This window comes from Streptomyces sp. NPDC023481, assembly GCF_055560195.1.
In genome coordinates, this window is the sequence record NZ_JBVHJE010000001.1 from 783,847 (window position 1) to 868,243 (window position 84,397).

An 84,397-nucleotide genomic window follows, 5' to 3' on the forward strand; every position below is an offset into this window, starting at 1 on the left:
GCGAGGGATATTCCGACGCCGGACCAGTCGGCATCAGGTGCCGTAAACGGTGGAGCGATGCCCGACGTGTACGGCCCACACCTCGAGCTCTCCGTTGTCGAGGGTGTAGACGACCCGGTAGTCGCCGACGCGCAGTCGACGGCGCTCCGGCTGCGACACGAGCGCGGTGGTGTCGAAGCCGAGGGGATCGCTCTCCAGCTCGGTCAGCCTGGCCAGGATGCGCAGGGCCATGTCGCGTGGGATCTTCCGAAGCTCGGCCTGCGCCTCCGGCCGGAAGACGGTTCGGTACTCACTCACCGCGCGCCAGCGTCTCCCTCATGATGTCCTCGATCGGGATGCCGGGAGCCGGGTTGGCCATGCGCTCGTCGATGATCCGGTTGATCTCGCGCTCTTCCCACTCCTGGTACTTGCGCAGCACCTCGATGGAGACGGCGGCGGCGACTTCCTTCCCCCGGCGCGTGATGACCGTGGGCACGTCGTCGCGGTCCGCGCGCTCCACGACTTCCGCCAGATGGGCGCGCACGTCGCGGATGGACTCTACGGGCAGTTGCTGCGTCATGCGCTCAAGCGCACCGAGTGTGCCATGTGTACACAAATTCCGTGGTGCTGATCACAGCTGGCGCTTCAGTCCGACGCAGGCGGCTACCACCTCTGCGCGGTGACGGGACTCCGTGCCGGACACGGCTGCTTCGATTCGCCGGGTGTACTGCCGCTCACGCTCTCGTTCCCGGCGCTCCTCCGTCCGGTGGCGCACCCACCACCGTGCCGATCCGGCAAGCACCAGGAGGACCGTGAGCAGCCACCCGTACCCGCCCGCCGAGGCCGCAGCCGCATTCCCCGTACCGACCATGGGGACCGTTCTCCTTCTGTCGTCGAGTTGGTTTCCGGCCGTCGAACCGGTGACGCCAACTCTCCGCGTCCGCCCGAATTTCCGTCTAGCGTGGGGAAACGGAGGGGAAACCGATCACGGAGCGAGGGGGAGGGCATGGGCGGCGGAAGGCCCGTCACGACCGGCCGAGCGCGACCCGAACTTCGCGAATTGGCGGAATGGTTCCGTGCGGCCCTGCGCACCGCCGGGTACGACACCGTCCACGCCTTCCTCTCCGCGCGTGGTTCGGATCATCGGGTGCCCGGCAAGAACACGGTCTACGAGATCGTCGGTGCTCGTCGGCTTCACGAGTTGTCCACCAACGAGCAGTTCGCCGAGGCTCTGGGACTGCCACGGCAGGCGGTCGCCGACGTCTGGGGCCGTGCACGGTTCGCGCTGGAGCGCCGGAAGCTCGCCGTCCGGCGGTCCGAGCCCGGCCCTGTCCCCGTTGAATGGCCCGACATCCCGCTGCCCGACGCCTGGCTCGAGGACCTGCTCGGCAGCCAGGCGGAGGCCGCTGAGCAGTTCCCGTACGACCTGCTGGGCGTACGCAAACCCCCGTTGTCCCACATCCACATCGAGCAGGATCTCCAGCCGCTCTCCGAGAACGCCGCACGGCACGCGCCGCACGCCACGGGCCCCGCACCGACCCTGGCCGCGGCCTTGTCCGCTCACGACCACCTGTTCGTCACCGGTGGTCCGGGCGCGGGCAAGACCACTCTCGGCCGCCATCTGGTCCGGCAGCTCGCCCGCTACTGGCTGCGCGAGGAGAGGGCGGAGGATCCCTGGTGTCAGGAGGCGGTAGTCCCCCTGGGGGTCACGGCGACCGACCTGCGGACCCGCCGTGCCTTCCACCAGCAGCTCAGTGACGCCGCCGACCGCGCCGGAACGCTGCGCAGCGCCGTTCCAGCCGATCGATTCGCTGTAAGGCCGCACGGGGCGCGCTGGCTGGTGATCGTCGACGGCCTTGACGAGGTCGCTTCGCCGGACGAGCGGCAGCTGATCCTCAAGAACCTTGCCCGGGAGATCAGGCCGCACGGTGTCCTCCGGCTGCTGATCACGTCCCGGCCGCTTCCACAGGACGAGCTGACGCCCCTGCGGGACCTGCCGTCCATGGGTTTCTACACCCTCACCGGTTTCGACTCCGCGCAGCAGTCGGCCTTCGCCCGGCGCTGGTTCGCCGCCCAGGGAGCCGATGATCCGGCCGCCGAAGCCCGTACCTTCCTGGAGGAGGTCGGGCACGCCGGTCTCGGTGAGGTGCTGCAGGTGCCGCTGCTGACGACCATCGCCGCCGCGCACCGCAGCCGGAATCCCGGCGCGCCGCTGCCGCGCGGACGGGTCGCACTCTACGAGCAGTTTCTCGCCGACGTCGCCAGTGCCCGGGAGAGCGCGGACGAGGTGGACAAGGGGTTCCGGGCCCGCTGGGAGCGACGTGGCCAGGGACGGCTGGCCGAGTGGCTGCTGGACCACCGGGATCACCTGGTGGCTCATCTGGCGGAGGTCCGCACCGCGAGCGCCTCCGCTTCTCTGCTGGACGCCGCTGTGCGGTGGCTGGACACGGAGTTGCCCGGGGAGCTGGCCTGGCCGGCCGTGGCCCGCGATGAACTGGGGCAGTTCCTCGGGCAGAGCGGGGCCCTCGTCCACGACCACGGTGAGCTGTCCTTCCTGCACCTGTCGTTCGCGGAGTTCCTTGCCGCGAGGGAGGAGGCCGCCCGCATCCCGGCGGATTTCCCGGACCTCGACGACTGGGCCGGTGATATCCGCAGCCCGTCCTCCCGGAACCGGGTGCTGTTCACCTTCGCCCTGTGGGCCCGGCGCCCGGGACACGACGTGACCCTGCTCGTACGGCATCTGCTGGCCGGCGACCTGGACCACCGGATCATGGCGCTGAGGCTGATCACCTCCGGCGTACGGCTGGGGGAGGCGCTGGAGGAGGCGGTCATCGAGCGGGTGGCCGACCTCGGGCGGGATTCCGACGACCTGGACCGGTACCGCGGCCGTGGCCGCCAGGTGCTGCGGGAGCTGTCCCAGTTACGGGGGAACCATCGCCTGGCGGCCAGACTGCGGAGGATCGCGGAGGCCGACGGACTCGACGTCTCCTTGCGCGTCGGCGCGGCCGCGGCGTACGCGGAGGTTGCCTCGCTTCCCAAGGGGGTCGCGCTGCTCCAGGACCTCGCACGGCGGCTCCCGGAGGACGGTGCCCTGGACTGCTGCCGGGAGCTGGCCGCGCTCGACCCCGTCGATACGGATTTCCGGGCCAGGCTGCTGTCGGACGTGCTCGCTCTGCCGACAGCTTCCACCTGGCACCGCCTGACGGCTGCGGAGGAACTCGCCGCACTGGGGCGTACCGAAGGACTGGCGGAGTTCGTGTGCTCCGTCCTGGCCGGCAACGAGGAGAACGGCGGAACCCTGACGCGAGCCGGGCAGTTCTGGTACCGACTGGAGGGACCGTCGGCCGCGCCGCGAGTCAAGGCGGCGGTAGCGGCTCGTACCCGTACCCGGGAGTGGGCCAAGGCCGCCTTGGCGCAGGTGCTGTTCCTCTTCGGGTTGGTCGAAGAGGCGCTCCCGCTCCTGGCGTACACCATCGAGTACAGCACGGACAGCGACTCCATCGACGATGTGGTGCACAGCTGGCTCGACCGAGAGGGGGCGAAGGCCGCCGACGGCTTGGTCGAGTTGCTGCGCGGGTACCAGGTGTGGAACTCGGACGAACGCCCGAGCATCGCCATCGACCTGGCCGAGGCCGGGCATCCGCGCCAGGCGGCGGAAGTGGTCCGGCTCAGCCTCGACGATCCGGACCCCGAACTTCGGCGCAACCTCGGACTGGAGGCCATGGCGCTCATCCGGTCCCTCGGCCCGTCGTGCGCCGGGGAGGTCCTCAGATGGCTGGACCGGCGCCGGGCGGACGCGAACTCCTACGTCATCGCGCTGCGGGACCTGGCAGAAGCCGGCGCTGACGCGGGCGGCCTGCTGCCCCTGGCCCGACGTCTGCTCCGTCATCCGGGCAGTGGACACGGAGGCTTCGTCTCGGCCGCCCGTGTCCTGTTCCGGCTCGCCACGGAGGACGCCTGCACAGAGGTGCTCGCCGCCCTGCGCGACCACCCGTACGGCGGCCCTGCTCTGCGGGCCGCGCTGCTGCCCCTGCTCGCCGAGTACGGTGAGGCGACGGCCGTACGGGTGCTGGGCCAGGAGCTTCTGGCAGATCCTGGTCTGGTCGGCCCCGAACTGGAGGCCGTGGTCAAGGCATGGCTGGCGGTGGAAGGCCGGGAGGCGGCGTCCGACATCGTGGGCCGGATCCAAGCCGCGGTGCGTCTGACGGCTGACCAGCATGTGTCCCTCGCACGGCTGCTGACTGCCAAAGGTCTCCCGGAGGCGGCGACCACCCTGTGGTGCCGGGTGGTCACGGCTCCCGAGGCCGGTGTCGACACCCGTTGGCGGGCCGCGCAGGAGCTGCTCGCTTCCGGCGGCGCCGCTCACGCCGAACAGGCCCTGCGCACCGCACTGACGGCCCCGCGGGACGCGGACGAGGCTCTGCTGCTGCGTCGCCTGCTGGCCTGGGTGCGGCCACCCGCAGGCCAGGCATGGGAGGGCACCGCCGGGTGGTCGAGTGCGCCATCGCGTGGCTGAGCGGTTTCCGCCGCCCCGCACCGCGGCCTGGACAGACCGTCGATGATCTCGGCCACCGCTTCAATCCGTAGCGGGCGGCCCCGCCTCCACCGACGTCATGGGCACGCGGTCCGGGACGGGCCAGGCGGGGTCCGGGCGCCATCGGGACCAGGCCGGGTCCCACCAGGGCTCGCCCCGGTCGAGAGCGTGCGCCAGTCCTTGGGCCGCCTCGCGTATGCGCTCGGCCTCGCCCTCGGCGAAGCCGCCCGTCTCCGCCCGGCTCTCGAAGTGTTCGACGTCCTTCCAGCGGTAGGGGCCGCCGTCGCCGGGCACCCAGATGTCGAGTTCCAGGTCGAGGGTGTCGATGCCGAGCGTCGTCCTGCGAAACGGCCGCTGGAAGTTGACGTACCAGTCGTGCCGGGAACGGTCCTCGCTCCAGAAGACCCAGACCGCGTACGGATCGCCGGGCCGCTGCAACTGGAGCACCCCGGGCGACTGCCAGGTGTCCGCGATGGCCTGCCACGGGTGCGGCCCCCACGAGAAGGGGCCCGGACCGAACGTCATGGGCGTGCCCTGCGCCAGGTACACCGCCAGCAGGTCCTCGCTGTCCTCCACCACGCGCACGGGGTAGGTGATCCAGGGCCTGCCGTCCAGTGGTTCGCGGCGCACGATGACCTGGCCGGGGGCGAAGCGTTCGGTCATGTCCGTACCGTGGGCGGGTGCGGTGCCGGTTCGGTGATCCAGCCCGCCGCCAGGATCAGGCGGGACTCGCGGTCGGTGGCGAGGAAGGCGAAGGGGCGGTCGAAGGTGACGCGGACGACAGTCGTCTCGTACCGGTACCGCGGGGCCGCGCCGGCCGGTACCGGCATGAGCGCCGTCACCGCCGACGCCCGGAAGCCGAGCGCGCCGAACTGGGCCACGGCCGACTGGCGGGCCTCCCCGACGGCCAGCGGGTACGGGCTCACGCCGGGGAAGTGGGCGGCGTCGTTGTCCGTCGCCGCGGTGAGGCCGAAGAGGCCCGGCAGGGCGAGCAGGTCGTGGTCGGCCCGCACCTCGTACGCCACCGTCGTCACGTCGAGCGTCCTCGGCTCCGGCTCGGCGGCCGGCTGCTGCTCCACATGCAGACCGGGGCCCACGTGCCCGTGCGGCAGCGCACCGCCCGCGGTCAGCGGCAGGGCGCGCTCCACGACCCCCACACCGGCCGCCAGCACCTGACCCGGTGTCATGCGCTCCTCGCCGAGCACCAGGTGGACGGCGACGCCGTTGTCCCCGGGCACCGTCAGCGCGGTGACGAAGCCGTCCGGGGTGCCCGCCACCCCCACCCGGTCCGGGCGCACACTGCGCCGGTGCAGGCCGCGCAGGGTGCGGCCCCGCCAGGGGCCGGCGTCGGGCCGCAGCGGCCGCTCGGTGAAGGGCTGCCGCCACTCGGTGCGCAGCGCGAGGGCGGTGGCCAGCACCATCCGCGCGTCCCGGGTCAGCGTCACCGGCATGCGCTCGACCAGCCCGCCGGTCCGCTCGGCCGCCCAGGTGTCGAGGCGCTCCTGCGCGGTGACGAGGTCGTCCCCGAAGACCCCGTGGGTGCCGGCGGGCAGTCCGGCCCGCCACTCCTCGCGCAGGGCCAGCCCGTGGTACGTCCACAGGCCGAGCGCCGCGTCCAGGCCGGACAGTGGCGCGAGCCCCGCGAGCAGCTCCCGTGCGGCACCGGCCGCCCGCTCGGCCGGCACGCCCAGGGCGCCGGCCAGTTCCGCGCGCGCCGGCCCGGCCGCGCCGTCGGCGAGGAAGGCCAGCAACGGCCACACGCCCGGCGCCGAGAACACCGTGCCCTCGCGTAAGTTCTGCGCCCACCGCGCGGTGAGTCCGTTGACCGCGCGGACGGCCGTGCCGCCCACCCGGCCGTCCGGCCCGGTCTCCACCCGCATTCCGCCCCCCCGCTGTGCGTGCCGCTCCCCGTCCCCCATCCAACGCTCGGGCGTCCTCCCGGAGTTCCCGGGGTGTGAGCAGCCCTATACGGGGGAGAAAGTGCCTGGGTAAAGCCCTCACCGGCGCTTTGTCATCACATCGAGTGATTCTCTGGCCTTTGCTTGCATCGCACAACCCACGGTTGCCACGCTGTTGCTGTCTGTACAACCTGATGGGAGCGGCCAGTGACTTTCGGTGAGCAGCCGGCGTACCTGCGCGTCGCGGGTGATCTCCGCAAGAAGATCGTCGACGGTTCGCTCCCGCCCCACACCCGCCTCCCGTCACAGGCCCGCATTCGCGAGGAGTACGGCGTCTCGGACACCGTCGCCCTGGAGGCCCGCAAGGTCCTGATGGCCGAGGGGCTGGTCGAGGGCCGCTCCGGCTCGGGGACCTATGTGCGCGAGCGGCCCGTGCCGCGCCGGGTGGCCCGCTCCGGGTACCGGCCGGCGGGCGGCGCCACGCCCTTCCGGCAGGAGCAGGCCGACGCCTCGGTGCGCGGCACCTGGGAGTCCAGCAGCGAGCAGGCCGAGGCCGGCGCGGCCATCGCCGAGCGGCTCGCGATCCCGGCCGGCGACCGGGTGATGCGCACCAAGTACCTCTTCCGGGAGGCCGGCGAGCCGATGATGCTCTCCACCTCCTGGGAACCCCTCGCCGTCACCGGCCGCACCCCGGTGATGCTGCCCGAGGAGGGCCCGCTCGGAGGGATGGGCGTGGTCGAGCGGATGCGGGCGATCGACGTCATCGTGGACAACGTCACCGAGGAGGTCGGCGCCCGCCCCGGCCTCGCCGAGGAGCTGCACCTGCTCGGTGGCGTCCCCGGGCACGTGGTCGTGGTCGTCCAGCGCACCTACTTCGCCTCCGGCCGCCCGGTGGAGACCGCCGACGTCGTCATCCCGGCCGACCGCTACCGGGTCGCCTATCACCTGCCGGTGAAGTAACCGCCCCTGGTGAAGTAACCGCCCCTGGTCCTCGGTGAGTGCTTCGCGCGCCCTTCTGCGTGAGGTAGCGCACACCGTGGTGCGCCGTCCTCCGCCGTCCGGCTCTGTCCGCCTTCTCCTCGTACCGCCGTAATCCGGCCGTTCTCGCAGGTGGCCACGGGTGGTCCTGGCATGCCCACGACCCCGGGCGGGGGAGTGCGTGACGGCGCATTCGGCCCGTGCGCCCCCGGCGTTCTGGCTGGTTGCGTACCTCTTTGTGAAAAGCCGTATTCGCAGCGTGAAGGTTGGGCGTACGCTCGGGCATATGCGGATTGCGGTTTCCTTAGGCGGGGCGCGGCGGGGGCCCCGGAGTGGGGGAGGGCGGGGCGGTGCGAGAAGGAACGCGGGCGGTGGGGGCCATGAGTGAGGGCACGGTCTCCCTTCCCTGGATCGTGATACGGCAGGACGACAACGGCAATCGCTACCGGGTCGGCCGCTACGCGACCCGCGCGGAGGCGCAGAAGATCGCCGACAGCCTCGACGACCGGGGGCACAAGCAGCTGTACTGGGTCGAGCGCATCGGTCAGAACGGGGACGGCACCCAGAACTGACCGCGCGCGGGCTCCCGTAGGCTCCGGTCCATGACGCGCATGACACCCGGGGCGGAACGGATCGTGGTGGTGGGAGCCGCCCTGCTCGACGGCGGACGGCTGCTCGCCGCGCGCCGCAGTGCCCCCGCCGACCTGGCCGGACGCTGGGAACTGCCCGGCGGCAAGGTCGAGGCGGGGGAGCGGCCCGAGGACGCCCTGGTGCGCGAACTGCGCGAGGAACTGGGCGTCGACGCCGAGCCGGTCGGACGGGTGCCGGGGCAGTGGCCGCTGCGGACGCCGTACGTCCTCCAGGTGTGGACCGCCCGCCTGCGCCCCGGCTCGGCCCGGCCGACCCCCCTCCAGGACCACGACGACCTGCGCTGGCTGACCCCGGACGAGGTGTGGGACGTACCGTGGCTGGCCCAGGACGTACCGGCCGTGCGCGAGGTGACCGCCCACTGGGCCGCGGGGCCGCGCTGAATCTCCAGGCGCACGCCACCCCTCACACCCACCGGCCGCACGCACCCCGCCCCTCGCAGGTCGGCCGCCCGCACCCCGCCCCACACCGGTCGGCCGCACGCACTCCGCCCCTCGCAGGTCGGTCGCACGCCCCGCCCCCCCGGCCGGTAGGCCGCACGCCCCCCCCACCCCACGCCAGTCGACCCCACGCCCCCGCCCCCCCGCAGGTCACCCGCCCGCCCCGCGCTAGTCGGCCCCACGCCCCCGCCCCTCGCCAGTCGCCCGCACGCATCCCACCTCGCGCCCGCCGCGCGCCTACCCGCCCCTCGAGCGCACCGCCCCTCACCCGTGCGCGTCCGTTCGCCGCCGTTCGTGGAGGAGTGCGCCAATGCGCCCTCTCCCGGGGTACTGGGGCCCGGATTTCGGGTATGTGCCCATTAACCCCACGAAATCGGACATCGGTGGGTTTGCTGGCCTGGGAAGTGATCGGCGTGATCGACCCCGATGGCGACTGCGCCGAGTGGTCCTTTCCCGCGGAACCGGGCGCCGTGCGCAGCGCTCGCGCGGCGGTCCGCGGCCAGTTGCACGGCTGGGGCCTCGACTGCCTCGCCGATCTCTCCGCCCTGCTGGTGAGCGAACTGGTCACCAACTCCCTGCGGCACGCCACCGGCCCCATCGGCGTACGGCTGGTCCGCCCCGCCGAGCCCGCCGGCACCCTGCGCGTGGAGGTCTCCGACCCGCTGCCCGACCCGCCGCGGGAGCGCGTCGCGCGGCCCGAGGACGAGAGCGGACGCGGCCTCCAGCTGGTCGCGGGCTCCTCGCGGCGCTGGGGCACCCGGCCCGGCGCGGGCGGAAAGACCGTCTGGTTCGAACTGGCCGTACCGGGGTGACGCGGCGGCAGCCGCAGGGGCACGGGGGTGTACAGCCGGCGGCGTGCCGCCCATCGTGCGCGCCGGGGGCGCACGCGGTCCGGCGATGGGTGGTTCGGCGGCGTGTTCCCTGGTTAGAAGAGTGGAAGTGTTGTCACGGACCGGTCCGAAAACCGCCTGGACCGAGCTGTGATCGTGAACACCGTGTCGTGCGGCGCCGTAGTGCTGGATACTGCGGGCAGCCGCCCCCGGTGACCGGTGCCGGGCGCGGTGAGCTGGAGGGGACGGTTCGCGTGAGCGAGATACCAGCGAAGGCCACGGAGTCCGAGGACCCGTCGGACGGCGCGAGGAGGCAGGCCGCGGGCGCTTCCGCGGTGCCCGGTGACGCCATGTGGCAGAGCAGTCCGCCCGGTTCGATCTATGACTACATCAAGGTCGCGTCCTTCTCCATCGGTCCCGGCGGACTGGTCGAGCAGTGGAGCCTGCGCGCCGAGCAGCTCTTCGGGATCCCCGCCGAACGCGCCGTCGGCATGGACCCGATAGAGGCTTTCATCGATCCCGACCTGCGCGAGCGCGGCCAGCGGAAGATGGCCGAAATCCTCGACGGGCGGGAGTGGACCGGGGTAGTGCCGTTCCGGATGCCGGACGGAGCGGACGGCGGCCGCGGGGAGGAGGGCCTGGCCGAGGTCTACGTCATGCCGACGCGCACCGCCGAGGGCGAGAACGCCGCTGTCTGTATCGTCGTGGACGTCCGCACACTGCGCAGCATCGAGACCGACCTCGCCGCCTCCCAGGCGATTTTCGGCCAATCCCCTTTCGGGTTCCTGCTGATCGACATCGACCTGCGGGTCCGCCGCGCGAACATGCGGTTCGCCTCCATCTTCGGCGGAACCCCGGACGACCACCGGGGCAAGGAGGTCCACGACTACCTGCCGCGCGGTGAGGCCGAGCGGGTCTCGGCCACCCTGCGGCGGGTGCTGGAGTCCGGCGAGTCCATCACCGACATGCACGTCACCGGGTTCGTCCCGGGCTCGGAGGAGCGCCGGCACTGGTCCGTCAACCTCTACCGCGTGCACAGCGGCAGCGGCCGGCCCATCGGCATCGCCTGGCTCGGCACCGACATCACCGCCCGCCGGGCCGCCGCCCGCGAGGCCGCCGCCGCCCGGCGCAACCTCGCGCTGCTCAACGAGGCCGGCGCCCGCATAGGCAACTCCCTGGACCTGGAGACCACGGCCCGCGAACTCCTCGACGTGGTCGTGCCCGGTTTCTGCGACCTGGCCACCGTCGACCTCTACCAGGGCCTGCTGGCCGGCGACGAGACCCCGCCCGGCCTCGCCGACGGCAGCGCCGAACTGCGCCGCGTCGCCTTCGCCAGCGCCGTCTCCGGCGCCCCGTTCAGCGCCCCCTTCAGCGGCTCCGGCAAGCCCGTCGAGGTCGGCGCGGTCCACCACTTCCCGTTCAACTCGCCCTGCGCGGACGCCCTGCGCACCGCCCGGCCGCAGCACGTGCCCGCCGAGGAGGGCGGGCTCGTGCAGTCCACGCTGGCCGTGCCGATGGTCGCCCACGACACGGTGGTCGGACTCGCGCAGTTCGCCCGGACGAAGGGCAGCGAGCCGTTCGGCGAGCGCGACCGGGAGCTCGCGGTCGAGCTGGCCGCCCGGGCCGCCGTCTGTATCGACAACGCGCGCCTGTACCGCCGGGAACACGAACGCGCGCTGATACTGCAGCGGTCCCTGCTGCCGCCCGGCGACCCCGAGGCCTCCGGCCTGGACATCGCCTGCCGCTACCTGCCGGGCAACGCGGCGACGGAGGTGGGCGGCGACTGGTTCGACGTCATCGAACTGCCCGGCCACCGCACGGCGTTGGTCGTCGGGGACGTCATGGGCCGGGGACTGCGCGCGGCCGTCGCGATGGGCGAACTGCGCACCGCCGTACGCACGCTGGCCCTGCTGGACCTGGAACCGGCCGAAGTCCTCTCGGCGCTGGACGAGATCGCGCGCGGCCTCGGCACGCCCGGCGGGGTCCAGCAGGCCACCCGCACCGCCCGCCAGCCCCGGGACGCCGACCTCTCCGAGGTGTACCTGGCGACCTGCGTGTACGCCGTGTACGACTCCGTCACCAGGCGCTGTACGTTCGCCAACGCCGGCCATCTGCCACCGGTCCTGGTGGAGCCCGGCGAGGCGGCGCTGATGCTGGACGTGCCGCCCGGCATGCCGCTCGGCGTGGGGGGCGAGCCGTTCGAGGAGGTGGAGGTCGAACTCCCCGAGGGCGCACTGCTCGCGCTGTACACCGACGGTCTGGTCGAGTCCCGCGACCACCCGCTGGACGAGGGCCTCCAGGCGTTCGTGGGCGCGCTCACCGACCCCAGCCGGCCCCTGGAGGACGTCTGCGACCACGTCCTCAACACCCTCGACACCCACCACGGCGAGGACGACATCGCCCTGCTCATGGCCCGCGTGCAGGGGCTGCCCGCCGAGTCCGTCGGCGACTGGACGCTGCCGCGCGAGCCGCGCAGTGTGGGCCGTGCCCGGGAGTACGCCCGCGCACAGCTGCTCTCCTGGGACCTGGAGCCGCTGGTCGACACCGCGGAGCTGCTGGTCAGCGAGCTGGTGACGAACGCGCTGCGGTACGGCGAGGGGGAGATCAGGCTCCGGCTGCTGCTGGACCGCACCCTGGTCTGCGAGGTCTGGGACGCCGGCCTGGTCCAGCCCCGGCGCCGGCGCGCCCGGGACACCGACGAGGGCGGCCGGGGCCTGCAACTGGTCGGTCTGCTCAGCGCGGCCTGGGGCTCCCGGCGCACCCCCCGCGGCAAGACGGTGTGGTTCGAACTGCCCCTGCCGGGCGGCGAGGGCACCCTCACCGACCCGGCGGAGGCCCTGCTGAGCCTGTTCTGACCCGGGCCGCGTCACGCGTGGTGGCGGGCGCGGGTCTGGGGGCCGCCGTAGGCGACCGGGGTCTCGGCGTCCGGGTTTTCGGCGTCCGGGGTCTCGGTGAGGACGATGCCGCCGAGGACGGCGCCGGCCAGACCGGCCGCGGCCGGCTCGGAACCGAAGTACGGGGTGCCGTACGCCCGTACGTCCCGCTCGGCCAGCTCCCGCGCCTCCCCGGCCATCGCGTCGGCCCGGGCGGTGTTCCCCGCGCCCACCTCCCGTACCGCCTCCGCCAGCCGGGCCCGGGCCGGGGTGCCCACGGCACCGCGGTGCACGGCGATGAACTCCTCCGCCCCGTCGACGCGCGTGCGCGCCACCAGCAGCGCCGCGGTGACCAGCACGCCCGGGCCTGTCCCGTCCGGCCGTTGGACGGCCCGGGTGATCCGGCGCAGCGCGTCCAGCGGATCGTACGGCCCGCCCGTCAGCTCCTCGCGGACCGCCGCCAGCACCATGTCGGCCTGCGCCGACCCCGCGCGCGTCCCGGTTCCGTCCGTGCCGCCCCGCCCCGCCGCCAGCTCCGCCTCCGCGCCGGTCAGCGCCGCCGGTACCAGTGCGGCCGCCTCCCGCAGCCGCGCCGCGAGCCGCTCCACGCCGGTCACCAGCACCCCCGCCTGGACCACCGCCCCCTCACCGGCCCGCAACCGCCGCACCGCCCGCTGACGGTCGCCCGCGTCGGCGGCCTGGCGGGCCTCGTTGAGCCGTGCGGTGGCGAACAGCAGCCGGTCCTTGGCCTGTTCGACGTACCCGGCGACGGGCCCGCAGGCCGAGGGCGCGTACCGCTCCCGGAGCGCCGCCAGCTCCTCCTGGGCGGTCACCGCCCGCGCCGCCAGTTCCCGGAACCGCTCCTCGGCCACCGCCAGCGCCGCCGCCACCCCCCGGTCGCCGCCCTCCTCCGTGTCCAGCCCGCGCAGCCGGTCCAGCGCCGCCGCCTCGGCGTCCAGCCGGCGCCCGGCCTCCGCGCAGCGGCCGATGACCCCGACCAGCGCCTGGCGCCGGGCGTCCGCCTCCCGCGGTACGCCCTCCTCGTACCGCCGCCAGATTGCGAACGCCGCCGCCAGCTCGGTCCCGGCGGCCCGCAGCGCGTGCGTGAACGGCTCGGTCGGCTTCTCCCCGAACAGCTTCCGCACCAGCGCCAGTTCCTCCCCGGCGGCCCGTACGCAGTCGTCGGCCAGCCGCAGTGCCGCCCGCGCCTGACGCTCGGAGTCGGCCGGGCTGGGCACGGGCGGCTGGGTGGAGACGGCCCCCGGGGTGGTCCGGGTCCGGGCCCGGCGGGTGCGCCGCAGCCAGCCGTATCCGGCCAGGGCCACGGCCACCACCCCGGCGACGAGCGGCAGCACCAGGTCGGCGGTCGACGTCCCGCCCTGCTGCGCGGCGGCCGAGGCCACGGCGACCGGTTCACGGGCCTCGGCCGCCGGCACCGCGAGCATCAGCCATCCGGCTCCCACGGGGGCACCCAGCACGGCACGCGCCACCCGCACCCGCAGGCGCGCGCCGGCGCGCCGGGGTCGGCCCCGGTCCAGGGAGAAGGTCACATTTCGGAGCGTATGGGCAGGTAGGCTGCACCGCGAGCGGGACGGGGACGGGTGGGGGAGCAGGCGGACAGGGGGGCGGGATGGACACGAACCGGCCGGGTGAGCGCACGGTGGAGCGGCGGAAACCCGCCCGCACCCACCTCACCCGCGACGACCTCACGCCCCTCGCCCGCGAGGCCCTCGGCCGTGCCCCCACCGCCGTCACCCGGCTGCGCGGCGGCTCCAGGAAGGGCGTCTACCGGCTCGCCCTCGACGACGGCACGACCGCGATCGCGTACGTCTGGTCCCCCGAGGAGGACTACTGGGACGGGCCCCGGCCCGACCCCCGCGACACCTTCTCGCCCGCCTCCGGCATCGGCCTGTTCCTGGCGGCCCACCACCGCCTCACCGCGCTCGGCGTACGCGTCCCGCGGCTGCTGTGCGCCGACGAGGACGCCGTCCACCTGCCCGGGCCCGCAGCGATCGTGGAGGACGTCCGGGGCGGCAGCCTGGAGCAGTTGCTGCGCGACGACCCCGCCGCGGCCCGGGTGCCACTGGCGCGACTGGCCGGGACGCTCGACACCCTGCGGGAGTACACGGCCGCCGGGCACGGCAGGGCCGCCCTGGTGGAGCGGGGCGGGACGGCGTACGGCGACTCCCCCGAGCAGGTCGTCGCCGACCGGGCGGTCCGGGACGTCGAGGCCGTCGCCGACCGGGACCCCCGGGTGCGGGCGGTGCGCCGGGCGCTGACGGAACGGGTGCGGGAGCTGCGGGCCGCCGTCGCCCCGCGCACCCGCACCTGCCTCGTGCACGGCGAGCTCGGCCCGGACCACGTCCTGGTGACCCCGGGCGGCGACCCGGCGCTCATCGACATCGAGGGGCTGATGTACTTCGACGCCGAGTGGGAGCACGTCTTCCTCGAACTCCGCTTCGGACCCGCCTACGACACGCTGCGCACCGCCGGTCTCGATCCGGAGCGTGGGGCGCTGTACCGGCTGGCGATGCACCTCGGGCTGGTCGCCGGGCCGCTGCGGCTGCTCGACGGGGACTTCCCGCACCGGGAGGCCATGCGGGGGATCGCGGAGTTCAATCTTCGGCGGGTGCTCGGTCTGCTGCGGACCGCCTCCTGATCTTCGAGCCCAGCCACACCAGCGGGTCGTACTTGCGGTCGACCGCCCGTTCCTTCAACGGGATCAGCGCGTTGTCGGTGATCCTGATGCCCTCGGGGCAGACCTCCGTGCAGCACTTGGTGATGTTGCAGTAGCCGAGGCCGTGCTCGTCCTGGGCGGTGCGTTTGCGGTCGAGCCCGGTCTCGGCCGCCGCGTCCAGCGGGTGCATGTCCAGCTCCGCGACCCGCATGAGGAAGCGCGGCCCGGCGAACGCCCGCTTGTTCTCCTCGTGGTCGCGCACCACGTGGCAGGTGTCCTGGCACAGGAAGCACTCGATGCACTTGCGGAACTCCTGCGAGCGGTCCACGTCCTCCTGCATCATGCGGTACTCGCCGGGACCCAGGCCGGCGGGCGGCACGAACGCCGGGACCTCCCGTGCCTTCTGGTAGTTGAAGCCGACGTCCGTCACCAGGTCCCGGATCACCGGGAAGGCGCGCAGCGGGGTGATCGTGATCGTCTCCGCCCGGTCGAAGACCGACATGCGGGTCATGCACATCAGCCGCGGGCGGCCGTTGATCTCCGCCGAGCACGAACCGCACTTGCCCGCCTTGCAGTTCCAGCGCACGGCCAGGTCGGGCGCCTGGGTGGCCTGGAGGCGGTGGACGATGTCCAGGACCACCTCGCCGTCGTTCACCTCGACCGTGAAGTCTCTCAGGCCGCCGCCCTGTTCGTCGCCCCGCCACACCTTGAAGCGGGCCTCGTAGCTGCTCACTCGTACAGCTCCTCTTCGGCGAGGTACTTGACCAGCTCCTCCTTCTCGAAGAGGGCGAGCAGGTCCGGGCGGATGGGGGCGGTGGTCTCGCGGGTCAGGCGAATCTGGCCCCGGGAGGGGTCGGTCGCGGCGAGGCCGCCGGAGGGGTCGGCGAGGGTGCACAGCAGGTTCACGTTGCGCCAGGCCCGGTCCATCGCCGGGTGGTCCTCGCGGGTGTGCCCGCCGCGCGACTCGGTGCGCTCCAGCGCGGCCCGGGCCACGCACTCGCTGACCAGCAGCATGTTCCTGAGGTCGAGGGCGAGATGCCAGCCGGGGTTGAACTGGCGGTGGCCCTCCACACCGGCCCGCCGGGCGCGGGCCCGCAGCTCGGCCAGCTTGTGCAGGGCCTGCTCCATCTCCGCCTCGCGGCGGATGATGCCGACCAGGTCGTTCATGGTCTGCTGGAGTTCCTGGTGCAGGGTGTACGGGTTCTCCGGCGGGCCCGCCGCGCCGGCGCCCGCCGCCTTCGCCTCCGCCTCCGCGGAGAAGGGCCGCAGGGCCTCCGCCGCGGCCGTGTCGACCTGGGTGTCGTCCACCGCCGGCCGCAGGGCGGTCAGCCCCTGCGCGTACTCGGCCGCGTGCCGGCCGGCGCGGCGGCCGAAGACCAGCAGGTCGGACAGCGAGTTGCCGCCGAGCCGGTTGGAGCCGTGCATGCCGCCGGCGACCTCGCCGGCCGCGTACAGCCCCGGCACCCCGCGGGCCGCCGCCGTGTCGGAGTCGACCGCGATGCCGCCCATGACGTAGTGGCAGGTCGGGCCGACCTCCATCGCCTCGGCCGTGATGTCGACGTCCGCCAGCTCCTTGAACTGGTGGTACATGGACGGCAGCCGGCGCCGGATCACCTCGGCGGGCATCCGGGTCGACACGTCCAGGAACACTCCGCCGTGCGGCGAGCCCCGGCCCGCCTTGACCTCGGCGTTGATCGCGCGGGCCACCTCGTCGCGGGGGAGCAGCTCCGGTGGACGCCGGTTGTGGTCCGGGTCCTCGTACCACCGGTCGGCCTCCTCCTCGGACTCGGCGTACTTGTCCTTGAAGACGTCCGGGACGTAGTCGAACATGAACCGCTTGCCCTCGGAGTTGCGCAGCACCCCGCCGTCCCCGCGCACCGACTCGGTGACGAGGATGCCCTTGACCGACGGCGGCCAGACCATGCCGGTCGGGTGGAACTGCACGAACTCCATGTTCAGCAGCGGCGCGCCGGCCAGCAGCGCCAGCGCGTGGCCGTCGCCCGTGTACTCCCAGGAGTTCGACGTGACCTTGAAGGACTTGCCGATGCCGCCGGTGGCGACGACCACGGCGGGGGCCTCGAAGACCAGGAAGCGCCCGGTCTCCCGCTCGTAGGCGAAGACCCCCGAGACACGCTGCCCGTCCTTGAGGATCCTGGTGACCGTGCACTCCTGGAAGACCCTCAGCCGGGACTCGTAGTCACCGGTCTCCCGGAAGTCCTCCTGCTGGAGGGAGACGATCTTCTGCTGGAGGGTGCGGATCAGCTCCAGGCCGGTGCGGTCGCCCACGTGCGCCAGCCGCGGGTACTCGTGGCCGCCGAAGTTGCGCTGCGAGATCCGGCCGTCCTTCGTACGGTCGAACAGCGCGCCCCAGGTCTCCAGCTCCCACACCCGGTCCGGGGCCTCCTGCGCGTGCAGCTCGGCCATACGCCACTGGTTGAGGAACTTGCCGCCGCGCAGGGTGTCGCGGAAGTGCACCTGCCAGTTGTCGTGCTCGTTGGCGTTGGCCATCGCGGCCGCGATGCCGCCCTCGGCCATCACGGTGTGCGCCTTGCCGAACAGCGACTTGCAGATCACCGCCGTACGGGCGCCCCGCTCGCGCGCCTCGATCGCGGCCCGCAGCCCGGCGCCGCCGGCCCCGACCACGACGACGTCCCACTCCTGCCGGTCGACCACGGACATCAGAAGGCCTCACTCATCAGAAGAATCTCGGATCGTCGAAGACCCCGGACGCGACGAGGTAGACGTAGAAGTCGGCGAGCGCCACGCTCAGCAGCGACGCCCACGCCAGCTGCATGTGGCGGGCGTTGAGCCTGCCCACGAACCGCCACGCCCGGTAGCGCACCGGGTGTTTCGAGAAGTGCTTGAGCTTGCCGCCGACGATGTGCCGGCAGGAGTGGCAGGAGAGGGTGTACGCCCAGATCAGCACGATGTTGGCCAGGAAGACCAACGTGCCGAGCCCCATGTGGCCCCAGCGGTAGTGCGTGTCCCGGAAGGACAGCACGGTGTCGTAGGTCAGCACGCCGGCCACCAGCAGGGCGGCGTAGAAGAAGTACCGGTGGAGGTTCTGCAGGACCAGCGGGAAGCGGGTCTCCCCGCTGTACGCGCGGTGCGGCTCGGCCACCGCGCAGGCGGGCGGCGAGGCCCAGAAGGCGCGGTAGTACGCCTTGCGGTAGTAGTAGCAGGTCAGCCGGAAGCCGAGCGGGAAGATCAGGATGATGACGGCCGGGGAGATGCCCCACCAGCCGCCGAAGAGGTCGGCGTTGGGGCCGGCGCGCATGGTCCGGCAGTTCTCCGCCAGGCACGGCGAGTAGAACGGCGAGACGTACGGCGCCGCGTAGTAGTGGGTGTTGGCGAAGGCCCGCCAGGTGGAGTAGACGACGAACGCGAGCAGGCCGGCCGCGGTGACGGCGGGCGCCAGCCACCAGCGGTCGGTCCGCAGGTGCGGGGCGGCGATCGCGGCGCGCGTCCCGGTGCGCACGCCACCGCTGTTCTGTTGGGGTTCCGTACCAGTGGCCAAGTCAGGACTCCGGTCGGGTAGGGGTGGGTCAGGGGGCGCGGCGGTCGCGGGCGCCCAGTCCCTCGTCGTCCGTGTCCGTCCACAGGCTGATGTCGTAGGGCGTGTCGGAGATGGTGACGAAGTCGGGCCGGCGCTGTGCGTCCGGGGTGGCGGCTGCCTCCCGCAGCAGTGCCACGCTCTCGCGCAGGTGGTCGGCGTCCAGCCGGACCCGGCGTATCTCCAGGCCTGAGCTGCCGAGCTGGTGTTCCAGGCGGCCGAGCGACCGGTGGAGGTCGTCGAGGCAGCGCTGTACGGCGGTGAGGTCGTCGTGCACGGACATGTCTTGCCCTCGCTTCCGCGGGTCCGGCGGGCCATGGGCGGCAACGTTCATGCGCCTTGGAGTGTTGCGCCTCCCGCCCGCCGCTGTGAAGGGATGTGCAGCGATTGGCCGGGGCGTGCGGGTGCATCGCCCGGTGTGTTGCGCCGCACGGGTGGGGTTACCGGCCGTTGCCGCCGTGTCGCCCACCGTTGCCGGATCCTTTCCTCTTCAGTGGCCGCATAGATCTGATCAGCTCCATATACCGCCGAACGTGATCAGCTCCATATCCCGACAAATGCGAGCATAAGGCCCGTGGCTTCCCGGAGGTAGCAGAGATGTCCTACGACGGTGTCGGGCAGCGCCCCGAAGCGGTGCGAGGAACTGCGCGGGCCACGGCGCAGCCGCGGCCGCACGACGGCACCGCGTGCCGGCCCGGCCGGCGGCACCTGCGGCGCGCCCTCGCCTTCCTGAGCGTGGGCGCGCTGGCCGTACCGCTGCTCGCAGGCTGCGCCGACGAGGACGAGGCCAGTGCCCCGCTCGCCCCGCAGGACGTCGCCCCGGTCGCCCGGGACCTGGTCGCCGACGGCGGCACCATGAAGTGGGCCGTGGACGCCGTACCGGAGACCCTGAACACCTTCCAGGCCGACGCCGACGCCGGCACCACCCGGGTCGCCCAGGCCGTGCTGCCGTCCATGTTCCGGCTGGACGCGGCCGGGCGGCCGGTGGCCGACCCCGCCTACCTGGAGTCGGCCAAGGTCATCGAGACCGAGCCGCGCCAGGTGGTGCTGTACAAGCTGAACCAGCAGGCCGTGTGGAGCGACGGCCGGGAGATCGGCGCCGCCGACTTCGCCGCCCAGTGGCGCGCCCTGTCCGGGAGGAACAGCGCCTACTGGACCGCCCGCAACGCCGGCTACGACCGGATCGCCAAGATCGAGCGCGGCGCCAACGACCTCCAGGTCCGGGTCACCTTCTCCCGCCCCTACGCCGACTGGCGATCGCTGTTCTCCCCGCTGTACCCCAAGGACGTCATGGGCACCCCGGACGCCTTCAACGACGGCGCCCGCCGCAAGCTGAAGGTCACCGCCGGGCCCTTCAAGGTCGAGAAGGTCGACACCGCCAAGAAGGACGTCGTCCTCACCCGCAACCCGCGCTGGTGGGGCAGGCCCGCCAAGCTCAACGAGATCGTGCTGCACGCCGTCTCCCGCGACAAGCGGGCCGTCGCGCTCGCCGACGGCAGTGTGGACCTCGCCGACGTCGATCCCGCGGACGCGCAGCGGATCGGCCTGGCGAACCGGGAGAAGGGCACGTCCACCCCGCTCCAGGGCGCCGGCGGCAAGACGGGCGTGAAGAAGCTGCGGGTCTGGGCGCTCGCCCACGGCTTCGACTCCGACCAGGTGCACGCCGGCCAGAAGAAGCTCCGCAAGGCCATCACCCGCTACCTGGAGCGTCAGCAGGCGCTGCGGGGCGTCGAGGTCCGTAAGTCCCTGGAGCCCGCCTACACCCAGCTCGCCCTCAACGGCGCCACCGGCCCGCTCGCCGACGAACGGGTCCGCCGGGCCGTCGCCCGCGCCCTGGACCGCGTGGAGCTGGCCCGGCTGGTGCTCACCCCGCTGGGACTGCCCGCCGTCCCGGTCGGCAGCCACCTCGCGCTGGCCGGACAGGCCGACTACGCCGACGGCAGCGGCGCGATCGGCGGCCAGGACACGGGCGAGGCGCAGGCGCTGCTCGCCGACGCCGGCTGGGTGCGCGGCGGCCCGCTCAAGGAGCAGAAGAAGGGCGAGAAGGCGGCCGGCCCCGAGCACGGCGGCGGGCACGACGGCGAGGACGTGTCGAACGGCGGCAAGGACGGCGAGTACATCGTCGGGGAGGACGACGGCAAGGGCCACGGCGACGGGCCGGCCGGCGACCAGGGCGGTGCGGACGGCGACGGCAAGGCCGGGCGGCACGCGTCGGCCGACGACCGGCGCGAGCACGGCGACCAGCACCTCGCGCAGGAGGGCAAGCACGGGGGCGCGCCCGGCGCGTACGCCCCGAAGGGCACGGCCGCCCCGGCCGCCGCGCCGGCCGGGCCGCTCGCCAAGGACGGCAAGCCGCTCGCGCTGCGTTTCGTCCTGCCCTCCGGGCCCGGCTCGGAGACCCTGAACTCGGTCGCCGAGCGGATCTCGGCGATGCTGGAGCAGGTCGGCATCCGGACCACGATCACCAAGGTCTCGGACGAGAGCTACTTCAAGGACCACATCGCCGCCGGCGACTACGACCTCGCCCTGTACTCCTGGCCGGCCTCCGCCTTCCCGGCGACCGACGCCCGGCCGGTCTACGCCAAGCCGGTCGTGGCGGCGGACGGCTCGGTCAACGTCGAGCAGAACTACACCCGGGTCGGCACCGACCAGGTCGACCAGCTCTTCGACCAGGCCGCGACCACGCTGGACGAGGACGAGGCACGCGACCTGATCCGGAAGGCCGATTCCCGGATCTGGGCGGCGGCGGGATCCATCCCGCTGTACCAGCGGCCTGAGCTGGTGGGAGTACGGAAAACCCTGGTCAACACGGGTGCGTTCGGGTTCCAGACCCCGGTCTACGAGGACATGGGGTTCCTGAAGAAGGGGGCCAAGGTGCCGCCCGCGCCGCGCAAGGGCTAGCGGCCCGGCGAGCCCCCGCGGAAAAGGCCACGTACCATGGGGTGAGGCCGTGGCGTGTCCAGCCCGGCAGGGCCCGCGCGACACAGTCGTACGCGCAGGGCGATCCTCACACTTCCGGGAGTACGGCAGCTTATGACTGCGTCGTCAACGCGTCACGACATCCGCAACGTCGCCATCGTCGCTCACGTCGACCACGGCAAGACCACCATCGTCGACGGCATGCTCAAGCAGGCCGGCGCGTTCGCGGCCCACCAGCTCGACTCGGTCGACGACCGCATGATGGACTCGAACGACCTGGAGCGTGAGAAGGGCATCACGATCCTCGCCAAGAACACGGCGGTGAAGTACCACCCCAAGGACGGCGGGGACCCGATCACGATCAACATCATCGACACCCCCGGCCACGCCGACTTCGGCGGCGAGGTCGAGCGCGGTCTGTCGATGGTCGACGGTGTCGTGCTGCTGGTGGACGCCTCCGAGGGCCCGCTGCCGCAGACCCGGTTCGTGCTGCGCAAGGCGCTCCAGCAGCGTCTGCCCGTCATCCTCTGCATCAACAAGACGGACCGCCCGGACTCCCGGATCGACGAGGTCGTCAACGAGACGTACGACCTCTTCCTCGACCTGGACGCGGACGAGGAGCAGATCGAGTTCCCGATCGTCTACGCCTGCGGCCGTGACGGCATCGCCTCGCTGACCAAGCCGGACAACGGCACGGTCCCGTCCGACAGCGACAGCCTGGAGCCGTTCTTCTCCACCATCCTGGAGCACATCCCGGCCCCGACCTACGACGAGGACGCGCCGCTCCAGGCCCACGTCACCAACCTGGACGCCGACAACTTCCTCGGCCGTATCGCGCTGCTCCGCGTCGAGCAGGGCGAGCTGCGCAAGGGCCAGACGGTGGCCTGGATCAAGCGCGACGGCTCCGTGCAGAACGTCCGCATCTCCGAGCTGATGATGACCGAGGCGCTCACCCGCAAGCCGGCCGAGAAGGCGGGCCCGGGTGACATCTGCGCGGTCGCCGGTATCCCGGACATCATGATCGGCGAGACGCTGGCCGACCCGGAGAACCCGATCCCGCTGCCGCTGATCACGGTGGACGAGCCGGCGATCTCCATGGTGATCGGTACGAACACCTCGCCGCTGGTCGGCCGGGGCGGCACCGGCAAGGGCGCGGACGCCAAGACGGCCGTGAAGGACCGCAAGGTCACCGCCCGCCAGGTCAAGGACCGCCTGGACCGCGAGCTGATCGGTAACGTCTCCCTGCGGGTGCTGGAGACCGAGCGGCCGGACGCCTGGGAGGTGCAGGGCCGTGGTGAGCTGGCGCTCGCCATCCTGGTCGAGACCATGCGCCGGGAGGGTTACGAGCTGACGGTCGGCAAGCCGCAGGTCGTCACCAAGGAGGTCGACGGCAAGGTCTACGAGCCGGTCGAGCGCATGACGATCGACGTGCCCGAGGAGCACATGGGCGCGGTCACGCAGCTCATGGGCGTCCGCAAGGGCCGCATGGACAACATGTCCAACCACGGCTCCGGCTGGGTCCGCATGGAGTTCGTCGTGCCGTCCCGCGGTCTGATCGGCTTCCGTACCGAGTTCCTGACCCAGACCCGCGGCACCGGTATCGCGCACTCCATCCACGAGGGCCACGAGCCCTGGTTCGGCACGCTGCAGACCCGGAACAACGGCTCCCTGGTCGCCGACCGCTCCGGTGCCGTCACCGCGTTCGCGATGACGAACCTGCAGGAGCGCGGCGTGCTCTTCGTGGAGCCCGGCACCGAGGTGTACGAGGGCATGATCGTCGGCGAGAACTCCCGCGCCGACGACATGGACGTCAACATCACCAAGGAGAAGAAGCTCACCAACATGCGGTCCTCGACGGCCGATGTGACCGAGTCGATCGTGCCGCCGCGCAAGCTGTCGCTGGAGCAGTCCCTGGAGTTCTGCCGTGACGACGAGTGCGTCGAGGTGACCCCGGAGGCCGTTCGCATCCGCAAGGTCAACCTCGACCAGAGGGAGCGGGCCCGCGCCGCGAGCCGCGCCAAGCACGGCTGATCCTCCGGCACTTGAGCCCGGGTGTCCCCCACGGTGGGGGCATCCGGGCTTTTTGCAACCCGTTTTCGGGAGCGTCATGTCCGGCTTGCGGAGATCGTTGCCCGATACCCATGTAACACGTCCGTTTCGCGCCTTCTTCCGGCGAACAGTTTGTCCAGATTTTGGAAGGACTGGGCGCGAGCTGTGACTGAATTGAGATCTACCGGCAGTGGTCGGTGGTCGACCCATGGCAGATAGTTAGCAGCGCTCGGGTCAATGGGTCACGCGCTGTGGGGACAGCGCCGACTCGCGAGCACCAGGGGGTGTCCCACCCTCCGTCAGGGGTGTCGGAGGGTGGACGGAAACCCCCTCTCGTTGGTGAACACGCGGAGTCATGAGGAGGGAACCCCAGTAACCACGCGCGTCCGACTGCGGTCACGCGCGTCCTCGGAGTACGCGGGCACCTCTCACACTCATACCTGTGAAACGGACGAACCGTGACAAGTCCTATCGATATAGAGGGCGGCGGTGCTTCGGTCGTCGTCGACGGCGCACCAGGGCCGGAGACGAGGACCCAGGCCGTCACGCTCGCGGGCCGGTCCCCCGGCCAACTCATGTGGCTGCGCTTCAAACGCGACCGCACGGGCGTGATCTGCGCCGTGGTGGTGATCGGCTACTTCGCCGTCGCCCTTCTCGCACCGCTGCTGGTGAAGCTGCCGGGCACCGACCCGTACACCCTGTACGGCCAGGACCCCACCTACGCCGACAAGCCCGTCCTCGACGAGTTCGGGCTGCCGCTCGGCTACTTGGGGGGCGTCTCGGGCGCCCACTGGTTCGGCGTCGAACCGCAGTACGGCCGCGACCTCTACGCCATGCTGCTCTACGGCATGCGGACCTCACTGTTCATGGCGCTCGGCATCACCGTCCTCGTCATGGTCACCGGTGTCGTGATCGGCCTGATCGGGGGCTACTTCGGCGGTCGTACGGACTACTGGATCGGCCGCGGCACCGACTTCTTCCTCTCCTTCCCGCAACAGCTGTTCTTCATCGCCTTCATGCCCGTGGTGACGTCGTTCTTCGTGAATCCCCGCGAGGAGACGCCGACCTACTTCCGCGCCCTGGCCATGCTCATCGTGCTGTGGCTGCTGGGCTGGATGGGCATGGCGAGGCTGGTGCGGTCGACCGTACTCTCCCTGCGCGAACGGGAGTTCGTGGAGGCGGCCCGGGTCTCGGGCGCCTCGCCGTGGCGGATCGTACGCAAGGAGATCCTGCCGAACGTCGTCACCCCGATCCTGGTGCAGTTCACGTACCAACTGCCCAGCACCATCCTCAGCATCGCCTTCCTGTCCTTCGCGGGCGTCGGGTTCGTCGAGCCGACACCCGACTGGGGACGCCTCTTCGCCGCCGGCGCCCGGTACGCCGAGCAGGACCCGGCGTTCATGTTCTTCCCCGGGGTGGCACTGGTGATCTTCGTCCTGTGCTTCAACCTCCTCGGGGACTCCGTACGGGACGCGTTCGACCCCAAGTCCGGGCGATAGGGCGTCCGTTGGGTGGGGGGTGGCTGCCGCCCCCGCCGGCCCGCGCGGCCGGCGCCCGGCAGATCTCACGGATAACAAACGACAGGTAGGTGGATTCGCCACATGATGTCTCAACGCGCCCGCGGAGCGCGCGCCGTCGTGATCGCCCTCGCGGCCGGCTCCCTGGCTCTCACTGCCTGCTCGAAGAACGAGGGCGGCTCTTCGGGCAAGGACACCAAGAAGGACCAGAAGCAGGCGGCGGTCCAGTCGAAGGCGGTCACCTATGCCGACGCCGCCGGATCGACCGGCCCCGCCAAGGACGTGCCCGGTGCCAGACCCGGTGGCACGATCACGGTCTACCAGGAGGCCGGCCTGTCCCACCTGGACCCCGGCCAGATCTACGTCTCCGACGCCACCCAGGTCGCCAACCTGCTCTTCCGCCGGCTGACCCAGTTCCAGGAGGACGACAAGGGCAACGTGTCCGTCGCCGGTGACCTCGCCACCGACTCCGGGAAGTCCACCGACGGCGGCAAGACCTGGACCTACACCCTGAAGGACGGCGTCAAGGACGAGAACGGCAACCCCATCACCTCGGCCGACGTCCGGCACACCATCGAGCGCCAGTACGCGAAGTTCATCTTCGACGGCCCGACCTACCTGCAGACCTGGCTGAGCGGCGCCGACTACCGCAAGGCCCTGCCCGGCGGCGGCTTCGACGGCAAGCACCTGCCGGCCTCCGTCCTGGACACCCCGGACGACAAGACCGTGGTCTTCCACTTCGACCAGCCGCGCCCGGACCTGCCGCAGACCCTCGCCATGGCCGGATACGCCGTCGTCCCGGCGAAGGGCGACACCAAGGAGCGGTACGAGAAGAAGCCGGTGGCCACCGGACCGTACAAGATCGCCGAGAACAAGGCCGGCAAGACCCTGAAGCTGGTGAAGAACACCGACTGGGACCCGAAGACCGACTCCGTGCGCCACCAGTACGTCGACGGCTTCAATTTCCAGTTCGGCGTCACCGAGTCCACCCAGACCAAGCGGCTGATCGCGGACGAGGGCGACAACAGGAACGCCATCCAGCTCACCGGCGGCGTCGACGCCACCCAGATCCAGGACGTCATCAACAACCCCGACGCCAGCAAGCGCACGGTCAAGGGCTACCAGCCCTTCGTCATGACGCTGACCTTCAACCTCGACCGGGTCAAGGACAAGAAGGTCCGCCAGGCCATCACCTACGCGGTCAACTCCAAGTCCCTCATCGCCGGCGAGGGCGGCGCCTACGGCGGTGACGTCGCGCCGAACTACTTCGCGCCGACCCTGCCCGGCTACGAGGCGGGGTACGACCCCTACGGCCGCCTGAAGACCCCGCAGGGCAACATCGCCAAGGCGAAGGAAATCCTGAAGGGCGTCCCGGCCGCCGAGAAGAAGGTCGTCTTCGCCTACGCCAACAGCGAGCCGGGCCAGCGGCGCAAGGTCGCCATCGAGGACGCCCTGACCAAGGTCGGCTTCGACGTCGTGGCCAAGGAGGTCGACTCGGCGAGCTACTACGAGCAGATCGGCAAGGTGAACAACCCGTACGACATGTACATCACCGGCTGGGGCCAGGACTGGCCGTCGCCGGGCACGGTCGTCACGCCGATCTACGACGGCTCGCAGGTCTTCGACGGCTCCGCGAACTACTCGCACGTCAAGGACCCGACGGTCGACCGCCTCATCAAGAAGGCGGTGACGCAGCCGCCGGCCCAGGCGGCGAAGACCTGGCGGGAAGCGCAGCACTACCTGCTGGAGAACGTCGTCCCGGCGGCCCCGCTGTGGTACACGAAGCAGTTCCAGATCTCCGGCTCCCACGTGGGCGGTGCCCGCTACGGCTCGGTGTCCAGCCTCATCGACATCAACAGGCTGTATCTGACGTCGTGACCCGCGGCTGACGACGGGGGTGCGCCCGGACCGCGGGCGCGCCCCCGCTCCGAGCGCACCCCACCCACCGTCTGTCGCAGAGAGCAGCCAGCCCGCCATGCTTCAGTTCATACTCCGGCGCACGGTCGGCGCCTTCGTCACGCTCTTCCTCATCGGGGCGGCGACCTTCTTCCTCTTCGTGGCCGCACCCTCCGACTACGCCTCCCTGGCCTGCGGCAAGGACTGTTCGCCCCAGCGGCTGGCGGACATCCGGGAGGCCCTCGGGCTCAACCTGCCCCTGGCCCAGCAGTTCTGGGACTTCATGACCGGCATCGTGACGGGCCGTGACTTCCCGACCGGGCACTGCCCCGCCCCCTGCCTGGGCGTGTCGTTCTACTCCGGGGACATGGTCTGGAGCACCATCATGGACCGGTTCCCGCTGACCCTCACGCTGACCGCCGGGGGAGCGGTCGTGTTCCTCATCATCGGCGTCGGCGCCGGAATGATCGCCGCCTACCGGCGCGGCACGATGGTCGACAAGGTCGCCACCGGCGCGTCCATGGTGCTCAGCTCCTTCCAGATCTACTTCCTCGGCCCGGTCGTGCTGACCATCCTGGTTTACGGCACCGGCTGGATGGAGGACCCCCGGTACGTGCCGATCACCCAGGACCCGGTCGGCTGGTTCGTCGGGATGTCGATCCCGGTGTGCGTGATGGCCACGATCTTCACCGCGCAGTACACCCGTATGGCGCGCTCGTCGATGATCGAGCAGCTCGCCGAGGACCATGTGCGCACCGCCCGCGCCAAGGGCATGTCACGCAAGTACGTCTTCCTGCGCTACGCCTGGCGCGGCTCGCTCATCCCGATCGTCACCGTGCTCGGCATCGACGTCAGCTCCATGCTGGGCGGCGCCGTCGTCACCGAACTGACCTTCTCCCTCCAGGGGATCGGCCGGCTCGCGGTGGACGGCGCGGTCAACAAGGACCTGCCACTGACGATGGGGGTCATGCTGTTCGGCGCCTTCTTCATCCTCGTCATCAACATCCTGACCGACATCACCTACGCGTGGATCGATCCGCGTATCCGGCTCTCCTAGGAAGAACCAGCCATCGTGACCACAGTGACCAAGGCCGAGGGCGCACCGGCCCCGGCCGGGCCGGACGGTTTCCTCTCGGTGCGCGATCTCCAGGTGACGTTCTCCACCGAGGACGGCCCGGTCAAGGCCGTCGACGGCCTCTCCTTCGACCTACGGCGCGGGCGGACCCTCGGCATCGTGGGCGAGTCGGGCTCGGGCAAGTCGGTCACCAACCTGACGATCCTCGGGCTGCACGACCCGCTGTTCACGACGGTCGACGGGGAGATCGTCCTCGACGGCAAGGAACTCATCACCGCCACCGAGAAGGAGATGGAGAAGCTCCGCGGCAACCGGGTGGCGATGATCTTCCAGGATCCGCTCACCGCGCTGTCGCCCTTCTACACCATCGGCCGGCAGATCGCCGAGCCGTACATGAAGCACACCGGCGCCTCGAAGAAGACCGCCTGGGAACGGGCCGTGGAGATGCTCGGCAAGGTCGGCATCCCCAACCCCAGGGAGCGCGTCCGGGACTATCCGCACCAGTTCTCCGGCGGTATGCGCCAGCGCGCGATGATCGCCATGGCGCTGGTCTGCGACCCGGACCTGCTGATCGCCGACGAGCCGACCACGGCCCTGGACGTGACCGTGCAGGCCCAGATCCTGGATCTGCTCAAGGACCTCCAGCGGGAGTTCGGCACGGCGATCGTCTTCATCACCCACGACCTCGGGGTCATCGCCGACACGGCCGACGACATCATGGTCATGTACGCGGGCCGGGCGGTGGAACGCGGCACGGTGGACGAGGTCCTCCGCTCGCCGCAGCACCCGTACACCTGGGGCCTGCTGAACTCGATGCCCCGGCTGGACTCCGACCTCGGCACCCCGCTCTCGCCGATCCCCGGCACCCCGCCGAGCCTGCTCACCCCGCCGTCGGGCTGCCGTTTCCATCCCCGGTGCACCTTCCGGGACCGGGTCGACGGCGACCGCTGCACCACCGAGCGCCCCCTGCTGGCGCCGGACCGCTCCTCGGCCTGCCATCTCAGCGCGGAGCAGAAACGAACCATCTTCGTCGAAGAGATCAGGCCCCGACTGGGCTAGGAGGAGCCGTCATGAAAGAGGACCTCGTCCTCGGCGCCACCCGCGAGACCGGCGACGACACGGCGGCGGAGCCGCTGCTCACGGTCTCGGGGCTGGTCAAGCACTTCCCGGTCAAGGGCGGCTTCCCCATCCGCCGCACGGTCGGTCAGGTCCAGGCCGTCGACGGCCTCGACCTGACCGTGCGCGCGGGGGAGAGCTTCGGCCTGGTCGGCGAGTCGGGTTGCGGCAAGTCGACCACCGGCCGGCTGATCACGCGGCTGATGGAACCGACCCGGGGCACGATCACCTACCGCGGCCGGGACATCAGCCACGCCACCCGCAAGCAGCTCGCGCCGATCCGCTCCGAGATCCAGATGATCTTCCAGGACCCGTACTCGTCGCTGAACCCGCGGCAGACGGTCGGCAAGATCATCTCCGGTCCGATGGAGATCAACGGCATCCACCCGCCCGGTGGCCGGGAGGCACGGGCACGTGAACTCCTGGAGACCGTGGGCCTGAACCCCGAGCACTACAACCGTTTCCCGCACGAGTTCTCCGGCGGCCAGCGCCAGCGCATCGGCGTGGCCCGCGCCCTCGCCCTGGAACCGAAGCTGATCGTCGCCGACGAACCGGTGTCCGCCCTGGACGTCTCCATCCAGGCCCAGGTCGTCAACCTGCTCCAGAAGGTGCAGCGGGAACTGGGCATCGCGTTCGTCTTCATCGCCCACGACCTGGCCGTCGTACGGCACTTCTCCCAGCGCGTCGCCGTCATGTACCTCGGCAAGATCATCGAGGTGGGCGACCGCGACTCCATCTACACCCGCCCGCGCCACCCCTACACCCACGCCCTGCTGTCCGCCGTCCCCGAGGTCACCCTCACGGAGGGCGAGGCGCCCGCACGCGAGCGCATCCGCCTCGCCGGCGACGTACCGTCCCCCATCTCCCCGCCCTCCGGCTGCCGCTTCCGCACCCGCTGCTGGAAGGCACAGGACAAGTGCGCGGCCGAGGAACCCCCGCTGGTCCAGATCTCCGGCAACCACGACGGCCACCTGACGGCCTGCCACTTCCCGGAGGACCCGACGACGCAGGCCCGGGAGGAGGACATCGTGCTGGATCCGGCGCTGTCGGCGTTGGAGACGGAGGGTTAGCTCCGGCTGCGCTCCGTCCGGGCGGGCGCCGGAACGCGGGGCCGACGGCGCCGTTCTCGATGCCGGCACCACTCAGGTACGGGCGTGAGCCCGCCGGCCGCGTGGTCGACGCGGGGGTATCGCTGACTAGGCCCGTCGGGTCACCGTGATGATCTCCGGGGACGCCGGGGTCAGCGCGCCCCGCCCCCAGTCGCCGTACTGCTCGGTCACGGACAGGCCCGCCTCCGCCAGGAAGGTGTTCAGGGTCCCGGCGTCCACGAAGCGGAGGGTGCTGTGGTGGACCTGGGGGGTGGGCCAGTGGGGGCCGGCGTAGGTTGCGGTGAAGTGGACGCGGTCCCGGGCGGGGCCCGCGGGCTGGACCTCGTGCCACACCCGCACCGGCGTGCCGTCCGCGGCGGTGATCTCGTGCACGCGGTCCGGGGTCCAGCGCTCCCAGGCGCGGGCGGCGGGATTGCGGGTCTCGAAGACGAACCGGCCGCCGTCGCGGAGGGCCGAGCGGGCGGCGTGCAGGCAGACGCGGACGTCGTCGTCCGTCAGCAGTTCCTGGAAGGCGTGGCCGGTCATCACGACGAGGTCGAACTCCCCGCGCCACTGCCGGACCCGTACATCGCCGAGGACCCACTCGACGTCGGGGCGTGCCCGGCGCGCCTGGACCAGCATCGCGGCGGCCGGATCCAGGCCCGTCAGCCGCCCCCGGTGCCCCTCGGCCCGGGCCCGCCGCAGCAACTGCCCGGTGCCGCAGCCGATGTCCAGCACGGCCCCGGCCCGCCGCAGCAGCCCGAGGTAGAAGTCGTCACCCGGTCCCCAGGGGTTGAGGCTGTCGTACAGCGCGGCCAGCGAGAGATCGGCATAGACGTGATCCACCACCGCGGCAGTCTGACACAGGATGCTGAACGGCGCGTCAGGAACGGCCGCTTCCCGAACTGCTTCTCACCGCAGCGCTGTTGAGGCGATCCGGAACCCGGGCCGGAACGATGAAGAGGGCCCGCGCCTCGAAAGGCGCGGGCCCTCTTCCCCTGGACCGGACGTTCATGGGCTCGGGTCAATGGGCCGGTGAAAGTCCGCTCCGCAAGGGGGCGGCTGACGGAAAGGGGTGTGTCAGGCCGCCGCCTCGGGGTCCTTGGACAGGCGCGGGGCGGGCACGGTGTCCGTCGTCTCGGGGTAGTGGCACGCCGTGAGGTGACCGGGCTTGTTGCCCGCCACCTGCACCAGCGGCGGGGCCTCCGTCGCGCACTTCTCGGTCGCCTTCCAGCACCGGGTGCGGAAGCGGCAGCCGGACGGCGGGTTGATCGGCGACGGCACATCGCCGACCAGCCGGATGCGCTCCCGCGGCTCCTCGTCCACCGTCGCCTCGGGCACGGCGGACAGCAGGGCCCGTGTGTACGGGTGGCGCGGGTTGCCGTACAGGTCGTCGCGGTCGGCGATCTCGACGATCTTGCCGAGGTACATCACCGCGACGCGCTGGGAGAAGTGCCGGACGATCGCCAGGTCGTGGGCGATGAAGACGAACGCGATGCCCAGTTCCCGCTGCACCTTCTGGAGCAGGTTGACGACCTGCGCCTGGATGGAGACGTCCAGGGCGGAGACCGGCTCGTCGGCGACGATCAGCTTCGGTTCCAGGGCGAGGGCGCGGGCCACGCCGATGCGCTGGCGCTGGCCGCCGGAGAACTCGTGCGGGAAACGGTTGTAGTGCTCGGGGTTCAGGCCCACGGTCTCCAGCAGCTCGCGCACGCGCTTCTCGTGGCCGCCGGGCGGGTTGATGCCGTTGATCTCCATCGGACCGGAGATGATCTTGCCGACCGTCTGCCGCGGGTTCAGCGAGGCGTACGGGTCCTGGAAGATCATCTGGATCTCGGAGCGGATCGGCGCCAGCTCCTTGCGGCCGGCATGCGTGATGTCCTGCCCGCGGTAGCTGACCCGGCCGGCGGTCGGTTCCATCAGGCGCGTGATCAGCCGGCCGGTGGTCGACTTGCCACAGCCCGACTCGCCGACCAGGCCCAGGCTCTCGCCCTCGCCCACCTGGAAGTCCAGACCGTCGACGGCCTGCACGGCGCCGACCGTCCGCTTGATGGGGAAGCCGCCCTTGATCGGGAAGTGCTTGGTGAGCCCGGAGACGTCCAGGAGGGGGGTGGTGCTGCTCATGGTGGTGAAGTCCCGTCTGAAATCCGTCAGTGGGTGCGGGCGGCGACGTAGTCGGTGAACAACTCGCGCTTCTGCTCCGGCGTCAGATGGCAGGCCGCACCCCGCCCGTCCACGATCTCCAGCGCGGGCTGCTCGCTGGAGCAGCGTCCGCCGGACACCTTGTCGGCGAACGTGCACCGGGGGTGGAAGCGGCAGCCGGACGGCGGGTTGAGCAGCGAGGGCGGCGAACCGGGGATCGGCGACAGGGGTACGTCGACCGGCCCGTCCAGCGCCGGCATCGAACCGAGCAGACCCAGCGTGTACGGGTGCTTCGGGTCCCGCAGCACTTCCTTCTTCGTCCCGCGCTCCACGCACCGGCCGCCGTACATCACCAGGACGTCGTCCGCGATGTCCGCGATGACACCGAGGTCGTGCGTGATGAAGATGATCGCGGTGCCGAACTCCTGCTGGAGGTCCTTCAGCAGGTCCATGATCTGCGCCTGGACCGTCACGTCGAGGGCCGTGGTCGGCTCGTCGGCGATCAGCAGCTCGGGGTCGCAGACCAGCGCCATGGCGATCATCGCGCGCTGGCGCATACCGCCGGAGAACTGGTGCGGGTAGTCGTCCACCCGCACGTCCGGCTGCGGGATGCCGACCCGGCGCAGCATCTCGATCGCGCGGACCCGGGCCTCGCGCTTGCCGCAGCCGGTGTGCTTGCGGTACGTCTCGGCGATCTGCGCGCCGATGGTGTGGTACGGCGAGAGCGAGGCCAGCGCGTCCTGGAAGATCATCGACATCTTGTTGCCGCGGAGCCGCTCCAGCTCCTTCTCGGAGGCGGTGACCAGCTCCTTGTCGTCGAGCAGGATCTCGCCGTCGAGAGCGGTGTTGCGCGGGTCGTGCAGGCCCAGGATCGCCATGTTGGTGACGGACTTGCCGGAGCCGGACTCGCCGACGATGCCGAGGGTCTTGCCCTTCTCCAGGTCGAAGGAGAGCCCGTCGACGGCCTTGACGATGCCGTCCTCGGTGGAGAAGTGCACCTTGAGGTCGCGGACGGAGAGGAAGGGAGTGCTCATGGGTCTCTCCTTAGGCGAGGCGCACGCGCGGGTCGATCAGGGCGTACACGGTGTCGACGATGATGTTGAAGACGACGATCGCGCCGGCGGCGACCATGATGACACCGAGCAGCACCGGCAGGTCGTTGTTCTGGACCGCCTTCACCGAGAGCATGCCGAGGCCCTGGAGGCTGAAGGTCGACTCGGTGATGATCGCGCCGCCGAGCAGCACACCGAGGTCGAGACCGAAGATGGTGACGATCGGGCCCATGGCGCCGCGCCAGGCGAAGCGGAAGAACACCGTGCGGCGGGACAGGCCCTTGGCGCGGGCGGTGCGGACGTAGTCCTGGCTGAGCGACTCCACCATCTGCGAACGCGTCATACGGGTGTAGTTGGCGGTGAAGATCAGCGACAGCACCAGCCAGGGCACCAGCAGGCCCGAGAACCACTTGCCCGGGTCGTCCGTGATCGGGGTGTAGCTGGCCCGGTCCAGCAGATGCATCTGGTCGACCAGGAGGTAGGTGGCGAAGACACCGACGACGTAGATCTGCATCGAGGACGCGATCAGCGAGGCGGAGCTGGCGACCTTGTCCAGGGCCTTGCCCTGCTTGACGGCGGCCAGCATGCCCGTGCCGACACCGAAGAACAGGAAGACGACGGCGGCACCCAGGGACAGCGAGACCGTGGTGGGGAAGCGGTCCAGGATGGTGTTCAGCACCGGCTCGCGGCTCTGGAAGGAGAAGCCCAGGCACGGCGCCTTGCAGTGCCCGAACGAGCTGTAGTCCCGCCCCACGAACAGGCCCTTGAGCCATTCCCAGTACTGCACGGGGAGTGGGTCGGAGATCGCCAGGTTCTTCCGCACCAGGGCCAGCGTCTCAGGGGTGCAGACCTTGCCGCACGCGATGCGGGCGGGGTCGCGCGGAGCGGCGTAGAACAGGACGAACACCAGGGCGCTGATGATCAGCAGAATCACCGCGGCGCCGAGGATCCGGCGGACGAGGAAGCGGAACATGGCAGTTGGGATTTCCTGACGGATGCCGTAGGGGGGTGAGACGGCGGGGCGGCACCTGGGCCGCCCCGCCTAGGGGGCCGTACGTCAGGCCTTGACGAAGGTCTTGTACAGCAGGGTCGCGGAGAAGTTCGGGTCGAACTGGGCGCCGCCGACCTTGTTGCCGTAGACGTAGAAGCGACGCTGGTACGTCTCGGGGATCATCGGGGCGACCTCCTCCATGATCCGCTTGTCCAGCGCGGCCCAGGCCTTGCCGGCCTCCTGCTGGTCCGGGATGACCGCGTTCTTCTTGATGGCATCGTTCAGCCAGCTGACGTCGGTCTGCGAGACGTTGTTCTTGCCGTTGCCGATGGCGTCGCCGTCGAGCAGCGGCTGGATCATCGTGTAGGCGGTCGGCCAGTCCGGGGACCAGCCGCCCCACATCACGTCGTAGGTGTTGTCGATCTGCTGGACCTGGTCGTAGTACGCCGTGGACTCGAGCGGCTTGATGATCGGCGTGAAGCCGGCCGCCTTCAGGGCGTTCTCGATGACGACCTTGGTCTTGTTGTAGGTCGGGTCCTGCGGGAAGGCGTAGACGATCTTCCGGCCGAGCGCGTTGGCCTCCTTCAGCAGCTTCTTCGCGGCCTCCGGGTCGCCCTGCGGCTTCTGCAGCTTGTTGTACACATCGGTCTTCTGGTAGCCGATGATGTCGGGGCTGAGGATCGACGAGGCGAAGTCACCGGCGGACGGGCCGCCGTAGATCTGCCGGATCTGCTGCAGCGGCCAGGCGTGGATGAGGGCCTGGCGGACCTTGAGGTCCGTGACCCGCTTGGTGTTGATCCAGTAGAAGTACGTGCCGGTCAGCAGGCCGTTGAAGGAGCGCTTCTTCAGGTCCGGGTCGGTGAGGACCTTCTGGATGCGCTCGGCGGGCACGCCCTTGTAGATGGAGACGCCGTAGGCGTCGTTGCCCTGGGAGGAGATGAGGCGGTCGACGCCGTCCAGCGTCTCGACACCGAAGGTGAACTCGAAGCCGTCCGGGTAGGCGTTGCGGATCGAGTCGGTCTTCGGGTCCCAGTTCTTGTTGCGGATCAGCACCATCGACTTGTCGGTGGTGTGCGCCTTGATCTTGTACGGGCCGCAGGCGACCGGCTTCTTGTCGTACTTCTCCTTGGTGTCCAGCTTCACCGGCACCGCGGCGTAGGAGTGCATGGCCAGGGTGAAGTTGAAGTCCGGCTTCGACTCGGCCAGCTTGAAGGTGATCGTCCGCTTCGCCTTGTCGGTGACGATCGAGTCGAGGTGCTTGCCCTTGTACGGGCCCTCGTACGCGTCACGCCACTTGCCGCCCTTGCCGGTCAGCGCGCGCTGGGCGTAGTCGGCGCCCTCGGTGACGAACGGCGCCCAGGCGCGCTCGAAGCCGTGGCGGACGTCGTCGACGGTCAGCTCGCTGCCGTCCTCCCACTTCAGACCCTCCTTCAGCGTGAAGGTCCAGGTCTTGTTGTCGTCGGAGGCCTTGCCGGCGTCGGTGGCCAGGTCGCCGACCAGCTTCTGCTTGCCGGACGCGTCGATCTTGTAGCCGGTCAGGCAGCGGTGCAGCAGCAGCGCGACGGTGGAGTTGTACGCGAAGTAGATGCGCTGCGGGTCCAGGTGCGAGAAGTCGTCCGGGGCCAGGCCGTAGATCGTGCCGCCCGCCTTCGCGCCGGGGATCTCCGGGGCCGGGCCCGTGGAGTCGGCCGCGGTGCCGATGGTGACCTTGGCACCGGTGTACGACGTGGCGCCGGCGCTCGGGGTGCCGCCGCTGCCGCCCGCGTTACCGCTGCTGCACGCGGACAGCACCGTCGAGCCCGCGGCCGCGACAGAGGTGGCGATCAGGAAGTTTCTGCGGGAAAAGGACATGGCTGGCCTGTTCTGCTGAAGGGAAGAAGTGGTGCTGGAACCCCGGCCGGGCCCCGTCGCCGTGGCCGGGATGACGCATCAGCGCTTGGTCTTGGGGTCCAGGGCGTCGCGGACCGAGTCGCCGAGGAGGTTGAAGGCGACCACGAAGATCACCATGGTCAGGCCCGGGAAGAGCAGGAAGGTGATGTCGTCCTGGTAGTACTTGGCGCCGTTCTGGATCATCACGCCCCAGTCCGGCGTGGGGTCCGAGAGGCCGACGCCCACGAACGCGAGGCCCGCTTCCGCCGTGACGTACGTGGGCAGCAGGAGCGTGGACTGGATCAGGATCGGCGTCCACAGGTTGGGCAGCAGTTCCTTGAAGATGATGCGGGCCGGGGAGGCGCCGGTGACCTTGGCCGCCTCGACGAACTCCCGCTCGCGCAGGGCGAGGACCTCGCCGCGCAGCAGACGGGCGATGGAGGCCCAGCCGAAGGCGGTCATCACGAGGATGAGGCTGGTGACGATCAGCCAGACCGGGGTGTTCTCCTCCGAAGAGACGAAGATCGCCATGACCACCGGCCAGAAGGCGATGAAGAACAGCGTCTGCGGGAAGGCCAGCAGGATGTCGATCACGCGGCCGACGAGGTAGTCCGTCTTGCCGCCCAGGTAGCCGGCGCTGATGCCGATGACGACACCCAGGAGGGTCGTCAGCAGGGCCGCGGCGGTCGCGATCAGCAGCGAGTTGCGGATGCCGTACAGCAGGAAGGTGAAGACGTCCCGGCCGAGCTGCGGCTCGATGCCGAACCAGAAGTCGGAGCTGATGCCGCCGTTGGGCTTGACCGGGAAGTTGAACTCGTTCAGCAGGCCCGGGGTGTTCATGCCGTAGGTCGTGTACGGGTCCTTGCCGTACATCTTGGCTATGAGCGGCGCGAGGACGCCGACCACGAAGAAGAAGATCACCACGAAGGCGGATATGACGCCCGTACGGTCCCGCTTGAAGCGGGTCCAGGCCAGCCGTCCCGGAGAACGGCTCTCGCCGCCCTTGGGGCTGCCGGGCTTCGCCGATGCGGCGTTGTCCTCGTCGGCCACCTCAAGTGGAGCGGCCGGGGAAGGGGTTGCGGGGGTCATGATGCTCCGTGCCTTGTGGGTCAAGGCTCCGCAGGGCGCTCCCCTACGGGCTACGCCGGACTTTTTCAACGCAATTCATTCAAGGTCAATAAATTCTCGGCCGCCTTGGTTGTCTCTTTACCTTCTTTACTCGCTCTTGATCGTTCTGTAGCTACGCGGGTAGCGCGCCGTAATCAATCCGTGCTTCACTTCGGACCAACTGGGCAATTCGGGCAAGGAGTTCGATATGCGGACGGTGGTGTGTCGAAATGCGTACATCCCCCCGCCCCAATCCAACGTTTCGGCATCGTTACACGAAGATCTATTGCGCCGTACACCCAAGATCGTCGGAGTGGCGGACGGCCGGTGCCTGCATTCGGATGACGTGTCCCTCTAAAGGTCGTTCAATCGGACGGTAAGCATGCGATACATGTCATATGTGCCGATATTGACCAATATCGGGTCGGTGGGTACGGAGGAGGCACGGCATGCGGGGAGTCACGCGCGCCCGAGGGGCCGTATGCGCGGTGGCGGTGGGACTCGCCGCGGCCGGCTGCGGGGGTGGGGCCTCGGGCAGCGGTGGCGGCGCGGCGGTGCTCAGCTCCTCCTGGGGCGACCCGCAGAACCCGCTGGAGCCGGCCAACACCAACGAGGTGCAGGGCGGCAAGGTCCTCGACATGATCTTCCGGGGCCTGAAGAAGTACGACCCGAGGACCGGCAAGGCCACCGACATGCTCGCCGAGTCCATCACCACCAGGGACTCGCGGAACTTCACGATCCGGGTGAAGCGCGGCTGGACCTTCTCCAACGGCGAGAAGGTCACCGCCCACTCCTTCGTCGACGCCTGGAACTACGGGGCGAGCCTGAAGCACAACCAGAAGAACGCCTACTTCTTCGGTTACGTCGACGGATACGACAAGGTCCACCCCGGCAGCGGCACACAGACCTCCGACACCCTGTCCGGGCTGAAGGTGGTGGACGACCACACCTTCACCGTCCGGCTGCGCCAGACCTTCTCCGGCTTCCCCGACACCCTGGGCTACGCGGCCTTCGCCCCGCTGCCCCGCGCGTTCTTCACCGACCACGCGGGCTGGCTGAGCAAGCCGGTCGGCAACGGCCCCTACACCGTCGAGTCCTATACGAAGGGCTCGCAGATGTCCCTGCGGAAGTGGGCCGGCTACCCCGGCCCCGACAAGGCACGCAACGGCGGCGTGGACCTGAAGGTGTACACGGACAGCAACACCGCCTACACCGACCTGATGGCCGGCAACCTCGACCTGGTGGACGACGTGCCCGCCGCCCAGCTCAAGAACGTGAAGAGCGACCTGGGCGACCGCTACATCAACACCCCGGCCGGCATCATCCAGACCTTCGCCTTCCCCTACTACGACAAGGCCTGGAACAAGCCGGGCACCGAGAAGGTCCGCACCGGCCTGTCCATGGCGATCAACCGCAGGCAGATCACCGAGACCATCTTCGCCGGGACCCGCACCCCCGCGACCGACTGGACCTCGCCCGTCCTCGGCACCGCCGGCGGCTACAAGGCCGGCCTGTGCGGCAGGGCCTGCGCCTACGACCCGGCCGGCGCGAAGAAGCTGATCAAGGAGGGCGGCGGGATCCCCGGCGGCCAGGTCCGCATCACCTACAACGCGGACACCGGCTCGCACAAGGAGTGGGTGGACGCGGTGTGCAACTCCATCAACAACGCGCTGGGCGACGACAAGGCCTGCGTCGGCAACCCCGTCGGCACCTTCGCCGACTTCCGCAACCGGATCGGCCGGCACAAGATGCCCGGTCCCTTCCGGGCGGGCTGGCAGATGGACTACCCGCTCATCCAGAACTTCCTGCAACCGCTCTACTACACCGACGCCTCCTCCAACGACGGCAAGTGGTCGAACAAGGACTTCGACCGGCTCGTCGACCGGGCCAACGCGGAGACCGACCAGGGAAGGGCCGTCGGGCTGTTCCAGCGGGCGGAGGAGGTGGTCCGGGACACCATGGCCGCCATCCCGCTGTGGTACCAGAACGGCAGCGCCGGCTACTCCGAGCGGCTGTCCCACGTGGCGCTCAACCCCTTCAGCGTCCCCGTGTACAACGAGATCAAGGTCGGCTGAGCCGCCATGGGGCGCTACGTCGTCCGGCGACTGCTCCAGATGGTCCCGGTGTTCGTCGGGTCCACCCTGCTGATCTTCCTCATGGTGAACGTGATGGGCGACCCCGTCGCGGGCCTGTGCGGCGAGCGGCAGTGCGACCCGGCGACCGCCGCCCAGCTCAGGCGGGAGTTCGGCTTGGACAAGCCGCTCTGGCAGCAGTACGCCACCTACATGGGGAACGTCTTCACCGGCGACTTCGGTACGGCGTTCAACGGCCAGCGGGTCACCGAGCTGATGGCCACGGCGTTCCCGGTCACCATCCGGCTCACGGTCGTGGCCGTCCTGTTCGAGGTCGTCGTCGGCATCACGCTCGGCGTGCTGACCGGCCTGAGGCGCGGGCGGCCCGTCGACACCACCGTGCTGCTGCTGACCCTGGTGGTGATCTCCGTGCCCACCTTCGTCACCGGACTGCTGCTCCAGCTGCTGCTCGGGGTGGAGTGGGGCTGGATCAGACCGTCCGTCTCCCCGGACGCCGCGTTCGGCGAGCTGATCGTGCCGGGCCTGGTCCTCGCCTCCGTCTCCCTCGCCTACGTCACCCGGCTCACCCGCACCTCCCTCGCCGAGAACAGGCGGTCCGACTACGTCCGCACGGCCGTCGCCAAGGGCCTGCCCCGGCACCGGGTCGTCACCCGGCACCTGCTGCGCAACTCCCTCATCCCGGTGGTGACCTTCATCGGGACCGACATCGGCGCGCTGATGGGCGGGGCGATCGTCACCGAGCGGATCTTCAACATCCACGGCGTGGGCTACCAGCTGTACCAGGGCATCCTGCGCCAGAACACACAGACCGTCGTCGGCTTCGTGACCGTGCTCGTCCTGGTCTTCCTGGTCGCCAACCTCCTCGTCGACCTCCTGTACGCCGTACTCGACCCGAGGATCCGCTATGCCTGAACAGCCGTACGAGCCCGAGCGTGCGATCGCCGGCACCGGCATGGGCGGCGCGATGGACCTCGGGGCGAGCGAGGCGGCCACGCTGGAAGAGACGCCGGCGGGAGGGGGCGGCAGCGGTCCCGTGGGCCGGCCGCGCTCGCTGTGGTCCGACGCGTGGCGCGACCTGCGCCGCGACCCCGTCTTCCTGCTCTCCGCCCTGGTCATCCTCTTCCTGGTGGTCATCTCCCTGTGGCCCTCGGCGATCGCCTCCGGCAGCCCCCTGAGCTGCGACCTGGCCAAGGCCCGGGAGGGATCCCAGCCGGGGCATCCCTTCGGCTTCGACGGACAGGGCTGCGACGTCTACACGCGGACCGTCTACGGCGCCCGGGCGTCCGTCACGGTCGGGGTGCTGGCGACCCTGGGGGTGGCGGTGCTCGGTTCGGTGCTGGGCGGTCTCGCGGGCTACTTCGGCGGGCTGTGGGACGCGGTCCTGTCCCGGATCACGGACATCTTCTTCGCGATCCCGGTCGTCCTCGGCGGGCTCGTCCTCCTCTCCGTGGTGACCTCCAATACGGTCTGGCCGGTCATCGGGTTCATGGTGCTGCTCGGCTGGCCGCAGATCTCCCGGATCGCGCGCGGCTCGGTCATCACCGCCAAGCAGCACGACTACGTGCAGGCCGCCCGTGCCCTCGGCGCCTCCGACGCCCGCATCCTGCTGCGGCACATCACGCCGAACGCCGTCGCGCCGGTGATCGTCGTCGCGACCATCGCGCTCGGCACCTACATCGCCCTGGAGGCGACCCTGTCCTACCTCGGCGTCGGCCTCAAACCGCCCAGCGTCTCCTGGGGCATCGACATCTCCGCCGCCTCCCCCTACATCCGCAACGCCCCCCACGCCCTGCTGTGGCCCTCGGGCGCCCTCGCCCTCACGGTCCTGGCCTTCATCATGCTCGGCGACGCGATCCGCGACGCCCTGGACCCGAAGCTGAGGTGAGGGTGCGGTGACGCCGGAAGTCCGGGGTGGCGGGGCGTCGAGGGGTCCGGCCCGGCCAGGGGCGGTCGTGCCGTCCGTCCGAGAGTGAGGTGAGGTTCGCGTGCTGCTCGATGTGCGGGGGCTCGTGGTGGAGTTCCGGACCCGGGACGGGGTGGCGCATGCCGTCAACGGGGTGAGTTACGCGGTGGACGCGGGGGAGACGCTCGCCGTGCTCGGGGAGTCCGGTTCCGGGAAGTCCGTCACCGCGCAGGCGGTGATGGGGATCCTCGACATGCCACCGGGCCGGATCACCGGGGGGCGGATCCTGTTCCGGGGGCAGGACCTGCTGACGCTGAAGGGCGAGGAGCGGCGCCGGTACCGTGGCGCCGGGATGGCGATGATCTTCCAGGACGCGCTGTCCGCCCTGAACCCCGTCATGACCGTGGGCGACCAGCTCGGGGAGATGTTCGTCGTCCACCGGGGGATGTCGAAGAAGGACGCGCGGGCCAGGGCCGTCGAGCTGATGGAGCGGGTGCGGATCCCCGGCGCCGCGCAGCGGGTGCGGGACTACCCCCACCAGTTCTCCGGCGGGATGCGCCAGCGCATCATGATCGCCATGGCGCTGGCCCTGCAACCGGCGCTGATCATCGCCGACGAGCCCACCACCGCCCTCGACGTCACCGTCCAGGCCCAGGTGATGGACCTGCTCGCGGAGCTGCGGCGCGAGTACCGCATGGGGCTCATCCTCATCACCCACGATCTCGGCGTCGTCGCGGACGTCGCCGACCGCATCGCCGTGATGTACGCCGGCAGGATCGTCGAGTCCGCACCCGTCCACGCCATCTACCAGGCACCCGCCCACCCCTACACCCGGGGCCTGCTCGACTCCATCCCCCGCCTGGACCAGAAGGGGCAGCAGCTGTACGCCATCAAGGGCCTGCCGCCGAACCTCACCCGCATCCCGCCGGGCTGCTCCTTCCACCCGCGCTGCCCGATGGCCCGGGACGTGTGCCGTACCGACGAGCCGCCGCTCTACCAGGTGTCCGACGGCCGGGGCAGCGCCTGCCACTTCTGGAGGGAGTGCCTGGATGGCTGAGCCGATCCTCGAAGTGAGCGGTCTCGTCAAGCACTATCCCCTCACCCGGGGCGTGCTGTTCAGAAAGCAGATCGGCGCGGTGAAGGCCGTGGACGGCGTCGACTTCACCCTCGGCAGGGGCGAGACCCTCGGCATCGTCGGGGAGTCCGGCTGCGGCAAGTCGACGGTCGCCAAGCTGCTGTGCAACCTGGAGCGCCCGACCGCCGGGACCATCCGGTTCAAGGGCGAGGACATCACCCGGCTCTCCGGCAGGGCCCTGAAGGCCGTACGCCGGAACATCCAGATGGTCTTCCAGGACCCCTACACCTCGCTCAATCCCCGGATGACCGTGGGCGACATCATCGGGGAGCCGTACGACATCCACCCCGAGGCGGCCCCCAGGGGCGACCGCCGCCGCCGGGTGCGGGAACTGCTGGACGTGGTCGGCCTCGACCCGGAGTACATCAACCGCTACCCGCACCAGTTCTCCGGCGGCCAGCGCCAACGCATCGGCATCGCACGGGGGTTGGCCCTGCGCCCCGAGATCATCGTCGCCGACGAACCGGTGTCCGCGCTGGACGTCTCGGTCCAGGCCCAGGTGGTCAACCTGCTGGACCGGCTCCAGGCGGAGTTCGACCTGTCGTACGTCTTCATCGCGCACGACCTGTCCATCGTCCGGCACATCTCGGACCGGATCGCGGTGATGTACCTCGGCCGCATCGTGGAGACCGGCCGCGACAGCGAGATCTACGACCACCCGACCCACCCCTACACCCAGGCCCTGCTCTCCGCCGTGCCCGTGCCCGACCCCGGGGCCCGCGAGCGCCGTGAGCGGATCATCCTGAGCGGTGACGTGCCCTCGCCGACGGACATCCCCTCCGGCTGCCGCTTCCGCACCCGCTGCTGGAAGGCGCGGGAGCGCTGCGCCCAGGAGGTCCCCGCGCTCGCCGTGCCGGCCGCCTTCCATGGCACCTCCGGCCCCGCGGCCCACCCCTCGGCGTGCCACTTCGCGGAGGACCGGCAGGTCGTACCGCCGTGAGCGAGCGCGGGCGCACGGCAGCGGGCCGGGACGACATGGTCGCCCCGGCCCGCTTACGGCACCCGCACGGCCGTACGCTGATCAGCCTCGCGTGTCCGTATATCGGTACCGCGTCCGCGAAGTTGCCTCCGTGTTAACGCAGTTCACCCCCGGTCGGCCCGGGCAGGGAGCGCCGGAGGAAGTCCAGCTGGAGCCGCAGCAGGTTCTCCGCGACCGTCTCCTGCGGGGTCATGTGGGTCACCCCGGACAGCGGCAGCACCTCGTGCGGGCGGCCGGCGGCCAGCAGGGCGGAGGAGAGGCGCAGGGAGTGGGCGACGACCACGTTGTCGTCCGCGAGACCGTGGATGATCATCATCGGGCGGTGCGGCCCGGCCGGGTCGACCAGGCCCGCGTCGTCGATCAGCGAGTTGCGCCGGTAGACCTCCGGCTGCTTGTTCGGGTCGCCGAGGTAGCGCTCCTGGTAGTGGGTGTCGTACAGCCGCAGGTCGGTCACCGGGGCGCCGACGACCGCCGCGTGGAAGACGTCCGGGCGGCGCAGCACCGCCAGCGCCGCCAGGTAGCCGCCGAAGGACCAGCCGCGGATCGCCACCCGGCCCAGGTCCAGCGGGTACCGCTCGGCGAGCGCGTGCAGCGCGTCGACCTGGTCCTGGAGCACGACGGCCGCCAGGTCGTCCCGGACGGCCTTCTCCCAGGCCGGCGAGCGGCCCGGAGTGCCCCGGCCGTCGGCGACGACGACCGCGAAGCCCTGGTCGGCGAACCACTGGGAGGTGAGGTGGGCGTTGTGCGCGGCGGCCACCCGCTGGCCGTGCGGGCCGCCGTAGGGGTCCATGAGGACCGGCAGGGGAGTGTCACCGTGGTAGTCCCGTGGCATAAGCACGGCGCACGGAATTCGGCGTGCGCCCCCTTCGGTGAGGGTCACCCGCGGGGACAGACCGGGATCTTCGGCGTACGACCGGACAGTGGCCGTCGGTTTTCCGTCGCACAGCACCCGGGCCCGCGTGCCCGGCCGGTCCAGGGTGGCGGACACCAGGACCGTCACGTTCCCGGACCGCACCGCCGTGTGCACACCCGGCTCCTGCGACACGCGTTCCACGCCCAGTTCGTTCACCCGGTACACATGGACTTCGCCAATCTCCAGTGCCTCGGCCTCCGGGCCGGAAGAGGCGGAAACGAGGACGTCCACCGCACCCACGTCCAGTACGGCCCGAATGTGCAACTGACCGCTGGTCAAAGGCCGTTCGCCGACCGTCAGCACCCGTGCGCCGGCCTCGTCCGCGACCCGGACGAGCTGCCCGGAGCGGCTCCAGCAGGGCACACCGGCGAACAGTTCCAGCCAAGTTGGATCTTCGTCGGCGTGCACCATGCGGGTCGCCCCGGTATCCGGGTCCACCGCCAGGAACAGCTGGCTGCGCTGGTCCCGCGCCTGCACGAGCAGCAGCGGCGCACCCGCCTCCGACCAGTGCACACGCGCCAGGTACGGATAGCGGGACCGGTCCCATGCGACCTCCGTGCGCTCCCCGCCCAGGCCGATGACGAACAGGCGCACGTCCGCGTTCGGCGTGCCCGCAGCGGGGTACCCGACCCGGCTCGGCTCCCGCTCCGGGCGGGCCGGATCCGCGATCCACCACCGCTGCACCGGCGTGTCGTCCACGCGCGCCACGAGCAGCCGGTCCGACCCCGGCGCCCACCAGAACCCCCGCGAGCGCGCCATCTCCTCGGCCGCGACGAACTCCGCGAGGCCGTAGGAGACGTCCGCCGACTCCGGCTCGGCCAGCGCCCGGTCGCCGTCCCCCTCGGCGCCCACCACCCTGAGCGCGCCCCGGGCGACGTACGCGACGTGCCGTCCGTCGGGGGACGGACGCGGGTCGACCACCGGCCCCTGGGCCGGGAGTTCACGGGCCGTGCCGGCCCGCAGCTCCGCCGTGAAAAGCCGCCCTGACAAGGCGAAAGACGCCAACTCCAGGGCACTGTCGGTGGCATAGCCGACGATGCCGGCGCCGCCCTCGCGGCTACGCTCCCGGCGGGCCCGCTCCTCGGGCGGCAGTTCCTCGGCCGCGCCGTGCAGGAGGGCGCCGGGGTCGGCCGCGAGGCGCTCGGTGCCCTCCGGAAGGTCCAGTACCCACAGGGAGTTGGCCCGGTCGGTGCCGGAGCCGGAACGCAGGAACGCGACACGCGAACCGTCGGGTGCCACGGTGAACGCACGCGGCGCGCCGAGCGTGAACCGCTGGGTCCGGGCGTGCCGACGGGGGAAGGAGTCAGCCTCGGTCGTCATGCCCCGACCATATTGGCCATGCGCCCCCTTGTGCGGCCGTGCGCCGACCGATGCGCGAGTACGGATAGTTATGATCACTACCGCAGAGTGGGTATGAACCTGCTGGCATCTGCATGGATTTGCTCAACTGATCTAGAACCCGCGTCCCTGGGATCTTTGGAGGTGAGCCGCCGTGGCACTCTCGATTTCGGCGGTGGTGCTGCTGGCGATCATCGTCTTCCTGCTGATCAAGAAGTCGGGGCTGAAGGGCGGCCATGCCGTCATCTGCGTCCTGCTCGGCTTCTATCTCGCCTCCTCGACCGTCGCCCCCACGATCAGCCAGCTGACGACCAACGTCGCCAGCATGATCGGCAGCATCAAGTTCTGACGGCCGCCGTCCCGGGGGCCGGCGCGGGGACCTCGTAGGGTGGTTCCCATGACGGAACTGCCCTCCCGGCGTCTTCTCCTGGTGCACGCGCACCCGGACGACGAGTCGATCAACAACGGCGCGACCATGGCCAGGTACGCGGCCGAGGGTGCCCACGTCACCCTGGTCACCTGCACCCTGGGGGAGCACGGCGAGGTCATCCCGCCGGAGCTGCGGCACCTGACGGGCCCCGCGCTCGGCGCGCACCGGCGCGGCGAGCTGGCCGCGGCCCTGGCCGCGCTCGGGGTCACGGACGGCCGGCTGCTCGGCGGCGCCGGGCGGTACGGCGACTCCGGGATGACGGGCCTCGCCGAGAACGCCGACCCCGGCTGCTTCTGGCAGGCCGACGTGGACGAGGCGGCCGGCCGGCTCGCCGAGGTGATCCTGGAGGTCCGCCCCCAGGTCCTCGTGACCTACGACGACAACGGTGGCTACGGGCACCCGGACCACATCCAGGCCCACCGCGTCGCCATGCGCGCGGTCGACCTCGCGGCCGAACGCGGCCACCGCGTCGCCAAGGTGTACTGGAACCGCGTCCCGCGCTCCGTCGCCGACGCCGCCTTCGCCCGCCTCCAGGACGAGCTGGCCGCACTGCCGTTCGACAAGGCCGCGTCCGTGGACGACGTACCCGGCGTGGTGGACGACGAGCGGATCACCGCGACGATCGACGGCACCGCGTACGCCGCCGCCAAGGCCGCCGCGATGCGCGCCCACGCCACCCAGATCGAGGTGGCCGGGTCCTGCTTCGCGCTCTCCAACGCGCTCGCCCAGCCGCTGTTCACCACCGAGTACTACGAGTTGGTGCGCGGTCAGGGGCAGCCCGGCGAGACCGACCTGTTCGCCGGACTCGACCTCGGTCTCGACCGCGGCGTCGGCGTCGGCCCCGGTCTCGGGGAGGCGTCGTGAGCGGCGGCGGGAACGGCTCCCTGCTCACCCAGCCGCTGCGCCCGCCCTCCGCCGGCCGGGCCGCCGCCCTCGTCGGCCTGTTCCTGCTCGGCGCGCTCGTGGGCCTCGCCGGGGCCCTGCTGCAGGCCGCCTGGTTCCCCGGCGGGCTGCTGCTCGCCCTCGCCGGCGCCGCCGGGGCCTTCCTCGGCGGCGCGTACGCCACCGCGAGCCGGGGCGGGGCGGTCGCCCCGGCGGCGGGCTGGATCGTCGCCGTCGTCCTGCTCACCACCACACGGCCCGAGGGCGACTTCCTGTTCGGCGCGGGCGGCGGCTCCTACCTCTTCCTGCTCGGCGGCATGGCCCTCGCTGTGATCTGTGCCACCGTCGGCGCCGGGCGGCAACCTCGCGGCGGCACCGCCCGACTTGGGAAGTGACGTACCACTTCGCCGTGCGGCGCCCGTGCGAGTCCCGTGTGGGTTTCCTCGGCGGTCATGGGATAAGCGCCAGAAGTGGCCAGTATGGTGGTGCGCGCCGCCGAGCCGCCCGCAGTGAGGTCGTCACGGGCGGTGGAGCCAACCGGGAGAACCTGCCTTGAGTCGTGAAACTGACACTCCGTCCTCCGGGCCCGACGGGCGCGGCGGAGCCGCATACCCCTCCGGCACGCCGCCGTACGGGACCCCCATGGTTTCCGACGACGGTACGGGCGCGGGCCGTTCGGGCACGCGACCGGAGGAGAAGAAGACCGAGACCACGCTGACGACCCGGATCCGGATCAACATCCCCGGTTCCCGGCCCATCCCGCCGGTCGTCGTGCGCAAGCCCGTCGGGGACGGCGAGGGCGCAGGAGGCGAGGCGCCCGCCGCCGAGCCACGGCCCGCCGCCGACCGGACGCCCGCCGGCACCCCCGCCGCCGAGGCCCCGGCCGACCCCGCGGCCCCGGCGGAGGAGAAGACCAGCGACTGGTTCGCGCCCCGCAAGTCCTCGGCGCCCAAGGCCGGTCCGGGCGGCGGCGGCACGAACGGCGCCGGGATCCCCGGCGGTTCCGCCGCCCCGGCCTCCGCCACCGGTGCGCCGGGCAGCCGTACGAGTGGTCCGGGAGCGCCCGGCGCGACGGGTACCACCGGCGCACGCCCGGGCGGCGGCCGTCCCGGCGGTGTCGTCGGCTCCATGAGCGTGCCGGGCGGCTCCCGCTCCGGCGGGACGAACGGCAAGGGCCTGCCCGGCGCCACCGGCGGCCCCGTCGCCCCGGGCCACGGCGGCGGCACCGGCTCCTTCGACGTGACCGAGGCACTGACCGGGGGCCCGCTGGGCGGTTCCCGCCCCGGCCCGGCCGGCTCCGGCGAGTCCCGCCGTGACGGCCTGCCGTACTTCTCGGACCAGGCGGGCCACGCGAACGGCGCGAACCACCCGGACAACGCGGCCGACCCGGCCCACGCGAACCGTGCGGGCAACGGCGACCGGGACGGCTTCGGCGCCGGCCCGGCGGGCGCCGGCGGCCAGGGCTTCGGCGGCGGCGCGGCCGCCGCCCCCGGACACGACGGCTACGGCGGTGCGGCGGGCGGTGCCCACGGGCACGGCGGCGCCAGCGGCTACAACGGGCCCGGCGGCCACGGCGGACCCGGCGGCCCGCAGGGCCCGGCCGGCCCCACCGGCGGCCCGGTCACCGGCGACGGCACCCTGGTGCCGCCGGCCGCGGGCGGCTTCGGCGCGGGACCGGGCTTCGGCGCGGGCCCCGGCGAGCCCTTCGACGGCCCCTCCGGCGCCGCCCACGGCCGCCGCGGCACCCCGCCCGGCCGTGGCGCCCTCGCGGACATCGCCGACCGCGCCGGCACCGGCGCGCCCGCGGGCCGTGGCCCCGGTGGCGGGCTGAGCGACGACACCGCGATCCTCACCCCGCAGAAGCCGGCCCCCGAGCCGGGCACGCCCGGCTACCGCTCCCCGGCCGCCGACAACGTCTCCGGACAGACCGTCACCAGCGGTATCCCGGTCGTCCCGGGCGGGGGGAACACCCCGTTCGGCGGCCGTGCCGACGGCCCGGCGGCGCCCGCCGCGCCCCAGCAGGCGTCCGCGCCCAAGGCGGCGGCCAAGCCGACGAAGAAGGGCCGCAGCAAGCTGATGCTGCTCGCCGTCGGCGTGGTCGTCGTGGCGGGCGGTGCGTACGGCGCCGGCCTGCTGATGAACCACACCGACGTGCCCAAGGGCACCACCGTGCTCGGTGTCGACATCGGCGGCGGCACCCGCGACGAGGCCGTCAGGAAGCTGGACGACGCCTTCGGCAGCCGGGTGAACAAGCCGCTGAAGCTGTCCGTGGGCGGCAACACCGTCAGCCTGACGCCGGAGAACGCGGGCCTGCAGTTCGACTACCAGGCGACCGTGAGCGAGGCCGCGAAGAGCGACTACAACCCGGTGCACGTCGTCGGCTCGCTCTTCGGGCAGAAGCGCGTGGTGCAGCCGGTCATCCCGGTGGACGAGGAGAAGCTCCAGGCCGCCCTCCAGCAGGCCGGCGGCGGCTCCGGCTCGGTCACGGACGGCACCATCAAGTTCGAGTCCGGCAAGGCCGTGGCCGTCTACGGCAAGGCGGGCAAGGCCATCGACGCCGGCCGCTCGACCAGCGCGGTCGAACACGCCTACCGCACCCTGGTGGAGCAGGGCGCCGCGCCCCCGGTCACGGTGCCGACCACCACCAGGCAGCCCACGGTGTCGAACGCCGAGGTCGACCGGGAGCTGAGGGAGTTCGCCAAGCCCGCGATGTCCGGCCTGGTCCGGGTGCAGACCGACGCGGTGCACAGCATCCCGTTCGGCCCGCTGTCGCTGCCGAAGATCATCAGCTTCAAAGCCGTCGACGGCAAGCTCGTGGACACGTACGACCTCAAGGCGCTCAAGAACGCCTACGGCAGCACCTTCGACGGCGTGCAGATCCAGACCGCGACCGGGAAGCGGGGCGTCCTGCCGGAGGACGTCGTCGCGGCGCTGCGCAAGGCACTGCGCGGCAAGACGGCCGCGGAGCGGACCGGGGTCATCGACACCAACCCCAGCTAGGTACTTCCTTCCGGACCAGGTCGGCTCGAGCGGGCCCGGCCGGCCGCTTCCAGGGGGGCGCCCTTTCCTCAAGAGGGGCGCCCCCTCGCCGTACCGTCACCCGATCCGGGTGACATCTGTCATCCGGCACCCAGGACCGCCGACACTGCCGGCACCGCCGCCGTTTCGGCCAGCATGGACCCATGACGACGACAGCGGCACCCGGAACCACCACCCCGGTGGTCGGGTTCGACCAGGTGACCAAGACGTACGGGAGCGTGCGGGCCGTGGACGGCCTCTCGCTCCGGCTGTACCCGGGCGAGACCGTCGCCCTCCTCGGCCCCAACGGGGCCGGCAAGTCCACCACCCTGGACCTGCTCCTCGGGCTCAAGCAGGCCGACAGCGGCACGGTGAGCCTGTTCGGCACGAGCCCGCGCGAGGCGATCGTGGCCGGCCGGGTCGGCGCGATGCTCCAGAGCGGCGGCCTGATGGACGGCGTCACCGTGGCCGAGATGGTGCAGCTGGGCTGCTCGCTGCACCCGCGGCCGTACCCGGTGTCCGACGTGCTGGCCCGGGCCGGCATCGCACAGATCGCCGACCGCAAGGTCGACAAGCTCTCCGGCGGCCAGGCCCAGCGGGTCCGGTTCGCCCTCGCCACCGCCGGCGACAGCGACCTGATCATCCTGGACGAGCCGACCACCGGCATGGACGTCTCCGCCCGCCAGTCCTTCTGGGCCACCATGCGCGAACAGGCCGACCAGGGCCGTACGGTCCTCTTCGCCACCCACTACCTGGAAGAGGCCGACGCCATCGCCGACCGGGTGCTGGTGCTGCACCGGGGGCGGCTGCTCGCCGACGGCACCGCCGCCGAGATCAAGGCCAAGGCGGGCGCCCGCCGCGTCGCCTTCGACCTGGAGGGCCGCATCGACGAGACCGCCCTGCGGGACCTGCCGTTCCTGACCTCCCTCGACGTGTCGGGCCAGACGGTCCGCATCCAGTCGTCCGACGCCGACGCGACCGTGCACGCCCTGTACGGCCTCGGTGTCTACCCCCGCAATCTCGAAGTCGCCGGGCTCGGTCTGGAGCAGGCCTTCGTCGCCATCACGGAGGCCGAGGAGGCCAAGCAGTCGTGAACAGCCTGATCAAGCTGGAGATCACCCGCGCCCTGCGCAACCGCAAGTTCCTGTTCTTCTCCGTGATCTACCCCGCGGGACTGTTCCTGCTCGTCGCGGGCAACGCCGACAGCCGCACCACGATCGACGGCACGGGCCTCACCCTGCCGACGTACATGATGGTCTCCATGGCCTCCTTCGGGGCCCTGACCGCCGTCCTGATGGGCAACAGCGAGCGCATCGCCAAGGAACGCGAGAGCGGCTGGGTACGGCAGCTGCGGCTGACCACCCTGCCCGGGCGCGGCTACGTCCTCGCCAAGACCGCCAGCGCGGCCGTGGTGAGCCTGCCGGCCATCCTGGTCGTGTTCGTGGTCGCCGCGGCGGTGAAGGACGTACGTCTGGACGCCTGGCAGTGGTTCGCCCTGAGCGGTGCCATCTGGGCCGGCAGCCTGGTGTTCGCCGCGCTCGGCGTCGCCCTCGGCTACCTCGCCAGCGGGGACGCCGTCCGCCCCATCACCATGATCATCTACTTCGGTCTGTCCATGCTGGGCGGCCTGTGGATGCCGACGACCACCTTCCCGCAGTGGCTGCAGGACATCGCCAAGTGGCTGCCCACCCACGCGTACGCTTCCCTGGGACGGGCGATAGAGCAGAGCCAGGCCCCGCAGGCACAGGACCTCGCCGTCCTCGCCGTCTCGTTCGTCCTGTTCGCGGGCGGCGCGGCCTGGCTGTACCGGAAGGACACGCTGAAGGCGTGAGCACGATGACCGAGGACCGGACCGGGATGCCGAGCCACACACCAGTGGGCTGGCCGCCGGGCAACCGGCGCCAGGTGCTGGTCAAGACGCTGTGGATCGGGATCTGGCTGGTCTTCCTCAGCTCGCCGGTCGAGGACCTGGTCAACGGCGGACACGGCACCGGCGCGACCGTGGCCGGCTCGCTCGGCCTCACCGTCTTCGTCGGGGTCTACCTGGCGCTGGTGTACCGCAACATCGGCCGGCCCTTCACCCCGCGGGTCGTGCTCACGCTGGGCGGCGTCCTCGGCGTCCTCGCCCCCGTACTGGCCTACGCCCTGGGCCGCGCCTGGCTGGGCCTCTTCGTCTACCTGGCGGTCGCCTGGGGGGCCACCCTGCCCCTGCGGGCGGCCTACTGGGCCATCCCGGCCTCCGGCCTGGTGATGTACCTCGTGGGCCTGCACTCGGACGAGAAGGAGGCCCGCGGCCTGCTGTTCCTGGTGCTGCTGATCGGATTCGCGATGACCGGTGTAGGCCAACTCGTCCGCACGACGATCGAGTTGCGCAAGGCCCGGGCCACCGTCGCCCAGCTCGCCGCCAACGAGGAGCGCCTGCGCCTCGCCCGCGACCTGCACGACCTGCTCGGCCACTCGCTGTCGCTGATCACGCTGAAGAGCGAGCTGGCCGGCCGGATGCTGCCCGGCCACCCCGACAAGGCGGCCCAGCAGGTCGCCGACATCGAACAGGTCAGCCGGCAGGCCCTGGTCGACGTCCGGGAGGCCGTCACCGGCTACCGGCGGCCCAGGCTCGCCGCCGAACTCGCCGGCGCCCAGGTCGCCCTGGCCGCCGCCGGGGTCGCGGCCGAGGTGCCCGCCGACCCCGACCTCGCCGGCGTCCCCGAGGAGGCCGAGGCCGCGCTCGCCTGGGCGCTGCGCGAGGCGGTCACCAACGTGGTCCGGCACAGCGGCGCCGGCCGCTGCGCCGTCGGGCTGCTGCGCCGCCAGACCCTGGACGGCCCGGTGCTCGAACTGTGCGTCGAGGACGACGGGTCCGGCGGCTCGGGCGCGGGCCCCGGCAACGGCCTGACCGGGCTGACCGAGCGGCTGGAGAAGGCCGGCGGCAGCCTGGAGGCGGGCCGGGTCAGGCACGGGTTCCGGCTGGTCGCCCGCGTGCCCACGGCCCCCGGGGCCGACGTAGGATCCGGGGCATGACGAGCACGATCAAGGTCCTCCTCGCCGAGGACCAGTCGATGGTCCGCGAGGCGCTGGCCGCGCTGCTCGGCCTGGAGGACGACATCGAGGTCGTCGCCCAGGTCGCGCGCGGCGACGAGGTGCTCGCGGCGGTCGGCGCGCACGGCGTGGACGTCGCACTGCTCGACATAGAGATGCCCGGCTGCACCGGCATCGAGGCCGCGGCCCGGGTGCGCAGGGAGTTCCCGCGGGTCAGACTGGTCGTCCTCACCACCTTCGGCCGGCCCGGCTACCTGCGCAGCGCCATGGAGGCGGGCGCCGACGCCTTCCTCGTCAAGGACGCCCCGGCCGCTCAGCTCGCCGAGGCGATCCGCAAGGTGCTGGCCGGCGAGCGGGTCATCGACCCCACGCTGGCCGCCGCCGCGCTCGCCGAGGGCGCGAACCCGCTCACCGAACGCGAACGCGAGGTGCTCCGCGCGGCGGCCGACGGCTCCACCAACGCCGAACTGGCCCGGGCCCTGCACCTCTCGCAGGGCACGGTCCGCAACTACCTCTCCACCGCCATCCAGAAGCTGGCGGCACGCAACCGGGCCGAGGCGGTACGCATCGCCCGCGACAAGGGATGGCTGTGACCGCCGGGCTCAGTTGAGCTTGGCCCGTGCCGTGCCCGCCTCCTGGCGCACCTTGCGCGCGGCCGACTCGTCCACCACCTCGATCAGGTCGGCATAGTGCTCCAGTTCCTCGGCACCGGCGACGAACTGCCCGCGCTGCACCAGCAGTTGCCCTCGCTCGTAGCGCAGCCGCGCCGGGTGCGAGGGGATGAGCAGCGCCAGCTCCACGGCCCGCAGAGCGACATCGGACCGCTCCGGCCGCGCCGCCGCCCACGCCCGGATGTTGTTCAGGATGCGCTGTACGACGTCCAGCGGCGGCGCCGGCTCCAGCATCGAGGGGTCCAGCGGCGCGCCCGTCGAGCCCGCCACCAGCAACTCGGCGTCCGTCCCGGTCAGCACCCGGCCGCCGTCGAACGGATCGGCCAGCACCTGCTCGTCCGCCGTGCCGAACCCGACCACGAAGTGCCCCGGCAGCGCGACCCCGTACACCGGGGCGCCCGCCCGCCGCGCGACCTCCAGCCACACCACCGACAGCAGGATCGGCAGCCCGCGCCGCCGCCGCAGCACCTCGTGCAGCAGGGAGGACTCCAGCCGCTGGTAGTCGCCGGGCGTCCCGTGGAACGCGTAGCGGGCGCCGAGCAGCCGGTGTACGGCCTCCGCCCACGCGCGCGGCCCGCCCGGCCGGTAGGGCAGCTCGCCCGCCAGCCGGTCCAGCTCGGCCTGTGCGGCGTCGATGCCGGTCTCGTCCAGCGAGCCGTCCGCCTCCGCGCCGATCAGCAGGCACAGCGCCGAGATGTCCGGCCGCTCGGCCCTGGCCTCCTCGGCGAACCGCCGCCGCAGCTCGGCGGAACGTTCCGGCGGGGGCGGGTACGGGGGCGGGAGATACGGGTGGTTCATGCCAGGCTCATGCCCTTCCACGGCGCGTTCTACGGGCGCCCGGCGCGGACGGATGCCTCCGGTCCGCCGGGCGGCTCGGTGTCCGTCCTCCGGTCCGCCTCCCGGCCGCCGTGCTCCCCGGGGGCCCGGTAGTGGTGGTAGGCGTGGTGCGGCAGGAAGCCGAGGGCGCGGTACAGGGCCCGGCCGCCCTCGTTGTCCGTCTCCACCTGGAGCCAGGCCGCCGAGGCGCCCTCGTCCAGGGCGCGCCGGGCCAGCGCGGCCATCACCTCGGTGGCCAGCCCCTGCCGCCGCCGCCCGGGGTCCACCTCCACCGCGGCGAACCCGGCCCACCGCCCGTCCACGACACACCGGCCGATCGCCGCCGGCGGCTCACCCTCGCCGGCGCCGGGCACGGACGCGAACCACACCGACGGGCCTCCGCCGAGCACCCGCAGGGCCACCTCGCCGATCCCCTTGCGCCGGTACCGGGCCAGCCACGCCTCGTCCGCCGTCCGGGACAGGACCACCCCCGCGCCGCCGGCCCGGTCCGCGACCGGCGCCACCGCCCCGGTCCACAGCTCGGCGGTCACCTCGCGCACCCAGCCGCGCCGCTCCAGCTCCGCGCACAGCACCTCCTGCGTGCCCTCGGCGCCGGTCGCGGTCTGCACGTAGGCGGGCAGGCCCCGCTCGCCGTACCAGCGGCGCACGGCCGCCAGGGCCGTGTCCAGCGGCAGACCGGGATCGCCGAGCGGCAGCACGCTGTTGGCCCGGCGCGTGAACCCGCCGGCCGCCCGCAGCTCCCACTCGCCCAGCCGCTCGCTCTCCACCGGCCGCCAGGCGCGCGCGGTGACACGGGCGAGTTCCGGGTACGTGGCGGCGGGACCCCGGCGCCGCGCCGGTGCGGCCGGCACCACCTTGCCCGCCACCAGCGTGTTCTCCGGAATCCGTACCGTTTCACCGTCCCGCCGTGTGATCATGAGCACGCCCGTGTTCCATGATGTGAGAACACCCACCGTGTCGGTGAACTTCTCCGATGCGGGACCGGGTTCGCCCAAGCGTCGTACGGAGACCCGTTTGCCCACGTCAGCAGGGGTGATTCGGACCTCCAGGCGTCCTTTCGCCGAGAATTCCACTGGTCGGTTCACCCCTCCTGTTCGGATCACGCTCCGGAACGGAGATACTAGGGGCGGGCATCGACGACGCCGCGCTCCCGCGCGCCAGGCGGCGGAGCCTGAGGAGGCCCGCCAGCGCCCTATCGAGGAGGAACGACAGCGTGACCTACGTCATCGCGCAGCCTTGTGTCGACGTGAAGGACAAGGCGTGCATCGAGGAGTGCCCGGTCGACTGCATCTACGAGGGCCAGCGGTCCTTGTACATCCACCCGGACGAATGCGTCGACTGTGGTGCCTGTGAGCCGGTCTGCCCGGTCGAGGCGATCTTCTACGAGGACGACACTCCGGAGGAGTGGAAGGACTACTACAAGGCGAACGTCGAGTTCTTCGACGAGCTCGGCTCGCCCGGCGGTGCCAGCAAGCTGGGTCTGATCGAGCGGGACCACCCGTTCATCGCCGCGCTGCCGCCGCAGGGCGAGTGACCGTCTGAGCGCCAAGCGGCCGCCATACCGCGCCGCCTCGGTCCCGTACGGCCCGATCGTCCCGATCACCGCCGTACGGGACCGAGGCGTTTGCCGCACCGTAGGAAAGTGAGCCTGATTCCCGTGTCCGCAGTCTCCGACCGCCTGCCCGCCTTCCCGTGGGACAAGCTGGCCCCGTACAAGAAGACGGCCGAGGCCCACCCGGACGGCATCGTCGACCTCTCCGTCGGCACCCCGGTCGACCCGGTCCCCGAGCTGGTGCAGAAGGCCCTGATCGACGCGGCCGACTCCCCGGGCTACCCGACCGTCTGGGGCACCCCGGCCCTGCGCGACGCGATCACCGGCTGGCTGGAGCGCCGCCTGGGCGCCCGCGGGGTCACCCACCGCCATGTGCTGCCGGTCGTCGGCTCCAAGGAACTGGTGGCCTGGCTGCCGACCCAGCTCGGCCTCGGCCCCGGCGACAGGGTCGCCTACCCGCGCCTGGCCTACCCCACCTACGAGGTCGGCGCCCGCCTCGCCCGCGCGGACCACGAGGTCTACGACGACCCGCGCGACCTGGACCCGGCCGGGCTGAAGCTGCTCTGGCTGAACACCCCGTCCAACCCGACGGGCCGGGTCCTCGGCAAGCGGGAGCTGACGGACATCGTCGCCTGGGCCCGCGCCCACGGCGTCCTGGTCCTGTCCGACGAGTGCTACCTGGAGCTGGGCTGGGAGGCCGACCCGGTCTCGGTGCTGCACCCGGACGTCAACGGCGGTTCCTACGACGGCCTCGTCGCCGTCCACTCGCTGTCCAAGCGGTCCAACCTGGCGGGCTACCGCGCGGCCTTCGTCGCCGGTGACCCGGCCGTCCTGGGCCCGCTGCTGGAGATCCGCAAGCACGGCGGCATGATGACCTCCGCGCCGACCCAGGCCGCGGTCGTGGCGGCGCTCGGCGACGACGCCCACGTGCACGAGCAGCGCGCGCGCTACGCGGCCCGCCGCGAGGCCCTGCGCGCGGCACTCCTGGCGGCCGGCTTCCGCATCGAGCACAGCGAGGCCAGCCTCTACCTGTGGGCCACCCGGGACGAGTCCTGCTGGACCACGGTCGCCGACCTCGCCGCCCGGGGCATCCTGGTGGCGCCGGGCGACTTCTACGGCGAGGCGGGCGGGAACCACGTCCGCGTGGCCTTCACGGCGACGGACGAACGCGTCCGGGCCGCGGTCTCCCGCCTGTGAACCACCGCTGACACGCGAAGGCCGACGGGGCCCGGGAGACGATCCCGGGCCCCGTCGGCCGTGGAAGCGGGGCTCAGCCGCCCAGCGGCAGGCCCTTGGCCGGCAGGGACGACGTCGGCAGCGACGAGGTCGGCAGGGACGAGGTCGGCAGGCCGCCCTTGGTGAGCGAGTCCGTCGGCAGCCCACCCTTGGCCGCACCGGTGGCGGCGTTCCCCAGGACGCCCACGGCACCGCCGCCGGTCCTGCCCGCGGCCGGCACCGCCTGCTTGACCGCCTGGCCGCCCGCGCCGCCCGCGACCGAGGTGACGCCGCTCGCGGCGCCTTCGACGGTGTTGCCGACGTGCGCCCCGTCCAGCGCGGTCAGACCGCCCAGGTTCGGGGTGGCCACCGGCAGGTTCGTGGCCGCTCCGGCGGAGCCGGCCGCACCGACCCCGGCGGCCGCTCCCGCTGCGACGAGCAGCGCGGCACGGGCGATCCGGCGGGTCAGGGGGAGGGTCATGATGCTCCATTCGACGGGAGGAAAACGGTGTGTGTCCCGAGTCCGTGTCCGGCTCGGACGCCGTGACTACCGCTCGAAGCCCGCGAAGGTTGCGGACGCCCCGGGTAAAGAATGGATAACGCATCGCATTATCAGGTGTGGATAAAAACGGGCAAAGGACGTCCGCGGAACGATCCGCAGAATCCTTCCACCCCTTGATTTCACGGGGAACGCGCCCTCGGACACGCCACCCGCTCCCACCGCCGGACGCACCCACCCCGCACAACCCGCCGGAGTGACGGGCCGTACTACTGTCCGGCCACGATCCGGACGGCGCCCACGGACCTCTCCGGCCCCGCGGCCCCCTGCGAACCGGCCGTCCGCCACGTGTCGCCACCGCTCCCCGCGGTCCACTCCCGCCCCGCGTACGACACCCGTTCGATGTGCAGCACCGAGGACTTGGCGACCGCCCACTGCGCGAGCTGCCAGCCCCGCTCCCGCTCGCCGCGCCCGCTCGCGTCCCGCCGCGTGCCCTCCGGCACCGGGACCGTCACCGTCCGCCCGTGCGCGGTCGCGGTGACACTCGGCGACGGGGACGGCGACGGCACCGGTGTCCCGCCCACCACCGCACCGGTCTCCTGGAGCGCGTCCCGCCCGAAGTCCCGTACCAGCGCCCGGCGCACCGCGTCGGGACCGGTCGCCGAGGCGTCGCCCCGCGGACGCCCGTCGCAGGTCAGGGAGGCCGCCGCCCGCCCGGTCAGGGCCGCGGCGAGCAGCGTGGCGTCCGTCTCGTGCTTGGCGTACGCCTCCGGGTAGCCGCTGTGCTGCACCCGCTGCGCGGCCACCGTCAGCGGCAGCCGCGGGTAGTCCGGCACCTTCGCCAGATGGGCGTAGAAGATGCCCGCCGCGTACGCCGGGTCCATGATCTGCCGCTTCGTGCCCCAGCCCTGCGAGGGCCGCTGCTGGAACAGGCCCAGCGAATCCCGGTCGCCGTGCTCGATGTTGCGCAGCCCCGACTCCTGCAGCGCGGTCGCCAGCGCGATCGCCACGGCCCGCTCGGGCATCCCGCGCCCGGTGCCGACGGCGGCGATGGTCGCCGCGTTCACCGCCTGCTCGGGCGTGAACGCGTACGACGCCCCGTCACCGGAGGCCGCGACCACCTTGCAGCCGCGCGCCCCGCCACCGGTGACGTACTGCACCACCAGGTACGCGGCGACACCGCACAGGACCAACAGGGCCGCGCAGACACGCAGGAGACGGGCGCGGCGCTTGGGACGGGTGGGGGACGGCTCTGACACGCGTACAAGGTACTGGAGCCCCGCCGGCCCCCCGCCGGGGGTACGGGAAGGCCGGCCGCACGCGCGCTCCGGCCCGGGCGGCGCGGAGCGCTAGGGTCGTGAGCATGGCCGACACCTCCCTTGATCTCACGCTGGACGCCGCCGCGCTCACCGCGCAGCTCGTGGACTTCCCGTCCGAGAGCGGCACCGAGAAGCCCCTCGCGGACGCCGTCGAGGCCGCCCTGCGCGCCCTGCCGCACCTCACGGTCGACCGCCACGGCAACAACGTGGTCGCCCGCACGAACCTGGGCCGCGCCGAACGCGTGATCCTGGCCGGTCACATCGACACCGTGCCGATCGCCGACAACGTGCCCTCGCGGCTCGACGAGGACGGCGTGCTGTGGGGCTGCGGCACCTGCGACATGAAGTCGGGCGTGGCGGTGCAGTTGCGCATCGCGGCCACGGTCCCCGCCCCCAACCGCGACCTGACCTTCGTCTTCTACGACAACGAGGAGGTCGCCGCCCACCTCAACGGCCTCCGGCACGTCGCCGAGGCCCACCCGGACTGGCTGGCCGGGGACTTCGCGGTCCTGCTGGAGCCCTCCGACGGCGAGGTGGAGGGCGGCTGCCAGGGCACGCTGCGGGTGCTGCTGCGCACCAGGGGCGAGCGGGCCCACTCGGCGCGCGGCTGGATGGGTGCCAACGCCATCCACGCGGCGGCCCCGATCCTGGCCCGCCTGGCCTCCTACGAGGCCCGCCGGCCGGTCATCGACGGCCTGGAGTACCGCGAGGGCCTGAACGCGGTGGGCATCGGCGGGGGAGTGGCCGGGAACGTCATCCCGGACGAGTGCGTGGTCACGGTCAACTTCCGCTACGCCCCCGACCGCACCGAGGAGGAGGCGATCGCGCACGTCCGCGAGGTGTTCGCGGACTGCGGTGTGGAGGAGTTCGTGGTGGACGACCACAGCCCCGGCGCGCTGCCCGGGCTCTCCCACCCGGCCGCGGCGGCCTTCATCGAGGCGGTGGGCGGCACCCCGAAGCCCAAGTACGGCTGGACGGACGTCTCCCGCTTCTCCGCGCTCGGCGTCCCCGCGGTCAACTACGGCCCCGGCAACCCGCACCTGGCCCACAAGCGCGACGAGCGGGTGGAGACGGCGGAGATCCTCGCGGGCGAGGAGCGCCTGCGCGCCTGGCTCACCGCCTAGACGCCGTCCGGGAACGCGTCGGCGCGTGCCGGACACGCGCCGGTCCTCCCTCCGTAACCCGCGTGGATCTAGTCTGAGATCGAACTACCGGCAAGCGGAGGGAGCGCACATGGCTACCGGAAACCCCGAGGGGAAGAAGCAGCCGCCGGACGAGCAGCGGCTCGGACCGGTCCTCCGACGGCGGGGTCAGGTGACGTCCAGCACGACCGACCAGCGGCTGCTGGACGAGCGTGCCCCCACGGACTGGGTGCACACCGACCCCTGGCGGGTCCTGCGCATCCAGTCGGAGTTCATCGAGGGCTTCGGCACCCTGGCCGAACTCCCGCCCGCCATCAGCGTGTTCGGCTCGGCACGGACACCGGTGGACTCGCCGGAGTACGACGCCGGGGTGCGGCTCGGCCGCGGCCTGGTGGAGGCCGGCTGGGCGGTCATCACCGGCGGCGGTCCGGGAGCCATGGAGGCGGCCAACAAGGGGGCGTGCGAGGCGGGCGGCACTTCGGTCGGTCTCGGCATCGAGCTGCCCTTCGAGCAGGGGCTGAACCCGTACGTCGACATCGGGCTGAACTTCCGGTACTTCTTCGTCCGCAAGATGATGTTCGTGAAGTACGCCCAGGGTTTCGTGGTCCTGCCCGGCGGCCTCGGCACGCTCGACGAACTCTTCGAGGCCCTCACCCTGGTCCAGACCCAGAAGGTCACCCGCTTCCCGATCGTCCTCTTCGGCAGCGCGTACTGGGGCGGCCTGGTGGACTGGCTGAGGAACACGCCGGTGGCCCAGGGCAAGGCCGCGGAGAAGGACCTCCTCCTGTTCCACGTCACGGACGAGGTGGACGAGGCGGTCGCCCTGGTCTCCAAGGAGGCGGCCCGCTAGCACCGGCCAGGCACCCGGGGTCCCCCCCGGGTGCCTGCCTAGGCCAGGCCCCGGCGTGCCACGGCGGGGGCCCGGTGGCCGGCGAGGGACGCGACCATGTCCAGCACCTGACGGGTCTCGGCCACCTCGTGCACCCGGTACACCCGCGCCCCGAGCCAGGCGGAGACCGCGGTCGTCGCCAACGTACCGATCAGGCGTTCCTTCACCGGCCGGTCCAGCGTCTCGCCCACGAAGTCCTTGTTCGACAGCGACACCAGCACCGGCCAGCCCGTCGCCACCATCTCGTCCAGCCGCCGGGTCGCCTCCAGGCTGTGCCGGGTGTTCTTCCCGAAGTCGTGCCCGGGATCGATCAGCACGGACTCCCGCGGCACCCCGAGCGCCACCGCCCGCTCGGCCAGCCCGAGGGTCACGTCCAGGATGTCGGCCATGACGTCGTCGTACGTCACCCGGTGCGGACGCGTCCGCGGCTGCGCGCCCCCCGCGTGCGTGCACACCAGCCCCGCCCCGTACCGCGCCGCGACCTCCGCGAGCCCCGGGTCGACCCCGCCCCAGGCGTCGTTCAGCAGATCCGCGCCCGCCTCGCACACGGCCTCGCCGACCTCGGCCCGCCAGGTGTCCACGCTGATGACCACGTCGGGGAACCGGCGCCGTACCTCCGCCACGAACCCGACCGTGCGGCGCGCCTCCTCCTGGGCCGAGACCTCCTCGCCGGGCCCGGCCTTGACCCCGCCGATGTCGATGATCTCGGCGCCCTCGGCCACCGCCTGCCGCACGCGCGCGAGGGCCGGCTCGTCGCGGAAGGTGGCTCCCCGGTCGTAGAAGGAGTCCGGCGTCCGGTTCACGATCGCCATGATCACCGGCTCGTGCGGGCCGAATTCCCGCCTGCCCAGCCTGAGCATCCGCTGTGACCTCTCCTTGTACGTTCCGCAGTTACGGCCGCCTGTGACCCTAACTGTCGGACCCGCATGGCACGATCGGAGCCTGACAGTTTCAGCGTCCGGCACAACGTCCGGCACGGAGCGTGGGGACCCTAAGGCGATGGTGATGTTCTTGTTCCTGGTCGTCGCGCTGGCCGTCGTGGTCGCCACGGTGACCCTGGCCGTGGTGGGGGGCGGTGAGAGCGCCCCGCTGCCCGAGGTGGCGCCGGAGCGGCTGCAGGACCCGCTGCCCGCGGACCGCCCGGTGAGCGGCGCGGACGTGGAGAGCCTGCGCTTCCCGCTCGCCCCGCGCGGCTACCGCATGTCCGACGTCGACGACGCCCTCGGCCGGCTCGCCGCCGAACTGGCCGAGCGGGACGCCCGGATCGCCGACCTGGAGTCCGCGCTGGCCGGCGCCAGAGCCGCGGCGGCGCACGTCCACCAATCCCGTCCGGAGCAGGGCGAGGGCACGGAGGAGCGGCGATGAGCACGGGAGCGGCCCTCGCCGGGCCGGACGGCGTCCTGCGCTGCCCCTGGGCCCTGTCCACCGAGGACTACGTGGCGTACCACGACGAGGAGTGGGGCCGCCCGGTCCACGGCGACGACGCCCTCTTCGAGCGGCTCAGCCTGGAGGCCTTCCAGTCGGGCCTGTCGTGGATCACGATCCTGCGCCGCCGCCCCGGCTTCCGCGCGGCCTTCGCCGGCTTCCGCATCGAGAAGGTCGCCGCCTTCACCGACACCGACCGCGAGCGCCTGCTGGCCGACCCGGGCATCATCCGCAACCGCGCCAAGGTCGACGCGACCCTCGCCAACGCGCGCGTGCTCGCCGACTGGGCCGAGGGCGAGCTGGACGAGCTGATCTGGTCCCACGCCCCCGACCCGGCCGGCCGGCCGGCCCCGCGGACCCTCGCGGACGTCCCGGCGGTGACCCCGGAGTCGACGGCCCTGTCCAAGGCGCTGAAGAAGCGGGGGCTCCGGTTCGTCGGCCCGACGACGGCGTACGCGCTGATGCAGGCGTGCGGCCTGGTCGACGACCACCTGGAGGCCTGCGCGGCCCGCAGCACCCCGTAGGAGGGCGCGGGGCCGCGCCGGTCCGGCGGCCCCGCGGACCCGGCGGACTCAGCGGCCGAGGTACTTGGGCTTCTCCTTGTTCACGAACGCCTGTACGGCGATCGCGTGGTCCTCGGACCGCCCCGCCCGCGTCTGGAGTTCGTCCTCCTTCTGCAGGGTCTCCTCCAGCGAGTGCGTCAGACCGAAGGCCACCGCCTCCTTGAGCGCCGCGTACGCCACCGTCGGCCCCTCGGCCAGCGCCCGCGCCACCTGCTCGGCCTCGGCGCGCAGCTCGGCCGCCGGTACGACCCGGTTGGCGATGCCCAGCTCCAGCGCGTCCCGCGCGCCGATGCTGCGCGGGAACAGCAGCAGGTCGGCGGCGCGGCCCGGGCCGATCACCCGGGGCAGCGTCCAGGAGATGCCGGAGTCGGCGGTGAGGGCCACGCCCGCGAACGACGTGTTGAAGGAGGCGGTGTCGGCCACCACGCGGTAGTCCGCGGCGAGCGCGAAACCGAACCCGGCCCCGGCCGCGACGCCGTTCACCGCCGCCACCACCGGCTTCGACGCCCCGGCGAGGGCCCGCACGATCGGGTTGTAGTGCTCCTTGACCGTGCTCATCGTCTGCCCCGACCCGGTCTCACGGTCCGACGCGAGCAGCCCGATGTGCTCCTTGAGGTCCTGGCCCACGCAGAACGCCCGGTCCCCGGCCGCGGTCAGCAGGATCGCCCGTACGGCCGTGTCGCCGGCCGCGGATTCCGCCGCCTCCCTGAGGGCGACCTTGGTGGCGATGTTCAGCGCGTTCATCGCCTCGGGGCGGTTCAGCGTGATCGTCGCGAGTCCGTCGCTCACCTCGTAGAGCACGGTGTCGGCCATGGCGGTCCCCTCCGGTGTCGCGGCTGGTGACGTACCGCTCGGTACGCCCCTGTATGGGGACAGCATGGCGGAGATCGCCGCCCGGGAGCCGGACCGGACGTGTGACCTGCGTCAAAGAAAACCGCGACGGATCCGCGCGACCGATCTCCGCGGGGCGGCGAAGTATCGCAGTCACATCGCCGAATTGGGTGGTTTTGCTCGCGCGCGTTGCCCAAGCGATGCCGACTGATGTTGGTCATCGGGTCCTGGGATGCGGGATAATGGCTGGGAAGCAATGTGTTCGATGCCGGTGTCGCGTGTCCGTTGTGGATGGCGGCTGCCCTCGCGGGGCCGTCGGCAGACGATGAGCTGGTTTCAGGAAGGGGAACGAGCATGGCGGCCATGAAGCCGCGGACGGGCGATGGCCCGCTCGAGGTGACCAAGGAGGGGCGGGGCATCGTCATGCGCGTTCCGCTCGAAGGCGGCGGTCGACTCGTCGTGGAGCTGACCCCTGACGAGGCCGAGGCGCTCGGCGACGCCCTCAAGAAGGTCGTCGTCTGACGTCCCAGTCATCCTGTCCTACCGGCTGCCCCGGCATCGTACGCGGTGTCGGGGCAGCCGCGTCCCGCCGCCCGTGCCCGCGGCCTCAGCGCTTGACGGCGCACAGCAGGCCGTCGCCCACCGGCAGCAGCGAGGACACCAGCTCCGGGCTCTCCCGGACGGTGCGCAGCAGCTCGCGCAGCCGCAGCACCTCGGTCGGCTGCGGCCCCGAGTCGACCGTGCGGCCGTTGGCGAACACGCCCTCGAAGACGACCAGGCCGCCCGGCCTCAGCAGACGCAACGATTCGGCGAGGTAGTCCGGGTACTCCAGCCGGTCGCCGTCGCAGAAGACGAGGTCGTAGCCGGCGTCGGCGAGCCGCGGGAGCACGTCCAGCGCGCGGCCGGGGATGAACCGGGCCCGGTTGCTGGCGAAGCCGCAGACGCGGAAGGCCTGCCGGGCGAACTGCTGGTGGTCCGGCTCCGGGTCCACCGTGGTGAGCACCCCGTCCGGCCGCATCCCGTGCAGCAGGTGCATCCCGGACACCCCGCAGCCCGTACCGATCTCCGCGACCGCCTTCGCGTCCACGGAGGCGGCCAGCAGTCGCAGCGCGGCGCCCGTGCTGGGCGACACCGAGCGCAGCCCTGCCTCGCGGGCCCGCTCCCGGGCCCAGCGCAGCGCTTCGTCCTCGGCGACAAAGGCGTCGGCGAACGCCCAGCTCGTCTGCCGGTTGCCGCTAATGACCCTCTCCTGTCCCCGTGGTTGCCTGGGCGTGACTGTATCCGTTGGCGTCGGGAACCCGCAGATGGGACCGGGCGTTTAGCAGGATGAGCCGGTGGTCGGGGACGCGACGGGGGGCGAGAGGTGGACCAGGGTGCCGAGCAACTGCTGACGCAGCCGGATGAGCCGTATCAGCGTGTATCAAATTCTCGTAAAACCGCTTATCCGGAGCTAACGGGCGAGGTGGCTATGGTAGGGGCTCCACTGGACACCACCAGAGCCGACAGGGGAGGTGCGGCTGCGCCCGGGGACCGGGGCGGAGTGCTGCGGCGCTTCCTCGGGTCGGCGGGCAGGCCGAAATCCGTGACCGACACCGCTGACAGCCACGCCACCCGTCTCGCCGCCGGCGAGGCCCAGACCGCGACCTTCGCCACCGACGCGGACGCGCAGGCGTGGACTCCGCCCACGTGGGACGAGATCGTCAGCACGCACAGCGGCCGGGTCTACCGTCTCGCCTACCGCCTGACGGGCAACCAGCACGACGCGGAGGACCTCACCCAGGAGGTCTTCGTCCGCGTCTTCCGCTCCCTGTCGACGTACTCGCCCGGCACCTTCGAGGGCTGGCTGCACCGCATCACCACGAACCTCTTCCTGGACATGGTCCGGCGCAAGCAGCGCATCCGCTTCGACGCCCTCGGCGAGGACGCGGCCGAGCGCCTGCCCAGCCGCGAGCCCACCCCGCAGCAGCTGTTCAACGACGCCCACTTCGACGCCGACGTCCAGCAGGCCCTCGACACCCTCGCGCCCGAGTTCCGCGCCGCCGTCGTCCTGTGCGACATCGAAGGCCTGTCCTACGAGGAGATCGCCGCGACCCTCGGCGTGAAGCTCGGCACCGTCCGCTCCCGTATCCACCGCGGCCGGTCCCAGCTCCGCAAGGCCCTCGCACACCGCTCCCCGGAGGCCCGCGCGGCCGAGCGGCGCTCCTTCCTGGCCCAGGTCCCCGCTCTGGGAGGAGGGGGCGCGACCGCGTGAGTGGAACACGGCCGAAACCTGTCGGGAAGGCGCACCTCGCAGAGCAGCACCTGGGAGACCGGCTCTCCGCCCTGGTGGACGGAGAACTCGGTCATGAGACGCGTGAGCGCGTCCTCGCGCACCTGGCGACCTGCGCCCGGTGCAAGGCGGAGGCGGACGCCCAGCGCGCGCTGAAGAACGTGTTCGCGGAGGCGGCCCCGCCCCCGCCGTCGGCGAGCTTCCTGGCCCGTCTCCAGGGGCTCCCCGGGGGAGGTGACCCGGACGGCGGTGGCACGCCGTCCGGCGGGGGCGGACTCCTCGGCGGCGCCACCGGACCCCTCGGCGTGAGGCGCGACGAGCGCCTCCCGTTCGGGTACGTCCCAGCCCGCGGCTTCCTCCCGGACGGTGTCCCCGCGCCCGGGGACCGCGGCTTCCGCGTCCACCCCGTCGGCCGCCCGGACGACGGGCGCTCCGCCTCGCGCGGACTGCGGTTCGCGTTCGCCGCCGCCGGCGCGGTGTCGCTGGCCGCGATCGCCCTCGGCGGTGTGACCACCGCCGTCCCCGGCGCCCTGAGCGCGGACGCCCGGGGCTCCGCCGGCACCGGCAGCAATGTCACCCCGGCCCGTCCGGCCGGCACCGGCCCGGTGGGCGGCGCGGCCACGCCGGACAGCCAGCGCCGCCGCCCGGCCGGGCCGCTGCTCGCCCAGGGCGGCCCGCTGACCGGCCCGGCCCCGGCGGCGCCGACCACGCTGTCCGCGCCGCTGCTGCCCGGGGTGCCGACTCCCGGCGAGGCGGTGCGCGGGCTGACCGCTCCGGTGCTGGCCGGCGCGGCGGCCGTCTCCCCGCTGATACGCCCGCTCGGCGACACCGTGGCCCTGCCGCTCGCCGACTGGTCCGACACCGTCGCGGCCACCGGCTCCGGCCTGCTGACACCCGCCGACCCCGACGCCCCCACCTCATCGAGCGCGTCCCGCCCGTCGCCCTGACCGGCCACTGCGCCACGGCCCGCGGACCTGGTTGAATCCGGTGAGGCCGGCCCCGCGGCGACGCCCCGGGAGCGGCAGCCGACGTTCCACGGCCGCGGGCGACGCGCGGTCGTGGCCAGCCGTGGGGAGAGCATGAACGAGGGGAACCCTGTCCCGCCGGTGGCCGGCCCGGAGGGAACGGCGGGCACGACACCGGCCACCCGGAGTGCGGGGGCCGCGCCGGAAAACGCCACGGCCGACGGCGACTTCGAACTGGCCAAGCCGGCCCGGCCGCCGCTGCCCGACGTGGACGAGCGGGACGCCGTGGCGGCCGACGCGGGGGAGGCCGTAGCGGAGGAAGCCGGGGTGGCCGAAGGGGAGGCCGTAGCGGCGCAAGCCGGGGTGGCCGAGGCGGGCGCCGGGACCGCCGGGGCGGCTCCCGATGAGCGCCCCAGGCCGCTGCACGACCCCGACCCCTACGGGACCCCGCCCTACGGCGAACCCGGCCCCTGGGCCCCGGCCCCGCCGGTGCAGCACCCGGCGGCCGTTCCGGCCCAGGGGGCGACTGGTCCCGTGCCGGCGGCTCCGCCGGTGCACCGTCCGGCGGCGACTCCGGCCGCCGGGACGGCCGGCCCCGTGCTCGCGGCCTCGCCGATGCAGCATCCGGCGACGGCCTCGGCCCACGGCATGACCGTCCCAGCGCCCCCGGCCCCGTCGGTGCAGCATCCGGCGGCCGCTCCGGCCCCCGGGTCGACCGTCCCCGCGCCCCAAGCCCCGCCAGTCCAGCACCCGGCGACGGCCCCCGGCACGACCATCCCCACGCCCCCGTCCCCGCCGGCGGTCCAGCACCCGGCGACGACTCCGGCCCCCGGCGCGCCCGTTCCCGCGCCGTCGGCGCCTCCCGTACCGGCGGTCGCGATCGGAGACCCGGGCGCCGGCCCCTGGGCTCGCTACGACCCCTGGGCCGGCGCGGTGCAGGGGCCGTTGCAGCAGGCCGGCGTTGGGGGGCCCGTCGGGTCGCAGCTCGGCCGGAGGGCGCGGCGGAGGCTGCTCGTGTGGAGCCTGGCCGTCGCCCTCGTCGCCGCGGCCGTGGGCGGTGCCGTCGGCGCGTACGTCGAAAAGGACGCCCTCGGCGGAGGGGCGCGGCTGCCGCAGGCCGGGCGGGCGCCGGACAGCGTGGCCGGGATCGCCGCCCGCGCCCTGCCCAGCGTGGTGACGCTGCACGTCAGGGGGGCCGACGAGGCGGGCACCGGCACCGGTTTCGTGCTCGACACCGAGGGTCACATCCTCACCAACAACCACGTCGTCCAGCCCGCCGGGTCGGGCGGCGAGATATCCGTGACGTTCAGCAGCGGCGACACCGTCAAGGCCGAGGTCGTCGGCCGGGACAGCGGCTACGACCTCGCCGTCGTCCAGGTGCACGGTGTCCACGGCCTCACCCCGCTGCCCCTCGGCGACTCCGACCGCGTCAGGGTCGGCGACCCCGTCGTGGCCATCGGCGCCCCCTTCGACCTCGCGGGCACGGTCACCGCCGGCATCATCAGCGCCAAGGAGCGGCCCATCACGGCCGGCGGGGAGAAGAGCGACGGCAGCGACGTGTCGTACGTCGACGCCCTCCAGACCGACGCCCCGATCAACCCGGGCAACTCCGGCGGACCGCTGCTCGACTCCCGGGCCCGGGTCATCGGCGTCAACTCCGCCATCCGTTCCGCAGGCGGCGGCACCGACTCCGACGGCGGCCAGGGCGGCTCCATCGGCCTCGGCTTCGCCATACCGGTCAACCAGGCCAGGCGGGTAGCCGAGGAACTGATCCACGACGGCCGTGCCACGCACCCGGTGATCGGCGTCACCCTGGACCTGGGCTACACCGGCGACGGCGCCCGTGTCGACGACACGAGCGCGGGCGGCGGCCCCGCCGTCCGCAGGGGCGGTCCCGGCGAGCGGGCCGGCCTGCGGGCGGGGGACGTCATCACCGAGGTCGGCGGGGAGCGCGTGCACACCGGCGAGGAGCTGATCGTCAAGATCCGCGCCCACCGGCCCGGCGACCGGCTGCGGCTCACGGTGGAACGCGACGGCACCGCGCGGGAGGTGTCACTCGTCCTGGGCGCCGCGGAACAGAACTGACACAAGTCTCACCTGGGGACGGTACCGGTCGGACGGGATCGCCGGGTACCGTTGAGCGACCGAGGACTCGCGAGGAGCGTCAGGTGTTCAATGACATAGGGCCACTGGAGCTGGTGACCATCATCGTGCTCGCCGTGCTCGTCTTCGGTCCGGACAAGCTCCCGAAGGTCATCCAGGACGTGATGCGCACGATCCGGAAGATCCGCGAGTTCTCGGAGAGCGCGAAGCAGGACATCCGCAACGAACTGGGTCCGGAGTTCAAGGACTTCGAGTTCGAGGACCTCAACCCCAAGACGTTCATCCGCAAGCAGCTGGACAACGAGGACCTGGGGCTGAAGGAGATCCGCAACGGCTTCGACCTGAAGAAGGAGATGGCCGAGGTCACGGACGCCGTCCACAGCCGTGACACCGGCGCGTCCTCCTCGTCGTCCCACTCCGGGGGCTCCTCCGGCGGTACCTCCGGTGGTCGCGTCGACATGACCAAGAAGCCCGAGACCCCGGGCGACGACGACCGCCCGCCGTTCGACGCGGACGCCACGTAAGCCCCATCCCGCCGACACGCGCACGCGGACGTACGCCGTGCACGTGACGCGTGTCATAGCGCACGCCCCCCGCGCACGGCCTGAACAGGCCGTTCGCGCGACCCACGCACCAAGCGCCTGCCCTGCCGCTTCCAGCGGTGTGGATATGCTGCCGAGTTGTTGTGCGGACCGGACGCGTACGCCCGAAGGGGGGCGGGCCTCCCCGGTCCGACGAGAGCGAGGAGGCGTCCGGGCAGATGGAGACGACGAGTCGGGTGGGCGCGCAGGCGCCGGTCGCGGAGGGCGGAGAGCAACTCCCCTCCGCCCGGCGTACGGTCGACGGTTACCTGCGGGCGACCTTCCCGTGGTACGGCCTCGACGAGGCGTTCACGGGACCGCGCTGGCTGATGCAGGTCGGCACGGCGGCCGACGGCGCCGTCGAGCACGGTTCGATCGGGCACGGTGACGAGCCCTCGGTCCGCGGCGAGACCGGCTCGGCCGGTGAAACGCGGGAGAAGTTCGCGGTCGTGGTGACCGTCGCCGCGCAGCCGTCCCGGCGCAGCGCCGACGGCACGGGCCTGCTGGAGGCGACCTCGGTCTCCTCGGCGGCATGGCTGGCCGGGGTGGGGCTGCTCTCGTTCACCTGGCCCGGCCAGATGGACCACGGCCTGCGCGACGACTGGCTGGAGCAGCAGACCGAGACGGCGTGGGCGCTGGCCGACGACCTCGACGGCCCGGAGTGGTCCCGGCTGTCCCTCCCGGTGGACGGGGTGGCGGCCTCCTTCCACTACCGGGAGTCCGAGTTCGGCTGGATCCTGGCCGGCACCACGGAGGCCGGCGTCCACCTGGGCGCCTACGGCCGCGGAATGAGCGCGTACGGCCTCGGTTTCGCCGCGGTCAAGGACATCACGGCGTACGCCTAGGTCAGCGAAAGAGGTTCATGCGCTGCCCGGGCAGGACGTTCCGGTACGCCACAGGGGCGCCGTCGGCGAGGACGGCGCCCCTGTGGCGTGGCACGGCAGGGTCAGAACTTGTTCCTCGGGGTGATGCCCAGGGACAGGCCCGACAGGCCCCGCTGGCGGCCGCCCAGCTTCCCGGCGATCGCGCGCAGGGCCGAGCCCGCCGGGGAGTCCGGGTCGGTCAGCACCACCGGCTTGCCCTCGTCGCCGCCCTCGCGGAGGCGGACGTCGATCGGGATGTTGCCGAGGACCGGGACCGTCGTACCCGTCGTGCGGGTCAGGCCGTCGGCGACCAGCTGGCCGCCGCCCGTGCCGAAGACGTCGACCATCTCGCCGCAGTGCGGGCAGGGCAGGCCGGACATGTTCTCGACCACGCCGACGATCTTCTGGTGGGTCTGCACCGCGATCGAGCCCGCACGCTCGGCCACCTCGGCCGCCGCCTGCTGCGGGGTCGTCACGACCAGAATCTCGGCGTTCGGGACCAGCTGGGCCACGGAGATCGCGATGTCACCGGTGCCGGGCGGCAGGTCCAGGAGCAGCACGTCCAGGTCGCCCCAGTAGACGTCCGCGAGGAACTGCTGGAGCGCGCGGTGCAGCATCGGGCCGCGCCACACGACCGGCGCGTTGCCCGGCGTGAACATGCCGATGGAGATGACCTTCACGCCGTTCGCGGACGGCGGCATGATCATGTTCTCGACCTGGGTGGGCCGGCCGTCGGCGCCCAGCATGCGCGGCACGCTGTGGCCGTAGATGTCGGCGTCCACGACACCGACCTTCAGGCCGTCGGCGGCCATCGCCGCCGCCAGGTTCACCGTCACCGAGGACTTGCCGACGCCGCCCTTGCCGGACGCGACCGCGTAGACCCGGGTGAGGTTGCCCGGCTTGGCGAAGGGGACCTCGCGCTCGGCCTGGCCGCCGCGCAGGGCGTTCGCCAGTTCCTTGCGCTGCTCGTCGCTCATCACGTCCAGCGTGACGTCGACGCGGGTGACACCCTCGACCCGGGAGACCGCCTCGGTGACGCGCCGGGTGATGGTGTCGCGCATCGGGCAGCCGGACACCGTCAGGTACACGGTGACCGCGACCGCTCCGTCCGCGCCGATGTCCACCGATTTGACCATCCCGAGTTCGGTGATCGGGCGGTTGATCTCGGGGTCGTTCACCGTCGCCAGTGCCTCGCGCACCGCGTCTTCCGTAGCCATAAAGACGATGGTACGGCGCGCCGAGGGGCCTGAGGGATGCCCCTCAGCGGTCGTCTGTGTCACGTCCGGGCGGCCGTTCCGCCCGTTCCGCCGGGAATACGACGTGCCCGGGGTGCCCGTCGTGCCGGCGGCGTTCGTCCAGCTCCTTCATCAGGTCCTGGAGTTCCGAGCGGATCCAGTCCCGGGTGGCGACCTCGCCCAGGCCCGTGCGCAGCGCGGCGACCTCCCGGGTCAGGTACTCGGTGTCGGCGATGGACCGCTCGTTCTGCTTGCGGTCCTGCTCCAGGTTGACCCGGTCGCGGTCGTCCTGCCGGTTCTGCGCGAGCAGGATCAGCGGGGCCGCGTAGGACGCCTGGAGCGACAGCATCAGGGTGAGGAAGATGAACGGGTACTCGTCGAAGCGCAGATGGCGGGGCGCGGCGATGTTCCACACCACCCACACGATGATGACGACCGTCATCCAGACGATGAAGCGTCCCGTGCCCAGGAACCGGGCGATCTTCTCCGACAGCCGGCCGAAGGCCTCCGGGTCCCACTCGGGCAGGAACCGGTGGCGGGGCGGGCGCGGCTGGTCCAGCCGGGCCGCCCGGGGCCGCCCGGCGGCCGTGGCGCCCGCCGGGTGGCGTTCGCGGGTCGCGGTCTCGCGCTCAGGAGCCATGTGCGGGCGCCTCCTCTCCCTCGTCCAGGTGGAACTCCGTCTCCCGCCAGTCGTCGGGCAGCATGTGGTCCAGTACGTCGTCCACGGTCACCGCGCCGAGCAGCGATCCCGACTCGTCCACGACGGGCGCCGCCACCATGTCGTACGTGGCGAAGAACCCGGCGACGACCGGCAGCGCCGCGTCCGGGTCCAGCGCTTGCAGGTCGTCGTCGACGAGCGAGCTGACCAGGGTGTAGGGCGGGTCCCGCAGCAGCCGCTGGAAGTGGACGGTGCCCAGGTACTTGCCGGTCGGGGTCTCGTCGGGCGGGCGGCAGACGTAGACCTGGGCGGCGAGGGCCGGGGAGAGGTCCGGGTTGCGCACCCGGGCGAGCGCGTCGGCGACGGTGGCGTCCGGCCGCAGCACGATCGGCTCCGTCGTCATCAGACCGCCGGCCGTGTGCTCCTCGTACGACATCAGGCGGCGCATGTCGGCCGCGTCGGAGGGCTGCATCAGGCTCAGCAACCGCTCCTTGTCCTCCTCGGGGAGTTCGGAGAGCAGGTCGGCCGCGTCGTCCGGGTCCATCGCCTCCAGCACGTCCGCGGCGCGCTCCTCCTTCAGCTTGCCGAGGATCTCGATCTGGTCGTCCTCCGGCAGCTCCTCCAGGACGTCGGCGAGCCGGTCGTCGTCCAGGGCGGCGGCGACCTCGGCCCGCCGCTTGGGGGAGAGGTGGTGCAGCACGTTGGCGAGGTCGGCGGGGCGCAGCTGCTCGAAGGTGGCGAGCAGGCTCTCGGCGCCCTGCCCGTGCTCCTCCAGGGAGAAACCGGTGACGGCCGACCACTCGGCGGTCAGCGTCTCGCCCTTCGCCCGCCGGAAGGCACTGCCCTTGCGGCCCTTGCGCAGGAAGACCCGGTCGACCTCCCAGTCGCGGCGGGCGGGCAGCTGCTGCACGGACACGTCGAGGACGGTGACCTCCTCGCCGGTCTCCACCAGGGTCACCCGCCGGTCCAGCAGCTCGCCGAAGACGAGCCGCTCGGTGGGCCGCTGCTCGAAGCGGCGGACGTTGAGCACACCGGTGGTGATGACCTGGCCGGACTCGATGCCCGTGATCCGGGTCATGGGCAGGAAGATACGGCGCCTGGTGGACAGTTCGACCACCAGCCCGAGAACGCGCGGTGGCCGTCGCCGGACGCGCAGCATGACGACCATGTCGCGTACGCGGCCCACCTGGTCGCCGGTCGGATCGAAGACGGGGACCCCGGCGAGGTGCGAGACGAAGATCCGGGGGGCGCCGGCTGCCATGGCTCTGCTTCCTTTGCCTGGGAGACGCTGGGGACGCTGGGAACTGCGGTGTGTGGAATTTGCTCGGGTTTGCCCGCTCGGGTGCGCTTCAGGCTAGCCCGTACCGGTGGGACACGGCGTGGTGGGGGGTCCGGACGGACTGGCTCCGCCGGGCGGCCGGGGCACCGGTACGCTGCGGTACGCCGCTCAGGAACCGTCAGAAAGGCGACCCCACCTGTGACTGCGATGCCCCAGGGCCGTACCCGCCGGTCCCTGCTGGTGACGGCGAGCTGCGCACTGGCCGTGACGGGAGCGATGGTGCTGTCGGGGTGCGGCGGCGGCGATCCGGACGCGGGGACCAACGGGGTGGGCAAGCTGCCCCCGGCGAAGATCCAGGCGAGGACCCGGGCCGCGGCGGACGCGGCCCCCGCCGTGCGGCTGTCCGGGACCGTGGTCACCAGCGGCCGCACGTACCGCCTCGACATGCGGCTCAAGGCCGACGGCGGCACCGGGTCGGTGACCTCGCAGGGGGCCACCTTCAAGCTGCTGCGGATCGGGCGGGAGCTGTACCTCAAGGCGGACGCGGACTTCTGGAGCCACGCCGACGGCAGCGACGGCACCCCGGGCAAGCTGGACGGCAAGTACGTGAAGGTCCCGCAGGGCGATCCCGCGTACAAGAAGTTCAGCGGCTTCACGGACAAGGGCGTCCTCCTCGACGGTCTGCTGACCCTGCACGGCGCGCTGGCGACGGACGGCCACCACTCCGACCAGTCGGGTACCCGCACGATCCGCATCACCGGCGACAAGGGCGCGGGCGGCACGCTGGACGTCTCCCTCCAGGGCACGCCCTACCCGCTGCGCCTGGTCCGCGCCGGCGACGCGGGGACGCTCCGCTTCTCCGACTGGGGCCGGAACTTCGCCGTCGAGGAACCGGCCAAGTCGGAGACCGTGGACTACGGCAGGCAGCTCCCGACGTCCTAGAACGCCCGCACGCGCCCGGTCCCGCACCGCCGGGCCACGCCGGCGCGCGGGCCGGTGCCGGTCACTTCCTGCGGCGGCGCCCCAGCAGCAGCTTCGGCAGGCCCGCCGGGACCGGTCCGCGGGTGGTGGCGGGGCTCGGGACGGGGCGTTCGGCCAGGTCACCGGAGGGCAGCGGGGCCACGGAACCGGCCGGCACCAGGCGCAGCACCCGGCACTCGCGGGCCCAGCGGGCCGGCATCTCCTCGCCGTCGGGCGCGTTCAGCCGTTTGCCCTTCAGCTCGGCGACGGCCGCCTCCCACTCCGCGGAGCCGGACGCCTGCTCGGACACGGTCACCGGGAACGTCACCAGCCGGCCGCCCTTGTCCTTGCTGCGCACGCTCACCTCGGCGGTGCCGCCGTCGGCCAGCCCCTCCAACGGCTGCTCACCGGGACCGTCACCGACCACGCACAGCGCGCCCTCGTGCCACACGTGCCACAGCGCCCGCGCGGCCGGAGCGCCGGCGGCCCTGACCCAGATCAGGCCGGACTTCTTCGAGGCCTCCTCGATGAGGGCCCGGTCGAGCAGCTCGCTTGTCATGAGCCCCAGCCTAACCAGGCCGGACCGGCCCGCTCACAGCCAGCCGTTGCGCTTGAGCGTGCGGTGGATGCCCAGGCACAGGGCGACCGTGACGCCCATGATCACCGGGTAGCCGTACTTCCAGTGCAGCTCGGGCATGTACTTGAAGTTCATGCCGTAGACCCCGCACACCATCGTCGGTACGGCGATGATGGCCGCCCACGCGGTGATCTTACGCATGTCCTCGTTCTGCGCGACGGACGCCTGCGCGAGGTTGGCCTGGAGGATGGAGTTGAGCAGTTCGTCGAAGCCCAGCACCTGCTCCTGGACCCGTGCGAGGTGGTCGGCGACGTCCCGGAAGTACTTCTGGATGTCGGGGTCGATCAGCCGCATGGGCCGCTCGCTCAGCAGCTGCATGGGCCGCAGCAGCGGCGCCACCGCCCGCTTGAACTCCAGTACCTCGCGCTTGAGTTGGTAGATCCGCGCCGAGTCCACACCGCGCGAGACGCCACCCTTGCGGCCGGGCGAGAAGACCTCGGTCTCCACCTCGTCGATGTCGTCCTGCACCGCGTCGGCGACCGCGATGTAACCGTCCACCACATGGTCGGCGATGGCGTGCAGCACGGCCGAGGGGCCCTTGGCGAGCAGCTCGGGGTCGTCCTGGAGCCGGTGCCGCAGGGCCCGCAGCGAGCCCTGGCCGCCGTGCCGGACGGTGATGAAGAAGTCCCGGCCGGTGAAGCACATGACCTCGCCGGTCTCGACGACCTCGCTGTTGGCGGTGAGCCGGTCGTGCTCGACGTAGTGGATGGTCTTGAAGACGGTGAACAGCGAGTCGTCGTAGCGCTCCAGCTTGGGCCGCTGGTGCGCCTGCACCGCGTCCTCGACGGCCAGTGGGTGCAGCCCGAACTCGCCCGCGATCCCGGCGAATTCGGCCTCGGTGGGCTCGTGCAGCCCGATCCAGACGAAGCCGCCGTCGCGGCGCACCAGCCGCATCGCCTCCTGCGGGGTGAGCGGGCCCGCGCTCTGCACCCGGGCGCCGTCGCGGTAGACGGCGCAGTCGACGACGGCCGAGGGCGTGCCGGGGGCGCGCGTGGTGTCGTACGAGGGGCTCTGGTCCTTGCGCAGCGAGACGCGGGAGGACGGGCGGACCACGGCACGCAGGTCGCGGATCATCGACATGGGCAGGCTCCTTCGCGGGCGGGCAGCAAGGGCGCGCGGCGACGGGTGGAACTACCCGGAATGGGGACGTCCTGGCTGTGCGTGTTTGGCGCGTCCACAAAGCGGGGAGCACCGCACCGTCGCGGTGGCGGCTTCGCTGCTGATGCAGAACTGATTCAGATCAGACAGATCAGGCAAAGCGAGACGAAGTGCTCTTCCGAACGACGGAGCGCAAGGGAAGGCGGCGGCCAGCCGGTAACCAATCAGCAGCCGGAAGAGCGAGTGGTACTGCACGGTCGACTTCGATCCATGACAGCCCCACCTCCTCCGGCCGGTCCCTCGTAAGGGAGTCTCGTCGGCGTCGGGGACCCGATAGCCACGCTTGGCGTGCTGCCCCGAACCACCGGCTCAGAGTACCAGCCGCCCGTACTGTCAAGGCGCCGCTTTGCCCGCTACTGACGAGTTCTATGCTCGGCGCATGGTTGATGTTCTTCCTCTGGTCGAGGCCCGGTTGACCACCGCGCTGGGCGAACCGGACGCCCGGGCCGCGGTCACCTTCCTCGGCACGGACCGTATCGAGGTGCTCCGCTTCCAGGAGGGGGACGTCGTCCGGTACGCCACCCTCGGCATGTCCCGGCAGCCCATGACGGATCCCGCGGCGATCCTCGCCGACCCGGTCAAGGGCCCCCGCGCCGAACTGGTCCTGTCCGTCCGCGCGGGCGTCGCCGACACCGACAAGGTGCTCCGCCCGCTCGCCGTGCTGGCCGCGACCCCGCAGGTGGAGGGCCTGGTGGTGACCCCGGGTGCCTCACTCGACGTGGGCGAGCCGCTGTGGCCCGGCGCCCCCTTCACCTCCGTCCTGGTGGGCGAGCCCGGCGGGCTGGTGGAGGACCTGGAGCTGGACGCCCCGCTGGACCCCGTACGGTTCCTGCCGCTGCTGCCGATGACCCCGAACGAGGCCGCCTGGAAGCGGGTGCACGGCGCCCAGGCCCTCCAGGAGCGCTGGCTCGGACACGGCACGGACCTGCGGGACCCCGCCCGCAGGTCCGTCCCGATGGAGTGAGCAAGCTCACCAAGGCCCGCCCGGGGAGCATCAGTTGGCGAAGACGGAGACCCCGTCCTCGGTGGCGTGCCGCGTCTGGAGCTCCTCGGTCTCGTGGGCGAGGGACCGACGCCGTACGAGGATGACCAGCGCGCCCAGCACCGCCGTGACGGCCGCGACGACGAACGGGACGTGGAGGTCGGTCCACTCCTCGATCTTCGGCGCGAAGTAGGGCGCCGCGGCGGCGGCGAACCAGCGGACGAAGTTGTAGCCCGCGCTCGCCACCGGGCGCGGGGCGTCCGACACGCCGAGGGCCAGCTCGGTGTAGACGGTGTTGTTCACGCCGATGAAGGCACCGGACAGGACCGTGCAGACGACGGCCGTGGTGTGGTCGCCGTAGCCGAGCACGAGGACGTCCGCGGCGAGCAGCACCAGCGAGCCGCCGAGCACCTTCAGCGAGCCGAACCGCTCCTGCATGCGCGGGGCCACGACCACCGAGAACACGGCGAGCAGCAGGCCCCAGGCGAAGAACACCGCGCCCGAGCGGTACGGGGTCATGTCCAGCACGAACGGGGTGAAGGCCAGCACGGTGAAGAACGTGTAGTTGTAGAAGAACGCGGAGACCGCCGCCGAGGCCAGGCCGCCGTGCCCGAGCGCCCGGAGCGGGTCGAGCACCGAGGTCCTGCGGGCCGGCTTCGGCTGCTCCTTGAGGAACGCGGTGATGCACAGGAAGCCGATCGCCATCAGCGTGGCCGTGCCGAAGAAGGGGTATCGCCAGCTGATGTTGCCGAGGACCGCGCCGAGCAGCGGGCCGCAGGCCATGCCGAGGCCGAGCGCGGACTCGTACAGCAGGATCGCCGCCGCGCTGCCGCCGGCGGCCGCGCCCACGATGACCGCGAGGGCGGTGGAGACGAAGAGCGCGTTGCCGAGGCCCCAGCCGGCCCGGTACCCGACGAGCTGGCCGACGGTGCCGGAGGTGCCGGCCAGACCCGCGAAGACGACCACGAAGGCGAGCCCGAGCAGCAGGGTCCTGCGGCCGCCGATGCGGCTGGAGACGAACCCGGTCAGCAGCATCGCCACGGCGGTGATCAGGAAGTACGAGGTAAAGAGCAGGGACACCTGGCCGGGGGTGGCGTCCAGGCCCCGGGCGATCGACGGCAGGATCGGGTCGACGAGGCCGATGCCCATGAAGGCGACCACGGAGGCGCCGGCCGTGGCCCAGACCGCCTTGGGCTGCCGGGTCAGGTTCATCTGTGCTCCCCTCGGAAGTTAGTTCTGCTAATTAGTGTATGTTACATCGAATTTGCCGGACGGGTGATCGTCCTTGACGTGGGCGGGCGGGGGTAGGACCGTGGAGCCCTATGAGGGGCGAACCCAGTTGCCCGAGGTGCGGTGGCCGGGTCAGGGCTCCCGGACTCTTCGCCGATGCGTGGCAGTGCGATGTGCATGGCCCGGTGTTTCCGCTGCAGCCTGTGATCCCGCCCAGCGTCGAGGCGCTCAACGTCGTGGTGCACCGCACCCAGGTCCCGGTGTGGATGCCGTGGCCCCTGCCGGTCGGCTGGCTGTTCACGGGCGTGGCGTACGCCGGTGACGACCGCAGCGGCGGCCGGGCGACCGCGGTGGCCTGCTCGGGCCCCGGCCCGCTCGGCGGCCCCGGCGAGATGATCCTGATCGCCGAGGAGCTCGGCGTCGGCCTCGGCGCGCACTACGCCGGCATCGACGGCCCCGACCCCGGGTCGTACATGAACGTCGAGAAGCCCCCGCAGGCCAAGGTGCTGGCCGCCGGCCGTCCGACCCCCCTCTGGCACGTCTACCGCACCCCCGACGACCGGGCCGTCTTCGCCGGCGAGGCGCTCGGCATGTGGCTGTGGGCCGTGATGTGGCCCGAGCAGTCCGGCCTGCTCATGTACGACGAGCTGGTGCTGACCGATCTGCGGGACGCGGGGGCGGAGATAGACCTGGTGCCCTGCGGGGCGCTGTCGCCGCGCCTGCTCCGGCCGTAGGGCCGCCTGGGGGTGTCGGATGCTGTACGGCGGCCGTGTTGCGGCTGCGGCTGCGGCTGCCTCTGCCTCTGCCTCTGCGGCTGCCTCCGCGTCTGCGGGTCCATCGTGGCCGGTCGCGTGGTTCTCCGTGCCCCCTGGTCGGGTGCCGTAGGGGGCGCTCGGCGGTTGCGGGTGTGACAGTGGGGGTGGAAAACACCGCTATCCTTAGGTGTCCCCTTCTTCCGTCGCCTGCCTGGAGTTCGCGTGCGTATCGATCTGCACTGTCACTCCACGGCGTCCGACGGTACGGACACCCCTGCCGAGCTGGTGCGCAAGGCCGCCGTCGCCGGGCTGGACGTCGTCGCGCTGACCGACCACGACACCACCCGGGGGTACGGCGAGGCGATCGCCGCGCTGCCCGAGGGGCTGACGCTGGTCACCGGCGCCGAGCTGTCCTGCCGGATCGACGGCGTCTCGATGCACCTGCTGGCCTACCTCTTCGACCCCGAGGAGCCGGCCCTGCTCGCCGAGCGCGAGCTGGTCCGCGACGACCGGGTGCCGCGCGCCAAGGGCATGGTCGCCAAGCTGAACGGGCTGGGAGTACCGGTCACCTGGGAGCAGGTCGAGCGGATCGCCGCCGGCGGCTCGGTGGGGCGCCCGCACGTGGCCTCGGCGTTGGTCGAGCTGGGTGTCGTACCCACGGTGAGCGACGCTTTCACCGAGGACTGGCTGGCCGACGGCGGGCGGGCCTTCGTGGAGAAGCACGAGACCGACCCCTTCGAGGCGATCCGCCTGGTCAAGGCCGCGGGCGGGGTCTGCGTGTTCGCGCACCCGGCCGCCGCCAAGCGGGGCCGTACCGTGCCCGAGTCCCGGATCGCGGAACTGGCCGAGGCCGGCCTCGACGGCATCGAGGTCGACCACATGGACCACGACGCCGACGCCCGGGACCGGCTGCGGGGCCTGGCGAAGGAGCTGGGGCTGCTGGTCACGGGCTCCTCGGACTACCACGGCAGCCGCAAGACCGTGACGCTCGGCGCGTACACGACCGACCCCGAGGTCTACGGGGAGATCATCCGGCGGGCGACGGGCGCGTTCCCGGTGCCGGGCACCGGCGGAGCCTGAGGCCCCCGGGGGCCCGACCGCCGTACCACCTCACGCCCGTACGTCCTCTTCCCGCAAGGCCTGCACTCCCCCCATGTTCGACATCGCCGTCTTCGGCTCCCTGTTCCTGACCCTCTTCGTCATCATGGATCCCCCCGGGATCACCCCGATCTTCCTCGCCCTGACCGCCGGCCGGCCGGCCAAGGTGCAGCGGCGGATGGCCTTCCAGGCCGTCTGCGTCGCGGGCGGGGTGATCGCCGTCTTCGGCGTCCTGGGCCACCAGATCCTGAACTACCTGCACGTCTCCGTGCCCGCGCTGATGATCGCGGGCGGACTGCTGCTCCTGCTGATCGCGCTGGACCTGCTCACCGGCAAGACCGACGAGCCGAAGCAGACCAAGGACGTCAACGTGGCGCTCGTACCGCTGGGCATGCCGCTGCTCGCGGGGCCCGGCGCGATCGTGTCCGTGATCCTGGCCGTACAGAAGGCCGACAGCGTGTCCACGCAGCTCTCGGTGTGGTCAGCGATCCTCGCCATCCACGTGGTGCTGTGGCTGGTGATGCGCTACTCGCTGCTGATCATCCGGGTCATCAAGGACGGCGGTGTCGTCCTGGTGACGCGGCTCGCGGGCATGATGCTCTCCGCGATCGCCGTGCAGCAGATCATCAACGGGGTCACTCAGGTGATCCGGGGGAGCTGAGCCGACCGGCTCGGCTCCCCCGGAAAGCTTGAGTGGCCGGAGAGGCCGTGCGGGTTATGAGGCCGCGGTGTCGGCCGGGCGGATCCACAGGCGCTGCCCGATGGCGGCGGCCTGCTGCACGATCCGGTTGACGGAGGCGGCGTCCACGACGGTGGTGTCCACGGTGGTCCCGTCGACCTCGTCGAGTCGCATGATTTCGAAGCGCATGGGCTTCTCCCTTCGTCTGGTCATCCTCCTGCGGAGAACTACTTGTGTGACGCCTGGGGTATCCGGCGTCGTACTGAGTCAACGCGGTGCATGTAACAAACATTCCCTACGCTAAAGAAATTTTTCGAACAACTAATTACTGAGCGGTAAGTCGTGGTCGAGGAACCCACCGGCACCGGTTGTGTTCGGACGGTGACCACCGGGACAATGAGCTCGATGAACGACGACCTGGCCGCCCTGGGCGCCCGTATCGAGCGCACGAACGAGCTGCTGGAACGCATGCTCGCCGAGGTGGCGAAGACACCCTCGACCCACGCGATCTTCGTGGACGCGGGGTATCTGTACGCGGCCGCCGGCCGGCTCGTCGCCGGAACCGAGGACCGCCGCGCCTTCGACATCGACGCCGAGGGCCTGATCGACGCGCTCATCGACAAGGCCCGCCAGATCTTCGCGGACAGCCGGCTGCTGCGCGTGTACTGGTACGACGGCGCCCGCCGCCGCATCCACACCGCCGAGCAGCAGTCCATCGCCGAGCTGCCCGACGTCAAGGTCCGCCTCGGCAACCTCAACGCCAACAACCAGCAGAAGGGCGTCGACTCGCTGATCCGCAGCGACCTGGAGTCACTGGCCCGGCACCGCGCGATCAGCGACGCGGCCCTCCTCGGCGGCGACGAGGACCTGGTCTCGGCGGTCGAGGCGGCCCAGGGCTACGGCGCCCGCGTCCACCTCTGGGGCATCGAGGCGCCCGAGGGCCGCAACCAGGCCGAGCCGCTGCTCTGGGAGGTCGACAGCCAGCGCACCTTCGACCTGGACTTCTTCAAGCCGTACGTCTCCCGGCGCACCACCGCCGGATACGAGACCGCGGGCGGCGCCCGCCCCACCCGTGAGGACGTCCGCTTCGTCGGCGCGCAGATCGCGGCCCGCTGGCTCGCCGACCGGGGCCGCGAAGCGCTGGTCGAACTCTTCCCGGGCCACCCCTACCTGCCCGGCTCCGTCGACCAGGACCTGCTGGTCGAGGCCGAGGAAGTGCTCCAGTACTCCCTGCGCGGCCACGCGGACCTGCGGCGAGCGCTCCGGGACGGGTTCTGGGAGCATCTGCACGCGCAGTACTAGGGCGTCGTCCTGCCGGGGTGCCCGAGTCCCACCCGAGGGTGCTTCAGCCCTGCCGTGGGGTGCCCGGGGTGTCGTCCCAGAAGTCGGCGAGGGCGCGGGCCGTTTCCAGGGGGCGGTCGGTGTTGGGGGAGTGCTCGGCGCCCTCGACGACCGTCCGGCGCGCCCCCAGCCGTACCGCCATGTCGTCGAGCAGCGGCAGCGGCCAGGTGTCGTCGAGGGCGCCCGACAGCACGTGGAACGGCAGCGGTACGGCCGCCAGTTCGGCGACCCGGTCCGGTTCCGTGCACAACTGACGCCCGGTGGCGAGGAGTTGGGCGGGCTTGGTGCCCAGCCAGCGGCGCCGCAGGTCCTCGCGGTCGTCCAGCCCGGCGTCGAGCGCGGGTGTGTCCGTCTCCTCCGGCGGCTCCATCGCCTGGATCGTCTCCCAGACCTGCGCCATGCTCAGCACCGCGAGCGCGTCCCAAAGCAGCTTCACGCGCTCCTGCTGGGACGTCGAGATCTGCGCCGGCCCGGAGGCCATCAGGGTGAGCGACAGGAACGGCGCCCGGTCCAGCAGTACGGCCGCGCGCGCGATCTGGCCGCCGAGGGAGTGCCCCAGCAGATGCACCGGGCCGCCGATCGCCGCCGCCTGCGCGAGCACGTCCCGCGCCAACTCCTCCTGCGCGTAGGCCGACTCGTCCGTCGCGGGTCCGTCCGACTCGAACTGGCCCCGCCCGTCCACGGCGACGGTACGGTACCCGCGCTCGGCCAGCGGCACGTGCAGCGGGTTGAAGTCCTCCTTGCTGCCGGTGAACCCCGGCAACAGCAGGACCACGCCCCTGGGTTGCACCCCGGCGGCCACGGGGGCGTCGACCACGGCGAACTCCCCCCGGGCCGTGCGCAGCGCGTACGCGCGCGCACCGGGAGGCGGAACGAAGGTGGCGGGCCTGCTCATGGGGAGAGGCTATCGGGCGGGGGTGAGCCGCGCCGTCGGGGGGCGAGGCGGGGGCCCGGGTCCGGGGTGGTGCGGTGGGGTAGTGCGGTGGGGTGGTGAAACGCCGATGGCCGGGTCCACTCGCGTGGACCCGGCCATCGGACCGGTGGTGCGTCACCGCCCGTGCGGGCGGCGCCGGGTCAGGCCTCGGGGGCCTCCACGGCCGCGGCGGTCTTGCGGGTCCGGCGCGGCTTGGGCGTGGCCTCGGCCTCGGCGGTCGCGGGTGCCGTCGCGGCGGCCTTGCGGGTCCGGCGCGGCTTGACGACCGGCTCCTCGGTGGCCTGCGCCGGAATCTCCGGAGCAGCCGCCTCGGCAACGGCCTTACGGGTCCGTCGCGCCTTCGGAGCGGCGACCGCTTCCCCGTCGCCCGCGTCCACGGCGGCGGCCGCGGTCTTGCGGGTGCGGCGGGGCTTGGCCTCGGCTTCCGCTTCGGCGGCCTCGGGCGCGGCTGCGGTGGTCTTGCGGGTGCGGCGCGGCTTGGTTTCCGTGCCTTCCGCGGTGTCCACGGCGGTGGCTGCCGTCTTCCGGGTACGACGCGGCTTGGGCTCCGTGCCTTCCGCGGTGTCCACGGCGGTCTCGGCGGTGGCTGCCGTCTTGCGGGTGCGGCGGGGCTTGGCCTCGGCTTCCGCTTCGGCGGCCTCGGGGGCGGCTGCGGCGGTCTTGCGGGTGCGGCGCGGCTTGGGCTCCGTGCCTTCCGCGGTGTCCACGGCGGTCTCGGCGGTGGCTGCCGTCTTGCGGGTGCGGCGGGGCTTGGCCTCGGCTTCCGCGG

Annotated in this window: 76 protein-coding genes and 1 pseudogene; 45 read left to right on the top strand and 32 right to left on the bottom strand. The window is 72.0% G+C overall.

Annotation, left to right across the window (positions count from 1 at the left end; all coding sequences use genetic code 11):
- Window positions 1-33 precede the first annotated feature (33 nt).
- A complete protein-coding gene (locus ACZ3ZD_RS03745) occupies window positions 34-297 on the bottom strand; it encodes a type II toxin-antitoxin system RelE family toxin (protein ID WP_467393060.1) in 264 nt (87 codons plus the stop codon).
- On the bottom strand, window positions 290-559 hold the full coding sequence (locus ACZ3ZD_RS03750; protein WP_467393062.1) for a type II toxin-antitoxin system Phd/YefM family antitoxin: 270 nt from the start codon (window positions 557-559) through the stop codon (window positions 290-292). Before ACZ3ZD_RS03750 ends, ACZ3ZD_RS03745 begins: the two co-directional genes overlap by 8 nt.
- Window positions 560-1,039: 480 nt before the next feature.
- Here ACZ3ZD_RS03750 and ACZ3ZD_RS03755 point away from each other — a divergent pair, with 480 nt between their 5' ends.
- Window positions 1,040-4,495: an NACHT domain-containing protein gene (locus ACZ3ZD_RS03755; RefSeq protein WP_467393064.1), complete on the top strand. Its 3,456-nt coding sequence runs from the start codon at window positions 1,040-1,042 to the stop codon at window positions 4,493-4,495.
- A 60-nt stretch (window positions 4,496-4,555) separates the two neighbouring features.
- Here ACZ3ZD_RS03755 and ACZ3ZD_RS03760 read toward each other — a convergent pair whose 3' ends face one another.
- Both ACZ3ZD_RS03760 and ACZ3ZD_RS03765 read right to left on the bottom strand, forming a co-directional pair.
- Window positions 4,556-5,176, bottom strand: a complete 621-nt coding sequence (locus ACZ3ZD_RS03760; protein ID WP_467393066.1) for a ribonuclease FAU-1 family protein — start codon at window positions 5,174-5,176, stop codon at window positions 4,556-4,558.
- On the bottom strand, window positions 5,173-6,393 hold the full coding sequence (locus ACZ3ZD_RS03765; protein WP_467393068.1) for a serpin family protein: 1,221 nt from the start codon (window positions 6,391-6,393) through the stop codon (window positions 5,173-5,175). The genes ACZ3ZD_RS03760 and ACZ3ZD_RS03765 overlap by 4 nt, the downstream gene beginning before the upstream one ends.
- Before the next feature lie 225 nt (window positions 6,394-6,618).
- On the opposite strand from ACZ3ZD_RS03765, the gene ACZ3ZD_RS03770 reads away from it, so the two are divergent.
- From ACZ3ZD_RS03770 to ACZ3ZD_RS03790, 5 genes are all read left to right on the top strand, one after another.
- Entirely contained in the window at window positions 6,619-7,371 is a 753-nt protein-coding gene (locus tag ACZ3ZD_RS03770) for a GntR family transcriptional regulator (RefSeq protein ID WP_467393070.1), read from the top strand.
- 398 nt (window positions 7,372-7,769) lie between these two features.
- Complete coding sequence (locus ACZ3ZD_RS03775) at window positions 7,770-7,961, top strand: SPOR domain-containing protein (RefSeq protein ID WP_030649874.1); 192 nt, start codon at window positions 7,770-7,772, stop codon at window positions 7,959-7,961.
- A gap of 30 nt (window positions 7,962-7,991) precedes the next feature.
- Complete coding sequence (locus ACZ3ZD_RS03780) at window positions 7,992-8,420, top strand: (deoxy)nucleoside triphosphate pyrophosphohydrolase (protein WP_467393072.1); 429 nt, start codon at window positions 7,992-7,994, stop codon at window positions 8,418-8,420.
- A 407-nt stretch (window positions 8,421-8,827) separates the two neighbouring features.
- Window positions 8,828-9,289, top strand: coding sequence for an ATP-binding protein (locus ACZ3ZD_RS03785; RefSeq protein ID WP_467393074.1), 462 nt, complete (start codon window positions 8,828-8,830; stop codon window positions 9,287-9,289).
- 272 nt (window positions 9,290-9,561) lie between these two features.
- On the top strand, window positions 9,562-12,162 hold the full coding sequence (locus ACZ3ZD_RS03790) for a SpoIIE family protein phosphatase (protein WP_467393076.1): 2,601 nt from the start codon (window positions 9,562-9,564) through the stop codon (window positions 12,160-12,162).
- An 11-nt stretch (window positions 12,163-12,173) separates the two neighbouring features.
- On the opposite strand, the gene ACZ3ZD_RS03795 is transcribed toward ACZ3ZD_RS03790, so the two are convergent.
- Window positions 12,174-13,730 (bottom strand): hypothetical protein, encoded by a 1,557-nt coding sequence (locus tag ACZ3ZD_RS03795; protein WP_467393078.1) that lies wholly within the window; start codon window positions 13,728-13,730, stop codon window positions 12,174-12,176.
- An 80-nt stretch (window positions 13,731-13,810) separates the two neighbouring features.
- Between ACZ3ZD_RS03795 and ACZ3ZD_RS03800 the strand changes: the two genes are divergently transcribed.
- Window positions 13,811-14,839 (top strand): phosphotransferase family protein, encoded by a 1,029-nt coding sequence (locus ACZ3ZD_RS03800; RefSeq protein ID WP_467393080.1) that lies wholly within the window; start codon window positions 13,811-13,813, stop codon window positions 14,837-14,839.
- Here the strand turns inward: ACZ3ZD_RS03800 and ACZ3ZD_RS03805 are convergent.
- The 4 genes from ACZ3ZD_RS03805 to ACZ3ZD_RS03820 are packed head-to-tail and all read right to left on the bottom strand — an operon-like array spanning window position 14,796 to window position 18,693.
- On the bottom strand, window positions 14,796-15,590 hold the full coding sequence (locus tag ACZ3ZD_RS03805) for a succinate dehydrogenase/fumarate reductase iron-sulfur subunit (protein ID WP_467393082.1): 795 nt from the start codon (window positions 15,588-15,590) through the stop codon (window positions 14,796-14,798). The genes ACZ3ZD_RS03800 and ACZ3ZD_RS03805 overlap by 44 nt on opposite strands.
- Complete coding sequence (locus tag ACZ3ZD_RS03810) at window positions 15,587-17,536, bottom strand: fumarate reductase/succinate dehydrogenase flavoprotein subunit (protein WP_467393084.1); 1,950 nt, start codon at window positions 17,534-17,536, stop codon at window positions 15,587-15,589. The genes ACZ3ZD_RS03805 and ACZ3ZD_RS03810 overlap by 4 nt, the downstream gene beginning before the upstream one ends.
- Before the next feature lie 16 nt (window positions 17,537-17,552).
- Window positions 17,553-18,374, bottom strand: a complete 822-nt coding sequence (locus ACZ3ZD_RS03815) for a hypothetical protein (RefSeq protein ID WP_467393086.1) — start codon at window positions 18,372-18,374, stop codon at window positions 17,553-17,555.
- Between the two features lie 28 nt (window positions 18,375-18,402).
- Window positions 18,403-18,693 carry a hypothetical protein gene (locus tag ACZ3ZD_RS03820; protein ID WP_467393088.1) on the bottom strand — a complete coding sequence of 97 codons (291 nt, stop codon included), beginning with the start codon at window positions 18,691-18,693 and terminating at the stop codon, window positions 18,403-18,405.
- Between the two features lie 314 nt (window positions 18,694-19,007).
- On the opposite strand from ACZ3ZD_RS03820, the gene ACZ3ZD_RS03825 reads away from it, so the two are divergent.
- The 7 genes from ACZ3ZD_RS03825 to ACZ3ZD_RS03855 all read left to right on the top strand — a co-directional run bounded on the left by ACZ3ZD_RS03825 (window position 19,008) and on the right by ACZ3ZD_RS03855 (window position 30,052).
- A complete protein-coding gene (locus tag ACZ3ZD_RS03825; RefSeq protein WP_467393090.1) occupies window positions 19,008-21,311 on the top strand; it encodes an ABC transporter family substrate-binding protein in 2,304 nt (767 codons plus the stop codon).
- A gap of 132 nt (window positions 21,312-21,443) precedes the next feature.
- A complete protein-coding gene (gene typA / locus ACZ3ZD_RS03830; RefSeq protein WP_467393092.1) occupies window positions 21,444-23,360 on the top strand; it encodes a translational GTPase TypA in 1,917 nt (638 codons plus the stop codon).
- Window positions 23,361-23,836: 476 nt separating this feature from the next.
- Complete coding sequence (locus ACZ3ZD_RS03835; protein WP_467393094.1) at window positions 23,837-24,877, top strand: ABC transporter permease; 1,041 nt, start codon at window positions 23,837-23,839, stop codon at window positions 24,875-24,877.
- A 102-nt stretch (window positions 24,878-24,979) separates the two neighbouring features.
- Complete coding sequence (locus tag ACZ3ZD_RS03840) at window positions 24,980-26,773, top strand: ABC transporter substrate-binding protein (protein ID WP_467393096.1); 1,794 nt, start codon at window positions 24,980-24,982, stop codon at window positions 26,771-26,773.
- A gap of 97 nt (window positions 26,774-26,870) precedes the next feature.
- Window positions 26,871-27,848: an ABC transporter permease gene (locus ACZ3ZD_RS03845; RefSeq protein ID WP_467393098.1), complete on the top strand. Its 978-nt coding sequence runs from the start codon at window positions 26,871-26,873 to the stop codon at window positions 27,846-27,848.
- A gap of 15 nt (window positions 27,849-27,863) precedes the next feature.
- The gene (locus ACZ3ZD_RS03850) at window positions 27,864-28,925 is read left to right on the top strand and encodes an ABC transporter ATP-binding protein (RefSeq protein WP_467393100.1); all 1,062 of its coding nucleotides are present in this window, start codon (window positions 27,864-27,866) and stop codon (window positions 28,923-28,925) included.
- Between the two features lie 11 nt (window positions 28,926-28,936).
- On the top strand, window positions 28,937-30,052 hold the full coding sequence (locus tag ACZ3ZD_RS03855; RefSeq protein ID WP_467393102.1) for an ABC transporter ATP-binding protein: 1,116 nt from the start codon (window positions 28,937-28,939) through the stop codon (window positions 30,050-30,052).
- A 126-nt stretch (window positions 30,053-30,178) separates the two neighbouring features.
- On the opposite strand, the gene ACZ3ZD_RS03860 is transcribed toward ACZ3ZD_RS03855, so the two are convergent.
- The 6 genes from ACZ3ZD_RS03860 to ACZ3ZD_RS03885 all read right to left on the bottom strand — a co-directional run bounded on the left by ACZ3ZD_RS03860 (window position 30,179) and on the right by ACZ3ZD_RS03885 (window position 37,213).
- Window positions 30,179-30,919, bottom strand: a complete 741-nt coding sequence (locus ACZ3ZD_RS03860) for a class I SAM-dependent methyltransferase (RefSeq protein WP_467393104.1) — start codon at window positions 30,917-30,919, stop codon at window positions 30,179-30,181.
- Between the two features lie 231 nt (window positions 30,920-31,150).
- Window positions 31,151-32,194 carry an ABC transporter ATP-binding protein gene (locus ACZ3ZD_RS03865; protein ID WP_467393106.1) on the bottom strand — a complete coding sequence of 348 codons (1,044 nt, stop codon included), beginning with the start codon at window positions 32,192-32,194 and terminating at the stop codon, window positions 31,151-31,153.
- 26 nt (window positions 32,195-32,220) lie between these two features.
- Complete coding sequence (locus tag ACZ3ZD_RS03870) at window positions 32,221-33,246, bottom strand: ABC transporter ATP-binding protein (RefSeq protein WP_467393108.1); 1,026 nt, start codon at window positions 33,244-33,246, stop codon at window positions 32,221-32,223.
- Window positions 33,247-33,256: 10 nt separating this feature from the next.
- Window positions 33,257-34,237: an ABC transporter permease gene (locus ACZ3ZD_RS03875; protein WP_467393110.1), complete on the bottom strand. Its 981-nt coding sequence runs from the start codon at window positions 34,235-34,237 to the stop codon at window positions 33,257-33,259.
- 84 nt (window positions 34,238-34,321) lie between these two features.
- A complete protein-coding gene (locus tag ACZ3ZD_RS03880) occupies window positions 34,322-36,106 on the bottom strand; it encodes an ABC transporter substrate-binding protein (RefSeq protein ID WP_467393112.1) in 1,785 nt (594 codons plus the stop codon).
- A 78-nt stretch (window positions 36,107-36,184) separates the two neighbouring features.
- Complete coding sequence (locus ACZ3ZD_RS03885; protein WP_467393114.1) at window positions 36,185-37,213, bottom strand: ABC transporter permease; 1,029 nt, start codon at window positions 37,211-37,213, stop codon at window positions 36,185-36,187.
- A gap of 467 nt (window positions 37,214-37,680) precedes the next feature.
- On the opposite strand from ACZ3ZD_RS03885, the gene ACZ3ZD_RS03890 reads away from it, so the two are divergent.
- From ACZ3ZD_RS03890 to ACZ3ZD_RS03910, 5 genes are all read left to right on the top strand, one after another.
- The gene (locus ACZ3ZD_RS03890; protein WP_467393116.1) at window positions 37,681-39,306 is read left to right on the top strand and encodes a peptide ABC transporter substrate-binding protein; all 1,626 of its coding nucleotides are present in this window, start codon (window positions 37,681-37,683) and stop codon (window positions 39,304-39,306) included.
- Window positions 39,307-39,312: 6 nt separating this feature from the next.
- On the top strand, window positions 39,313-40,236 hold the full coding sequence (locus ACZ3ZD_RS03895) for an ABC transporter permease (protein WP_467393118.1): 924 nt from the start codon (window positions 39,313-39,315) through the stop codon (window positions 40,234-40,236).
- A complete protein-coding gene (locus tag ACZ3ZD_RS03900) occupies window positions 40,229-41,209 on the top strand; it encodes an ABC transporter permease (protein ID WP_467393120.1) in 981 nt (326 codons plus the stop codon). Before ACZ3ZD_RS03895 ends, ACZ3ZD_RS03900 begins: the two co-directional genes overlap by 8 nt.
- Window positions 41,210-41,309: 100 nt before the next feature.
- Window positions 41,310-42,284: an ABC transporter ATP-binding protein gene (locus ACZ3ZD_RS03905; RefSeq protein WP_467393122.1), complete on the top strand. Its 975-nt coding sequence runs from the start codon at window positions 41,310-41,312 to the stop codon at window positions 42,282-42,284.
- Window positions 42,277-43,302: an ABC transporter ATP-binding protein gene (locus tag ACZ3ZD_RS03910; protein WP_467393124.1), complete on the top strand. Its 1,026-nt coding sequence runs from the start codon at window positions 42,277-42,279 to the stop codon at window positions 43,300-43,302. Before ACZ3ZD_RS03905 ends, ACZ3ZD_RS03910 begins: the two co-directional genes overlap by 8 nt.
- A gap of 133 nt (window positions 43,303-43,435) precedes the next feature.
- On the opposite strand, the gene ACZ3ZD_RS03915 is transcribed toward ACZ3ZD_RS03910, so the two are convergent.
- The gene (locus tag ACZ3ZD_RS03915; RefSeq protein WP_467393126.1) at window positions 43,436-45,574 is read right to left on the bottom strand and encodes a S9 family peptidase; all 2,139 of its coding nucleotides are present in this window, start codon (window positions 45,572-45,574) and stop codon (window positions 43,436-43,438) included.
- A gap of 172 nt (window positions 45,575-45,746) precedes the next feature.
- Here ACZ3ZD_RS03915 and ACZ3ZD_RS03920 point away from each other — a divergent pair, with 172 nt between their 5' ends.
- From ACZ3ZD_RS03920 to ACZ3ZD_RS03955, 8 genes are all read left to right on the top strand, one after another.
- Window positions 45,747-45,941 (top strand): hypothetical protein, encoded by a 195-nt coding sequence (locus ACZ3ZD_RS03920; protein ID WP_467393128.1) that lies wholly within the window; start codon window positions 45,747-45,749, stop codon window positions 45,939-45,941.
- 48 nt (window positions 45,942-45,989) lie between these two features.
- On the top strand, window positions 45,990-46,886 hold the full coding sequence (gene mshB / locus ACZ3ZD_RS03925) for an N-acetyl-1-D-myo-inositol-2-amino-2-deoxy-alpha-D-glucopyranoside deacetylase (protein ID WP_467393130.1): 897 nt from the start codon (window positions 45,990-45,992) through the stop codon (window positions 46,884-46,886).
- Complete coding sequence (locus ACZ3ZD_RS03930; RefSeq protein ID WP_467393132.1) at window positions 46,883-47,299, top strand: DUF6113 family protein; 417 nt, start codon at window positions 46,883-46,885, stop codon at window positions 47,297-47,299. The genes mshB and ACZ3ZD_RS03930 overlap by 4 nt, the downstream gene beginning before the upstream one ends.
- 157 nt (window positions 47,300-47,456) lie before the next feature.
- The gene (locus tag ACZ3ZD_RS03935) at window positions 47,457-49,904 is read left to right on the top strand and encodes a hypothetical protein (protein WP_467393134.1); all 2,448 of its coding nucleotides are present in this window, start codon (window positions 47,457-47,459) and stop codon (window positions 49,902-49,904) included.
- Window positions 49,905-50,086: 182 nt separating this feature from the next.
- Window positions 50,087-51,016 carry an ABC transporter ATP-binding protein gene (locus ACZ3ZD_RS03940; protein ID WP_467393136.1) on the top strand — a complete coding sequence of 310 codons (930 nt, stop codon included), beginning with the start codon at window positions 50,087-50,089 and terminating at the stop codon, window positions 51,014-51,016.
- On the top strand, window positions 51,013-51,753 hold the full coding sequence (locus ACZ3ZD_RS03945; protein ID WP_467393138.1) for an ABC transporter permease: 741 nt from the start codon (window positions 51,013-51,015) through the stop codon (window positions 51,751-51,753). The genes ACZ3ZD_RS03940 and ACZ3ZD_RS03945 overlap by 4 nt, the downstream gene beginning before the upstream one ends.
- Before the next feature lie 5 nt (window positions 51,754-51,758).
- Window positions 51,759-52,940 carry a sensor histidine kinase gene (locus ACZ3ZD_RS03950; protein WP_467393317.1) on the top strand — a complete coding sequence of 394 codons (1,182 nt, stop codon included), beginning with the start codon at window positions 51,759-51,761 and terminating at the stop codon, window positions 52,938-52,940.
- Window positions 52,937-53,551 (top strand): response regulator, encoded by a 615-nt coding sequence (locus tag ACZ3ZD_RS03955; RefSeq protein ID WP_467393140.1) that lies wholly within the window; start codon window positions 52,937-52,939, stop codon window positions 53,549-53,551. The genes ACZ3ZD_RS03950 and ACZ3ZD_RS03955 overlap by 4 nt, the downstream gene beginning before the upstream one ends.
- Before the next feature lie 9 nt (window positions 53,552-53,560).
- Here the strand turns inward: ACZ3ZD_RS03955 and ACZ3ZD_RS03960 are convergent, their stop codons facing one another.
- Both ACZ3ZD_RS03960 and ACZ3ZD_RS03965 read right to left on the bottom strand, forming a co-directional pair.
- Window positions 53,561-54,427 (bottom strand): SirB1 family protein, encoded by an 867-nt coding sequence (locus ACZ3ZD_RS03960; protein ID WP_467393142.1) that lies wholly within the window; start codon window positions 54,425-54,427, stop codon window positions 53,561-53,563.
- Between the two features lie 29 nt (window positions 54,428-54,456).
- Window positions 54,457-55,539 carry a GNAT family N-acetyltransferase gene (locus tag ACZ3ZD_RS03965; protein ID WP_467393319.1) on the bottom strand — a complete coding sequence of 361 codons (1,083 nt, stop codon included), beginning with the start codon at window positions 55,537-55,539 and terminating at the stop codon, window positions 54,457-54,459.
- A gap of 140 nt (window positions 55,540-55,679) precedes the next feature.
- Here ACZ3ZD_RS03965 and fdxA point away from each other — a divergent pair, with 140 nt between their 5' ends.
- Both fdxA and ACZ3ZD_RS03975 read left to right on the top strand, forming a co-directional pair.
- Window positions 55,680-56,000: a ferredoxin gene (gene fdxA / locus ACZ3ZD_RS03970; protein ID WP_018561461.1), complete on the top strand. Its 321-nt coding sequence runs from the start codon at window positions 55,680-55,682 to the stop codon at window positions 55,998-56,000.
- A gap of 123 nt (window positions 56,001-56,123) precedes the next feature.
- Window positions 56,124-57,215: a bifunctional succinyldiaminopimelate transaminase/glutamate-prephenate aminotransferase gene (locus ACZ3ZD_RS03975; protein WP_467393144.1), complete on the top strand. Its 1,092-nt coding sequence runs from the start codon at window positions 56,124-56,126 to the stop codon at window positions 57,213-57,215.
- Between the two features lie 73 nt (window positions 57,216-57,288).
- Here ACZ3ZD_RS03975 and ACZ3ZD_RS03980 read toward each other — a convergent pair whose 3' ends face one another.
- Window positions 57,289-57,714: an ATP-binding protein gene (locus tag ACZ3ZD_RS03980; protein ID WP_467393146.1), complete on the bottom strand. Its 426-nt coding sequence runs from the start codon at window positions 57,712-57,714 to the stop codon at window positions 57,289-57,291.
- A 287-nt stretch (window positions 57,715-58,001) separates the two neighbouring features.
- A complete protein-coding gene (locus ACZ3ZD_RS03985) occupies window positions 58,002-58,991 on the bottom strand; it encodes a heavy metal transporter (RefSeq protein ID WP_467393148.1) in 990 nt (329 codons plus the stop codon).
- 104 nt (window positions 58,992-59,095) lie between these two features.
- Between ACZ3ZD_RS03985 and dapE the strand changes: the two genes are divergently transcribed.
- Together dapE and ACZ3ZD_RS03995 are read left to right on the top strand one after the other, a co-directional pair.
- The gene (gene dapE, locus ACZ3ZD_RS03990; protein WP_467393150.1) at window positions 59,096-60,175 is read left to right on the top strand and encodes a succinyl-diaminopimelate desuccinylase; all 1,080 of its coding nucleotides are present in this window, start codon (window positions 59,096-59,098) and stop codon (window positions 60,173-60,175) included.
- A gap of 109 nt (window positions 60,176-60,284) precedes the next feature.
- Window positions 60,285-61,043, top strand: a complete 759-nt coding sequence (locus tag ACZ3ZD_RS03995; RefSeq protein WP_467393152.1) for an LOG family protein — start codon at window positions 60,285-60,287, stop codon at window positions 61,041-61,043.
- Between the two features lie 38 nt (window positions 61,044-61,081).
- On the opposite strand, the gene folP is transcribed toward ACZ3ZD_RS03995, so the two are convergent.
- Window positions 61,082-61,942 carry a dihydropteroate synthase gene (gene folP, locus ACZ3ZD_RS04000; RefSeq protein ID WP_467393154.1) on the bottom strand — a complete coding sequence of 287 codons (861 nt, stop codon included), beginning with the start codon at window positions 61,940-61,942 and terminating at the stop codon, window positions 61,082-61,084.
- A 139-nt stretch (window positions 61,943-62,081) separates the two neighbouring features.
- On the opposite strand from folP, the gene ACZ3ZD_RS04005 reads away from it, so the two are divergent.
- Complete coding sequence (locus tag ACZ3ZD_RS04005) at window positions 62,082-62,447, top strand: DivIVA domain-containing protein (RefSeq protein WP_467393156.1); 366 nt, start codon at window positions 62,082-62,084, stop codon at window positions 62,445-62,447.
- Window positions 62,444-63,031 carry a DNA-3-methyladenine glycosylase I gene (locus ACZ3ZD_RS04010; protein WP_467393158.1) on the top strand — a complete coding sequence of 196 codons (588 nt, stop codon included), beginning with the start codon at window positions 62,444-62,446 and terminating at the stop codon, window positions 63,029-63,031. Before ACZ3ZD_RS04005 ends, ACZ3ZD_RS04010 begins: the two co-directional genes overlap by 4 nt.
- A 48-nt stretch (window positions 63,032-63,079) precedes the next feature.
- Here the strand turns inward: ACZ3ZD_RS04010 and chcB are convergent, their stop codons facing one another.
- Complete coding sequence (chcB, locus tag ACZ3ZD_RS04015; protein ID WP_467393160.1) at window positions 63,080-63,883, bottom strand: 2-cyclohexenylcarbonyl CoA isomerase; 804 nt, start codon at window positions 63,881-63,883, stop codon at window positions 63,080-63,082.
- 372 nt (window positions 63,884-64,255) lie between these two features.
- Here chcB and ACZ3ZD_RS04020 point away from each other — a divergent pair, with 372 nt between their 5' ends.
- Window positions 64,256-64,423, top strand: a complete 168-nt coding sequence (locus ACZ3ZD_RS04020) for a DUF3117 domain-containing protein (RefSeq protein ID WP_018544333.1) — start codon at window positions 64,256-64,258, stop codon at window positions 64,421-64,423.
- A gap of 85 nt (window positions 64,424-64,508) precedes the next feature.
- Here ACZ3ZD_RS04020 and ACZ3ZD_RS04025 read toward each other — a convergent pair whose 3' ends face one another.
- Entirely contained in the window at window positions 64,509-65,207 is a 699-nt protein-coding gene (locus tag ACZ3ZD_RS04025) for an O-methyltransferase (RefSeq protein ID WP_467393321.1), read from the bottom strand.
- A gap of 234 nt (window positions 65,208-65,441) precedes the next feature.
- Here ACZ3ZD_RS04025 and sigE point away from each other — a divergent pair, with 234 nt between their 5' ends.
- From sigE to ACZ3ZD_RS04050, 5 genes are all read left to right on the top strand, one after another.
- A complete protein-coding gene (gene sigE / locus ACZ3ZD_RS04030; RefSeq protein ID WP_467393162.1) occupies window positions 65,442-66,152 on the top strand; it encodes an RNA polymerase sigma factor SigE in 711 nt (236 codons plus the stop codon).
- Window positions 66,149-67,117 (top strand): zf-HC2 domain-containing protein, encoded by a 969-nt coding sequence (locus ACZ3ZD_RS04035; protein WP_467393164.1) that lies wholly within the window; start codon window positions 66,149-66,151, stop codon window positions 67,115-67,117. Before sigE ends, ACZ3ZD_RS04035 begins: the two co-directional genes overlap by 4 nt.
- A gap of 132 nt (window positions 67,118-67,249) precedes the next feature.
- Window positions 67,250-69,220, top strand: coding sequence for a S1C family serine protease (locus ACZ3ZD_RS04040; RefSeq protein WP_467393166.1), 1,971 nt, complete (start codon window positions 67,250-67,252; stop codon window positions 69,218-69,220).
- A gap of 83 nt (window positions 69,221-69,303) precedes the next feature.
- Window positions 69,304-69,762: a sec-independent translocase gene (locus tag ACZ3ZD_RS04045; RefSeq protein WP_467393168.1), complete on the top strand. Its 459-nt coding sequence runs from the start codon at window positions 69,304-69,306 to the stop codon at window positions 69,760-69,762.
- Window positions 69,763-69,998: 236 nt separating this feature from the next.
- Window positions 69,999-70,664, top strand: coding sequence for a hypothetical protein (locus ACZ3ZD_RS04050; protein WP_467393170.1), 666 nt, complete (start codon window positions 69,999-70,001; stop codon window positions 70,662-70,664).
- 101 nt (window positions 70,665-70,765) lie between these two features.
- On the opposite strand, the gene ACZ3ZD_RS04055 is transcribed toward ACZ3ZD_RS04050, so the two are convergent.
- From ACZ3ZD_RS04055 to ACZ3ZD_RS04065, 3 genes are read right to left on the bottom strand one after another with little or no spacing between them, the layout of a single operon-like run.
- Entirely contained in the window at window positions 70,766-71,899 is a 1,134-nt protein-coding gene (locus tag ACZ3ZD_RS04055; RefSeq protein ID WP_467393172.1) for an Mrp/NBP35 family ATP-binding protein, read from the bottom strand.
- A 43-nt stretch (window positions 71,900-71,942) separates the two neighbouring features.
- Complete coding sequence (locus tag ACZ3ZD_RS04060) at window positions 71,943-72,557, bottom strand: DUF1003 domain-containing protein (RefSeq protein ID WP_467393174.1); 615 nt, start codon at window positions 72,555-72,557, stop codon at window positions 71,943-71,945.
- Window positions 72,547-73,836, bottom strand: coding sequence for a magnesium transporter MgtE N-terminal domain-containing protein (locus ACZ3ZD_RS04065; protein WP_467393176.1), 1,290 nt, complete (start codon window positions 73,834-73,836; stop codon window positions 72,547-72,549). Before ACZ3ZD_RS04065 ends, ACZ3ZD_RS04060 begins: the two co-directional genes overlap by 11 nt.
- Before the next feature lie 216 nt (window positions 73,837-74,052).
- Between ACZ3ZD_RS04065 and ACZ3ZD_RS04070 the strand changes: the two genes are divergently transcribed.
- A complete protein-coding gene (locus ACZ3ZD_RS04070; RefSeq protein WP_467393178.1) occupies window positions 74,053-74,796 on the top strand; it encodes a hypothetical protein in 744 nt (247 codons plus the stop codon).
- Between the two features lie 61 nt (window positions 74,797-74,857).
- Here ACZ3ZD_RS04070 and ACZ3ZD_RS04075 read toward each other — a convergent pair whose 3' ends face one another.
- Both ACZ3ZD_RS04075 and ACZ3ZD_RS04080 read right to left on the bottom strand, forming a co-directional pair.
- Window positions 74,858-75,373, bottom strand: coding sequence for a hypothetical protein (locus ACZ3ZD_RS04075; RefSeq protein ID WP_467393180.1), 516 nt, complete (start codon window positions 75,371-75,373; stop codon window positions 74,858-74,860).
- Between the two features lie 33 nt (window positions 75,374-75,406).
- The gene (locus ACZ3ZD_RS04080) at window positions 75,407-76,531 is read right to left on the bottom strand and encodes a magnesium and cobalt transport protein CorA (RefSeq protein WP_467393182.1); all 1,125 of its coding nucleotides are present in this window, start codon (window positions 76,529-76,531) and stop codon (window positions 75,407-75,409) included.
- 457 nt (window positions 76,532-76,988) lie between these two features.
- On the opposite strand from ACZ3ZD_RS04080, the gene ACZ3ZD_RS04085 reads away from it, so the two are divergent.
- Entirely contained in the window at window positions 76,989-77,573 is a 585-nt protein-coding gene (locus tag ACZ3ZD_RS04085; protein ID WP_467393184.1) for a suppressor of fused domain protein, read from the top strand.
- Between the two features lie 30 nt (window positions 77,574-77,603).
- Here ACZ3ZD_RS04085 and ACZ3ZD_RS04090 read toward each other — a convergent pair whose 3' ends face one another.
- The gene (locus tag ACZ3ZD_RS04090) at window positions 77,604-78,803 is read right to left on the bottom strand and encodes an MFS transporter (protein WP_467393186.1); all 1,200 of its coding nucleotides are present in this window, start codon (window positions 78,801-78,803) and stop codon (window positions 77,604-77,606) included.
- 110 nt (window positions 78,804-78,913) lie between these two features.
- On the opposite strand from ACZ3ZD_RS04090, the gene ACZ3ZD_RS04095 reads away from it, so the two are divergent.
- The 3 genes from ACZ3ZD_RS04095 to ACZ3ZD_RS04105 all read left to right on the top strand — a co-directional run bounded on the left by ACZ3ZD_RS04095 (window position 78,914) and on the right by ACZ3ZD_RS04105 (window position 81,335).
- Window positions 78,914-79,555 (top strand): DUF6758 family protein, encoded by a 642-nt coding sequence (locus tag ACZ3ZD_RS04095; protein WP_467393188.1) that lies wholly within the window; start codon window positions 78,914-78,916, stop codon window positions 79,553-79,555.
- 243 nt (window positions 79,556-79,798) lie between these two features.
- Window positions 79,799-80,656, top strand: coding sequence for a PHP domain-containing protein (locus ACZ3ZD_RS04100; RefSeq protein WP_467393190.1), 858 nt, complete (start codon window positions 79,799-79,801; stop codon window positions 80,654-80,656).
- Window positions 80,657-80,729: 73 nt separating this feature from the next.
- Complete coding sequence (locus ACZ3ZD_RS04105; protein ID WP_014674825.1) at window positions 80,730-81,335, top strand: MarC family protein; 606 nt, start codon at window positions 80,730-80,732, stop codon at window positions 81,333-81,335.
- 54 nt (window positions 81,336-81,389) lie between these two features.
- On the opposite strand, the gene ACZ3ZD_RS04110 is transcribed toward ACZ3ZD_RS04105, so the two are convergent.
- Window positions 81,390-81,542, bottom strand: coding sequence for a hypothetical protein (locus ACZ3ZD_RS04110; RefSeq protein ID WP_467393192.1), 153 nt, complete (start codon window positions 81,540-81,542; stop codon window positions 81,390-81,392).
- Between the two features lie 207 nt (window positions 81,543-81,749).
- Between ACZ3ZD_RS04110 and ACZ3ZD_RS04115 the strand changes: the two genes are divergently transcribed.
- Window positions 81,750-82,655: an NYN domain-containing protein gene (locus ACZ3ZD_RS04115; RefSeq protein ID WP_467393194.1), complete on the top strand. Its 906-nt coding sequence runs from the start codon at window positions 81,750-81,752 to the stop codon at window positions 82,653-82,655.
- A gap of 43 nt (window positions 82,656-82,698) precedes the next feature.
- Here the strand turns inward: ACZ3ZD_RS04115 and ACZ3ZD_RS04120 are convergent, their stop codons facing one another.
- On the bottom strand, window positions 82,699-83,589 hold the full coding sequence (locus ACZ3ZD_RS04120) for an alpha/beta fold hydrolase (protein WP_467393196.1): 891 nt from the start codon (window positions 83,587-83,589) through the stop codon (window positions 82,699-82,701).
- A 179-nt stretch (window positions 83,590-83,768) separates the two neighbouring features.
- Window positions 83,769-84,397 (bottom strand): annotated as a pseudogene (locus ACZ3ZD_RS04125) (DEAD/DEAH box helicase); the annotation flags it as partial.

Coding starts and splice junctions, on each gene's coding strand:
- ACZ3ZD_RS03750 (WP_467393062.1), bottom strand. CDS start 559: ATGACGCAGCAACTGCCCGTAGAGTCCATCCGCGACGTGCGCGCCCAT.
- ACZ3ZD_RS03760 (WP_467393066.1), bottom strand. CDS start 5,176: ATGACCGAACGCTTCGCCCCCGGCCAGGTCATCGTGCGCCGCGAACCA.
- ACZ3ZD_RS03765 (WP_467393068.1), bottom strand. CDS start 6,393: ATGCGGGTGGAGACCGGGCCGGACGGCCGGGTGGGCGGCACGGCCGTC.
- ACZ3ZD_RS03775 (WP_030649874.1), top strand. CDS start 7,770: ATGAGTGAGGGCACGGTCTCCCTTCCCTGGATCGTGATACGGCAGGAC.
- ACZ3ZD_RS03780 (WP_467393072.1), top strand. CDS start 7,992: ATGACGCGCATGACACCCGGGGCGGAACGGATCGTGGTGGTGGGAGCC.
- ACZ3ZD_RS03785 (WP_467393074.1), top strand. CDS start 8,828: ATGTGCCCATTAACCCCACGAAATCGGACATCGGTGGGTTTGCTGGCC.
- ACZ3ZD_RS03800 (WP_467393080.1), top strand. CDS start 13,811: ATGGACACGAACCGGCCGGGTGAGCGCACGGTGGAGCGGCGGAAACCC.
- ACZ3ZD_RS03810 (WP_467393084.1), bottom strand. CDS start 17,536: ATGTCCGTGGTCGACCGGCAGGAGTGGGACGTCGTCGTGGTCGGGGCC.
- ACZ3ZD_RS03820 (WP_467393088.1), bottom strand. CDS start 18,693: ATGTCCGTGCACGACGACCTCACCGCCGTACAGCGCTGCCTCGACGAC.
- ACZ3ZD_RS03825 (WP_467393090.1), top strand. CDS start 19,008: ATGTCCTACGACGGTGTCGGGCAGCGCCCCGAAGCGGTGCGAGGAACT.
- typA (WP_467393092.1), top strand. CDS start 21,444: ATGACTGCGTCGTCAACGCGTCACGACATCCGCAACGTCGCCATCGTC.
- ACZ3ZD_RS03840 (WP_467393096.1), top strand. CDS start 24,980: ATGATGTCTCAACGCGCCCGCGGAGCGCGCGCCGTCGTGATCGCCCTC.
- ACZ3ZD_RS03845 (WP_467393098.1), top strand. CDS start 26,871: ATGCTTCAGTTCATACTCCGGCGCACGGTCGGCGCCTTCGTCACGCTC.
- ACZ3ZD_RS03855 (WP_467393102.1), top strand. CDS start 28,937: ATGAAAGAGGACCTCGTCCTCGGCGCCACCCGCGAGACCGGCGACGAC.
- ACZ3ZD_RS03865 (WP_467393106.1), bottom strand. CDS start 32,194: ATGAGCAGCACCACCCCCCTCCTGGACGTCTCCGGGCTCACCAAGCAC.
- ACZ3ZD_RS03870 (WP_467393108.1), bottom strand. CDS start 33,246: ATGAGCACTCCCTTCCTCTCCGTCCGCGACCTCAAGGTGCACTTCTCC.
- ACZ3ZD_RS03875 (WP_467393110.1), bottom strand. CDS start 34,237: ATGTTCCGCTTCCTCGTCCGCCGGATCCTCGGCGCCGCGGTGATTCTG.
- ACZ3ZD_RS03880 (WP_467393112.1), bottom strand. CDS start 36,106: ATGTCCTTTTCCCGCAGAAACTTCCTGATCGCCACCTCTGTCGCGGCC.
- ACZ3ZD_RS03885 (WP_467393114.1), bottom strand. CDS start 37,213: ATGACCCCCGCAACCCCTTCCCCGGCCGCTCCACTTGAGGTGGCCGAC.
- ACZ3ZD_RS03890 (WP_467393116.1), top strand. CDS start 37,681: ATGCGGGGAGTCACGCGCGCCCGAGGGGCCGTATGCGCGGTGGCGGTG.
- ACZ3ZD_RS03895 (WP_467393118.1), top strand. CDS start 39,313: ATGGGGCGCTACGTCGTCCGGCGACTGCTCCAGATGGTCCCGGTGTTC.
- ACZ3ZD_RS03900 (WP_467393120.1), top strand. CDS start 40,229: ATGCCTGAACAGCCGTACGAGCCCGAGCGTGCGATCGCCGGCACCGGC.
- ACZ3ZD_RS03910 (WP_467393124.1), top strand. CDS start 42,277: ATGGCTGAGCCGATCCTCGAAGTGAGCGGTCTCGTCAAGCACTATCCC.
- ACZ3ZD_RS03915 (WP_467393126.1), bottom strand. CDS start 45,574: ATGACGACCGAGGCTGACTCCTTCCCCCGTCGGCACGCCCGGACCCAG.
- mshB (WP_467393130.1), top strand. CDS start 45,990: ATGACGGAACTGCCCTCCCGGCGTCTTCTCCTGGTGCACGCGCACCCG.
- ACZ3ZD_RS03940 (WP_467393136.1), top strand. CDS start 50,087: ATGACGACGACAGCGGCACCCGGAACCACCACCCCGGTGGTCGGGTTC.
- ACZ3ZD_RS03950 (WP_467393317.1), top strand. CDS start 51,759: ATGACCGAGGACCGGACCGGGATGCCGAGCCACACACCAGTGGGCTGG.
- ACZ3ZD_RS03955 (WP_467393140.1), top strand. CDS start 52,937: ATGACGAGCACGATCAAGGTCCTCCTCGCCGAGGACCAGTCGATGGTC.
- ACZ3ZD_RS03960 (WP_467393142.1), bottom strand. CDS start 54,427: ATGAACCACCCGTATCTCCCGCCCCCGTACCCGCCCCCGCCGGAACGT.
- ACZ3ZD_RS03980 (WP_467393146.1), bottom strand. CDS start 57,714: ATGACCCTCCCCCTGACCCGCCGGATCGCCCGTGCCGCGCTGCTCGTC.
- dapE (WP_467393150.1), top strand. CDS start 59,096: ATGGCCGACACCTCCCTTGATCTCACGCTGGACGCCGCCGCGCTCACC.
- ACZ3ZD_RS03995 (WP_467393152.1), top strand. CDS start 60,285: ATGGCTACCGGAAACCCCGAGGGGAAGAAGCAGCCGCCGGACGAGCAG.
- folP (WP_467393154.1), bottom strand. CDS start 61,942: ATGCTCAGGCTGGGCAGGCGGGAATTCGGCCCGCACGAGCCGGTGATC.
- ACZ3ZD_RS04005 (WP_467393156.1), top strand. CDS start 62,082: ATGGTGATGTTCTTGTTCCTGGTCGTCGCGCTGGCCGTCGTGGTCGCC.
- ACZ3ZD_RS04010 (WP_467393158.1), top strand. CDS start 62,444: ATGAGCACGGGAGCGGCCCTCGCCGGGCCGGACGGCGTCCTGCGCTGC.
- chcB (WP_467393160.1), bottom strand. CDS start 63,883: ATGGCCGACACCGTGCTCTACGAGGTGAGCGACGGACTCGCGACGATC.
- ACZ3ZD_RS04020 (WP_018544333.1), top strand. CDS start 64,256: ATGGCGGCCATGAAGCCGCGGACGGGCGATGGCCCGCTCGAGGTGACC.
- ACZ3ZD_RS04040 (WP_467393166.1), top strand. CDS start 67,250: ATGAACGAGGGGAACCCTGTCCCGCCGGTGGCCGGCCCGGAGGGAACG.
- ACZ3ZD_RS04050 (WP_467393170.1), top strand. CDS start 69,999: ATGGAGACGACGAGTCGGGTGGGCGCGCAGGCGCCGGTCGCGGAGGGC.
- ACZ3ZD_RS04055 (WP_467393172.1), bottom strand. CDS start 71,899: ATGGCTACGGAAGACGCGGTGCGCGAGGCACTGGCGACGGTGAACGAC.
- ACZ3ZD_RS04060 (WP_467393174.1), bottom strand. CDS start 72,557: ATGGCTCCTGAGCGCGAGACCGCGACCCGCGAACGCCACCCGGCGGGC.
- ACZ3ZD_RS04065 (WP_467393176.1), bottom strand. CDS start 73,836: ATGGCAGCCGGCGCCCCCCGGATCTTCGTCTCGCACCTCGCCGGGGTC.
- ACZ3ZD_RS04075 (WP_467393180.1), bottom strand. CDS start 75,373: ATGACAAGCGAGCTGCTCGACCGGGCCCTCATCGAGGAGGCCTCGAAG.
- ACZ3ZD_RS04080 (WP_467393182.1), bottom strand. CDS start 76,531: ATGTCGATGATCCGCGACCTGCGTGCCGTGGTCCGCCCGTCCTCCCGC.
- ACZ3ZD_RS04085 (WP_467393184.1), top strand. CDS start 76,989: ATGGTTGATGTTCTTCCTCTGGTCGAGGCCCGGTTGACCACCGCGCTG.
- ACZ3ZD_RS04090 (WP_467393186.1), bottom strand. CDS start 78,803: ATGAACCTGACCCGGCAGCCCAAGGCGGTCTGGGCCACGGCCGGCGCC.
- ACZ3ZD_RS04095 (WP_467393188.1), top strand. CDS start 78,914: ATGAGGGGCGAACCCAGTTGCCCGAGGTGCGGTGGCCGGGTCAGGGCT.
- ACZ3ZD_RS04105 (WP_014674825.1), top strand. CDS start 80,730: ATGTTCGACATCGCCGTCTTCGGCTCCCTGTTCCTGACCCTCTTCGTC.
- ACZ3ZD_RS04110 (WP_467393192.1), bottom strand. CDS start 81,542: ATGCGCTTCGAAATCATGCGACTCGACGAGGTCGACGGGACCACCGTG.
- ACZ3ZD_RS04115 (WP_467393194.1), top strand. CDS start 81,750: ATGAGCTCGATGAACGACGACCTGGCCGCCCTGGGCGCCCGTATCGAG.
- ACZ3ZD_RS04120 (WP_467393196.1), bottom strand. CDS start 83,589: ATGAGCAGGCCCGCCACCTTCGTTCCGCCTCCCGGTGCGCGCGCGTAC.